Source organism: Balneolales bacterium ANBcel1, from assembly GCA_029688905.1.
In the GTDB taxonomy this organism is placed as follows: Bacteria; Bacteroidota; Rhodothermia; order Balneolales; family Natronogracilivirgulaceae; genus SLLW01.
On record JARULB010000003.1, the window covers coordinates 173,015 to 288,357 of the forward strand.

97 protein-coding genes, 2 tRNA genes and 1 other RNA gene (1 of these 100 cut by a window edge) are annotated in these 115,343 nt (G+C 52.8%); 52 read left to right on the forward strand and 48 right to left on the reverse strand.

Translation table 11 applies throughout. The features are described 5' to 3' along the window. Positions 1-2: 2 nt before the first annotated feature. The 9 genes from QA596_05090 (at position 3) to QA596_05130 (ending at position 8,345) form a co-directional block, all read left to right on the forward strand. Entirely contained in the window at positions 3-860 is an 858-nt protein-coding gene (locus tag QA596_05090; GenBank protein MDG5766834.1) for a hypothetical protein, read from the forward strand. 7 nt (positions 861-867) lie between these two features. Then, positions 868-1,422, forward strand: coding sequence for a 16S rRNA (guanine(966)-N(2))-methyltransferase RsmD (rsmD, locus tag QA596_05095; protein MDG5766835.1), 555 nt, complete (start codon positions 868-870; stop codon positions 1,420-1,422). A 147-nt stretch (positions 1,423-1,569) separates the two neighbouring features. Continuing rightward, entirely contained in the window at positions 1,570-2,052 is a 483-nt protein-coding gene (coaD, locus tag QA596_05100) for a pantetheine-phosphate adenylyltransferase (protein MDG5766836.1), read from the forward strand. Positions 2,053-2,194: 142 nt separating this feature from the next. After that, the gene (locus QA596_05105) at positions 2,195-3,394 is read left to right on the forward strand and encodes a pyridoxal phosphate-dependent aminotransferase (protein MDG5766837.1); all 1,200 of its coding nucleotides are present in this window, start codon (positions 2,195-2,197) and stop codon (positions 3,392-3,394) included. A gap of 68 nt (positions 3,395-3,462) precedes the next feature. Further along, positions 3,463-3,756 (forward strand): zinc ribbon domain-containing protein, encoded by a 294-nt coding sequence (locus QA596_05110; protein ID MDG5766838.1) that lies wholly within the window; start codon positions 3,463-3,465, stop codon positions 3,754-3,756. A gap of 95 nt (positions 3,757-3,851) precedes the next feature. Then, entirely contained in the window at positions 3,852-4,214 is a 363-nt protein-coding gene (locus QA596_05115) for a YraN family protein (GenBank protein ID MDG5766839.1), read from the forward strand. A 176-nt stretch (positions 4,215-4,390) separates the two neighbouring features. Beyond that, on the forward strand, positions 4,391-4,690 hold the full coding sequence (locus QA596_05120) for a septum formation initiator family protein (GenBank protein MDG5766840.1): 300 nt from the start codon (positions 4,391-4,393) through the stop codon (positions 4,688-4,690). Between the two features lie 89 nt (positions 4,691-4,779). After that, positions 4,780-5,739: an ROK family protein gene (locus tag QA596_05125; protein MDG5766841.1), complete on the forward strand. Its 960-nt coding sequence runs from the start codon at positions 4,780-4,782 to the stop codon at positions 5,737-5,739. An 11-nt stretch (positions 5,740-5,750) separates the two neighbouring features. Further along, positions 5,751-8,345: a putative LPS assembly protein LptD gene (locus QA596_05130; GenBank protein ID MDG5766842.1), complete on the forward strand. Its 2,595-nt coding sequence runs from the start codon at positions 5,751-5,753 to the stop codon at positions 8,343-8,345. A 33-nt stretch (positions 8,346-8,378) separates the two neighbouring features. Here QA596_05130 and QA596_05135 read toward each other — a convergent pair whose 3' ends face one another. The 6 genes from QA596_05135 to QA596_05160 form a co-directional block, all read right to left on the reverse strand. Then, entirely contained in the window at positions 8,379-9,197 is an 819-nt protein-coding gene (locus tag QA596_05135) for a riboflavin synthase (GenBank protein ID MDG5766843.1), read from the reverse strand. Positions 9,198-9,313: 116 nt separating this feature from the next. Then, positions 9,314-10,435 carry a bifunctional diaminohydroxyphosphoribosylaminopyrimidine deaminase/5-amino-6-(5-phosphoribosylamino)uracil reductase RibD gene (gene ribD / locus QA596_05140; GenBank protein ID MDG5766844.1) on the reverse strand — a complete coding sequence of 374 codons (1,122 nt, stop codon included), beginning with the start codon at positions 10,433-10,435 and terminating at the stop codon, positions 9,314-9,316. A gap of 39 nt (positions 10,436-10,474) precedes the next feature. Next, positions 10,475-12,562, reverse strand: coding sequence for a peptidyl-prolyl cis-trans isomerase (locus QA596_05145; GenBank protein MDG5766845.1), 2,088 nt, complete (start codon positions 12,560-12,562; stop codon positions 10,475-10,477). Positions 12,563-12,804: 242 nt separating this feature from the next. Then, on the reverse strand, positions 12,805-13,737 hold the full coding sequence (locus tag QA596_05150; GenBank protein MDG5766846.1) for an MlaD family protein: 933 nt from the start codon (positions 13,735-13,737) through the stop codon (positions 12,805-12,807). 18 nt (positions 13,738-13,755) lie between these two features. Continuing rightward, positions 13,756-14,490: an ABC transporter ATP-binding protein gene (locus QA596_05155; protein ID MDG5766847.1), complete on the reverse strand. Its 735-nt coding sequence runs from the start codon at positions 14,488-14,490 to the stop codon at positions 13,756-13,758. Positions 14,491-14,503: 13 nt separating this feature from the next. Further along, the gene (locus QA596_05160) at positions 14,504-15,241 is read right to left on the reverse strand and encodes an ABC transporter permease (protein MDG5766848.1); all 738 of its coding nucleotides are present in this window, start codon (positions 15,239-15,241) and stop codon (positions 14,504-14,506) included. Positions 15,242-15,351: 110 nt separating this feature from the next. Here QA596_05160 and porQ point away from each other — a divergent pair, with 110 nt between their 5' ends. The 5 genes from porQ (at position 15,352) to QA596_05185 (ending at position 20,159) form a co-directional block, all read left to right on the forward strand. Beyond that, entirely contained in the window at positions 15,352-16,356 is a 1,005-nt protein-coding gene (porQ, locus tag QA596_05165) for a type IX secretion system protein PorQ (GenBank protein ID MDG5766849.1), read from the forward strand. Positions 16,357-16,545: 189 nt separating this feature from the next. Then, entirely contained in the window at positions 16,546-17,724 is a 1,179-nt protein-coding gene (gene aroC, locus QA596_05170; GenBank protein ID MDG5766850.1) for a chorismate synthase, read from the forward strand. A 66-nt stretch (positions 17,725-17,790) separates the two neighbouring features. Further along, positions 17,791-18,126 (forward strand): hypothetical protein, encoded by a 336-nt coding sequence (locus QA596_05175; protein MDG5766851.1) that lies wholly within the window; start codon positions 17,791-17,793, stop codon positions 18,124-18,126. A gap of 50 nt (positions 18,127-18,176) precedes the next feature. Beyond that, positions 18,177-19,367, forward strand: coding sequence for a LysM peptidoglycan-binding domain-containing protein (locus QA596_05180; protein ID MDG5766852.1), 1,191 nt, complete (start codon positions 18,177-18,179; stop codon positions 19,365-19,367). A gap of 222 nt (positions 19,368-19,589) precedes the next feature. Continuing rightward, a complete protein-coding gene (locus QA596_05185) occupies positions 19,590-20,159 on the forward strand; it encodes a sigma-70 family RNA polymerase sigma factor (protein MDG5766853.1) in 570 nt (189 codons plus the stop codon). A gap of 182 nt (positions 20,160-20,341) precedes the next feature. Here QA596_05185 and QA596_05190 read toward each other — a convergent pair whose 3' ends face one another. The 5 genes from QA596_05190 to QA596_05210 all read right to left on the reverse strand — a co-directional run bounded on the left by QA596_05190 (position 20,342) and on the right by QA596_05210 (position 25,482). Then, positions 20,342-21,715: a HAMP domain-containing sensor histidine kinase gene (locus tag QA596_05190; protein ID MDG5766854.1), complete on the reverse strand. Its 1,374-nt coding sequence runs from the start codon at positions 21,713-21,715 to the stop codon at positions 20,342-20,344. Positions 21,716-22,082: 367 nt separating this feature from the next. After that, a complete protein-coding gene (gene clpX, locus QA596_05195) occupies positions 22,083-23,324 on the reverse strand; it encodes an ATP-dependent Clp protease ATP-binding subunit ClpX (protein ID MDG5766855.1) in 1,242 nt (413 codons plus the stop codon). Between the two features lie 34 nt (positions 23,325-23,358). Next, positions 23,359-24,009 carry an ATP-dependent Clp endopeptidase proteolytic subunit ClpP gene (gene clpP, locus QA596_05200; protein MDG5766856.1) on the reverse strand — a complete coding sequence of 217 codons (651 nt, stop codon included), beginning with the start codon at positions 24,007-24,009 and terminating at the stop codon, positions 23,359-23,361. Beyond that, positions 24,006-25,313, reverse strand: a complete 1,308-nt coding sequence (tig, locus tag QA596_05205; GenBank protein ID MDG5766857.1) for a trigger factor — start codon at positions 25,311-25,313, stop codon at positions 24,006-24,008. Before tig ends, clpP begins: the two co-directional genes overlap by 4 nt. Before the next feature lie 87 nt (positions 25,314-25,400). Further along, positions 25,401-25,482: transfer RNA gene (locus QA596_05210), tRNA-Leu, on the reverse strand. Positions 25,483-25,761: 279 nt separating this feature from the next. Here QA596_05210 and cutA point away from each other — a divergent pair. Both cutA and QA596_05220 read left to right on the forward strand, forming a co-directional pair. Continuing rightward, complete coding sequence (gene cutA / locus QA596_05215; protein MDG5766858.1) at positions 25,762-26,079, forward strand: divalent-cation tolerance protein CutA; 318 nt, start codon at positions 25,762-25,764, stop codon at positions 26,077-26,079. Between the two features lie 28 nt (positions 26,080-26,107). Then, positions 26,108-26,872 carry an enoyl-CoA hydratase/isomerase family protein gene (locus QA596_05220; GenBank protein MDG5766859.1) on the forward strand — a complete coding sequence of 255 codons (765 nt, stop codon included), beginning with the start codon at positions 26,108-26,110 and terminating at the stop codon, positions 26,870-26,872. 96 nt (positions 26,873-26,968) lie between these two features. Here the strand turns inward: QA596_05220 and QA596_05225 are convergent, their stop codons facing one another. Continuing rightward, positions 26,969-27,991 carry an SMP-30/gluconolactonase/LRE family protein gene (locus QA596_05225; protein MDG5766860.1) on the reverse strand — a complete coding sequence of 341 codons (1,023 nt, stop codon included), beginning with the start codon at positions 27,989-27,991 and terminating at the stop codon, positions 26,969-26,971. Between the two features lie 43 nt (positions 27,992-28,034). Continuing rightward, positions 28,035-29,000, reverse strand: a complete 966-nt coding sequence (locus tag QA596_05230; protein ID MDG5766861.1) for a bifunctional oligoribonuclease/PAP phosphatase NrnA — start codon at positions 28,998-29,000, stop codon at positions 28,035-28,037. Positions 29,001-29,090: 90 nt separating this feature from the next. On the opposite strand from QA596_05230, the gene QA596_05235 reads away from it, so the two are divergent. Continuing rightward, entirely contained in the window at positions 29,091-29,720 is a 630-nt protein-coding gene (locus tag QA596_05235) for a thiamine diphosphokinase (protein MDG5766862.1), read from the forward strand. Positions 29,721-29,745: 25 nt separating this feature from the next. After that, entirely contained in the window at positions 29,746-31,164 is a 1,419-nt protein-coding gene (locus QA596_05240) for a sodium:solute symporter family protein (protein ID MDG5766863.1), read from the forward strand. Between the two features lie 171 nt (positions 31,165-31,335). Here QA596_05240 and QA596_05245 read toward each other — a convergent pair whose 3' ends face one another. The 5 genes from QA596_05245 to QA596_05265 form a co-directional block, all read right to left on the reverse strand. Beyond that, positions 31,336-31,617, reverse strand: a complete 282-nt coding sequence (locus QA596_05245; protein MDG5766864.1) for a hypothetical protein — start codon at positions 31,615-31,617, stop codon at positions 31,336-31,338. A gap of 29 nt (positions 31,618-31,646) precedes the next feature. Continuing rightward, complete coding sequence (gene tsaE / locus QA596_05250) at positions 31,647-32,096, reverse strand: tRNA (adenosine(37)-N6)-threonylcarbamoyltransferase complex ATPase subunit type 1 TsaE (protein ID MDG5766865.1); 450 nt, start codon at positions 32,094-32,096, stop codon at positions 31,647-31,649. Positions 32,097-32,288: 192 nt separating this feature from the next. Further along, on the reverse strand, positions 32,289-33,836 hold the full coding sequence (locus QA596_05255) for a bifunctional response regulator/alkaline phosphatase family protein (protein MDG5766866.1): 1,548 nt from the start codon (positions 33,834-33,836) through the stop codon (positions 32,289-32,291). 213 nt (positions 33,837-34,049) lie between these two features. Then, positions 34,050-34,682, reverse strand: a complete 633-nt coding sequence (locus QA596_05260; protein ID MDG5766867.1) for a ComEA family DNA-binding protein — start codon at positions 34,680-34,682, stop codon at positions 34,050-34,052. Positions 34,683-34,760: 78 nt separating this feature from the next. Further along, positions 34,761-36,359: a peptide chain release factor 3 gene (locus QA596_05265; GenBank protein MDG5766868.1), complete on the reverse strand. Its 1,599-nt coding sequence runs from the start codon at positions 36,357-36,359 to the stop codon at positions 34,761-34,763. Positions 36,360-36,513: 154 nt separating this feature from the next. On the opposite strand from QA596_05265, the gene QA596_05270 reads away from it, so the two are divergent. Continuing rightward, a complete protein-coding gene (locus QA596_05270) occupies positions 36,514-39,243 on the forward strand; it encodes a glycosyltransferase (protein ID MDG5766869.1) in 2,730 nt (909 codons plus the stop codon). A gap of 54 nt (positions 39,244-39,297) precedes the next feature. On the opposite strand, the gene QA596_05275 is transcribed toward QA596_05270, so the two are convergent. Continuing rightward, positions 39,298-40,185 carry a transglutaminase-like domain-containing protein gene (locus QA596_05275; GenBank protein MDG5766870.1) on the reverse strand — a complete coding sequence of 296 codons (888 nt, stop codon included), beginning with the start codon at positions 40,183-40,185 and terminating at the stop codon, positions 39,298-39,300. A 217-nt stretch (positions 40,186-40,402) separates the two neighbouring features. Between QA596_05275 and QA596_05280 the strand changes: the two genes are divergently transcribed. From QA596_05280 to smpB, 4 genes are all read left to right on the forward strand, one after another. Continuing rightward, entirely contained in the window at positions 40,403-41,638 is a 1,236-nt protein-coding gene (locus QA596_05280; GenBank protein ID MDG5766871.1) for an arginine deiminase family protein, read from the forward strand. A 212-nt stretch (positions 41,639-41,850) separates the two neighbouring features. Further along, positions 41,851-43,038: a site-2 protease family protein gene (locus QA596_05285; GenBank protein MDG5766872.1), complete on the forward strand. Its 1,188-nt coding sequence runs from the start codon at positions 41,851-41,853 to the stop codon at positions 43,036-43,038. Positions 43,039-43,180: 142 nt separating this feature from the next. Further along, positions 43,181-43,606, forward strand: coding sequence for a hypothetical protein (locus tag QA596_05290; GenBank protein ID MDG5766873.1), 426 nt, complete (start codon positions 43,181-43,183; stop codon positions 43,604-43,606). A gap of 110 nt (positions 43,607-43,716) precedes the next feature. After that, the gene (gene smpB, locus QA596_05295; protein MDG5766874.1) at positions 43,717-44,193 is read left to right on the forward strand and encodes an SsrA-binding protein SmpB; all 477 of its coding nucleotides are present in this window, start codon (positions 43,717-43,719) and stop codon (positions 44,191-44,193) included. A gap of 232 nt (positions 44,194-44,425) precedes the next feature. Here the strand turns inward: smpB and rnpB are convergent. From rnpB to QA596_05310, 3 genes are all read right to left on the reverse strand, one after another. Then, positions 44,426-44,815, reverse strand: an RNA gene (gene rnpB / locus QA596_05300) — RNase P RNA component class A. A gap of 47 nt (positions 44,816-44,862) precedes the next feature. Beyond that, a complete protein-coding gene (locus QA596_05305) occupies positions 44,863-45,600 on the reverse strand; it encodes a hypothetical protein (protein ID MDG5766875.1) in 738 nt (245 codons plus the stop codon). 25 nt (positions 45,601-45,625) lie between these two features. Next, entirely contained in the window at positions 45,626-46,531 is a 906-nt protein-coding gene (locus QA596_05310) for a Nif3-like dinuclear metal center hexameric protein (protein ID MDG5766876.1), read from the reverse strand. 293 nt (positions 46,532-46,824) lie between these two features. Between QA596_05310 and QA596_05315 the strand changes: the two genes are divergently transcribed. From QA596_05315 to QA596_05335, 5 genes are all read left to right on the forward strand, one after another. After that, a complete protein-coding gene (locus tag QA596_05315; GenBank protein ID MDG5766877.1) occupies positions 46,825-47,517 on the forward strand; it encodes a YggS family pyridoxal phosphate-dependent enzyme in 693 nt (230 codons plus the stop codon). Positions 47,518-47,760: 243 nt separating this feature from the next. Beyond that, on the forward strand, positions 47,761-48,096 hold the full coding sequence (locus QA596_05320) for a hypothetical protein (protein MDG5766878.1): 336 nt from the start codon (positions 47,761-47,763) through the stop codon (positions 48,094-48,096). A gap of 220 nt (positions 48,097-48,316) precedes the next feature. Then, positions 48,317-48,913 (forward strand): DivIVA domain-containing protein, encoded by a 597-nt coding sequence (locus QA596_05325; GenBank protein ID MDG5766879.1) that lies wholly within the window; start codon positions 48,317-48,319, stop codon positions 48,911-48,913. Between the two features lie 18 nt (positions 48,914-48,931). Further along, positions 48,932-49,771 carry a purine-nucleoside phosphorylase gene (locus QA596_05330; GenBank protein ID MDG5766880.1) on the forward strand — a complete coding sequence of 280 codons (840 nt, stop codon included), beginning with the start codon at positions 48,932-48,934 and terminating at the stop codon, positions 49,769-49,771. A gap of 198 nt (positions 49,772-49,969) precedes the next feature. Next, on the forward strand, positions 49,970-50,797 hold the full coding sequence (locus tag QA596_05335) for a hypothetical protein (GenBank protein ID MDG5766881.1): 828 nt from the start codon (positions 49,970-49,972) through the stop codon (positions 50,795-50,797). Positions 50,798-50,995: 198 nt separating this feature from the next. On the opposite strand, the gene QA596_05340 is transcribed toward QA596_05335, so the two are convergent. Next, the gene (locus QA596_05340; GenBank protein MDG5766882.1) at positions 50,996-51,220 is read right to left on the reverse strand and encodes a hypothetical protein; all 225 of its coding nucleotides are present in this window, start codon (positions 51,218-51,220) and stop codon (positions 50,996-50,998) included. Positions 51,221-51,238: 18 nt separating this feature from the next. Between QA596_05340 and QA596_05345 the strand changes: the two genes are divergently transcribed. Together QA596_05345 and QA596_05350 are read left to right on the forward strand one after the other, a co-directional pair. Continuing rightward, entirely contained in the window at positions 51,239-53,632 is a 2,394-nt protein-coding gene (locus QA596_05345; GenBank protein MDG5766883.1) for a DNA internalization-related competence protein ComEC/Rec2, read from the forward strand. A gap of 184 nt (positions 53,633-53,816) precedes the next feature. Further along, a complete protein-coding gene (locus QA596_05350) occupies positions 53,817-55,277 on the forward strand; it encodes a metallophosphoesterase (protein MDG5766884.1) in 1,461 nt (486 codons plus the stop codon). A gap of 89 nt (positions 55,278-55,366) precedes the next feature. Here QA596_05350 and QA596_05355 read toward each other — a convergent pair whose 3' ends face one another. The 5 genes from QA596_05355 to QA596_05375 form a co-directional block, all read right to left on the reverse strand. Further along, positions 55,367-57,952, reverse strand: coding sequence for a T9SS type A sorting domain-containing protein (locus tag QA596_05355; protein ID MDG5766885.1), 2,586 nt, complete (start codon positions 57,950-57,952; stop codon positions 55,367-55,369). Between the two features lie 275 nt (positions 57,953-58,227). Further along, positions 58,228-61,206, reverse strand: coding sequence for a CotH kinase family protein (locus QA596_05360; protein MDG5766886.1), 2,979 nt, complete (start codon positions 61,204-61,206; stop codon positions 58,228-58,230). Between the two features lie 88 nt (positions 61,207-61,294). Next, positions 61,295-62,386: a biotin/lipoyl-binding protein gene (locus QA596_05365; protein MDG5766887.1), complete on the reverse strand. Its 1,092-nt coding sequence runs from the start codon at positions 62,384-62,386 to the stop codon at positions 61,295-61,297. Between the two features lie 19 nt (positions 62,387-62,405). Continuing rightward, the gene (locus tag QA596_05370; protein MDG5766888.1) at positions 62,406-63,092 is read right to left on the reverse strand and encodes a DUF4956 domain-containing protein; all 687 of its coding nucleotides are present in this window, start codon (positions 63,090-63,092) and stop codon (positions 62,406-62,408) included. Positions 63,093-63,112: 20 nt separating this feature from the next. Then, positions 63,113-63,868 carry a polyphosphate polymerase domain-containing protein gene (locus QA596_05375; protein ID MDG5766889.1) on the reverse strand — a complete coding sequence of 252 codons (756 nt, stop codon included), beginning with the start codon at positions 63,866-63,868 and terminating at the stop codon, positions 63,113-63,115. Positions 63,869-64,213: 345 nt separating this feature from the next. On the opposite strand from QA596_05375, the gene QA596_05380 reads away from it, so the two are divergent. The 7 genes from QA596_05380 to QA596_05410 all read left to right on the forward strand — a co-directional run bounded on the left by QA596_05380 (position 64,214) and on the right by QA596_05410 (position 71,773). Continuing rightward, the gene (locus QA596_05380; GenBank protein MDG5766890.1) at positions 64,214-64,732 is read left to right on the forward strand and encodes a TlpA disulfide reductase family protein; all 519 of its coding nucleotides are present in this window, start codon (positions 64,214-64,216) and stop codon (positions 64,730-64,732) included. A gap of 93 nt (positions 64,733-64,825) precedes the next feature. Beyond that, positions 64,826-66,136 (forward strand): adenosylhomocysteinase, encoded by a 1,311-nt coding sequence (ahcY, locus tag QA596_05385; protein MDG5766891.1) that lies wholly within the window; start codon positions 64,826-64,828, stop codon positions 66,134-66,136. A 255-nt stretch (positions 66,137-66,391) separates the two neighbouring features. Further along, a tRNA-Arg gene (locus QA596_05390) sits at positions 66,392-66,465 on the forward strand. Positions 66,466-66,810: 345 nt separating this feature from the next. After that, positions 66,811-67,254 carry a helix-turn-helix domain-containing protein gene (locus QA596_05395; GenBank protein ID MDG5766892.1) on the forward strand — a complete coding sequence of 148 codons (444 nt, stop codon included), beginning with the start codon at positions 66,811-66,813 and terminating at the stop codon, positions 67,252-67,254. An 835-nt stretch (positions 67,255-68,089) separates the two neighbouring features. Then, positions 68,090-68,437 (forward strand): hypothetical protein, encoded by a 348-nt coding sequence (locus QA596_05400; GenBank protein ID MDG5766893.1) that lies wholly within the window; start codon positions 68,090-68,092, stop codon positions 68,435-68,437. A 213-nt stretch (positions 68,438-68,650) separates the two neighbouring features. Beyond that, positions 68,651-69,280 (forward strand): hypothetical protein, encoded by a 630-nt coding sequence (locus QA596_05405; protein ID MDG5766894.1) that lies wholly within the window; start codon positions 68,651-68,653, stop codon positions 69,278-69,280. Between the two features lie 327 nt (positions 69,281-69,607). Beyond that, positions 69,608-71,773 (forward strand): peptidase domain-containing ABC transporter, encoded by a 2,166-nt coding sequence (locus QA596_05410; GenBank protein MDG5766895.1) that lies wholly within the window; start codon positions 69,608-69,610, stop codon positions 71,771-71,773. A gap of 9 nt (positions 71,774-71,782) precedes the next feature. Here QA596_05410 and QA596_05415 read toward each other — a convergent pair whose 3' ends face one another. From QA596_05415 to QA596_05435, 5 genes are all read right to left on the reverse strand, one after another. Further along, complete coding sequence (locus tag QA596_05415; protein ID MDG5766896.1) at positions 71,783-73,840, reverse strand: histidine kinase dimerization/phosphoacceptor domain -containing protein; 2,058 nt, start codon at positions 73,838-73,840, stop codon at positions 71,783-71,785. 192 nt (positions 73,841-74,032) lie between these two features. Then, entirely contained in the window at positions 74,033-74,911 is an 879-nt protein-coding gene (locus tag QA596_05420; protein MDG5766897.1) for a DMT family transporter, read from the reverse strand. 194 nt (positions 74,912-75,105) lie between these two features. Further along, positions 75,106-75,264: a hypothetical protein gene (locus tag QA596_05425; protein MDG5766898.1), complete on the reverse strand. Its 159-nt coding sequence runs from the start codon at positions 75,262-75,264 to the stop codon at positions 75,106-75,108. 150 nt (positions 75,265-75,414) lie between these two features. Beyond that, on the reverse strand, positions 75,415-77,289 hold the full coding sequence (locus tag QA596_05430) for a TIGR00341 family protein (GenBank protein ID MDG5766899.1): 1,875 nt from the start codon (positions 77,287-77,289) through the stop codon (positions 75,415-75,417). A 5-nt stretch (positions 77,290-77,294) separates the two neighbouring features. Continuing rightward, positions 77,295-77,675, reverse strand: coding sequence for an MmcQ/YjbR family DNA-binding protein (locus QA596_05435; protein ID MDG5766900.1), 381 nt, complete (start codon positions 77,673-77,675; stop codon positions 77,295-77,297). Positions 77,676-77,999: 324 nt separating this feature from the next. On the opposite strand from QA596_05435, the gene QA596_05440 reads away from it, so the two are divergent. Further along, positions 78,000-78,863 carry a formate/nitrite transporter family protein gene (locus tag QA596_05440; protein MDG5766901.1) on the forward strand — a complete coding sequence of 288 codons (864 nt, stop codon included), beginning with the start codon at positions 78,000-78,002 and terminating at the stop codon, positions 78,861-78,863. Here the strand turns inward: QA596_05440 and QA596_05445 are convergent. Beyond that, a complete protein-coding gene (locus QA596_05445; GenBank protein MDG5766902.1) occupies positions 78,848-81,550 on the reverse strand; it encodes a cation-transporting P-type ATPase in 2,703 nt (900 codons plus the stop codon). The genes QA596_05440 and QA596_05445 overlap by 16 nt on opposite strands. A 95-nt stretch (positions 81,551-81,645) precedes the next feature. Further along, on the reverse strand, positions 81,646-82,824 hold the full coding sequence (locus tag QA596_05450) for a dicarboxylate/amino acid:cation symporter (GenBank protein ID MDG5766903.1): 1,179 nt from the start codon (positions 82,822-82,824) through the stop codon (positions 81,646-81,648). Between the two features lie 479 nt (positions 82,825-83,303). Between QA596_05450 and QA596_05455 the strand changes: the two genes are divergently transcribed. From QA596_05455 to QA596_05465, 3 genes are all read left to right on the forward strand, one after another. Further along, a complete protein-coding gene (locus tag QA596_05455; GenBank protein MDG5766904.1) occupies positions 83,304-84,842 on the forward strand; it encodes a hypothetical protein in 1,539 nt (512 codons plus the stop codon). 140 nt (positions 84,843-84,982) lie between these two features. After that, entirely contained in the window at positions 84,983-86,008 is a 1,026-nt protein-coding gene (locus QA596_05460; protein MDG5766905.1) for a UTP--glucose-1-phosphate uridylyltransferase, read from the forward strand. Continuing rightward, entirely contained in the window at positions 85,992-87,005 is a 1,014-nt protein-coding gene (locus QA596_05465) for a hypothetical protein (GenBank protein ID MDG5766906.1), read from the forward strand. Before QA596_05460 ends, QA596_05465 begins: the two co-directional genes overlap by 17 nt. A gap of 188 nt (positions 87,006-87,193) precedes the next feature. On the opposite strand, the gene QA596_05470 is transcribed toward QA596_05465, so the two are convergent. Beyond that, positions 87,194-87,751, reverse strand: a complete 558-nt coding sequence (locus QA596_05470) for a DUF2911 domain-containing protein (GenBank protein ID MDG5766907.1) — start codon at positions 87,749-87,751, stop codon at positions 87,194-87,196. Between the two features lie 271 nt (positions 87,752-88,022). Between QA596_05470 and QA596_05475 the strand changes: the two genes are divergently transcribed. Continuing rightward, positions 88,023-88,286 carry an amphi-Trp domain-containing protein gene (locus QA596_05475; protein ID MDG5766908.1) on the forward strand — a complete coding sequence of 88 codons (264 nt, stop codon included), beginning with the start codon at positions 88,023-88,025 and terminating at the stop codon, positions 88,284-88,286. Positions 88,287-88,352: 66 nt separating this feature from the next. Here QA596_05475 and QA596_05480 read toward each other — a convergent pair whose 3' ends face one another. Beyond that, positions 88,353-88,844 (reverse strand): YajQ family cyclic di-GMP-binding protein, encoded by a 492-nt coding sequence (locus QA596_05480; protein ID MDG5766909.1) that lies wholly within the window; start codon positions 88,842-88,844, stop codon positions 88,353-88,355. A gap of 291 nt (positions 88,845-89,135) precedes the next feature. Here QA596_05480 and QA596_05485 point away from each other — a divergent pair, with 291 nt between their 5' ends. Both QA596_05485 and QA596_05490 read left to right on the forward strand, forming a co-directional pair. Further along, on the forward strand, positions 89,136-89,819 hold the full coding sequence (locus QA596_05485; GenBank protein ID MDG5766910.1) for a response regulator transcription factor: 684 nt from the start codon (positions 89,136-89,138) through the stop codon (positions 89,817-89,819). Further along, positions 89,806-90,894 carry an ATP-binding protein gene (locus QA596_05490; protein MDG5766911.1) on the forward strand — a complete coding sequence of 363 codons (1,089 nt, stop codon included), beginning with the start codon at positions 89,806-89,808 and terminating at the stop codon, positions 90,892-90,894. Before QA596_05485 ends, QA596_05490 begins: the two co-directional genes overlap by 14 nt. Positions 90,895-90,929: 35 nt before the next feature. Here QA596_05490 and phoU read toward each other — a convergent pair whose 3' ends face one another. From phoU to pstS, 5 genes are all read right to left on the reverse strand, one after another. Next, positions 90,930-91,589 carry a phosphate signaling complex protein PhoU gene (gene phoU / locus QA596_05495; GenBank protein ID MDG5766912.1) on the reverse strand — a complete coding sequence of 220 codons (660 nt, stop codon included), beginning with the start codon at positions 91,587-91,589 and terminating at the stop codon, positions 90,930-90,932. A 201-nt stretch (positions 91,590-91,790) separates the two neighbouring features. Then, positions 91,791-92,597: a phosphate ABC transporter ATP-binding protein PstB gene (gene pstB, locus QA596_05500; protein MDG5766913.1), complete on the reverse strand. Its 807-nt coding sequence runs from the start codon at positions 92,595-92,597 to the stop codon at positions 91,791-91,793. Positions 92,598-92,868: 271 nt separating this feature from the next. After that, positions 92,869-93,729, reverse strand: a complete 861-nt coding sequence (pstA, locus tag QA596_05505) for a phosphate ABC transporter permease PstA (GenBank protein ID MDG5766914.1) — start codon at positions 93,727-93,729, stop codon at positions 92,869-92,871. Next, entirely contained in the window at positions 93,726-94,688 is a 963-nt protein-coding gene (gene pstC, locus QA596_05510; GenBank protein MDG5766915.1) for a phosphate ABC transporter permease subunit PstC, read from the reverse strand. Before pstC ends, pstA begins: the two co-directional genes overlap by 4 nt. A gap of 147 nt (positions 94,689-94,835) precedes the next feature. Beyond that, positions 94,836-95,990: a phosphate ABC transporter substrate-binding protein PstS gene (gene pstS, locus QA596_05515; GenBank protein ID MDG5766916.1), complete on the reverse strand. Its 1,155-nt coding sequence runs from the start codon at positions 95,988-95,990 to the stop codon at positions 94,836-94,838. A gap of 557 nt (positions 95,991-96,547) precedes the next feature. Here pstS and QA596_05520 point away from each other — a divergent pair. After that, positions 96,548-97,708 carry an MFS transporter gene (locus QA596_05520; protein MDG5766917.1) on the forward strand — a complete coding sequence of 387 codons (1,161 nt, stop codon included), beginning with the start codon at positions 96,548-96,550 and terminating at the stop codon, positions 97,706-97,708. A gap of 207 nt (positions 97,709-97,915) precedes the next feature. Beyond that, the gene (locus QA596_05525) at positions 97,916-99,046 is read left to right on the forward strand and encodes a hypothetical protein (GenBank protein MDG5766918.1); all 1,131 of its coding nucleotides are present in this window, start codon (positions 97,916-97,918) and stop codon (positions 99,044-99,046) included. 171 nt (positions 99,047-99,217) lie between these two features. On the opposite strand, the gene QA596_05530 is transcribed toward QA596_05525, so the two are convergent. Together QA596_05530 and QA596_05535 are read right to left on the reverse strand one after the other, a co-directional pair. Further along, the gene (locus QA596_05530; GenBank protein ID MDG5766919.1) at positions 99,218-100,921 is read right to left on the reverse strand and encodes a Na/Pi cotransporter family protein; all 1,704 of its coding nucleotides are present in this window, start codon (positions 100,919-100,921) and stop codon (positions 99,218-99,220) included. 200 nt (positions 100,922-101,121) lie between these two features. Next, positions 101,122-102,447 carry a hypothetical protein gene (locus tag QA596_05535; GenBank protein ID MDG5766920.1) on the reverse strand — a complete coding sequence of 442 codons (1,326 nt, stop codon included), beginning with the start codon at positions 102,445-102,447 and terminating at the stop codon, positions 101,122-101,124. Between the two features lie 164 nt (positions 102,448-102,611). On the opposite strand from QA596_05535, the gene QA596_05540 reads away from it, so the two are divergent. From QA596_05540 to recR, 5 genes are all read left to right on the forward strand, one after another. Then, positions 102,612-103,907 (forward strand): type I restriction enzyme HsdR N-terminal domain-containing protein, encoded by a 1,296-nt coding sequence (locus QA596_05540; protein ID MDG5766921.1) that lies wholly within the window; start codon positions 102,612-102,614, stop codon positions 103,905-103,907. A gap of 17 nt (positions 103,908-103,924) precedes the next feature. Next, positions 103,925-105,253 (forward strand): aminopeptidase P family protein, encoded by a 1,329-nt coding sequence (locus tag QA596_05545; GenBank protein ID MDG5766922.1) that lies wholly within the window; start codon positions 103,925-103,927, stop codon positions 105,251-105,253. Positions 105,254-105,375: 122 nt separating this feature from the next. Next, positions 105,376-107,391, forward strand: a complete 2,016-nt coding sequence (gene dnaX / locus QA596_05550; protein MDG5766923.1) for a DNA polymerase III subunit gamma/tau — start codon at positions 105,376-105,378, stop codon at positions 107,389-107,391. 97 nt (positions 107,392-107,488) lie between these two features. Further along, complete coding sequence (locus QA596_05555; GenBank protein ID MDG5766924.1) at positions 107,489-107,818, forward strand: YbaB/EbfC family nucleoid-associated protein; 330 nt, start codon at positions 107,489-107,491, stop codon at positions 107,816-107,818. A 29-nt stretch (positions 107,819-107,847) separates the two neighbouring features. Beyond that, on the forward strand, positions 107,848-108,450 hold the full coding sequence (gene recR / locus QA596_05560; protein ID MDG5766925.1) for a recombination mediator RecR: 603 nt from the start codon (positions 107,848-107,850) through the stop codon (positions 108,448-108,450). 271 nt (positions 108,451-108,721) lie between these two features. On the opposite strand, the gene QA596_05565 is transcribed toward recR, so the two are convergent. The 4 genes from QA596_05565 to QA596_05580 form a co-directional block, all read right to left on the reverse strand. Then, positions 108,722-109,840 (reverse strand): hypothetical protein, encoded by a 1,119-nt coding sequence (locus QA596_05565; protein ID MDG5766926.1) that lies wholly within the window; start codon positions 109,838-109,840, stop codon positions 108,722-108,724. 135 nt (positions 109,841-109,975) lie between these two features. After that, complete coding sequence (locus QA596_05570; protein ID MDG5766927.1) at positions 109,976-110,545, reverse strand: hypothetical protein; 570 nt, start codon at positions 110,543-110,545, stop codon at positions 109,976-109,978. 10 nt (positions 110,546-110,555) lie between these two features. Beyond that, a complete protein-coding gene (topA, locus tag QA596_05575) occupies positions 110,556-113,141 on the reverse strand; it encodes a type I DNA topoisomerase (protein ID MDG5766928.1) in 2,586 nt (861 codons plus the stop codon). A gap of 153 nt (positions 113,142-113,294) precedes the next feature. Further along, positions 113,295-113,774, reverse strand: a complete 480-nt coding sequence (locus tag QA596_05580) for a redoxin domain-containing protein (GenBank protein MDG5766929.1) — start codon at positions 113,772-113,774, stop codon at positions 113,295-113,297. Positions 113,775-114,427: 653 nt separating this feature from the next. Between QA596_05580 and QA596_05585 the strand changes: the two genes are divergently transcribed. Beyond that, on the forward strand, positions 114,428-115,343 hold the 5' portion of the coding sequence (locus tag QA596_05585) for an AMP nucleosidase (GenBank protein ID MDG5766930.1). It continues 266 nt past the right edge of the window; 916 of the gene's 1,182 nt are visible here — the first part of the coding sequence; it begins with the start codon at positions 114,428-114,430; the stop codon falls past the right edge of the window.

A 115,343-nucleotide genomic window follows, 5' to 3' on the forward strand; every position in this document is an offset into this window, starting at 1 on the left:
TCATGCCGGCTATGGATGCGCAACTTGGGATTAATTTCGATTCCAACAAATTATTTTACGCGGTATCCCGTCCGGCAAAAACCGGTGTAGTTGAGCATATCGGATGTATCGATTTCTCATTCGACCTGATCCATTCCGTCAGCACGCGTGATCCGGAAACTTTCCCCGGCGTATGTGATACTCTTCACAACTTGATGAAGGATCACAACACCGCTCGATCGTTCGCCGTTTCCCCCCCTTCTTTTGAGTTGTGGAGCATTATTCCCAAGACGGTTTTTGACGAAAACCAGGAACGCGAGGCTCATCTGAACATACTGATGCAGGGGATGGATTCCGGTCAGGCCGACCTGCAGTGGCACTCGCTGAGCAATCGGGATTTCAAATTGCTCTCTGCCAGGCGCAAAGACGATATCCTCACCTTCACCTCCCTGCTTGGAAACGCCGGTCAGGATCACCTCTTTTCGGACTTCCAGATCGGCCAGCAATGGCTCCGGCACAGTCAGTTTCGCGGCTCATTCCTGTCGGTATCCTCCTACAAAGGCCGCTTGAGTATCTCTTCCTATCTTCTCGGCAAGCTCAGGGCCGCCACGTTTTTCTCCTATGATGACATCCGGGACCTGCCTTATCACTGGCTTCAGCATGCCTCCCATCTTTCATGGATCCAGGGCCTTCATGAATATGTGATGGTTTTTGGCGAGCATTCGGGAGAGATCGTTGAAACGCTCAGCACGTACTGGGACGACTCCTCCGACATCCTGGTCATGGACAGCCTGAAGAAAATGCAGGTCACTTCCGAAGAAGAGACTTTCAGCTTCCCACTGGAACGTGCCTTCCCGGCCGTGCTTCTGTCGGTATCATAAACCCGCTATGAGAATCATTACCGGAACACTTAAGGGTCGCCGTTTTGCCGCTCCGAAAAATGTCGAGATAAGGCCTACATCCGACCGGACAAAAGAGAGCATGTTCGCGGTTATTGAAGTCCGGAAGCATATTGCCGGCAGCGATGTCCTGGACCTTTTCGCCGGAACGGGCAATCTTGGCTTTGAAGCAATTTCCAGGGGAGCGGAGCGGGTCTGCGCTGTGGAAGCTTCCCCAAAAGCCGTCGAAAACCTGGAAAAACAGGCTTCCCGGTTCGGAATCGACAAGAAGGTGCAAAGTGTCTGTTCAACCGTAGAGGCGTGGCTCAGAAATCCCGGCCAGCCGTATGACCTTGTTTTTGCAGATCCTCCGTACGATTATGCACACATGGTTGATTTGCCGGAAATCATTATCCATAACGGATGGTTAAAAGAAGACGGCTGGTTCCTTCTGGAGCACGACAAACGCCATAATTTCGTGGATCATCCACATTGTGCGTTTTCCAAACCCTATGGCCGAACCATCGTCACCATTTTCACCAGAGACCCGGTCTCCAAAACGTGACCCGGGCCCGTCCCGGCTCACAGGGATTCACATGATGCCGGAAAGCGCCACCGGCAGGAGTACCGGCAGTGGGAAGCGACCGACGTCTGCTTCACCGGAAAAACAACCGATATCCCGGACTAAACCGAAACCTAATAGGAGGGCATCGTGAATGTAATCTACCCAGGCTCCTTCGACCCAATCACTTACGGGCACCTCGATATTCTTGAAAGGGCGACCAACCTGTTCGACCGGGTCTACATCACCATCGCCGTGAATACACGCAAAAACTCCATCTTCACTCCGGAAGAGCGACAGCATCTCATTCGGGAGAGCATCGATACCAAACCCTGGGGAAACAAGGTGGAAATCCACCAGTTCACCGGTCTGCTGGTCGATTTTGCCCGCTCAATGAATGTCAAGACACTGATCCGGGGTGTGCGACAGTTTTCCGATTACGAGTATGAGTTCCGTATGGCGCTCATGAACCGCAAGCTCGATAATGACATCGACACCATATTCCTGATGCCTCGCGAGGAGCTTACTTTTGTTTCCGGCTCACTCGTGAGAGAGATTGCCCATTGGGGAGGCGATCTGAGCCACTTCGTCCCGGAAAATGTAGCCGAAGCTCTGAACAGGAAGTACCGGTAAACCCCTGTTTACTTTTCGTTTTTTTGAATTCCGGAATTGAATAACCGTAGCGAATACCACACGGGTTTTGTATATTTACGTGCTTTTGGAGTAGAAGCGTATTATTAGTGACTGTAAACCCCCAACCTCACCAGATACTATTATGATCGCACAACGAGTGCAGGCTATAGCACCTTCAGAAACCATGAAAATTTCCGGCCGCGCCAAAGAGCTTCAGCGGGAAGGAAAATCCGTCATCTCATTAAGCCAGGGCGAACCCGATTTTAAAACTCCGGAGCACATATGTGAAGCGGGCATACAGGCTATCCGTGACGGACATCACGGATATACGGTTAATGCCGGCACCCCGGAGCTTCGTGAAGCGATCTGCGCCAAGCTTAAAGAAGAAAACGGACTCTCCTACACTCCGGATCAGATCCTTTTGTCCAACGGCGCGAAACAGTCGATCGGCTTCTCTTTGTTTGCAACCATCGACAAGGGTGATGAGGTCATCATTCCCGCGCCTTACTGGGTCTCCTATCCCGAGATGGTCAAAATTGCCGACGGCACACCGGTAGTTGTTGCCACGGAATTTGATAACGACTATAAAATGACGGCCGACCAGCTCCGCCAGGCAATTACTCCCAAAACCAAAATGTTGATCCTCTGCTCGCCTTCCAATCCCACCGGAAGTTGCTACACCAAAGAGGAACTTGCCTCGCTTGCCGATGTACTGCGCGAATATCCCGGCATTATGGTGCTCTCCGATGAGATCTACGAATATATCGTATTTGACGGCGAGCATGTGAGCATTGCCCAGGCGGCTCCCGATCTGATGGATCGCATTCTGCTGATTAACGGTTTTTCCAAAGGATTTGCCATGACCGGCTGGCGGCTGGGTTATCTTGCCGGACCCGCACAGGTCGTCAAGGCGGTGTCAAAAATCCAGAGCCAGGAAACCTCTGCACCATCCACCATATCCCAGAAAGCGGCCGAGGCGGCCTATAACAGTCCGCGCGACTCTGTTAAGGAGATGGTCAAGGCTTTTCGCGAACGCCGCGACTACATGATCAAGGCACTCAATGAAATCGATGGGGTCAACTGCTTTAATCCCGGCGGTGCGTTCTACGCTTTTCCCGACATATCCACCTATCTGAACTCCGTGACGCCCTCAGGACAAAAGATTGCCAACAGCACCGATCTATGCATGTTCCTGCTTGAAGAGCGCGGACTCGCAGCTGTGCCTGGCGACGCCTTCGGCGAGCCAAACGGCATCCGCCTCTCTTACGCGGCTTCCATGGAGCATCTGCAGGAAGCGATCAAACGGCTGCGCGAAGGCCTTGCTGCCCTCAAAAAGCAATAAACTTTTTCCTTACAGGCGGTGTTTACCACAACGATAAAAAGAAACCGTTACCATAAGCTGTAGTAGAAATGCCAACGTATCAGTACAAAAGGGAAGACGGAAGCACGTTTGAGATCATCCAGAAAATGTCGGATGAAGCGTTGAAAACCTGTCCGAAAACCGGCCAGAAGGTCAAACGAATCATCTCGGGCGGCGGCGGCGTGGTGTACAAAGGCAACGGATGGTATGTGACCGATTACAAGAACAAGTCGAACGACAGCAGCAAGGATTCCGGCAAGAAACAAGGCGCCGGAGGCGCGTCTTCATCCGGGAACGGCGCCGAAAGCAAACAGCCCGCCAAAAGCAGGGAAGTGGCTTCCTGAGGCGGTTTCTTCTTTTCGAACTAACACCTCCGAAACCTCGGATCTACAAACCCGGATTCACTTAAACCAACCGGCTGTTCCGGCCGGATCAGCATATGAACCATGTCGATTTGGGTAAAGCCGGAGAAGACAGAGCGGTAGCGTTTCTGGAGTCCAGGAACATGACAATCCTGGACAGAAACTACCGTTTTATGCGGGCCGAGGTGGATATCGTTGCGGCAACCGACCGGGAGATTGTATTTGTCGAGGTCAAAACCCGCCGAAGCCGCACCTTCGGGGAACCTGAGGAGAGTGTCGACAAAAAGAAAAAGCAACAGCTGTTCAAAGTGGCGGAAGCCTGGATGCACGAACGACGGATGGAGGGGGCACCAGTCCGGTTCGATGTGGTCACCATCATGAATCCCGGCAGAAAAGGGGAAGAGATAAATCACATCGAGGGCGCCTTCTGGTATGTGTAGACCGTTGAGTTTCACAGCCAGGTAAAACGCCGCCCGCCGGGAGCGGGCATCTCACCATTTCCAAAACGGGCATTTCCTCTGATTTCCATAGCGGGATATCTTTATTCCGTTATGGATGCGTTGTATCGTAAAATGGGTTATTTTAGGAAAATGTAATCCTGAAAATAGCCGGTCTCATGAATTTCCGCTTTCTAAATCCCCTCCGTTGGCGCCGCTCACTGCTTTTATCGGTGCTTCTGCTGCTGCTTATCCTCTGGTTTGGTTTCCTCGATACATACAGTGTCCGGACACGGGTTCAGCTGAACATGGAAAAGGAGGAGCTTATTTTGGAAACCGAACGTCTCCAGTCAGAGACCGCAAAAATCCAGGAGATGCTGGATGAACTGGACTCCAACCCCGAGATGCTGGAGCGCATTGCCCGGGAGGAGTACGGCATGAGAAAACCCGGTGAAACCATTTATCGCATTCAGGAATAGACGGCCGGCAAACCGGCACACGGTCCATCCAGCAGTTTCATACCCTGCAGGCTTCGCAGTTAACTTCTACCAGTATTCAAATATATCTCATGATCTCCATTGGTATTGACCTTGGCGGAACCAATATAAAATCGGCCCTGATTCACCAGGATGAGGGACTTCTGTCCCGGCACTCCGTTCCAACCAACGCCGACAGCGGACCCGAAACCGTGCTTGACCGAATCGCGGAAGCCGTTATCAAGGCAAGGGACGATGCCCCTGACGCACCGGTTGGCGTCGGCATCGGTTCACCCGGCATCATATCCATGGACCGCACCTCCGTATCCAGCCCACCCAACTTCCCCGGCTGGGATACCATCAACCTGAACACCGAAATTAAAAAGCGCACCGGCCTGCCCGCCGTGGTTGAAAACGATGCAAACCTGATGGCGCTCGGCTGCTCTCGCTTCGGCGTGGGAAGGGAAATGGAGAGCCTTATCATGCTCACGCTGGGTACCGGTGTCGGCGGCGGTATCATCTACAACAGGGAACTGTTCCGTGGGACAACCGGTGGTGCCGCCGAACTCGGCCATGTGATTATCGATTACAACGGACCGGAATCCAACAGCAATGCCAAAGGCGGAGTTGAAGCCTACCTCGGACAACGATTCATGATCCGAAATGCACTGCCGCTGATCAAGGACCATCCGGAGAACCCCCTTTGCCGCAATTTCATCGACAACCCCGACCGGCTGGAACCGCGACACCTCAGCGAAGAAGCGGATAAAGGCAATCCGCTGGCCATTGAAATCCTGGCCAACGCCGGCCGCATGCTGGGTTTTGCCATTGTAAACTACGTGCATACGCTTGATATTCGAAACATCGTCGTTAGCGGCGGTGTCGCAAAAGCCGGCGACCGGATTCTCGAACCGGCCCGCAAAGCCGCCAGGGAACGTCTCATGCCTCCCTTTCTGGAAGGATTTGAAATCCGCTATGAGACGCTCGGAAATGATGCCGCCCTTCTGGGTGCCGGAAGCCTGGCCTTCGAGCACATTGCACCTCACCGCTAAGCATTCCCCCTGTGCCTTCAGCACGTTTCTGTATCCTGACTTTTCTGCTTCCGGTTCTTTCGGGGATGATGCTGGTCTCCCTTGAGGCTCAAACCGTGCAGGCTGTGGAGCCTTCTCACGACCCCGTGAGATTCTCCTCCCGGGATTCCCTCATTTTTTCCACCCGCGATGAACGTATCGCCACTCTGTACGGCAATGCACGGGTCGGAAACGTTCAGGGAGAACTTACCGCGGGAACGGTATTGCTCAATCTGGATAAGAACGAGATGAGCGCACGGGCCGCCGAAGACGCCGACACCCTCTCCCAACCGGTATTGCAGCGGGGCGAGGATCGGGTCAGAAGCAGGAGAATCTCTTATAATTACGAAACCGACAAGGGAAAATTCGAGGTGGCCCGCATGGCTATGGACCAGGGGAACGTCATCGGAACACAGGTCAAGAGAACCGCTCCCCATGTGGTTTTTGTGGAGGACGGTTTGTACTCGACCTGCGATCTTGACCATCCCCATTTCTATATCCGTGCCGCCCGCATGAAAGTGGTAGACGAAGAGGAAATCTTTTTCACCAGGGCCCGGCTCTATATTCTGGATATTCCCTACCCGCTGGTATTCCCGTTCGGCTACGTCCCCTCCAGCATCACACGGCGACAATCCGGCATTCTGGAACCCTCCTTTACCTATCAGGATCAACAGCGCAGGGGACTCGGACTCCAAAATCTCGGCTGGTTCCAATATTTCAGTGACTACGTGACCGGCCAGGTTTCCATGGATGTGTTCACCTCCGGAACCTATTACCTCAACTCCACCGTCAATTACCGCAGAACCGACCGGTATAACGGTAGTATCCAGCTGGGCTACTCCCGAGACCAGGGGATGGAGCCGACCGATCCCGATTTCAGCAGAAATATCCAGCGCAGGATTGCCGTCAATCACAGACAGACCATCAATCCGTACTCTTCCGTCAGTGCCAATATCAATCTCCGAACCGCCGATTTCCACAATCGTAACTCCTATGACGTGGATGAGCGTGCCGAGGTGAGCACCCAGTCGAATATGTCCTACAACTTCAATCACCCCGACGGTATTTACACCTTCAGCGCATCCGGAGCCCATTCCCTGAATTTTGCCACCAACGCTACAAGCCTTACCGGTCCCAACACCAGCTTTTCCCTGCGACGCCTGACACCCTTTCAGCGGTCCGGGCCCGGATCCGGTGAATCGTGGTACGAATCCATCTCTTTCCAGTACCGGAACACCGTCAACTCACGCTTTAACTTTACCCCTTCGGATGACTCCGACGTCGGCTTTCTGGAGGCCCTCTTCCACCCGTCGAGACATCGTGAAGCCACCGGCGACTTTCGGCATATCAATATCGGTATGCGGCACAACGCCTCCGCCAATGCCCAACTGCTCAGCAACCAGTTTGCAAACCTGACATCCAGCATCACTTTCACGGAATACTGGTATCCGGAAACCCTGCGCCGGGAATGGGATCCCGATCAGGAGCGGGTCGTCTCACGCATGGAAAGCGGATTTGCGGCCGGAAGAGATTTTTCGACCAGCCTAAGCGCTAACACCACTATCTACGGCACCAGTCAGGCCCGCATAGGACGTTTCGAAGGATTTCGTCACACCATGCGTCCGTCCCTTAGTTTCAGCTACAGCCCGGATTTCAGTGATTCCTTTTGGGGATACTACCGGGATGTTCAGTCCACCGCCGATGGAGACACCCAGCGCTACTCCATCTTTCAGGGTGGAATTGTAGGCGGACCCGCAGCCGGTGAACAACGCACACTGAGCTTGAGCATCAACAACGTTCTGGAAACCAAAGAGGTGAGACGGGACACTACCGGGGAGCGCAGGGAGAATACCGTCAGATTGATCGACCAGCTTAATGCAAGCGTAAGTTATAACTTTGCTGCTGAGAGCTTTAATCTCTCTGACCTGAGAACTTCTTTCAGGACATCCTTCATCCAGAATATCAATCTTTCCGCGAATGCCACTTTCAGTTTTTACGACACCGATGAGGATGGCAGGCGAATTGACCGGTACCTGTGGCAGGAGTCAAACCGCTTTATGCGCATGACCAACTTCTCCATGACGGCCAGCACGCAATTCAGCAGCGGGGGCGCCCGGCGGCCGGAGCAAACCACCTGGTATTATCCCGAGCACTACGACCCGCTGGATCAATCCCGCTTTCATCCGGTAGACCGGGCCATCATGGAGGGTCGTGTTTACCGGACCGACCTCCCCTGGTCGTTCAACGTCAATTTCAACTATCGCTGGAACCGAACCGCAACCGGCGCCTCGCAAAAGAGCGCTCAGATTGAAGCAACCAACATCCAGATGCGTCTCACTCCGGAGTGGCAGTTCAGTACCCGCATCGGCTACGACCTCATCCAGAAACAACTGACCCCGGCGCGCTTCAATATCACAAGGAATCTGCATTGCTGGGATCTCTCTTTTCAGTGGAATCCGTTCGACGATATGAAGTTCTTCCTGTTCCGGCTGACGGTGCGCGACACCCGTATTCAGGGCCTGATCCAGAAACTACCCGGCCTGAATAATCTTGAGCGTCAGCAGAGTCCGATCAACCGGTTCCGCTGACAGCGGGATTCGCCTGACGGATCCAAGCGCAGGTTAGTCAGTAAATCCGGAATCCCGAAGTTTCTTTTCCGTGAGTCCCTCGCCGCCAGAACCGCCCCCTCTTTTGTCCTGGCCGGCACCCATGCCAAAAAAGTCCATCTTCGGCGTGTTTGAAGCGGATCGGGGGCCGGAAGAGGCCGGCTGGCCCGATCCGGGGGAAAAACCGGAACCGGCACCTGTTCCTGATGTCTGACCGCCCTCATCATAACCGGAGGTGTGTTCGCCGGCACGATTTTGCATGAACCGAAGCACATATTTGCCAAGAATGTCAAACTCCAGGTTCACGCGATCCCCTCTCTTGCGATCGCTGATCACCGTATGCTCCCAGGTGTAGGGGATGATGGCCACGGTGAAATCCTGCGCCGTCTCCCGCGCTATGGTCAGGCTGATTCCGTCTATCGCAATACTGCCCCGCCCGACGACAAGGTCTCTCCACTCGGGGTCAAACGTTATGGTGACCAGCCAGTTGGTTCCTTCCTTGCGAACATCGGCTACAACGCCGGTGGTATCGACATGCCCCTGAACGATATGGCCGTCAATGCGCTGCGCCAGCGACAGAGACCGCTCCAGGTTAACCCTGGAGCCGGCTTTCAAACTGCCCAATGCGGTTTTTCGCAGTGTCTCTTCAACGACCTGTACCGACACCGAGTTTTTATCCTGCCGGACCACCGTCTGGCAGACACCATTAACACACAAACTGTTGTCCACCTCGAGGGAATCGGCCAGTTCACAGGAAATGGTCAGCTCCTTTCCGCCTCCGATGTCACGGACCGATTTCACGGTACCCAGCTCTTCAATAATTCCATTAAACATAACTCGTTCACCTCCGGTAAACTTAAAATGTGAATATGCGACCTCCCATCTGTCTGACGAACCCCGTTTTCCGGGATATCATTCGGACAGGCAGTGTCAACACCATCCCGAAATTTCTAAAAATAGCCGGTAAACAGCATGTCGTCACCTGTTTTTTTCCATTCGCCAGAGCGGAACTCAAGAATTTCACTCATTCGGTCGATGCCAAGGCCGAGGAAGCTCCGCGTTCCGCCTCCCAGCATTTTGGGCGCGATGAACAGGTGGAGCTTGTCCACGAGATTTTGCCGGACCAGGGCGGAGGCCAAATGGTTTCCGGCTTCCACCAGGATGGATGTGATTCCAAGTGCACCCGCCTCACTGATCACCTGTTCCAGATTGGCATGGCCTTCCAGTTCGGTCACGTTCAACGTTTTGCCGCGAAATGTATCCGGCTGAAGTAGGCTTAGCGCCGGATCCTTTTCGAACCCGGACGGGCGGTTGCCGCAGGTCACTCTTATGGTTTTCTCTTCGTGGATATCGCTGAAAAGGTGCAGGTCGTCCGGCAGAGTACCCGGGCCGTCAATCACAATTCTGCGCGGTTGCCTGCCGCTGACATGCCTGACCGTGAGCCGGGGGTTGTCCATCAATGCCGTGTTCCTGCCTATGAGGACCGCATCGTACTCGCTGCGCCACTGGTGAACCATCTTCCGGGCCGACGTGCCGGTGATCCACCGGGAGTCGCCGTCCGGAGCCGCTATATACCCGTCCAGTGTCTGTGCCACCTTGAGAATCACGTAGGGTTTGCCGAACCGGATATTGAACAGGAACGTCTCGTTAAGGCGCATTGCTTCATCCTCAAGAAGGCCGGTCTCGACGGCGATGCCCTTTTCCCTCATAATTCGCAACCCATCTCCGTTCACTTTCGGATTGGGATCTCTCATGGCAACCACCACCCGCTTCAACGGGTATCTGGCAAGCTCAAGGGCACAGGGCGGGGTTTTTCCGTGATGAGAGCAGGGTTCGAGGGTGACATATACGGTGGCGTCGATCAAATCGGAGCGGTCACGTATGCTGTTCAGTGCATTGATTTCGGCGTGCTCCTTGCCGTAGCGTTCGTGATATCCTTCCCCAATCAGATCACCGTCTCTTGAATAGATAGTACAGCCAACCAACGGATTGGGAGCTACATATCCCTTCCCTTTGCCGGCGAGCCTGAGAGCCCGCTTCATCCGTTTTTTGTCTGTCGAGGAGAACCCCATAACCGGGTGGGCTGCTCAAGCGGCAGCCCCTTGCGATAATTACATCGGAGCCTGCGGCTGCATCATTCTCTGCTGTACGCGGAAGTCGCGAATATCGGCGCCTGCCTTCACGCGATCCACCCATACCTCTGTAAAGGCCTGGTTTTTCCGCTGCTGAAGTGTATTGCGGATTTCACGGCGATCACTGCTCGAAATTGCCGAGGGATCCGCCATGGTACGCTCGTCGACTACCATCACAAAAGCCGCATTATTGCCATCAATCACAGGCGAAAGACGGCCTTCCGGAAGTGAAAAAGCCGCGCCTACCAGTTTTGGTTCCCGTCCGGCACCGGACACGGTAGATGCGCTCAGGCGAACACTTTCGACAGTCCGCACCTGTTTGCCATGCTGCTCGGCAAATGCTTCAAGCGACTGATGGCCCTCGAGCATCTCGTTGACCCGCCGGGTCATGAGCTCTTTTCTTTTCTGGTCACGCACCAGGGACTCAACCTGCGACCGGACCTCTTCCAGAGGACGCGGGCCTTCAGGAATCACTTCATCCACCCGGAACACGATAAATCGCTCTTCGGTTTCGATCACATCCGAAATATCCCCACGGCGCATGTGGGCCAATTCGTTGAGCAGAAGACGGCTCTGACCCAGCCCCGCAATAAACGGGCTGCCTTCGGTGGCAACGGCCTCCTCTACGACAAAACCACTGCGCTCGGCTTCGTCGACAAATCCGTCAGCCTCTGCGAAATACTGGAAATCTTCAGCTTCATTTGCCAGACGCTGAATGGTCTCAAAAGGATCGGCTTCAATATCACGGCTCAGATCCGCAAAGCGTACTTCGCGGTTTGTTCTGTCTACCAGCTCCAACAGAGAAATATTGTCTTCTCCCTGGATGGGGCCTGCAATTTGTCCGACAGCGGTATTCGATACCACATTGGCCAGAACATCCTCCGACCATCCTCCGCGTGAGACATATCCAAGTTCACCGCCCCGTTCAGCCGATGCACTGTGACGCGAATACGAACGGGCAAGCTCTGCAAAAGATTCTCCCCTGTTCAATCGCTCCATCAGCTCATATGCCAGGGCCCGGTCCTGATCGTTATTTCTGAGCCTGATCTGACGCACCCGCTCGTAGGTCTGGTCGGAGGAACGCTCTTCCAGCAACCGGAGCATGTGTGCCCTGTTGTTGTAGATATAGGGTTCGGTCACATCATCTACATCGAGTTCAAACACGCGAAGATGCTCCCGGCGAACTTCATTCGGACTCAGGAAGCTGTCGAAGTAGCTGGTTTCCGAAAAATTATTGCGCAGAAACTGTTCCGCGTTTTCGGCCTGGCGGAAGTCTTCGCGCAGATCGGCCAGCTGATTCAGTACTCTGGCAGTATCTTCCGGGGTCGGTTCAATGGAGAACGTGACGTAGGAGAAGCGCCATGACTTGTTTCTGTGGAACCTCTGCTTGTTGTTATTATAAAATGCCTGGATGTCGGAGTCCGCGATTTCAATTTCATCCGAGGAGATGTCGGAATAGGGAAAACGGACATACCGGAGGCTTGCACGGCTGTTCTGCTCCTTATAATGCTGTTGAATTTCAAAATCGCTAACCCGCAACGAGGCTTCAAGGTACTGGTTGAGCTTTTGCTGGCGGCGCTGCTCGCGAAGCTGCTGCTCGATCATGATCCAGATTTCCCTGTTCTCCGGTGATTCGATGGCATTCTGCAGGGCAATACGATCGATGGTGCCGTCTTCGCGGGTAAACTGCTGACGGATAAAGGGATCGGGGTTGTCGCCGGTGACCATTTCAACCAGTTCGCGGTCGGTAACCGTTATGCCAAGATCCCGCATCCTCTGCTGCAAGATTCTGTCAACCACCAGCTGCTCCCATGCCATCTCCTCGTACTGGGCACGCACTTCGGTATCGGGACTGGCGCCCGTCTGCTCACGATGCTGCTCAGTAAAAAGATTGACACGCTGGTTGAACTCGGCATAGGAAATGGGCTCCCGGTTCACTTCGCCCATATTTCTGGGACCGGCCATCATGGCATCGAATACCTGGGTATCCGCCAGTACCCAGAGAAGACCGAAAGAGAGGATGAGAATCCAAATGATATATTTGGTGCCGGATCTAAGTTTTTGCATCAAACCCATAGAAAAACCTCAGGAACGAAATTTAAATAGATATATCTGGTGGTATAAAAGCTGTTAAGATAGCTTGAAAATATACGGCAAATACCGCGAATTACAAAGTCCATAAGGACAACGTCCGGGTGCCGGTTTTCTTGCCGCACGCAGGCTGTATCACATGAATAATCCGGATTTCAAACGGACCGGCCCTCCGTCCCGAACCCAACGGCACGATACCCGGGTATCATACTTCAATACTAAAAAATATCCACCAGACGCATATGTTTGAGAAAGTGGCCGGGATCCTCCTTGAGTATTCGGGTAGCCTCTTTCAGGTTCACACTCAGGCTATCCAGGTTTTCGTACAGGGACGGATCCTGGATCAGTCTTCCCAGTGTTCCCTCTCCGCTGTTGATCTGCTGCATCATCTGGTTCAGTTCGGAACTGACGCCGCCCAGCTCTCTGGATATGGTACCCAGCTCCATGCTCGTCGTCTCAAGGTTTTCAAGGATACGTTCCAGATCTGATTCCCGTCCGGAGCTCAGGGTATCCAGGTTGGCCGTAAAACGACTTAGACTCTTCAGGGAGCGGTCCAGGTCGGAACTGCGCCGCCGAATCAGTTCGTCAACTTCCCGCGAAGTGCTCCTGAGGGCTGCAAGCGTTTGCTGCAAATCATCTTTCCCGCTCTCTTTGAGCAGTCCCTCAAACTGTTCCAGCACCTCTGCAAGGCTACCGGCCGACCGCTCTACATCGGGCCTGATTCCCTCGGCAAACTCTTCCAACTGGGCAAGAGTACCGTAATCATACTCCCCCTGGATATACCCTCCATCAGGGATCATCTCCTCCCTGCCGGAGTGAATGATCCGGATGTGCTTTCCGCCGATGAGATCTGACGGCATAATAATCGCCCTGGAACCCACCGGTATCCCCTCGGCATACGACAGGTTAAGAACAACTTCGACGCTGTCGGGACCGGCGATTGAAACTCTGTTCACGGAGCCTATCTTCACCCCCGACATGTAGATAGAGCTGCCCGGCGTGATGCCGTCCACCCGTTCGAAAGCGGTATACAGCTGCAAGCTGGGCCGAAACAGGGGAACATCCTGCATCAGACGGAAACCGATGACCGCTATCAACATTGCAACCACAATGGTTAATCCAATTTTGATCTCATTATGAACTTTTTTCAAACCGGGCTCCGCTTATGGTTAAATGGAATATTCGCTTGCTTTGATAAAGGAATTCAGAGCTTTATGATCGCTGGACTTGAGCTGGTCAAGGGTTCCGTACCAGCTCAGCTTCTGTTCATCCAGAAATGCCACTTTATCGGCCACTCGAAGCACACTGTGCATATCGTGTGTAATGACAACGGAGGTAATGTCCAGTGTGTCGGCCATCCTGATGATCAGGTCATTGATTTCATCCGATGTTTGAGGGTCAAGGCCGGATGTCGGCTCATCATACAAAAGATAATCGGGATTGAGGACAATTGCCCGTGCGAGCCCCACTCTTTTCCTCATGCCGCCGGAGAGCTCGGCCGGTGACTTTTTGCCGATGTCGTTAAGATGAACCAGTTCCAGCGACTCCATCACACGTTTGTGGATGTCGTTGTCTTTCAGTTCGGTGAAGTAACGCAGCGGAAATGCAACGTTTTCGTATGCCGTGATCGAGTCGAACAGTGCCGCGCCCTGAAACAACACGCCAAAACGCTGCCGCAGCCTCCGAAGGCGTGCATAACGCATTTCGAAAACATTGAGGCCGTCAATGGTCACCGTTCCGGAGTCGGGATAAAGCAGAACGTTCAAATGCTTCATCAAAACGGACTTCCCCGAACCCGACTTGCCGATTACCGCCAGGGTCTCTCCTTCCTCAATAGAGAGGCTTACATCACTCCAGACAAGATTATTGCCAAAGCTTTTTGTAAGATTTTTAATTTCAATCATATAAAAACAGTATCTATAAGAGCACGAAGGCGAGAACAAAATCAGCCAGCAGAATGTAAATACAGCTCAACACCGTTGCCTGCGTGGTTGCCGTACCCACACCTTCAGCGCCACCGGAGGCGAAATACCCCTTGAAACAGGAGATTGAGGTTATGATATAACCGAAAACAAAGGATTTTATGACACCGAAACTTACATCCGCCGGTGAAAACACCTGACGGGCGCCCAGCATGAAGTCGGCAATCGGAACGGCGCCGGTCATGATTCCCCCCAGCAACCCACCGATCATTCCGGATATAACCGCCGCCACATAGATGACCGGAAACATGAATATCCCAGCGAGTACACGCGGCATCACCAGGAAGGTTACCGAGTTGAAGCCCATCGACTCCAGGGCATCGATCTGCTCGCTCACCGCCATCGTTCCAAGTTCTGTGGCGATACGCGCGCCAACGCGCCCGGCAAGCACAAGCGCACTGATGACGGCCGCAAGCTCAATCAGCAGCGACTGTGATACGATGGATCCGATCGTGGCTGGCGGAATAAATCCGGCTACAAGCTGATAGGAGGTCTGGATTGTCATCACCGCACCGGTAAAAAAACCGGCCAGCATGATGATCGGCAACGAATCGTAACCCGTCTTGACCATCTCGATGATCAGGTTCTTCCAGTACATGCCAAACTCGGTGGAAGAGCGTATCGCTTCGTAAATCAATCTGCAGTAGCGCCCGACATCGACAAATAATTGCATGGATCCGTCGTTCTTGTTAGGTGAGTATCAGAACAGATAATATAAAACAGCCCGTAAACTTTTCTGCCATTCTTGTTGGTTTGGTGTTTTTTTCTTACCTACGAAAGGTAATGAATAAATTTTTCTTCCCGACTGTGAAATATCCCATCCCTTTTCTGTTACTGCTGATACTCGGCTTCCAGTCTCCCGCGCTTGCACAAATAGGAAACAACGAAGTATTCGGATTTTTGCAAATTCCTGCCGACGCACGGTCCGCCGCTCTGGGAGGCAACCACGTATCTCTCGACCAGGGCGGGGTTTCCCTGTTTACAACCAACCCGGCCTATCTTACCGAAGTCTCCCACAAGGAGCTGTCGGTATCCTATCTGAACCACTTCTCCGATATCTACCTGGCTTCCGCCGGATTTGCCTATCACCTCGGCAATATCGGAACTTTCGCCAGCGGAATCCGCTTCGTGAATTACGGTGACTTCACCAGAACGGACAGTGACGGAAGGGAACACGGGTCGTTCAGCTCGTATGACTTCTCCTGGAGCGGCGCTATTTCCCGACCCCTTTTAGACCGGCTTCAGGCCGGCTTCGGAACCCAGTTGATCGTCAGCAGCTACGACAGCTATCAATCAACGGCAATCGCATTTTTCGGCGGACTCTATTACTCTTTTAATAGTAATTATACCCATGCCGCCCTCTCCTTTCGGCACCTTGGTGCTCAACTGACCCCTTTTGATGACACACGGGAAGACCTGCCATTTACCATAACCGCCGGAATTACACACCGGCTTCAGCATCTCCCCCTTCGTTTCAATCTTGCGCTGCACTCATTGAACCGCTGGGAGATGCCTGTATTCGACGACGAAGACGACCCCGGCTTCACCAGCAATCTGTTCCGCCATATGCGTATGGGAGTCGAACTCCTGTTCTCCGAAAATGTAAACCTGCGCATCGGCTATGACCACCTCAGGAATCAGGAGCTTAAGTCAGACCAGCGAATTGACCTCTCCGGTGCCGGAATCGGTCTTGGAATCGGCTATCGCGATTTCCGCTTCGATATAAGCCGCTCCTCCTACAGCGAGACGGGAGGCCTGATACAGCTCAGCCTCAGCCACCACTTTTGATCGCTCAGCAGGCGAACAGAACCCCGGATCAGCAGAATATTACACCGGAATTCTGGAAGGTTTTTGCTATATTTCGCCGTTGTAACCACTTCTGTCCGTATCCGTGCCATCTCCGTGCATAACCGATCCGGACCCGCTTTATAATCATATCCCTCCCTTCAGACGGGTGGATTCTCAGAGTGAAGTAACATGATTCGATATTTGACAGCCGGGGAATCCCATGGCCCCGAACTCACCGGCATCGTTGAAGGTTTGCCCGCCGGGCTCCCCCTCAGCCGTGAAGCGATCTCAAAACAACTGGCACGGCGTCAGGAAGGTTACGGACGCGGCGGACGCATGGCTTTTGAAAAAGACACCGTGGAAATCACCGGCGGAGTCCGGTTTGGAAAAACCATGGGGCATCCCGTTTCCCTGAAACTCGCAAACAGAGCCTATCATAAAGATGAAGCCAACTGGCCGCTGGTAATGTCCGTTGAGCCGGTGGATGACGACATTGAGAAAATCACAGTCCCCAGGCCCGGTCACGCCGATCTTGTAGGTACTCAAAAATTCCGGTTTGACGATATCCGTCCCGTCATTGAACGGTCAAGTGCCCGCGAAACCGCCATGCGGGTAGCCTGTTGTACCACAGCGCGTGAATTACTGCGTTATTTCGGGATAGAGATCGGTGGACATGTAACCAGGATCGGGGAACAGGGGTACAACTCCTGGGAACATATCCGCGAAATCGCAGACCCTGTTATCGCCGATGGTGCCGAACGGCTCTCCGAAAGCGCCGACAACTCGGAAGTCCGTTGCCTTGACCCGAATCTTGGTCAACATATGGTTGAAGAGATCAAAAAACGAAGAAAAGAGGGCAGTTCCCTGGGCGGAATCTATGAAGTAGTTGTAACGGGGCTACCTGCCGGCCTCGGCAATTATGTGCACTGGGATCGCAAGCTGGAAGGACTGCTGGCCCAGGCCATCATGAGTACCCAGGCGATGAAGGGAGTGGAAATAGGCCTTGGATTTGAATCGGGCAGACGTCACGGCCATACCGTCCATGATGAAATCACATGGGAAGATAATCGGTACGGCAGAAGAACCAACCGTGCCGGCGGGCTGGAAGGCGGTGTTACCACCGGAATGCCGCTTATCATCCGGGGAGTGATGAAGCCCATTCCCACCATGCTCAAACCCCTGCAAACCGTGGATATTGTGGAGAAAAAGCAGCAGGATACCCGATACGAGCGCTCCGACGTCTGCGCTTTGCCGCGGGCTCTGATCGTGGCCGAAAATGTAATCGCGCCCGTTCTGGCCAACGCCTTTCTCGAAAAGTACGGCGGCGATTCCGTGGAGGAAATCTCGGGGCGCTACCCTTCCGACTGATCTGCCGCAATGAACCAGACCCTCCGGTCGTTTTGATGCCAAGCGAATAACTACCAACAAACGATCATGACCCAAGCCAACCAGGACAGAATCGCCAAGTTGAAAGCGTTTCTTCAGGAAGACCCCGACGACAGCTTCTCCCGCTTTGCACTGGCCCTTGAATATCAAAAAACCGGAGACCACCAAACGGCCCGGTCGCTTTTCGAACATATTCGCGACAAGGATCCCGGATACATCGGTGTCTATTATCATCTTGGAAAACTCTATCAGATGACCGACGAACCCCGCCTGGCCCTGAAAACCTATACGAACGGCATTACCATCGCCAGGAATGCCGGTGACCATCACGCCGCCACGGAGCTGGAGCAAGCCCTTCAGGAACTGGAATACGACGCGCCTTAAGCTTTTCCCCTATGAGATCCCTTCCGCTATTGCTTTTATTCGTTTTTTGGATGATTCCATCCATCGCGGCCGCCCAGCCAGACCGTGAAACCCACACCGTTCGTGCCGGTGAAACCCTCTTCGGTATCTCCCGTCAGTATGACATCCCCGTTGACCAGCTTCGGGAGTGGAACCAGATGCCCGACAACCAGCTCAGAATCGGCCAGCAGCTCTACCTCTCTCCGGGACATCCGGACTCCCGCGAATCCCGCCGAACGACCGTTGAACCCGACACCACCGTTCATGCCGTTGAAGCGGGCCAGACCCTGTTCCGGATCTCCAGGATCTACGATGTCCCGGTAGATGACATCCTCGCATGGAACGAAATGGACTCTCCGGCGCTCTCCATCGGGCAGGAGCTGGTGATTGTCAGACACCGGCAGGTCGCAGAGCCAACACCCGATGCTGCCACACCGGTTGCGGACGACTCTCCCCGGCGCGATACCGTACCTGTGACCGATACGGCTCCGGAGGACATTCCCCCGGATGTCACGGCCGAAACGGAGCCCGACCAGCCCGCCTATTACGAAGTACGGCCCGGCGACTCCCTGTACCGCATTGCCTCCCGATTCGGAATGAGTGTGGATGAATTGATGGAACTGAACCGGCTGGAAGACTCCAGGATCCATGTCGGCCAGGAACTCCGGGTACGCACACGCCCCACACCTCCCCCTTCCGTTACCGCAGAGTGGGAAAGAGAAAGCACCCCGCAGGGAAAATTTATTCGATACACCGTTGGCGACCAGGACTCCATATCCCAGCTTCTTCAATTCCATGGCATGGACCACTACGATTTTAGGGCGCTCAATCCGGAACTTGGCCTGGATGACGTCCGGCCCGGTGATGAAATCACATTGTTGCTGGCCGCCACAACTACGAGGAGCAACCCCTACATAATCCGACAGGGAAGCCAGGAAACAACCCGCATGCAGGTATCACGCTACCCCGATAACCGCCGCGGAACTACCACGACCAGTGGTGACCTTTACAACCCGGAGGCACTGACAGCCGCCCACCCCGGCCTGCCGCTCGGTTCCGTGATTTACATCCAGAACCCCGGCAACAACCGGGGCACTTTTGTCCTCATCAACGACCGCACTACGGATAATCGACTGATGCTTTCTGAAGCGGCTTTCCAAAGCCTCGCTTTCACAGACGCTGCACAACTTTTCGTCACCATCCAGGAACAAGGGGTGGATTGAGCGGGATTATCGATTGAGCGGGATTATCGCCCCGTCAAATCCATATCACTGTATCCGGAAACGAACAATCCTCTGCGGTTGCAAGGATTATTGGATGCCTTTTATTACATTGAAACCAATCAGCAGTAACGTACCCTCTCCGAAAAAACAGGTTTTACATAATGCTGCCAGCCAGGTGAAAGGCGAATAACGAACATCAACCTTGATAAAAACCTATTTTTGATGGATAGAATGACCCGCGAGGAAATTCAGAAGCAAAACGACTTCAACGACGAAATTCTTCCGCACCTTGATGCCATTTACAATTTTGCTCTGAAACTGACCGCTAATGAGAACGATGCGGAAGATCTGGTACAGGATACCATCGTCAAAGCTTTCCGTTTTTTCAGCAGCTATGAGAAAGGCACCAATGCCAAAGGGTGGTTGTTCCGGATATTGAAAAACTCTTACATCAACAATTACAGGAAGGCTTCGAAACAGCCGACCCGGGTTGATTACGATGAAATCGAGCCCTTTTACGAATCCATCCGCAGCGAACAGTCCAACACCACCGACCTGGAATCCAGCATGTACGGTCAAATGATGGATGATGACATCAGTTCCGCTTTGAGCAGTTTGCCGGAGGATTTCAGAACCGTTGTGTTGCTTTGTGATGTGGAGGGCTTTACCTACGAGGAGATCTCAAATATGCTGGATGTTCCTATCGGCACCATCCGTTCCCGGTTGCACAGAGGGCGTAACCTGCTCAAAGCCCAACTCTCCGAATACGCCTCAAGACGCGGTTACAAGTAGCAGAGACAAGCCAATTAACCTGGGTGGCGTTTTTGAAATCTTTGCCGCAGTGAGTAATCCGCCATGCGGACAATCGGCCCGGCGATCCGCAAGTCCTCCCCATCCCTGATATCCGCTCATCGATTTGCCCGGTAATGCAATTGCATCCGGGACCCGATAGGCGACAGGCTTCTGTGGGGCCCTCAATTCTCGTTTTCTGCCTCTGTTGCTGTTTCCATCTTGCCTGCCCAGGGTCGCTTGTTTTGCCCTTTATGCCCGTTATTTGTTGAAACAGGCATCATCAGCCGAATTGTGGTTCCTTCACCGGGAACCGATTTGTGCACAAAGATTTTCCCCTGGTGGTAATCTTCAATGATGCGGCGTGTCAGGCTCAGGCCCAACCCCCAGCCTCTCTTCTTGGTGCTGTATCCCGGATTGAATATTTCGCTTCGCACCTGTTTGCGAATCCCCTTGCCCGTATCCGTCACATCGATTATAAGGAAGCCGTTGTGCTCATGGGTTTCGACATGAACCCTGGCATTGTCACGGGACTTGTCGATAGCATCGAGTGCGTTTTTCATCAGGTTCTCCAGTGCCCAGGCAAACAGTTCCTGACTCATGGGGATCTTTTTATCGGATGTGATATTGGCACTTAACGTGACCTGCTTTCCAAGCTGGGGAAGGCGTTTTTCAAGGTATTCCATGACATGCCGAATCACCGGGCCTGGCCGTTTCGGTTTCAGTTCTGGAACAGAGCCGATTTTGTTGAACCGGTCGGCCACAATCTGCATGCGTTGCAGGTCGCTTGAAATTTCATGCGCTATGTGGAGCGTCTGCTGATCGTTGTTGGATTCCCGCAGCAAGGCAACCCACCCGTACAGGCTCGACAACGGCGTACCGAGCTGATGAGCCGCTTCCCTGGCCATCCCAACCCACAAATTAGACTGCTCCGTCCGCTTGATACTGCTCAGGCTCAGATAGCCCATACCCAAAAACAGCGCCAGCAGACCGAACTGCACGTATGGAAAATACCGAAGGGTTCGGATTAGGCCACTGTCTCCATAGTAGACAAACTGCTCCTGAATGGCGTTACCGGCCTCAAGCTCAATTCGTATAGGCTCGTTAATCGAGGCGTATTCAGCCACAATTTCCTGGTCCAGTTCCCGGTTCCCGGTATTTCTGGAGTGGAGAATTTCCAGGTCTTCATCAACCACAACCGAGGGGATTTCAAACCGGTTTTTTATTATCAATTCAGTGGCGACAAAATCCAGATGGGAGTTCGAAAGATCCGATTCGGCTCGCCGGATGGCTGAAATCCACCGATCACGGTCGCGGTTAGTCACCAGCGAGGTTCCCGTAATTTCACGGATCACACGTTCGAGCTCCTCTCGTGTATCCGGAAAGTGCGATTTGCTGTTATACTCCATGGCTCGCGCCCAGAGCTCTACACCCGAGCGCTCCTTCTCGCGTATCTTTTCAACCAGATACTGGGTGTAGGTGAAAGAGCCTATGGCGATAATCACCAGAAGGAAAATCAGAGTGCCCTTGATTCGGTTTGAGTTGCTTCTGAAAAGCATGGGTGGAGGAGATTAGTGGAAGTTACGATGCGGCCTTCGGCGGATTCATTGCGCACCATACAATGTAACGAAAAGGTGGGAAAAGCTATTTCAGGCCGGATGCTCGAAATTTTTGTCATAGCCCGACACACCCCGTGGCTCCGCGAACCTGATCTGCGCTAATCAAAGGGGGTACTGATTTCCCACAAACCGGACCTGGCGCTTTACAATCGGGTTCCTATGCAAGCAGAATTATCCTGCCGTCTTCCCGGATCGATGTCGCCAAGGGCAACCTGAACGTGCCGGGGCAGCGACAGTAATCCCGTTTGGGCTAAAAATTCACCGACATGCCGGCGCCTTGTCCCGGGGCAACCGCCCGAAGCAACCGTTAAGCCGAGGCCTTCCGCTTCTTGTAGACTGGAGGGGCGAGTGTGGAAATCGTCTCTTTGGTAATGATACAGCGCTCAATATTCTCCATGGTGGGCAGGGTGAACATGATATCGAGCATGGAACGCTCCATGATGGAACGGAGTCCGCGCGCGCCGGTCTTTCGCTTGAGCGCCAGTCTCACCAGTTCTTTGAGCGCCTCCTCTTCAAACTCAAGCTCAACGCCCTCCATCCGGAACAGTTTCTGGTACTGCTTGATGATCGCGTTCTTTGGCTTGAGCAGAATGTTGATCATCGCTTCCTCGGAAAGCTCTTCCAGTCCCGATATGATGGGCAGACGCCCGATCAGTTCCGGTATCAAGCCGTACTTCTGTAAATCTTCGGGTTCCACGTATGTGAATATTTTGGGGTCGTCCTTGTCGAACTTGTCCCGGTAATCGGCGTTGAACCCCATACTTGTTGTTGACAGGCGCCGTGAAATAATCTCGTTAAGCCCTTCAAAGGCACCGCCACAGATAAAGAGGATATTTTTGGTATTAACGGTGATAAAGCTTTGCTCCGGGTGTTTCCGTCCGCCTTTGGGCGGTACATTGGCGCTGGTCCCTTCCAGGATCTTGAGAAGCGCCTGCTGCACCCCTTCACCGGAAACATCCCTGGTTATGGAGGGGTTGTCGCCGCGCCGGGCCACCTTGTCCACTTCATCAATATAGACAATGCCCCGCTCGGCCCGTTCAACATCATAATCAGCGGCCTGAAGCAGATTTGACAATATGCTTTCAACATCCTCGCCGACATAACCCGCCTCGGTGAGCGCCGTGGCATCGGCTATGCAAAACGGGACATCAATAATCCCTGCAAGCGTACGTGCCAGCAGGGTTTTTCCCGACCCGGTCGGTCCCAGGAGCACGATATTGCTTTTCTCGATTTCCGCGTCGTCGTCGTCAAACTCGGGACTTGCAATCCGCTTGTAGTGGTTGTAAACCGCTACGGAAAGGGTTTTCTTCGCATCCTCCTGATCGATGACGTACTCGTCAAGATATGCTTTGATCTCCACCGGTTTGAGGTCGTAGCGGAAATCCTGCGTAAACTGTTTCTCGTCAGAGAGGTCTTTCTTCACGATACCGGACGCATCCGTGATACATTGATCACAGATGTATACACTGGGGCCGGCCACCATGCTGTTCACTTCGTGACTGGACCGTCCGCAGAAAGAGCAGCGAATTTTCTTTTCCTTGTCGCTCATGTTGAGGAAACCTGGATTTTGATCTTCTTTTCAGTTATTTGTCGGCCGGTTTTTCAAGGACTTTATCGACAAGTCCGTATTCCAGAGATTCTTTGGCATCCATCCATTTGTTACGGTCCGAATCCCGAATGATCTCCTCCACTTTTCTTCCGGCGTGCCTGGCAATGATCTCGCTCAGTGTCTGCTTGATGCGGATGATTTCGCGCGCCTCAATTTCAATATCGCTGGCCTGTCCCTGGGTCCCGCCCAACGGCTGATGGATCATCACCCTGGAGTGCGGCAACAGTGTTCGCTTGCCTTTGGCACCTGCGGCAAGCAGTACGGCTCCCATGGAAGCGGCCATGCCCATGCATATGGTGGAGACATCACAGCGCACGTGCTGCATGGTGTCGTAGATGGCCAGGCCGGAGGAGACCACGCCACCCGGACTGTTGATATATAAATTGATATCCTTCTCCGGATCATCCGACTCCAGAAACAGCATCTGGGCTACGATGCTGCTGGCCACCGCATCATTGATCGGCGTTCCGAGAATGATAATCCGGTCTTTGAGCAACCGGGAGTAGATATCGAACGCCCGCTCTCCCCGGTTGGTGGTTTCAATAACCATGGGGATGAGACTGTTCTGGGTGTGTGAACCGCCGAAACTCTTTTCGTCGATCAGGGGTTGTTTCCAGTCGTTCATGAATTGCTCTCTTCGTTACTTTCTGATTTCTTTTTTTTCTGAAACGCTTCTTTATCAAGTTCATTCATCTGAACTTCGTTCACAATCCGGTCGAACAGCTTGTCTGTCCGGATGGATCGTCGCAGGTTCTCGAGCTGGTCCCCCGACTGGGCGTAGAAGTTCTTGACCATCTCGACAGGCAGCCCGTATCTGGCCGCTTCGGTGGCAAGGCGTTCGTCCACATCTTCCGGCTTGATTTCAATATCGTCGAACTTCTTCTCGAACTCATCAATGATAAACGCCCAGCGGGCTTCGCGCATCGCATCGTCCTTCACCGATTCCTTGTAGTCCTTCTCATCGAAATCCTCCGGCAACGGCTGGCCCTGCATCTGCTGCTTCATGCGGTCCAGCAGCGCATCCTGAAACTTGGCCAATACGCCTTCGGGAATCTCAATATCGGGATGGGCCTTGATCAGCTTGTCCATAATTTCCTGTTTGACCATGTCGCCCGACATCTGGTCGATGTAATTCTGCATCTGGCTTCTGATCCGACTGCGGTAATCATCCACGCTGGTCACTTCGCCGTTGGTAGCCTGCTTGACGAACTCCTCGTCAAGTTTCGGTACCTCGGGCTCCGTCACTTTTTTAACGGTTAGCCGGAAGGCCTCCTTGTCATCGCCCTCTCCGAGTGTGACATCAACGGTATCACCGGTTTTGGCTCCCTCCAATGCTACCCGGAACTCCTCGTTCCCGTCGTCACCAAGATCAATCTCCTTATCGGTATCCTTGTCATCCTCCTGAAGCTCGCCCTCAGCATTCACCGGCACGGCATCAACCGTAACCCGGCACTTCTCATGGATCGGGCTCTCAACCTCTTTCCAGGTGCTGCCTCGCTCCAGGCTGTGCTCCAACTCCTTTTCAACCTCTTCATCTGTGACATCATGCACCATCTTGTCGACGGTCAGGGAGGATAGTTCCTGAAGTTCGAACTCCGGTTTAACACCAATAACGATCTTCACTTCCAGCTTGCCGTCTTCCCATTTCATGTCTTCAAACTGCGGCTCGCCGACCGGGTCGTACTTCGGGACCACTTCGTCCCGGAACACATCCTGTACATAATTGTTGATTTCCTCGGATTCTATCTCCTTGCCAAACCGCTTTTTAACAATCGACTTGGGCGCCTGCCCCGGGCGGAAACCGGGCATGTTAATTTTTTTGCGGTAGGAACGGTACGCTTTTTCAAAACGGGGCTCCAGGTCCTCCCGAGTTGCCGAGATGGTCAATACCTTGTCTACCTTGGATTTATCTTCAACGGATATATTCACGTAACTGGTTTTTGGGGGTTATGTATATTACAGATCAACGGTAATGGCCGGTTAACAATGAACCTGCAGATTCCGTTTAAAACTCTGTACGAGAGGGGGGACTCGAACCCCCAAGCCTTTCGGCACCAGATCCTAAATCTGGCGTGTCTACCAATTTCACCACTCTCGCATGTAATGCACCTGCCGCAGGTTTTGGCATACCGCCTTCACAACAACATGCTTCTGTACAAATTAGCTTCGTAATATACAAAAAATGCCCGTTTTTTTCAATGAGGCGCCCGGTCGGTTCATTTTCCGAAGCTCCATATTTTCTATTATCTTGTGAATGTGTAAATTTGCCCCGTAACAAGCCGGCCTTTGCTATGCTTCGGCCCTGCTCTTACCGGCAGATATGCGGGATGGTTCCTGATCAACTCCCTTAACCTTCGTAAACAAAAACGGCGATGATATGGAACATGTATTTGTTTACATCACGGCTGCCGACCAGAAAGAAGCAGAGATGCTGAGCCGTCACATTGTTCAGGAGCGGCTGGCGGCCTGCACCAACATTCTCGGTAATATTTCGGCTCTGTTTTTCTGGGATGATGCGGTTCAGAAGGAGCAGGAGGTCGCCCTGATTGCCAAAACCACAGTCTCCGCATTCCCTCGCCTGCAGGAAAGAGTTAAAGAACTGCACAGCTACGAGTGCCCCTGCGTCATCGCGCTCCCGATCGCCATGGGCAATCCGGATTACCTCTCATGGATCGATAACGAAGTCGCCAACTGAACCCCTGTCACCATTAGACTCCAGAATTGTGGCCGCCATCAAAATCAACAAAAAGAAGCACATCTACTGGGCAGAAATCAATCATCCGGAAACCAACAATGCCATCGATTTCAAGGTGATGGACGAGCTGGAAAAACTACTGGCAGAGATTGAAAAGAACGGCAGGATACGGGTATTGATCCTCAGCGGCACCGGCCACCACTTTTTTGCCTCCGGAGAGAACGTAACGGCTTTCTCATCGCTGGAAACAGAAGAGCAGAGTCTGCTTATGGCGGCGCGGATGGGAGACATCCTGCACCGGCTTGAAGAAAACCGTTTCTGGACCATGGCCTGCATAAACGGAGAGGTTCATGGCGGTGGCTGCGAACTACTGCTGGCTTTTGATTTCGCAATTGCAAGCAAGACCGCATCGTTTGCTTTTACCCAAACGCGTTTCGGGGTGCCTCCCGGATGGGGCGGCATAACAAGGCTGGTGGAGCGCGTCGGCCGGTCGCGGGCACTGGAGTGGCTGGGAAGTAACGAGATCATCAGTTCGGAAGAGGCGCTCCAGGCCGGGCTTATCAACAAACTCTCCATTACCTCCGAGCTGCGAAGAAATACCTGGGAGTGGGCTCTGGAGCTTGCCAAATGCGAACCCGACCTGATTGAAGAATTGAAAAAGAGCACCCGCCTGGCTCTCAAAGACCCCCGCGAAAAATCACTAAAAAGGGAGCGGAAGCAATTTGCCCGATTCTGGGCCTCCGACGAGCATCAGAACAGGATTGCCGAGCATCTGAAGAAATCAGGAAAATAGCGGATGACCGGACACACCGGTATGCGCCTGTCGTTTGGCACCGGTTCGCGCATGGCCCGGCCGCACGGATAGCCGGCTCCGGATGACGGTGTTCGGCTACAATGCCAACCGCAGCAGGTAGGAGTCCGCTGTCATGTAGAGGATCCGCTGCCCTTCATCCAGAGCACAATTGGAGACAAACTCTCCTGTTTTAATCATTCCAAGCGCCACGCCGTCCGGCGAAAAAACCCACACACCACCCGGCCCTGTCGCAAAAATATTGCCTTCCCTCGTAACTTTCATCCCGTCGGGAAGCCCCGGCTCACTGCCCACTGAGTCGGTTACGTCATAAAATACCCGCCCATTGGCGATATCACCGTTTTCCAGTACATCATACACCATCCAAAGGGCGCTCCTGGGATCGGAATTGGCGACATAAAGCAACTGTTCGTCCGGTGAAAAGGCCAGTCCGTTCGGCCGTGTCAGCTCATCTGTCAACAAATGTACCCTGCCGCCGTTGTCGATCCGGTACACTCCCGAGTAATCGAGTTCTTTTTTGGGATCATCGACATACTCCTCCAGCCCGTAGGGCGGATCCGTAAAATAGATATCTCCGCTGCTGTGCTGTACCAGGTCGTTGGGGCTGTTAAAGCGTTTCCCGTTATACTTTTCGCCCATTGTGGCAAATTCGGGAGCGGGCCGTCCGACCGGCGCTTCCATGCGGGCAATCCGACGATCCCCGTGCTGGCACAGTAACAGCTCTCCTTCGCTGCCGATGATCAAGCCGTTGGAACCCAGCTCTCCGCCCCGACCCGAGTGCCCCGTATAACCTGAGGGCTCCAGATAGACCGAAATGCCCTCTTCTTCGGTCCATTGGTATATCCGGTTTTCCGGCACATCCGAAAACAGCAGTCCCCCTAACTCTTCTACCCAGACCGGGCCCTCCGCCCACTGAAACCCATCGCCGATGATTTCCGGTACCGCCGATGTATCCAGCACCTGATGCAGCCGCTCATCAAACACCTCTATATAGCCCAGGTAACCGGATTCCGGTTGAACCTCTCGCTCGTCCCCGGAATAACCGGCATGGCTGATTCCGGTTAACAGAACCCAAACAAACACCAAAACTGTTGCTTTCATAATCTTGCTCCCCATTAGGTTACATGCTTCCGCCTTCAGAAATTCAAAGATGCTTTTTCATCTCGGCAACCACCGCGTCGATTGCATCTGTAACGGGACCGTCGTGCCAGGCGCCGGCGGCATTGAAATGTCCGCCGCCATTAAATTTTCTGGCAAAACGGTTCAGATCCACCTCGGCTTTCCCCCGAAAGCTCATTTTCACACGCCCTTCCCGCTCGGAAAACATCACCGAAACCATCACCCCCCGGATGCCAAGCGGATAATTTACAAACCCCTCCATGTCTTCGTACGAGCATCCGGTCTGTTCCAGCATTTTACCGGACACATAGAGAGTGGCCAGTTGCCCATTGTGGTGCAATGCAATGTTATCCAGTGCCTTTCCCAGCAGATGCAGATCCTGCAGCCTCTTGTCATCATACAGCTTCTCATGGATTTCCGCGGGTTTGATCCCGCCGGCATCGATGATCCTTGCAATAGCATGGTGGGTACCGGAGGTAACGGTGGCAAATCGAAACGAGCCGGTATCGGTGACTACGCCACTGTACAGGGCTTCAGCGGCAGCCTTATTCAGAAGCTCCGGTTTCGTCGATTCATAGAGCTGATACACAAGCATCGCTGTGGAACTGGCTTCGGCATCCCACCACATCGCCCGGAAAAAACCCTCCGGAACATCCAGGTGATGATCGATCAGATAGATCGGTTTCTGCGTTTTTTCGAAATATGGACCGGTATTGCCAAAGCGGGACGGATGGTTCCCATCGACAAAAACGAACCCGTCGCACTGATCCAGCAAACCCTCGTCAGGTACCTGTATGAGTGATGCTCCTTCCAGCCATGCGAGATTGGACGGCACATGGTCGTCGTTGAACATCTCGGCTTCCACACCCATCTGTTTCAGCCAGTAATACAGCCCCAGCTGTGACCCGATGGCGTCTCCATCCGGGCTAATATGGGATATCAGACCGAGCTTTCTGTGACTGACCAGCTTTTCGGCAAATTTTTTGACCATCTTGATTATGTTTCTTTTCGGATAATTTACCTGCATATTATCACGCTTTCCGTTGTCTTTTCAAAACATCAAAAATCAACAAGCTGGTTCATGCGCATACTGATTCTCGCTCACGGAGACCCTCCAGAAAAGCCCCTGATGGAGAAGCTGACAGCGCGCTGTGATTTTTTTATTGCAGCTGATGGTGCCGGAAATACCGCACTGGAGCTCGGATATCCGCCGGATCTGGTGATTGGCGACCTCGACAGCTTCCGGCCCGCCGATGGATTTACCGGGCGGATAATCCGTGATCCCGACCAGGAAACGAACGATCTGGAAAAGGCGCTGCTTCATGCCATTACCATGAATGCGTCCAGGGTGGATGTCCTTGGAGCCACGGGCGGGCGCCTGGACCATACCCTGAAAAACCTTTCCGTCATGCAGCAACTCCATGACCGGTTCGGCCTGCTTGCCTTTTTTGACGCCAGCTTCTATGTACGCATACTGCCCAGGGATTTTTCCCTGTCCCTGCCGGCCGGTCATCCTGTTTCACTATTTCCGCTCTCAGGCATCGTTGAAGGCATCGTCACCGAAGGGCTGCGCTATCCGCTGAACAACGAGTCACTTGAGAACGGACGCCGTGACGGCTCCTCAAACGAAACCACCGGCGATACCCTGCGAATCCGGCACAGATCGGGCGCGCTGTTGTTCATGGCCGGTCACACCGACCTCCTTTTCTGAACTGATCACATAAAAACCACAGGACGTGCACCGTATCGACATCCTCATCATTGCGGCGTATTTTCTGGTGCTGATCATCATCAGCGTCCGGAACCGGCAGAAAAATGAAACCGAGAGCAGCTTTCTGTTATCCGGACGAACGCTCACGCTTCCGGCTTTTATCGCAACACTGGTTTCCACCTGGTACGGGGGTATTCTGGGTGTGGGAGAATACAGCTACCAGTTCGGCATCTCACAGTGGGTATTATTCGGACTTCCGTATTACCTGTTCGCAATTCTCTTCGCCGTCTTTCTGGCGGGCCGCATCCGGCAAAACCGCGCTCTATCCATTCCGGAAGCCATATCGCACACTTACTCTCCGCGATCCGGAGCCGTATCCGCCATCATCATCTTCCTGCTGGTCAGCCCGGCTCCCTATATCCTCATGCTGGGTCTGCTGTTCCAGTTCCTGACCGGCTCGGAAAACCATATTCTGCTCTACGCCTCGGCCACCGCCCTGTTTTCGGTTGCCTATGTAAGTATTTCCGGCTTTCGCGCGGTCATTCGAACGGATATGCTCCAGGTCATTCTCATGTATGCCGGGTTTGCCATTTTGCTGATCCTGGCCGTGAGCTATGCCGGTCCGCCGTGGAAGATCACTGCCGACCTTACCGATGTTCACAAGCAACCACTTGGTGGACATAGCATTCAATACCTTCTGGTATGGTTCTTTATAGCGCTGTGGACCTTCGTGGACCCCGCTTTCCACCAGCGGGCCGCCGCCGCCAAAACTCCTGAAACCGCTCGCAAGGGGATTTTTTATTCGGTCGGTTTCTGGTTTGTATTCGACCTGTTTACCGTTATGGCGGGCCTGTACGGATTTGTCATACTCGGGGAGATTTCAAACCCGGTACTGGTTTATCCGGAATTGGGATCGTATCTGCTGCCTGCCGGTCTAAGCGGACTCTTTTTCCTTACTCTGCTGGCCACCATCATGTCCACACTCGACAGTTTTCTGTTTCTTTCGGGCCAAACCCTTGGACGTGACCTGGTCGCCCGTTTCTGGCGGCCTGAAAAGAGCGTCGCCATAACCCGATGGTGCATGCTGTTTTCAGCACTTCTTGGAATTCTGCTCATCACCATCTATCCAAGTGTCATAGCTCTCTGGTACGTGATCGGTTCGGTTCTGATTCCCGGTCTGCTTGTGCCGGTCCTGGGCATCTATATTCCTTTTTTCCGTCTGCGAGCCAATGCGGCAATTGCTGCACTCGTGCTTCCCTGTGGTGTTGCTACCCTGTGGATGGCACTCGGAACCATTACCGGCGATGACCTCTACCATTATGCGTTCCTGGGGTGGGAACCGTTTTATCCCGGCCTGTTTACAGCCGGCGTTGTCTGGCTGTTCGGACGTGAACGCGGGCATGGGAACCCCTTAACAACAGACAACAGCAAACTTCAGGGCTAGGGCTGTTTTACCCGGTTGCCCTTGCTGCAGGCAGACGTAGACACACGGGTTTTCGAATTACGGCACGATCAGGGGTAGGAGTCGTTGCGATGGTCGTACCAAAAAACTCGGCGGGTATATCCAGAGAGGAGAAAAATTGCCACGGCAGCCCGGAGCAGGGAGAGGCGAATCCTATTTCAGTTTCTTAAGCAGGTGAGACAGATTCAGTTTGTGAATCGGTATCAGGTACCTGGATTCGAAGGCATCCTTGTGGACTCCATATTCACCGGTACCACGAAAATCGACTATGCAAAAACGGTCAACTACCTTGAGTACTTCGCCAATACCGTAAAATTCCGGACTCGGGCCGTAATACACCAGGTCGCCGGTATGCAGGTCATTCACGGCGCGTCTGTGAAACGGCAAAATAACCGGAAGGCGGTCAAAGCGATATGGCAGTCGTTTGGTTTCCATGGGCAAAACAGGCAGTAAAGATACAAAAATCAGAGCGATCGATGAATCGAAATATCCCGGGTATTTTCATTGATGTGGCGTATTTCGACAACCCAATATTGGTCCGGGAGCCTGGAGTCGATTTTTTCGGGCCACTCTATCAGACAAATGCCGTCTCCGTAAAGATATTCGTCCAGGCCGATTTGGCCGGCCTGATCTGCATCATTAAGCCGGTAACAATCAAGATGATACAAAGGTACCGATCCGGGATATTCATGGACCAGGGCAAACGTGGGTGACTGGACCTCGTCTTCGGGAACGCCAAAGTAACGTGCAACACCTTTCACAAAGTGTGTTTTGCCGGCTCCGAGGTCTCCCTTGAGAAGAACCGTGTCGCCAGGAGCCAGTTTTTCGGCAAGCCGTTGACCGGCGGCGGTCGTTTCCCCGACACTTTCTGATTTTCTGTTAATGGTGGATGACTTCTTTTCTGCTTCTGTCAATGTGATTTCTGTTAAAAACTGGTTGCGAATACGTAACCGCCACAACTGCTGCCGGCGAAGTTCAGACACGCCCGGGATAACGACCGTGCATTATAAACCGGATTCGGCTTTGGAACATTCATGGGACGGATTTTCGCCGCACCGCTGAATGTATTACCGGAAATGCAGCCGCTGCAAACTCCGCCGCTGCCATCATTTGGACTGAAGGCGCGCCAGGGGGAGGATCATCTCCTCCATGGATGCGCCGCCGTGCTGAAACGAATCCCGGTACTTGTTCTGATACTTGTTGTAATTGGTCGGGTAGACAAAATAGTAATCTTCCTTCGCAATGATGTAGTTGGTGTTCATGTTCCCCCGGGGGAGAAAATAATCGGCGGGCTTGTCGATGTAAATGGCCGCGTCATTATCACAACGGAGGTGCCGGCCGAACTTGTATCTGAGGCTGGTGGACGTATCCCGGTCACCCAGTACTTTGGTATCCCGTAACGCCCGTATGGAGCCGTGGTCGGTTGTAATGATGATATTCACGTCCTGGTCAGACAGCTTTTTCAGCATCTGAAAAAGCGAGGAATGGGCGAACCAGGTTCGTGTGAGCTCACGAAATGCCGGAACGTCGGGAGCGATCTCCTTGAGCACCGGCGAATCGGATCGCGAGTGCACCAGGGTATCGACAAAGTTGATCACAAAAGCACTGAACTTCGACTGCGTGTAGTTAATGATCTTGTCGGAGATTCTCTTCCCCTCGGCCGTCTGCAGAATTTTTTCGTATTTGGGCTTGAAATCTTTCTTTTTCCGCTCGAACTGCGCCGTCAGCAATTCCGCTTCATACTGGTTCAGCGATGTTTCGTTTTCATCATTGCTCATCCAGAGCTTGGGGTAGTGACGTTCGATCTGCGATGGATAGAGTCCAGCAAAAATGGCATTTCTGGAATATGGAGTAGCAGTCGGAAGAATGGAATAGTAAAAATCGGTAGAAATATTGTAGTAGGGCGTGAGCATCTTCTCGAAAACAAGCCACTGGTCATAGCGCATGCAATCGATCAGAAAAAGAAAAGTGCTCTTTCCTTCATCGATTACAGGCATGACATACTCCTCGATCAGGTCCGGCGAAAGCATCGGGCGGTCTTCCCTGCTGGAGCGCAGCCAGTCGTAGTACTCGTTTTCAATAAACCTGCCAAACTCCATGTTGGCCGTATCGAATTGATCTTGCAGCACCTGTTGCAGCCCCTCTTCCGAACTCTTCAGCTCCAGCTGCCAGTTAACCAGCCTGCGGTAAATCGATATCCACTCATTCCACTCAGGCTGATCGTTGATAAGTGCCGTAATCTCGTTGAAGCTTTGGAGGTAGGTCTGCGCCGACCTTTCATCACGGATACGGTGCCTGTCCAGGATACGCTTGACCGTAAGCAGGATCTGGTTGGGGTTGACCGGCTTGATGAGATAATCGGAAATCTTCCCGCCGATGGCATCCTCCATTATCTGCTCTTCCTCGCTTTTGGTAATCATGACCACCGGCAGACCCGGTTTCATTTTTTTCAACTCGTTCAGCGTTGTCAATCCGTCCATTCCCGGCATCTGCTCATCCAGAAAGATGATATCTATCTTCTCCTTTGAAACCAGCGAAAGGGCATCCTCCCCATTGGTTACCGGGGTCACATCATACCCCTTGTTTTTCAGAAATATGATATGGGGTTTAAGCTGTTCAATTTCATCATCTACCCACAATATGGAAACGTTCATTCCTTATGTAATGATTTTTGGTGTTTATTTTTTTGTTTATGCCGGATGTCGCGCATGAAGGCCCTGTCAATTCAGCAATAACCGTTAATATAATCTGGTTTGCCAGCGCGGAATCTTTTACCGCAAAATGCCGCAAGTAAAACACCCATCGAAACCTGCGCTATCTCTTTGAAACGCAAAAAAGGAACCGGAAGTATATTTGGCTGCCACCGGCTATTCGACATAGACGAGATCCCGGATCCTCTCCAATGTAACCGGTCCGATTCCCGATACGTTCAAAAGATCCGACGGTTCGCGAAAGGGACCCTCCGACTCGCGATAGGAAATAATACGATCGGCGATGGCCGGACCAATACCCGGCAGACTCATCAATGCTTCACGATCGGCTATCTGGATATTCACCCTGGATTCATTTGCCGAACCATCCCCCTGCGGCCTGTCACGCGTATCCGTTCCGGACTCTCTTGCAGTTTTCACCGGCGGATCACTCGTATGGCGAACTACTAACAGTGGCGACTCCGACGGATGCCACCGTCCATCCATCAGTGAAGCTGTAAAGGCCGGACGATTTCCCCCGGGACGGTAGCGCGCCAGTATGACGTCCCGCTCATCCGCCCGCACCCCGGACAAGCGATGAAATTCCTCGAGCACCGGCTCGTAGTAGGATTCATCATATACGGTCCGGGCCGGACCAAACAGACTGAAGCCGGCCAGCAAAACACTGACGGCCATCAGACTGAGCATCACACGCCGTTCACCGGGGGTGATTTGAAGGCGCTCCATCCAGAAAAACCAGCGACGCTTGAACATGATAAGAACGAATTGACCGGGATTGACTACCCCCATGATTCCCGAATCTGCCTCTCCTTACATCAGTCGCACAAAATGGTAACAGAATACATTGCCGTCGCCATCACGCAACGGTCACTTCTTGAACTGAAGCAGATTCTCCTCACCCACCGCCTCCACCGCCGAATTCAGCGCATACATGCTTTCAAACAGAACGATGGGGTTTCCGTCGATATCATATGTGGCGTTGGTGGAGTAGGAGGCTTTGAGTTTTTCAATCACTGCGGGGTTATCCGGCAGCCATCGTGCCGCCATATAGGAGGTCGGACTCAAAACAATATCGGCCTTGTACTCGGTTTTCATCCGGTGTTCCACCACTTCGAACTGAAGGGCGCCTACCGTACCCAGCAGCAGTTCGTTACCGACTCCATCCGGCATCTCAAAAACATTCACGACTCCCTCCTCCGACAACTGTTTGAGGCCTTCGCGCAACTGCTTTCTCTTGAAGGGGTCTTTGGAGGACGCTTTCCGAAAATGTTCCGGCGAAAAGAGCGGAATCACGTCAAAGTTTACCGGTCCGCCGGAATGCAGGGTACTGCCTATGCGGAAATCCCCCGGGTTGAATAGCGCCACGATATCGCCCGGATAGGCTGTGTCCAGCAATTTCCGTTCCTCGCCCATCAGACTGTGGGGAGTGGCCATGCGGATTTTGCGCCCGTTACCCGAGAGTGTCACCTCCATACCGCGTTCAAACACCCCAGATGTTACCCTCATGAACGCCGTGCAATCCCGGTGTTCGGGGTTCATGTTGGCCTGCATTTTAAAGATGAATCCGGAAAAGTCCTTTTGCAGGTCGCGCAGCTCTCCGTTATCGGTTTCGTAGGGCTGCGGGGCCGGGGCGAGTTGCGAGAAGTGATCGAGAAAAAGATCCAGGCCGTAGTTGTTCAATGCCGAGCCGAAAAATACGGGTGTGACTTCACCCCTGGCAAAAGCTTCCATGTCCATGCCTCCAAAATCATCCGCGATAAGCTCGATGATCTCCCGATATTCCCCTTTTGTACCATCGCCAAGCGTGCTCGCATCCAGCCCTTCCTCCAGGGGCAGCAGTTCGGCCTCGGCTTTCCGGGCGCCGTGCTTCATTTTCCGGTAGAGGTGAAGGTCCCGGTTAATCAGATCGTAAACCCCCTGAAACTCCGGTCCGTACCCGAGCGGCCAGGATGCCGGCACTGCAGGTATCCCAAGCTTTTCCTCGATATTGCCAAGCACTTCGAGGGGCTCCATCCCGGGACGGTCGCACTTGTTCACGAACGTGATAACCGGGGTTTTCCTGAGCCGGCAGACCTCGAACAGTTTCTCGGTCTGCTCTTCCACCCCCTTCGCGACATCAATTACCATGAGCGCGCAATCGGCGGCAATCAGTGTACGAAAGGTGTCTTCCGAGAAGTCTTTGTGACCCGGTGTATCGAGTAGGTTATAGCGGATCCCGTCTTTTTCAAAGCGAAGCACCGATGAGGTGACCGAGATACCGCGTTCCTGCTCAATAGCCATCCAGTCGGACGCCGCGTGCCGTGCCGCCTTCCTTTGTTTGATAGAGCCGGCTTCATGGATTGCGCCGCCATACAGCAGAAGCTTTTCCGTGAGCGTCGTTTTACCGGCGTCGGGATGGGAAATTATCGCGAAAGTCCGTCTGCGCGCGACCTCGCCGGCAATGCCATTTTCTTGTCTGGGAGCCATAATCAGTTATTTTGTACAGCTTGGTAATATACGAATATTCACTCTTTTTTGCCTGACGGGATTGAGACAAGCATCCTGCCGAGGCTTCCGTTCGACTACCTGCCATTATCATTGTATATTACCCCGACACCGGAATCGAACCAGGAGGCAATCCGTGCGCGAGCAAGATCCCATACTGTCGGTCATCTGCATATTTCGCAACAAAAAGGAGCGGGTGGAACCCACACTCAAAGCGCTGTACGCGCTGGAAGGCATCCCCTGTGAATTTCTTTTTATCGATGACGGATCCACGGATGGAACCAGCGATGCCATCCGATCACTGGTGGAGCACTATCAGCACAAGCAGACCTACTTTTTTGAACATGAAGCTACGCGCGGCCGCGGAAACTCCCTGAACTCGGCAATAGAAGTAGCCCGGGGCCGCCTGCTCTGGCTTCCCGAAAGCCTGCAGACAATCCACCGGAAACCGTTACAGCATGCAATGGATTTGCTTCGCGGTTCCGGCGCCCAGGTAGCTGTGGGATCCGAAGACCCGCTGCCCGAAAATGCTCTGGAATGGCTTCAACTGCTTCAAAACGACCGGCTGCCCAAAGACCGGCACTATCTGTTCGATCTCAAGAGAATCCGTCCCAACCGCACGTTTGCAGACCCGCACTGGACCACCAGGCATGCAACCGAATGGGCCATCCGGCTGCATCCCGACTCCGACCCGATCCGCGTACCCTCATTTTGTATTGATGACGATGACCGTGAGCCGATGGATGACCGGAGCAGAAAGGAGTGTGTGCTTGCCCTGCTGCGAATCCCGGAACTCTCGCTCTCAGGTCAGGAGAAAGCCTTCCGGATGCTGAGAACGTTCGGGCATACCGATTTTGAGGAAGAGGCCGAAAGCCTGGAACCCCTGTATAATGAAGCCCAGGCCCTGTACAAGGGAGGAAACAGTGTCGCCGCTCTCGAATTGCTGAATCGTATTCTTGCAGCTGACCCTGATCACCGCCGGGCCCGCACTTTCAAAGTGGAGATTCTCGAACGGATGCGACGCTATGTGGAAGCCGCGGAGGTAAAGCACCGGTATCCGCCGGCACGACCGGAGGCCACGCAGGATAAACGGGATGAACGTACCGGCCGTGACGACAATACGAAGGCACCGGACAAGCTTTCCGAAGATCAGGCCGGGCCGGAATCAGAAGCAGCTGATCCCACCGATTCTGCCGTTGATGCTCACGCATCCGCTGAACGCGGCGAAGCTTCCGAAAGCGGGCAGACATCCGTTGACGCCCCCCATCCCGACGAGATCGATGGACTTTCCGACAGCGAAACATTCTCCGAGGGCGTTGAGCAATCCCATGACGACGGACCATCCGAAAACGAAGAGCCCTCTGAGGTCAGTGATGCCGACGGGACATCCGCATCCGGCAAACCTGCGGCAACCGGCGAGCCATCCGGTGCCACCGATCAGCAGGAAGCTTCCAAGCCTTCGGAACCCGGAGAACAGCCCGGGTCCGACAAACCTGGCGAACCCGGCGAAGGCGAAGATTCAACCGAAACCGAAACATCTGATGCACATAGCGGCGAGCCGGCGCCCGGAAACACCCCACGGGAGGTGGCTTCCCAGCTTCCGCTGAGCATCATCATCCCCACGGCAACCTGCCGGCGGCCCGATCTTGAGCACTGCCTCACCTCCGTTTTCCGGTTCACATCCCGTGAAAACACCAGGGTGATTGTAATCGACAACGGCTCTGTTGATGATACCCCGGAGTACCTCGAAGGGCTGCTTCGAAAAAACCTGCCACTCACCGTCCTGAGAAACGAACAAAATCTCGGTTTTGCCGCCGCAGTGAATCAGGGGCTTGCAAGGGCCGGCGACGGCTACACCCTGGTCATGCACAACGACGTTGTCCTGAAATCCGCACTACCCGCGCGGCTGAGCCTGCTGCTTGAGAAAAATCCCGACATCGGCCTTGTTGTGCCGGCCACCGACCACACCTGGCACCCCGAACAGAAGCACGGCGACACCACGGAAGATAAGATCGACGACCTTGCAGAAACCGACTTCGTGGATGGCTATTGCATGGCCTTCCGAAACGAGCCGGGCCTGGTCATGAGCAAGCAGTACGGACTTGCTTTCTTTGAGGATGCCGACTTTTGTTGCCGGATCCGCAAGAAAGGATACCGTATCGTCATTGCGCGCGATCAGTTTGTCCACCATACCTCGGAAACCACAACCAGGGATCTGGGTCTGATCCACTACGGCAAAGCTTACTGGCACAACGCCGCACTTTTTCACGAGGAGTGGCAGAATGCGCCGCGTTTCCCATCCGACCGAACCGGCGACGACCCCCTCCACCAATTTGTGCTCCTCGGCAATCTCATCAATCCATTCTATCCGGAGAAACACCTGCTGGACTATTTCCAGGAGTTGTTCACCAGTGAACAGAAAACCAGGGTTCTCCACGCGGAGTTTCCACCTGACAAACTCGGGTCCGTTATCCGGTTAATGATGGCGGCCAACCAGCGCGAAGTGCTTCGCCATCTGGAACAGCAGCTGGACGATCTCGCCCCCGATCCCGTACTCTACCACGATCTGGTCTGCTTTTACTTCGAACGTACCATCTATTCGCGATGCAAGCGGTATCTGGACCGGCTTGACGACGGAACGCTGCCGCCCGAGATGCAGATCTACCGCCTCAAGATTGCCATCGGCGAAAAGGATTATGAGCTTGCGGCCGTATTTCTGAAGGAACTGATGGATGCGTCCCCGACCCATCCGGAAGTCCTGGCATCAGCCGCTGAAATCCACCGAAGAAACGGAAACGAGGAGCAATCAGCGCAATTCATGGAGCTCGCCAGAGTTTTCGACCCCTATATATCGCATGGCCGGTAGCGGGCGCCCGGCGACATCACATCAGGGAAGCTGCAGGAAGCGGTGTGGCGCAGATCATGTTCGGGCCTGCATCACATAGCCGAGCAGCCTTTTGAGCCGTATCATCCGCTTTCCCTCCCCGAGCTCCTCATAGCTGATTATCAGGTTGCGCAGGGTTCTTGCCATAATCGACCAGTCGGAGGCCTTCTCAAAATGGGCGGATTCGGGTGTGATGCCGTTGTTTCTCAGAAAATAGGAGCACTGGTCAAGGGTGATGACCCGGCCGCTGTTGAACGGATCGAGCATGGTGGAGTCGTTGCCGTATTCGTACTTCACCAGAAAATGCATCGGCATATTGACACCATACAGGGGGAAGTCAATGCGGCGGGCGATGAACAGCATCACCATGCTCAGCGATATGGGAATGCCGCGCCTGCGCTGAAGCACTTTGTGCAGAAAGGAGTTGTCCGGGTTCGCGTAGTCTTTTTTTGCGCCCTTGAAATACTCCTTGTCGAAGAAAAAGGAGACAAACGAGCGAACCTGGTCGGACGGTGAGAACTCCGACCGGACTTCCGGTTCAAGACGGGAAGCCATTCTGTCGAGCTGGCGGCGATAGAGGTCGGTGCGCAGGGTCGGGTTGTCGAACCGGCTCAACAGAAGCTGCCCCTGTTCCAGATCCTCGTTCGATCGGATTCCTTTTTCGGCAAACTCGGCGAATTCCTGTTCCAGAGAGGGAAATGTGATATCATGAATCATCTCCGAAAGCCTCTGCCGGATGGCCGTATCGCTTGTCTCTCTCCGGATCTCATCCAGCAAAGGGACATGACTCTCCCCCAGCTGCGACAGCCGTTCTTCAACCTTCTGCTGAACAAATTGGTCGGGGTCGTCCAGCAGAGAGACCAAAGCCCGGAGTTCGCTGCGTCCGGACGAGGTTGTCGATTTATGGGTATCGGCGGATGTCAACGTAGCCCTGCATCGTTAGTGTCCGGCAGGAGCTGCAAACCGCGATCCGCATCCAGTGCCCGCGCTCTTGAGTAGCATCCTGCCATTGTACAGATGGTAACATAGCGCCTTCTGGAATCGTTTAAAATGATTTTGAGCTTTTGGGAACTCCCTTTACCTTTGATATTCATTCGGCAGACGGCAATAATGCCGATTCTCTCCACTCAGGCCACGATAAATGAATCTGAACGTAAACTCGGAAACAGGTCCGCTTGAGGCGGTCATAGTCCACACGCCCGGTCACGAGGTCTCACTCGTCAACCCCGAACTGCGGGAACAGCTTCTGTTTGACGATATTATTTTTGAGGCGGATGCCCGGCAGGAGCATCTCGACATGATCGATATCTTTCGGACAGCACTCCCCGACCGTGACAAGGTGTTTGAAATCTGTGACCTGGCCCTTGTAACGCTGAAGAAAGAGGAGGCGCGCTCCTTTTTTATTGAAGAGCTGATCCGCTCCGCCCCCGGCAGCAATATCGGGCTGCTGCGCCGGCAGATGCTGGAGCTTGACGCATCCTATCTGCTGGAATTCATCGTCACGGGAACCACCCCAGGCATACCCCACGTTTCGCTGGATCCGGCCCCGAACCTGCTGTTTACCCGCGACCTGGCAGCCGTTGTGAATGACTGCATCATACTTTCAAGGGCGGCCAAGGCGGCCCGTGCCCGTGAATTCCTGCTGATGGAGACGATCGTCCGTTTCCACCCCATGCTAAAAACCCTCCGGAACAACATCATCCACATCGGCAAGCAGGACAGTGTCGAGGGCGGTGACATTCTTGTGGTCTCTCCCGAGGTGGTAATGGTCGGGATGAGTGAACGAACCACCTTCAGCGGACTGATGAGCATCACCGAACAGTTGCTTCAGCACGGCGTGAAGCATGTGGTCGCTGTCGACATCCCCAAGCAACGGTCATCCATGCACCTGGACACGATCTTCACATTCGCAAGTCCGCATGAATGTATCGTCTTTCCTCCTGCAATTACCCACCGGACCGACAACATCTCCGTTTTTTCTTCGATCGACGGCCATATCACCGTTACCCGTAAGAAGTCGCTTCATGACACGCTGGAAGAGTTGCTGGAACGGGAACTGACCTTCATTAACTGCGGCGGGGATAATCTCACAAATCAGTTCCGCGAACAATGGACCGACGGGGCCAATGTATTTGCCCTGGCGCCGGGAGTCATTGTCGGCTATGACCGGAACACCAACACCTTTGACGCGCTGGCGCAACATGGCTACACCATCATGGATCAGCAGTCGTTTACCCGAACCTGGCGCAATATGCCCTTCGCACCAGCGGCAGGTCAGAAAATCGCGATTACGTTCCAGGCGAATGAACTGTGCCGCGGCAGAGGAGGCGCACGCTGTATGACGCTGCCCATTTCCAGACGTGAAGAAACCATTTGAGACGGCCGGCCGTTTGCATAATGCAAGTGTCCGGACACCTGGTCCGCACTGCTGGCTGCCATCGCGCCTTCAGCATGACCCGACCGGTAATCGTTACTGCCGGGGAGCCATCCAAAAACGAGCATCAGTCCATGTAATCAGCCTATGTATACCTTCCACTTCCCTGCTTCAACCTATGCAAATGATCAACCGAATAAAACGGAGAGGGTTTCGTGGGCAATGAACTGACTGGCCGAATTCTGTTCCGCCATCTGCTGCTGTTTGTACTGACCTTTATTTCGACCTCCTTTACCGGTGCTTTTTTTGTAGGTCATACCGCCGGGATCCCGGAAGGCGTCATCCTGTTTTCATCGGAGGGCCTCCCCTATCTGATGGACATGATCTTCTGGGAAGGGGTGTTATTTGCCGTACTGTTGCTGGGTTTTCTCGGGGTGCATGAGTTCGGCCACTACTTCGCAGCGCTCAGGCACCGTATCCACGTTACCCTTCCGTACTTCATCCCGCTTCCGATATCACCGATCGGCACCATCGGCGCGGTTATTCGCATCAAAAGCAGAATTCAGCATACCCGCCACATGTTCGATGTCGGGGCGAGCGGACCCATTGCCGGTTTCATCGTGGCACTTGTTATTCTGCTGTACGGTTTCGCGACTCTTCCCGACCCCGACTATCTGCAAAACTTTGGCGGACACGAAGCCATCAACGAATATATTGCCGAACACGGCACCTTTCCCGACGATCCGCTTGCCGGCGAAAACCGTTCCGATATCGAGGTGATGACGCTCGGCAACACCCTGCTTTTCTCCTTCATCGCCTCATTTTTCGATAATGTCCCGCCGATGTGGGAGTTGTACCACTACCCGTTTCTGTTCGCCGGATGGCTGGGACTCTTTTTCACAGCACTCAACCTGCTTCCGGTCGGTCAGCTGGACGGCGGCCACATCCTCTATACGCTCATCGGCTACCGGAGGCATCGTCTGGCGGCCCGCGGTTTCTTCGTCCTGGTACTGACCCTTGCCGGCCTCGGTGCCATCCCCCTGATCAATACCCTTATTTCCGGCTACGATATTCCACAAACCGCCGTCGCCTGGATCCTCTGGATTCTCATCGCCCTCCTGCTGCTGGACCGCGCTTTCCGGCATGATATCCGATGGATACTCGGGGGATTGGGGGTTGTGCTCGCCGGAAACCTGCTGCTGCTCCGGCTGTTTGAACCCTCCGTTTTCTCCGGTTTCACCATATGGATATTCTGGTCCCTTTTCATCGTGTTTCTGGTAAAAATCGAACATCCGCCTGTCGTCTATGAAGAACCGCTCACACCCGGAAGAAAAATCCTGGGCTGGCTGTGCATGATCATTTTTTTCCTCTGTATCAGTCCGAATCCGATTTATTTCCTTTGAACCGTCGAACCTGTTTTGCTGTTATAACTCCCGATCGTTCGTAAGAAAACCGTGCTGTGTTCGCTTTTATTCTGATACGGCCTGCCTCGTAACGATCGGCTTTAGCCCGAGAAATCCGAAAACCGTTTTGACCCGAAAACCCATGTCTATCCTGAAAATCACACCCCTTCTTTTACTACTTGTTATCATCTTCGGCTGTACGGAGCGGTCGCCGGAACCCGGCAATCTGCAGGATGCTGTAGCTCAACACATTGAAGCCAGAGAATTTGAAGAGGCTTTTGAACAACTGAATTCCGCAGAAGACCGGGCCGGCCGGGATGGTGCCGAAGGGCCGGATCCGCAACAAATCACCCGGCTCAGGGCGGAAGCACATCTCGCCTATGCCAACTATCTGACGCACGAGGCCGATCACCTGGCGATGGGCGAGCGGATGTCCGATGCATTGAGACACTACCGCCGGGTGCTCGAACTGGATCAAAACAACTCCCAGGCACAAACGCACGTGGAACTTATCGAGAGCATTTACCGGCAAATGGACCGGGATATTCCAGTGGGTGTCGCGGAATAAACGGTCAAATTCCGTTTTCAGCGACATTCTTTTTAACTTGCGCCATACACTCTACACCCATACACCCCCGCACCCCAACAACAAAGTGCGGATTCAATTTCACAACGCCCGTGGCCAGCAAGAAAGAACAAAAGACAGGAACACCCGCGATCAACAACCGCAAGGCACGTCACGAATTTACCATAGTGGATTCGTTTGAGACGGGCATCGTACTGACCGGAACCGAGGTAAAGTCGCTCCGCCAGGGCAATGCCAGTTTCGGGGATGCATTCGCTTACATGAAAGAGGGTGAGGTGTGGCTGAAAGAATTTTACATCAAGCCGTTTGAGCACGGCTCCTATAACAACCATGAGCCGCGCCGTGACCGCAAGCTGCTGCTGAAGCGTGATGAAATTCGAAAACTGGATCGTGCGGTGTCACAGAAAGGGGTAACCTTGGTGCCACTCAGGCTCTATTTCACCAGGGGGCTGGCCAAAATGGAGCTGGGTTTGGCGAAAGGCAAGAAAAAACACGACAAGAGGGCCAGTATCGCGGAGAAGGATGTGAAGCGGGACATGGCCCGTGAAATCAAGAAAGCACGGATCTGATACGGGTGGCGCCGGACATATGCATCGGCGGCATCCGACACGACACCGCTGTTGTTGGCGAGGGGGCTTGTCAAACAGAAGGGAGTTGCCGTCCATGACAAACGGCGGTACCGGGCCGGCAAGCCTGCAATGCCGAACGGATGAACCGACAGAGACGAACAGGCAACCCGGTGGTTTCTGCCTGATGTCTGGAGCCCGCAGATCCGTAACGGGGTACCGGGCCGAAAAAAAAGAGGAAGGATTGCCTGTAAGCCGAATTCTGTGATCTGTGCACCGACAGGCGGCGACACAAACCGGCAACCATTTATCTGGTCTCACCATTACTGATGAGATCGAGCGGCCTACCCGACAGTGTTGTGGCGGACGGCACACTGTCATGCTTGGCCTTGCACCCCGCGGGGTTTACCTTGCCCCGTTCCGTTACCGAAACGGGCGGTGGGCTCTTACCCCACCTTTTCACCCTTACTCCGGCGTACCGGAGCGGTCTGTTTTCTGTGGCACTTTCCATATCCCGCTGTGCGGGATTCCCCGGCTTTCCCGGGGCGCGGTGTCCGCTGGTGTTCGGACTTTCCTCCCTCCGCAGCCGCAAGCGGCTTTGAAGAGCGATTGCCCGGCAATCCTTCAACTACTGAAATAACGATTAGAAAACCGGCTGCGTGTGCCGTCCGCTCAATTGAGCTTCAGCTGCTTGCGGGCTTCCTCAAAAAAGCTGGGATCAACAACGATGCGGCCGGAATTTTCGTCGATGATGATTTTATTCTTTCTGCGAACCTCCACCTGAACCTGGGGAGGAAGCATTATGCCCAGACTGGAACCTTTCTCCATGGGCACTACGGCCATTCCGTTGTTCAAGCCCTTGCGAAGACGTTCGTAACTGCGAAGATATCTCGATTCAAGGCCCTTTGTCGCCTCTTCTCTTTTTTTCCTGAGCTCTTCCTCTTCCTTCTTCGTGCTCTCTACAAGCTTGTCGAGATTGTCCTTTTTTCCCTGAAGAGCCGCGCGGGTTTCTTCCAGTTTAACCTCGTTTTCGGACACCACCTTTTCCAGAGACTCGGCTTGAACAGCGATCTCCTCCAAACGGGAAGCAGAACTGCTCATAATTCCCCTCTGGGTTTCGATCTCTTTGGTCAATGCGTCGTACTCGCGGTTGTTGCGCACCGAAAGCTGCTGCTCCTCGTATTTTTCCACCAGCGACTCGGCTTCCTTGATCTCCAGCTCCAGGCTGGATTTCTCCATCGCCAGCTCCTTTATCTCCGCTTTGGATCGCTTGATACGGCTCTCCAGTCGCGCCACCTCGGTTTCGATATCCAGAATCTCTTCCGGCAGATCACCCCGAAGCCGCTTCAGCTCGTCAATTCGGTTGTCAATAAATTGCAGATTGGTCAGTTTTTGGATTACTTCTACCATAGGGTATTGATTGCTGTTTGCTTCGTTATTCCTGTTTTGTTTTGTCTTGAAAATATCGGACCGGGTTGGTATTTACCTGCGTGGAAGAAATCGCCAATCCCGGAAAGCGGTTACGCAGACGATCGCGCAGCAACCCGACAACAGGCACCTCGCTTTCATAATGGCCTGCATCCACCAGTAAAACATCCGGAGCTTCGAGAAAGAAATCGTGATACTTCAGGTCGGCCGTAACAAAAGCATCTGCCTTCTGCCGAACGGCTTCGTCCTTCAGAAACGATCCCGAACCCCCGCAAACCGCCACACGTGTGATTTCATCGGGAGACCCGGCGTAACGAATGCCCCGGCTGTCCAGCTGTTGCGCTACATGCTTCAGAAACTCCTCCGGCCGCAGCGGTTGATCAAATTCGCCAATCACACCGAAACCTGTAGCTTTAGGGAATTCGGCCGCTTCTCCAGCCGTCCCGCTGCCCGCATCCCGGGACGTGTGTCCGCCCGTCCTACCTGCTCCGGCTCCACTCGGCGGGACATCCACCGGACTCTCATCCTGCTTGAGAAAACGCTGATTTTTCAGTCCGAGACGTTCGGCCAGTACAAAGGAAACACCTTCGCTGGCGGCATCGAGATTGGTGTGGGCGGCGATCAGGCCTATGTCTGCCTTAATCAACCGATAGAGAAGGGACCCGGTGGTATCGGCCGGGGTGATGCGGGAAAGCTTCCGGAAAATTAGCGGATGGTGGGCAATGATGAGATCTGTTCTGGTTTCAACCGCCTCATCGACAACTTCCGGGGTTACATCCAAACAGGTGAGGATGCGTTCGACCGGTTGATTTCCATCTCCGACAAGTAATCCAACATTATCGTACTCGAGCTTGGTGCTTTGTGGTGCCCATTCTTCCAGAAACCCGAGGATATGATGGATGGCGTACTTCATATTCTCGGTGAGCAGCCCCCCGTCTGCTCGCCTGTCACACCGGCGAAAGCAGGATTATACCTAAGATGGAAACGTTTCTTACAGTACACGATAATTGATGCTGTCAGAAATTTTTGTCAGAAAAGAAAAATAGCATTTTTTTCACTTAAATAAAAGAAGTTGCCGGTTCTCATCTTCACTTTAAATAACGTATCTTTTGATTTCATTATTACGGGACTGTAAACACGGATGACCGTTTCGCCCTGCCGGTTTCTCCAGTCGTCTCTTTCATCCATCTCTGAAACAGAAAAGCCGTGACACAATCCAATATCAGAACGTTACATGAGCACATAAGGCAGGTATGCGCGGCATGTGGCCGGGATCCTTCGGAGATTCGGCTCGTGGCCGTCAGCAAGACCCATCCGGAAGAAGCGATAATGGAGGCCTATCATGCCGGGATCCGGGACTTCGGCGAGAACCGGGTTCAGGAACTAACGGCCAAAATGCCCCTGCTTCCCGAAGATATCACCTGGCATATGGTGGGTACGGTTCAGACCAACAAGATCAAGGATATGGTGGACCGGGTCGACTGGATCCATTCCATGTCGAAAATCAAGTATCTCAAAGAACTGGAAAAACGGGCTGGACGGATCGGCAGAACCATTAATGTGCTTATCCAGGTGAATATCAGCGGCGAAGACCAGAAAAGCGGGTGCGAACCGGATGCGCTTGCTGAAATACTTGACTATACGGCCGGACTCAAACACGTTACGGTCAGGGGCCTGATGGGGATGGCCTCCTTCACCGACGATCGCGAGCTGATCCGGCGGCAATTCCGGACGCTTCGAACCCTGCTCCAGGCGCATCATCCCCACGAAAGCGAGCGGATTCGGCTTAAGGAGCTCTCCATGGGCATGAGCGGCGACTACGATATAGCCATAGAAGAGGGCGCGACCATCATACGCGTCGGCTCAACCATTTTCGGGTCAAGGGACTACGACAACTGACCGCACACCCTGTGTCGACTTCTGCCCACCCGCTCCGCCAGGCAACCTCTCTTTCTTTTCATTCCCGGTTATGCGATATTTTTTATCTTGAAACAGGAGCACGAGAAAAGCGTAAATCCCGGTATGACCCACTGCTGACTGAAGCATTTTTCGATTACGGGGAGCGTTGGCGGTCAACTGACCGGCAATCCCTTGCGGCACGCTTCCTGTACCTGCTGATGCTATTTCCCAACAAACACACCCATGGAAAGTCTATTGGAATCACTAATCCCCTTTTTTGCGATAGCGGCGGTCTTCGGCCTGCCTTTTCTGATTGCCGTGATGATCATTCGCTTTCTCCGTGAACGCATGCATGCCAAAATGCAGATGACCACCGGCATCAATCTAAAGCAACGGCTCGAAGAGTATGAGCAACGCCAGGAGCAGCTGATCAAGCGCGTACAAAACCTGGAGACCATTGTGGTGGATGCCGACCTGGGCAATCCCCGGCTCAAAGAGGCCCGCAGAGATCCCGATTTCCCGGAAAAACGGGAGCAGCGAGAACCTGACCGGCCTCTTAAAAACAAGCTCCGATCCTGAGGTCTTCTGTTGTAATGCTGGAATCACACTGTTAAATTGCAGGTATGCACCATGTATCCTGCTCTCAGGAGTTTTTACGCTGCCTCAGACAGGCTATTAAATGGCCGCACCATACTTCCGGTCAATTTCTCCCGGCACGTGCCGAAAAAAGGACCCGGAACTTGACATTCCGATATTGCCGCTTTACGAACCGGCCGAATCAAAGCCCAGCCGACATCCCATGAAACTATCAGCCCTTGAAATCAAACAGCAGACGTTCGCAAAATCCATGCGGGGATTCGATGTGGCCGAAGTGCAATCGTTCCTGAATGTTGTCTCGAACGAGTGGGAACACCTCTCCAACAAGTGCCGCGACCAGGAACAGGAGATCCGGCGCCTGACAGACAAGCTGGAGCACTACCAGAAAGTGGAGGAGGCCCTGCACGAAACACTTCAGACCGCCAAGGAATCAGCCCAGCAACGCATTTCCAGCTCCAAACAGGAAGCGCAGAACCGCATCTCCCAGGCAGATCTGGAAGCGGAGAAAATTGTCAGGGACGCCCATCAGGAGCGACAGGCGATACGGCAAAGTATTCAGCGCCTGCTCGAACGGCGCCACGAAATCATCAGGGGCATGGAATCCTATCTTGAGCTTGCCACCGAATCACTCGACACCTTCAGGCGCGACGACTCCTCCACCTATTCCCTGCCGAAGGAAGAGTCGGACACCTCACCCCCCCTCCGACAGAAATCTGCCGACAGCGCATCCACCGCCGCCTCCCCGGCTGCGGGTACCGATGACCTCGACCACCTGCTGGACGATATTGACGAAGATTAATCACCGAAACCATCGATTATGCCACAATTTGAAACCGTAGAAGCTTTTCGCAGTAAGAAAGCCGAGGCGCTGGACTATCTCAAAAACCAAACCGACCTTATCCCGGACTATCTCATTATCCTTGGCACCGGTCTGGGACGGCTGGCGGAGGAAATTGATGTCCAGAAAGCGATCTCCTACAGCGATATTCCTCACTTTCCCACATCGACGGTAGAGAGCCATGAAGGACGACTGCTTTTCGGCACCCTCAGCGGTAAAAAAGTCGTGGCCATGCAGGGACGCTTTCACTACTACGAAGGATATACCATGCAGCAAATCGTGTTTCCGGTCAGGGTGCTGCATGCACTTGGCGCACATACCCTGCTGGTTTCCAACGCTTGCGGCGGTATGAATCCGCTCTTCCGGCGAGGCGACATCATGTGCATCAGCGACCACATCAACCTGCTGGGAGACAACCCGCTGACCGGACCCAACGACGACACCCTCGGTGTGCGGTTCCCGGACATGAGCGAACCCTACTCCGAAGACCTTATTCTGATTGCCGAAAAAGTGGCTCTGGAAAATAACATAAAAATGCATCAGGGGGTCTATATTGCTGTCGCCGGACCAACCCTCGAAACCCGCGCCGAATATCGCTTCCTACGCAATATCGGGGGGGATGTCGTCGGTATGAGCACGGTGCCCGAAGTGATCTCCGCCGTTCATATGGGGATGAAGGTTCTCGGAATCTCGGCCATCACCGACGAGTGCTTTCCGGACGCCCTCGAACCGGTGAACATGAAAGAGATCCTTGAAGCGGCCGACTTGGCCGAACCAAAAATGACCAGTGTGATAAAAGGGGTCCTTGCCAAACTGTAACCCGACAGACCGGAGCGCCTGTTTGTAGAAGCCCGCGATGGCTGCCGACCCGTTATATGACTGTTTTACATCCCGATACCGCTTTTGAAATTGCCTCGCTCTGCCGTCCTTTTCCAGTATCCGATCCTTTTCCCGGCCAGGAAATATTGCGCCCTGCTGAACCGTTTACACCGTGTTTGTTGACCAACATCCGCAATCATGTATTCTTCTGATAATAACCGTATCTGGGATGAGTTCGAATGGGAGTCTCATATAAACGAGATGGCCCGGAGACATGAGCATCTGCGACAGCTGATCGAATCAGATCACGGCAACCGTCCAAGATGGCTCAGCCACATCAACGATTTTCCTACCAAACTGGACGCCGTCGACGCATTCATCGAAGAGGAACTGCTCCTGGAAGAGTCCCATTTCCCGGTTGATGACGAAGATGAATTTGAATCGGAACAGGACGATGCCCTTTTTGAACTCCTGGATGACGGGGAGGAGGAAGACGATATCTTCGGGGATGACGAGGATGACCCGGAAATTGATTTTTTTCAGGACTCGGGGGATGACGAGGAGGATGATATGGACGACGACCAGGTAGAAGAGATGTTCGAACAGATTTTTGATGAGGAAACCCGGGAGCCCACCGGTTATGATTACGCCTCCCTTGAAAATATCGCCATTTACACCGATGCGCGCGACCTTTCTGCCGACCTGCTGCTTTTCAACGACAGTCAACCCCGGTATATGCAGCATCCCGGCTTCATCCGGCTCGTTTCAGATACCCTGCAGATAAGCTCCAAACTGGCCGCAGCTTACTCCATGGGGTTTGATGTGGAAGTGCTAGGAGCCAATATCGCCTATTGCAAGAAGGCGCTGGCGCATGCCAACCACACCCTTGCCCATCTCCAATCCCTGAAAGGCAATCCTGTTCAGGTGGCCGACTACTACGAACTCCACCGCCGCCTGTTTGAGCTTCGAAATAACATCGCCATTCATATCCAGGACACCCGGGCCTTTTTCGCAGAACTGATGTAGTTTTCCGCATGGCATTCCCTCCTGTGCCATTACTATTCCAGATGTGTGATTCATCTGCGATATGTCACCTGTCTCCGCAGCCGCTGTAAGGAGTACTCGTCAAACGGCTCTTTCTGTTGTACTGTCATCTCATTTGAGAGACTCCGCAATCAGTTGAATCCTTTCACAGGGCGTTTGTATGTGTAACCAAACCCGTTCCTATGACAATGATACCAGCACAGCTGCCGGCAGAATCAGCGAGGAGCCCATGTAATGTCCGGCGTTAATCGTCCAGCCGTCAACCCGGGTGCCTACCCGCTTCTGCGCCTGGCGCTGCTGTATTCGGCCGGAATTGTCGCCGGACGAACGTTGCTGCAAACGGTATCCCCTCTGCAAGCTCTGTTCGGCCTCGCCCTTCTCCTTGTAGTTTGCACCATTTTCCATCTTTTACGGCGTGCCCCGATGCGCATGCTGTTGCTGCCGCTGCTGTATCTGTGCAGCGTGTTCAGCTTCGGCGTGTTCACCATTCGGATGCATGACCAGCTCCATGAGCCCGAAGAACTCATTCTGTCGGTCTTTCCGGAAGACATGCTGCTTTTTCATGGAGGAGTGCTTTCGGATCGCAGTACCCGTGGCGGTCACCGAATGGCACGTATCCGCATTGATTCCGTACATATTCAGGGACTGCCGACGTGGCACCGCACGTTTCTGACGGACGTGCTGATCCGGCAGGAGCCCCGGGATGCCTTTCCTGTCAGCTATGATCCATCTACAGCCAATGATGAAGCCCCCTCAGGGGATTCCTCTGCGGATACCGTAACAACTCAAAATCGCAGTTTCGGTGATGCCCCGGAAGATCTGTTTCGCGCTTCCGGGACACCATTTTCTCTTGCCGGCGCCTATCTCCGATTCGGCGGCAACCTGGAACCGCCCTCACGTCCCGTCAACCCCAATCAGTTTGATTATGCTTCTCACCTTGCACGTCAAGGCATCCATTCGACCATTTTTGCCATAGATATCGAATCCATCGGGGAGAGCCAGACAGCCCCGCCCTGGCATCGTTTGCAGATATCTATGCAACAACGGACCAGCATGCTCTTTTCGGAGCACACACGGGGTATCGCAAGGGCGATAATGCTCGGTGACCGCTCGGAACTTGACTCCGACCTGCGGATGGCTTTTTCCCGCGCCGGACTGGCTCACCTGATGGCTGTATCCGGTATGCATGTCGGATTCATATTGCTTCCGGTGTGGCTGCTTCTCCCCTGGTTCCGAGGCTCGGTTTCCGGAAAGTGGGTCGCCCTGCTTTTTTGCACCGCGCTGCTTGCCGCTTATGCCGGAGCCACCGGATTTTCGGTATCTGTCAACCGGGCCTCCATCATGGCCCTGTTTTTAATCATCGCCCGGCTATTCCACAGGCCGGGTGCCTCTTTAAACATTCTGGGAGCGGCAGCACTGTTACTTCTGATATATGATCCCCGCATGCTATTTGATGTAGGTTTCCAGCTTTCGTTTACAGCGGTGGCCATAATACTGACGACGCTGCCCGGCACCCGGTATCTGCTCCCTGTCAGGTATCGCTATCGCCGTACCGGCGCCCTGTTCCAGTTCGTCATGGTCAGTGTCCTTGTGCAGGCCGGCCTCTACCCTCTTCTCATCCACTATTTCAATGAATTCTCGATGATCGGCCCCCTGAGCAACACCCTGGCGGTTCCGTTTGTTCAAGCGATGTTCCTGTGGTCGTTCGCCTGTCTTTTTATCGGCATGATCGATACTTCCATTGCCCACTGGCTCAATATTCCTGCCGATTATGTGCTTCAAAGCCTCATTAGCTATGTTACGTTGGCCGGCACGCTTCCGGGAGCATGGATAGAAGGCAAACTTGCAAGTCACTGGATTTTCGGCGTCTGGTTTTTCGGGACAAGCGTCATCGCATCATTGCGCATCCCTCAGCTGCGCTGGAAAATGCTGTCTGCTTTTCTGTTTTTTTTGGTACTGCTACAGGGAAGCCTTGTATATGAAAAGCAACTGCGCCGCCCGGTACTTGACGTCACCTTTCTGGATGTGGGTCAGGGTGATGCCATACTAATCGAAACTCCGGGCCGCAAGAAGTACCTGTATGATGTCGGTGTATGGACGCCGCAGTTCGACTCCGGCGAGCGGGTGCTGCTGCCGGAACTGAAAGCAAGGGGCATCCGCCGGCTTGACGGCATTATCCTCTCCCACCCGCATGCAGATCATATAGGAGGGATTATGAGCATTATCGAGTCCGTTCCAGTCGATACCATATATCAGTCACCTGCACCCCATGATTCGCAGCTCTATCACCGGTACATGGCGCGCGCCGCCGAAATCGGCATACCCGTGCGTCTGCTTGAAAGCGGTGACCTGATTCACACCGACCCCTCGTTACCGATGATGGTGTTCGCCCCCTCGCCAGACATCCAGGCACGTGATCCGAACAACCAGTCGGTAGTCATAATGGTGCAATACGGCCGGAACCGCATCCTGCTCACGGGCGATGCCGAGAAAGAGGCGGAAGCCTTTCTTTCCGCAACCTACGGAGCATTCCTTCGGGCGGATATTCTCAAAATCGGGCATCACGCCAGCCGTACCAGTTCTACTGAGCCCTTCCTTGCACACGCAAATCCTGCATATGGCATTGCATCGCTCGGCTTGCGGAACAGGTACCGTCATCCTCACCGGGAAGCTATTGAAAGGCTGCACCAGGCGGGAATCCGGAGCCGGTTCACAAGTCTGGAGGGCGCCATACACTATCGCTGCGACGGAGTCCGCTGCAATCTGCAGCCATGGCAATCCGGGAACGACAAAATGAGCAAAAGACCGGTACCATAGTCGGCTGCAAGCAAGACGAACGGAAACGCAACGGTCAATAATTGTGTTCGTGTAACCGTTATTTGGCCGTTGCAGCGGGTCTTTGCGTTTCAGGGAACGGCAACATGACCAACTACAATCAGCATCCGCCCGTCAAACATTTCAAACAAACTGACCAGATACTACCGCAAGAACAGATTTACACATGGAGCGTTTCATCCCTTTTGCCATTTTCTTTACCGTTTTTTTCTCCGTGTTCGGATTTATCCAGTGGTATTTGCTGCGTTCCTACCTTCGCTGGCTTCGCGGTATCACTTTAGGGGCATCCTATCACCGTTACCGGCGACTGGGTATTGGTGTGCTCATTGCCGCCAACATCGTCTTTGTACTTCGCTTTCCATCTACGGATCTCGGATGGTATGACAACCCCTGGTTTCAGGCTTTCATTATCTATCCTGGTGGAATATTTTTCGGTGCCCTCATCCTGGCATTTATGTTACTGGTCGCTTTCAGCATCGGGCAATGGACTCTCCGGAAGCTTTACCTGCTACGGCAAAAACGGATGCGTTCGCTTCACAGCCGCAATAGCGAGGAGTATTCGGACGGCGCCGCTCCAACCTTCAAATCTGCCGCACATACCGTAAATGCGGACCCAGAGCACCGTGATCATCCTCCGGCTGACGGTGCTGACGAATCCGGCAGCAGGGGCAATACAAATTCAGTAACAGCAGGTCACGGGGATGTTGCATCAGGAGAAAGAGCCACTGACAACTTCGACACGGCTGCATCGGACAATCCCGCCCAGGGCCTGTTCAGCCGGCGCGAATTCCTGAAAGCAACAGGCACTGCCATGATTACCGCTCCGGTCGCGTTCACCATCGGAGCCTCCGCGGCAACCTCCCACGACTATCAGGTGGTGAAAAAAAAGCTGTTCTTCCCGGGTTTGCCACCGGGTCTCGACGGGCTCCGAATCGTCCAGTTGAGTGATATTCACTCCGGGATATACATGACCGAAAACCAGATACGCGACATATTCCATCTGGCAAATGAGCAAAACCCCGACCTTGTGACCATCACGGGAGATTTCGTCGACAACTCCGTATCGGAAATCCCGGCCTTATACCGCGCCCTGCCCGAACTGAAGACCGAATTCGGCGTTTTTGGATGTCTGGGCAACCATGACCACTACGCCTCTGCAGACAAGGTCGCCTCCGCGCTTGGACAACGAGGGGTAACGGTTCTCACCAACAACCGCAGCACTCTCGAAATCGATGGTGGCCGGCTTACACTGCTGGGAGTAGATGACCCCGTGAGCGGCACTCCGGACCGGTACCGCCTCGATGAGGCTACCCGGAATCTTCCTGACGACGCGTTCCGGATTCTCCTCACCCACCGCCCCGATACGTTTGACCTCGCCCGGGAGTCCGGTATTGACCTGACCCTCGCCGGACATACCCATGGCGGTCAAGTTGGGCTGAATCTCATGGGTCTGCCACTCTACCCGATTTATCTTTTCCAGAAATACCCCATGGGACTCTTCGAGTACGATGCTCACAAACTCTATGTCAACGTGGGGATCGGCATGGTGGGAGCACCGGTAAGAACGGTACGTCCGGAAATGACGGTGATTGATCTGACCCGCACACCTCCTGGTTCAGACGCTTAGTATGATCAGGATTCCGCTGCAGAATTGTTCGGCCTGCCGGATCGGGCCGGGCTTCCGGATGAATGAGCCGGTTTGGCCTGGATACCGAGTCACTTCACGAGCATGATTTTGTGCGAATCTATCGTTTCGTGTGTCAGCATCCGAACGATATAAACTCCGCTGGCGTAATTATCCGCATTGAAGGTAAGCGTGTACTTTCCGGCGGGGCGGGGCCTGTTGGTCAATGTCGTCACATAACGGCCAGTGATATCAAACACATCCACCCGAACCGGAACAAGGCCTTCCGCATGCTCCGGAATATTGAACTCAATTCTCGTAGCCGTATTAAACGGATTGGGATAATTCGACAGAATTTCGAAGCGATCGCTCTCCACAATTTCAGGATATTCATCGGGAAGATCGAACTCCTGCAACACCCGGGTGTTCATTACCAGGTTATTATTATCGCGGAGTGACAGCCACAAAACATTTCCTCCATGATCGACCCCTTTCAGCAGAGTCCGTACCGGGTAGTAGTCCGGGTTGTTTTCATTTTCCGAGCCCTCATCAACCAAAAAATACATGGCGCTCTCTTCGTCGTCTCCCCTTACTTCCAAACTGATATGGTAGCGTTCCCCTTCCTGCAGAGTAATATCCAGCCCGGAGAGATCCACATGATTCAGACCGGCGCCGAGTTCCGAAAAGTCGACATCAACATACCCCAGTTCATTATCCGGAACATAGCTGCCGATACCGGGCATTTGGCGGGAGTCGGCAACCGACACTCTGAGCGTACCGGTACCGGAAACCGCCTCGATTTCGGTGCTTGAAAGCAATGGAAACTCAACCGACTGGAGGATACTTTCTGCCTCGGAATCTATGCGTTTGGTGATGGTATTCAGAGCCACCGGATCCGGTGAAGCGGCGACATTCACATAATCCGGGACTTCAACAAAGAACCTGGAAGGGCCGGAGTTGGAAATGGTAACCATGCGGTAACTGTCCGGGGTCCAGTCGGCCGTATAGGTAAACTGACGGGTGCCGTACTCCATATTGGGAACCCGCAATGTATTTATAGATACCAGCGCCACCGACCGGAAGCCGCCCGACAGGCTGATATAGGAATCCTGCAACCGATCAACTCTGATGCTGCCGTCGGAGCTTTTCGAAATCACATAATGAAAAATCTCGGCCGGTGAGTCCACCTCTATCCAGATGTCATCCACATTGGGCCAGTGGATGTAATTCGCGCTTCCATACTGCAGAGAAACCCGTTGCCCGCGCACCCAGGGACGGTCTTCCAGTCCGAACTCCCTGCCGGGCTCATTAACCCGGACCGACCCCATTTGCGGCAGGGAATACGAATACTCTGCATGCCGTTCCGGGTTCAGCCAGTTGGTGACATAGAACTCGGAAAGTACTTCGGTAAACTCAAGGCCTTCATTCAATTCGTTCAAAATGGTCTGATAGAGCACCCATGGCTGCCGGCTGCCGGGCTGCTGGGTCAGCGCTCCGATTTTCAATCCCACACGCTCGTAAAGATAACTGTGAAAGAGCTGCGCCCGCTGATAGTCGAACAGCACTTCCGGCTCACCCGTACGCCAGCGGAGGAAGCCGGGAGCCAGTCCCGATTCAACATTTCCGCTGAGCTCATCCGGCATATTCAGAAACTGCATGTTCCGGGCGTTGAAGCCATTCAATATTTCGGCCAATTCAGACTGACCTTCATCCATAAACGTAATCAGCGGGCGGCTGTCGCGATACGCCTGAAGCAGATGCTGGAATTCATGGGCAACCGTGCCCAGAGGCCGGCGGGGATCAACCGTTCCATCATCATCAAATCCGTAAATACCGGGGCGGGAATCGATATAGAGCACGGCCGCTTCGTTGCTGTTCGGATTCGCCGATCGCGGGGTAAAATCTCCCGGATTGAAGAACCCGGCGACATAGCCACCGTTCGAATCCGGAGTCCAGTCATCCTGAATGTCGGTGATCAGAAACTTGATCATGCCCGATCCCGACGGATTGGGCACATTTGCCGGGTCGCCCATGGCAAAGATATCGATATTGTTTTGGATGATTCCCTGATCGGGGTTGACCGACCGGGACGGCGTGCTCACCTCAAGCGCCTCCAGCATGGCCGACACCACTTCGTCATCAATTTTTCCGGGACCAAACTCTTCGGTTTCCACCCAAATCTGGACCCATTCCCCAACGGCATGCAGTTCAAACTCCACATCGTCAAACGTGGCGCTGCCGCCGTTACTCTCTTCAAAGTTATACACCTTGAATGTGCGGATGTCTCCCACCTCGTACACCGGCGTCGATTGCATCAATTCCGGCAAACCGGCTTGTGATTTCTTCAGTTCCAGAAATGCATCATAGGCATCCCTGATTTCCGGCACCCTGTAAAGGTGATCCGTCACATGGATAATCGTTTCCTTTCCCGAATTGTGCCCATGGGATTCAATCTGCCCGTTTCCCGCCTGCTGGTGGCTGCTTTCCATACGCCATGGGGATCCGTACGGCATACGGGACAAATCATCCATCGCAGAAGTGTTCCGGTGGCCGGCGAGGTTTTCATGGGTTTTTGAAAGCGTGTCATCGCCCTGAGGAATCGGATTGAGCCTTATTTCCTGGGCCATACCCTGCATGGAAACAGAGAAGAAAAGCAGGGCCGCTGCTGCAAATGGCACAGCATTGCGACCGTATGCATACAGCCATTCAGAAAACGTAAAGGAGCGAACCGGTTTTATATTTTGCATTTGCATTACAGGGATGAAGGTCTTGCATCCAGATTATCAGCAAAGAAGCGCACTGTGATCCGCCAAAGCGCGTCACGTATGCCAATCGCCAAACTCAGAGACAGCGAAAGCGCCCCATTTCGGAGCAGCCGGCAAATGGCCCGGCTTCATCACATGCTGCGCCACTCCGGACCCTTCCGCAATAATAACAAACTTAACGTTTTATACTATCTAATTAGCATCATTTTTTTTGCCGGGAGCACCATCTCGGAACCGGAGACCGGGAGAATCCTCATGCGATAGAGATAGAGCCCGCTGGCAAGGCCCTCACCGCTGAAGTGCAGGTGATGGGTGCCGGGCTGCTGCACTCCCGTCTCAAAAGAGCGTACCACCCTGCCGGTTACGGTAAACACAACCACCAACACCCGGGCCTGCTCTGCAAGTTCATAGGGAATTACGGTGCGGTTGTTGAAGGGGTTGGGATAATTCTGTGCCAGGGAATGTCTCGTCGGAATATCTTCGCCGCCGGGTCGGGCGGATGTCTCCCATCCATTAACCGCCGATAATGCCAGGTTATCACTGCCGGGAGTCCATATGACAACCGGCAGGCCGGTTATGGAGTCATTGTGGATTTCAATATCGTCTCGTTCAAGCAGGTGGCTGTTCTCATCCAGCCAATCATCAAACTCAAAACCATTATCGGGCATCGGGGTCACTGTCACCGGCACCCCCTTGAAGTAGGTGCCTGTCCATTCGGTGAGCGCTTCATCTATCCCTGGTGTTTTCGGATGGATATCCATACCGTTCACCTGCATATATCCCCAGTCTGTATCCTCAACGCGGATAGAGAGATTCGCCGTACCGGGCAAATCAAAATATTCGGACAGGTGCTTTCTAAGGTAGCCGGGTCTCTTTTCGGCAAAGGTTTTCATTACCTGGATGTGATCGTGCCATCCGGAAAGCGACTCCCCGGCACTGCCCGGATGGCGGTTCAGGTGCTCCTCCATTTCGGGCTCGTAGAGGTCACGAAACTCCCGGATTCTCTCCTTGACAAATTCCGGGCGAAACCGGGTATTGAGGTCATCGGCAAGCAGAGTTATAAAACGGTGGCGGAATGATTCGTTTTCGATAAGGGAATTAAACAATGCGTTGACCCACCGGCCCTCATTTCTGGGGTTCCCTATGCCGGTAATCCACTCCACCATGTTCATATCATACTGTGCCCACCAGGAAGCATTTCCTGCATAGGGATACCCGAATGAAGCGTCCATGTCAAAAATCATCCAGCGCCAACGACCGTCCGCACCAGGGAGCGCATCAGGGTCGAAAGTATCTGTTCGCTTCCGCCAGAAACGGATATTGTTGTGGGGCCAGTCGGCATTGGCGGCATACACATTGAGGGTCACATATTTCAGAAAGTTGTCGATATCCATCTGCGTCTTCATGTATGCGTAGTTCTCCTCAATGGCCAAATCCTCCATTACCGCAAAATCACGCATTTGAACATAGTGCCGGTTGTCGGAGGGCTCACCGGTATTCACATCGGCATTCCTGACCAGGATGGCTACCTTGTCGCGGGGGATTCCGTAATTGGTTTCGATATACCAGTCATCATAGCGCTCCCGGATATTGTGGATGCCCCAGTATTCGCCATTGATAAATACCACAGAAGGACGAAAACTTTGTTGATCCACCTTGCGGTCGGAATATAGCGACTGGATCATCGCATCCTTGAACATGGTATGGTGCCAGTCATCGCCGGAGGATCGCAGGATGAGTCGTTTATAGGTATCCAGCGGCGCCGTTCTGTCTTCTCTCTGATTACCTGGAATCGCCGGATAGTTGATTTCCGGATACCAGTCATAATCACTTCTGGCGTAAATTCGCAGCGATTTCTGCGGGTAGCGACGGGTTCCACCGCCATGGATCCGCAAGCCGATATTTTGACGGAATCCATCTTGCTCCTCATATATCGGGGGGATGATACCCGAATGGTTGTCATCGGGTTTGTAATGTGACTGATTCCTGTCGGACATGGGCTGTCCGGCTGATGCCGCTTGATGCTCGCTATTTCTGGGAATTCCATCACTAAACAGCGGCTTCGCGGTATCATAAAATTCCAGGTGAGCCTCACGCTCCCACTCCCGTCCTCTTTCATAATAGTTTCCACTGTAAATAAAATCAGGATCAAACCGGTTGCCGGGCACCAGAATGCCCGTTTCATCACTAAACAGGTGCACCGAGTCCGTTGCAATAGAGATCACCGGAAACGAATACCGATCGCGACCCATCGGATCCACGAACCAGGTACCGGTGACAACCTCACTTTCTCTATAGCCCTCCCTGACCGCGATGGCCCGTATGACTTGCCCCTTGAATACCGGTGTTGCTGGGGGTGACCAGGAAGGGTGCGGCGAGGTCTGAATCCCGGTAAAACGATCTTTTTCGCCGGATCGATGATCGATTCTGATGGGCTCCCGATACACCGGGGAGTCGACGGTCGGCCTGGATCCGTCGGTGGTGTAATGGATTCTGTCATGCGGATGCTGGCTTTCGAGCATTAGCAGGAATTCGGTATTGTAGAATCCCGGCGGATTCGAAAACTCCGGAGCCGGTGTCAACCCGCCAAACCCCTCTTCGGAATTTGGTTCGCCTGGTGTGGGATATGCAAAAAGTTGCCATTGGTTAGATCCGTCGGGAAAACGTCCGTAGGAATAATCCGACGGAAGAGCAACGGGAGGAAGCGTATCTGCCTTGTTGCCGTTCATGTCAGTTAACCGCAACGGTTCTCCTTCACTGGCGATACTGAAGTTGGTATGCAGCGGCCGGCCCGGTGTCCGCCTGTCTTTTCCGGAGGCCCAAATCAACAGAAACTCGCCGGGATTCAGCAAGGTATCGGGCAGGACCCATCGATAGTGATCTCCCTCCCGGTCGGATAACCCGAAAGAAACCAGGTTTACCGGTTCGCTGCCGGCATTGTAGAGCTCAATCCAGTCTTCAAAATCCCCGTCTTCGTCGGCGATGGTAGTGTTGTTGGACGCCTGCACCTCGTTGATCACAACATGGGGCAGGGCTTGCATCGTAGATGGTGGTACTACCGTATTACTACCATTCCCGTGAGATGGATTTGCGCCAGGCAGGGCAAGCAACCTGGTTGGCGACACCACTGCAAGGGCCAGCAGCAGTGCAAAAACAAAGGCTCGCAACCCTGGGCGGGATACAGATACAGGGGGATTACCGGTACAGGAAAAAGACATTCCAGACAAAACGGGGTACAGGGTTCGAAAAGGGAATTTATCGAACCAGTAGCCTCATATCAACAACTTCACCGGGAATAAGATCCAGTTCGTGGTTGAGCGCAACACGCACAGGCAGTCCGGTAGTCTCGAATGGCTGATCAGGAAACAGCGACGACATATGCTGGATGGTCTCCATGTGGACGCCCACTTCTGCAATTCTCATGACGGTTTCGCTGCGCTGCCGGTCCTGTTTGCGCACAAGCACTTCCATACCCGGTTCCGGTGTGGTCACGAGGGGATGGCGCAGGTGTGCCAGGATATAGTCGGGTTTTGGAGAGCGGATGATGGCGATGGTGTCGCCCCGGTCGACATACTCACCACTTGTGCCATAAACAGCGGAAATTTGTCCACTGACCGGTGCATGCAGCGTGATCGGCATCATTTCGGCTCTGATGCGGTCGATGGTCCGGCGCTGCACTTCAATGGCCGCGGCTCTGGGATCTTCCTCCTTCCAGACGGCCATCAGGTCCTCCAGATCTATGCCGGCGAGTCTGTTTTCCATACGGTCGACCAGTTCGCCTATTTTTTCAACCTCTTCTTGAAGCGTTAAAAACCCGGTTTGTGACTGCTCGAGCTGTTCGTCGGAGGCGAGACCGCGCTCGTGCAGGTCCTGCAGTCTTCTGTACTCACGTTCAGCTGCCTGCTTCCGAATTTCGGCGATGCCAAGCCTGGCCCGGTTCTCCATCAAATCCATCTGAAGGGATTCGTAGTTGAGCAGGTTTCTCTGCTGGTCGGCGATGGGATCCATGGAAAGACGGATGAGTTCAATTTCCGCGAGAACGACGGAAAGTTCGGCCTCAACGATTCTCGGATCGGTGGTAATCAGCCGGCCGATCTGGTCGCCTGCCGATACGGTATCAAAAGGCCTTACGGAAATATCGGCCAGGGATCCATTCTGCGGACTTCGTATCTCCGCCTGTTGCCCCACCACATATCCCACCATATTGGCGGCATCAACACGGTCCTTCCAGAGATAGGCAACCACAAGAGCGACAAGGGCAAAAATCAAAAATGGTAGAATGCGCACACGCATTTCCCGCCACTTTCGTGACGGCGGTACCGGTATTTTATCAAAATTTTCTGCCATGGCTATACTAACGATATACTTAGACTTCCGATTCTTCCTCGGCTTTCATTGTGGTTACGCGTGATATGGAGGCATTGGCCTGAAGGTCACTTAGAAGATCATGTACACGGTCGGGATCGCGCAGCAACAGCCGGTAGGAGAGGTCTGCGCCCTCCTCGTCATGGCCGGATCGCTGGCTGGCCATTTGAATTTTCAGTGCATGACGCTCGAGCAGGTGCTGCAGCCCCGGCAGCTTCTTCAGGGAATCGGCCCAGTGCAGGTTCAGGATGAGGTCATATCGCTGGCGGGCGCCGAACGAGGTAAACCACAGATAGAAGAGCACCATGGACGCGACCAGGGTTCCGATAAGCGCCGTTGAATATTTTTGTGTTCCGCAGGCCATTCCGATTACGATGAGGCTCAGGATATATACCGTGTCAAGGGTATCCCGCACGATATTCCGGAACCGGACAATGGCGAATACGGCCATGAGACTGAAAGCGGTAACCAGGTTGTTGTCCAATACCATCATCACCAAGGCAACGGTGATGGGAATTAATATCAGGGAACTGACGTAGGTACGCGAATAGGACAACCCGGAGTGGGTGTACATATACACCCAGGCCAACATCTGTCCGCACAAAAAGGCCAGCAGCAGCGCCATCAGCAGGGCTGAAAAGTCCGTGGGTAGCGGCGCTACATCACCAAAATAGAACCAGTCCGACATAAATTATTGCGTAAAATTAGTCATACGTACGACCGTAAAAACCGGTACTCGCCGAGGTTGGTCACACCGTCGACGTACTTCGCCGCGCCAACCTGACGCAGCCCGAATATTTGTACCAGGTCTTTAAACCAGTTTGGAAACCGGTTGGTAAATTTCAATTCGAGAATCAGGTCATTGCCAAAGACCAGCCTCGGATTGCTCATCTCCGGAGAGAAGGAAATGGTTTTGTGAGGCTCACTTCGCACTTGCCGGTCGATGGTCACCCTGATCTTGTTGGAGCCGTCGGCGACCCAGGCCTCCCTGAAATAGGCAACATGTACCTTGGGTTCTGCCTGCAGGTGGTTAATCAGTCTCGAAAAATCCAGCAGGGCGTCCATCTGCTCCCCGCTGGGATCCACCAGGCAGGAAGAGCCAGGGAGGAAGCCGCGGGCCACATCATCAGCGGCATGACGATGAACGATGGCGCGCTTTTTGGCAATGATCTTGTCGTGACGCCGCTTGATCTCAAAATATAGCGGAGCGTCTTCCATCTGTTCGTAAAAACGGACGCGTAGCTTGTAGCGATTGCGATCCCCGTTGATGGTGTTCTGGTACGTTCTCATGCCCGGGGAGTCGAAGTACAGACTGTGGACCGGGTACGAGAGATTGGGCTGTGTGGCTCCATACGAATCAATATCCAGATAAGACGACAAAAAGTCGCGTATTCCAAGCGCAACATTCTCATTGATCACATACTTGTGCTCGAATCGCTGCCTTTGAATCGTATCGATACCCATGCTGCTTCAGCTTCCTTGTTCGGTTAGCGCTTCCAGGCCCTGATTTAATAGTACACCTGATCATATAAAACGAAGGATTTCCATCGAATCGCATTCTATGAAAAGATAATAATTTTTTAACATCAAGAAAAAAAGCAAAAAGTGTGAAAAATACACTAAATAATCGCCCTCCTGTTCATTTGTCCGGCGATCGAACCGTTTTTGCTTTTTTTTGGTTATACTTCGGAGTTGTACATGAATACATATAAGTGATTCATGTAAAACTGAATCGATACATAACTGTCCGTTAATATCGTTATCGGCTTTAGTTCGAAAAATTTCAGTATCCACAACCCTACACTACCCATGCGACGATATATCGCTATTTTCACATTCCTGCTTCTGGCTGGATTCGGCGTCTTATATGCGATCTCCACAGAAGCACCTGCGGGTGATGCCGCCGACACCAACACGATCCTTCAGGAGGCAGAATTCACCGACCTGAACGGCAACGCACTGACCATGGCTGATTTTCAAGGCAAAACCGTGTTGATCGACATATGGGAAACCTGGTGCACTCCCTGCATCCGAAGCATGCCGACGCTTCAAAAACTAATGGATGATTATCCGGATGATTTCATTGTGTTGGCTGTTTCTCCGGGTTATATGGACTCGCCTGAAGATGTTCGGCAATTTGTCGATAACAATGACTATGATTTCCAGTTTGTCTTCGGGCAGGACTTCAGCAATGCGCTTCAGGTACAAAGTCTGCCCTACAAGGTCTATGTCAACCCGTCCGGAGAGTACGTTACAACCGTACTGGGAAGTCACGGTCCGGAAGCCGATTACGAAAAAACACGGGAAATTATTGAACAGCATCTGTAGTTGTGCTGGCGTTTCCCGCAAATTCGCCGGATAAATGGTATCTTGAAGGAAATTGATTACGCTGATTTTAAACTTTAATGCAGAGAAAAGTATATGAGTGAAGTAAAGGAGAAGAAACTGCCCTACAAAGTAGCAGACATCACACTGGCCGACTACGGCCGAAAAGAGATTGATCTGGCCGAGGCCGAGATGCCGGGTCTGATGGCCTTGCGCGAGGAATTTGGCCGAAGCAAGCCTCTCAAGGGTGCCCGCATTGCCGGTTGTCTGCACATGACCATCCAGACAGCGGTGCTTATCGAAACCCTCGTGGAGCTGGGTGCCAGGGTGCAATGGTCCTCATGCAATATCTACTCAACCCAGGATCATGCCGCGGCGGCAATTGCCAAAGCCGGCATCCCCGTTTACGCCTGGAAGGGAATGACCGAGGAGGAGTACAACTGGTGCATTGAACAGACCCTTATTTTTGATGACGGCCAGCCGCTGGATCTGATCCTGGACGACGGCGGAGACCTCACCAACATGGTACTGGACAACTATCCTGAGCTGGCCCAAAACCTGAAGGGTATCTCCGAAGAGACAACTACCGGAGTGCTGCGATTGCACGACCGCATCAAGGCCGGCACGCTTCCGGTTCCCGCGATCAACGTCAACGACTCCGTAACAAAGTCGAAGTTCGACAACAAATACGGTTGCAAGGAGTCCTGCGTGGATGCCATTCGCCGGGCTACCGATGTCATGCTTGCCGGCAAGGTGGCCGTAGTGGCCGGGTACGGTGATGTGGGCAAAGGCTCTGCGGCATCGCTGCGAGGTGCCGGCGCGCGGGTCATTGTCACCGAAATAGATCCGATCTGTGCACTTCAGGCGGCCATGGACGGTTTCGAGGTCAAGAAGATGGCTGATGCTGTTAAAGAAGCCAATATTGTGGTCACCGCCACCGGAAATCGCGATATTCTTTCGGAAGAGCATTTCCGGGGGATGAAGGACAAGGCGATCGTGGGCAACATTGGCCACTTCGACAACGAGATTGATGTCGCATGGCTGAAGGCCAATGCCGAGGAGATCAACATCAAGCCTCAGGTGGACCTGTACCGATTTTCCGATGACCGGGAAGTGATCCTGCTTTCCCAGGGCCGGCTGATGAACCTGGGTAATGCCACCGGACACCCTAGCTTTGTAATGAGCAACAGCTTTACCAATCAGACCCTGGCCCAGATGGCCTTGTGGCAGCGGCCGGATGATTTCGAGGTGGGCGTGCATGTGCTGCCGAAAGACCTCGACGAGAAGGTAGCCAGGCTGCACCTGAAAAAAATCGGCGTGGAGCTGGACGAACTCTCAGACGAACAGGCCGAATATATCGGAGTGCCGAAATCCGGCCCGTTCAAAACCGACGCCTACCGGTACTAGCCGGGAATCAGAATAGCGCTGAACCGAGTCGCGGCAATGGCGGAACTGCCGCCGGCCGCTGACTCACTGCGCATTTTGCCGGTGATTATTTCGACAGATCCGGGACAATTGCCGCTCTGATTATTCGTAGGTAACCCTCTCACCCGGGAAAGAAAACGAGAGAATCTCTGCGCCAGATTTTGCACCGACAGAAGCAAACGTTTTCTATTGTATAGCACCGGTTTTACCCTTATCTTTGGGGTCTTATTGAAAGATGCGCACGTAGCTCAGCTGGATAGAGCGTCTGACTACGGATCAGAAGGTCGGGGGTTCGAATCCTCCCGTGCGTACCCGAATCCAATGCCTTGTGTTGCAGCGACTTGCTGTGGCGCAAGGCATTTTTTGTTTGGGGATGCTTTGATGACGGTGTTGACCTGGTTACAAGTCGAAAACATGTCCCTGATCATTAACAAGGGTAACCGTGCACTCCTGAGACGGCGATTGTCACTTCTGCTATCATAGCAACTGCCAATACTGGCTCCAAAAGCTACCGTTTGGGCTGATTCTTTCACGTGCTCTGCCCGGCAACATACATCAAGGTGACAAAAAAACAACTACTTGTGTAACAAATCGCATCCTCGGTTCTCTTGTATCTGAATCAACCAATAACTCCGGGACGAGGGTATGTCATGACGATGAATCAACTCAAGAGTAGAGCAGTGCAATACAAGGCAAGAATAGCAATTGATATTTTGCTCGAAAATGTTGAATCGATACCGAACGTTCAAGTCTGGGCGGATAAGGCCCGAATGTCGCGGAGATGGCTCTGTAGATCGATTAGAATGGCCTATGGAAAATCACCAAAAGAAATATTGAGAGAAGTGAAATTTGAAAAGGTGGTTTGCCTAATCCTGGATCAGGGGTTGGAAGCCGGCTGCTATTCCGTTGGCATTGATTCCGGATTCAAAAGCGCATCGGGATTGTCAAAGTTTTTATCAGCTTACCATAATGTGACTTTCACTGAGTTGAAAAACGTGATAATTGCTGAAGGAAAACACCTGAATTTTCACTGGCTGAAAAAGTACCCAAAACAGAAACAAACTTCTCAAATGGGAAACAGTTTCAGCTTGTGGATTTAGCCTGATTGAAAGTAATTAGCTACGTGCATCCATCAATGTATTTCGGTGGATAAAACCATAAGCTAACTCAACAGTGAGGATTAATATGAAAACGTTGTGTATAGAGGATTTGGAACAGTTAAATGGTGGGGATGTATGTGCCGCAGTCACAGGTGGGGCTGCTGGAGCAGGATGGGCTGCTGCAGTAGGCGGTGGTATTGCCAATGGTGCCAAGTTCGGATGGAAACTAGGCGCTAAGGGTTTAGCGGTTGCTGCAATTGGAGGCGCGTTAGCTGGCGGAACCTGCTATTTATTAAGTTAATAATGTACTTCAATTTAAAAATCACTGAATATGAGATTTCTCATATTCAGTGATTTTTAAAAAAACAAGAGGTCTTAATAATGGACAATGCACTTCCAAAATACTCAATAAATACTTTTCAAGCAGCTTATTGGTTAAGCATGGTATTTCTATTATTCATGTGCTTGTTTTTTATTATTGATCATTCTTTTGTATTGATCGAATACAGAATTTACTCACTCACATCAACCGGTGTTTTGGGGGTGTTGTCAATTTTTTCATTTGGTTGGTATGCTTCAAAAAAAGGCAGGCCTGAAAAATCACTTTTTGAACATCTCCTGTTCTCTTTGGCATTTACTATGATAACTGTTGGAATCTACTTTATAGCCTTTTCTATAGCAAAGCTAGTGTCTTAAACTCCAGAAAGCGTGCTTTATCTGTCTTTTTTTGTCAATTAAATAATCCTATTCGATTTGTATTTCTTTGCGCATTTGTGGCATTGCTCAATTTTAGTTTTAAAATACATCAGTCTATCTGTGAATACACAAAATCTACATGGAAAAAGCAGCCCAAATCTCTACGTTTGAAATGTGGAACATAATGGAAATATTGAGTTGGGTATTGTACTCACTCGCAATTGTCATATTCATACTTTCCCAACTAAATGTATTGGAAGCGACAACACTTGTTTCTGTGAATATACATGACACTTCAATCACCTTTGGGTATTCCACAGTTATATTTTTGCTGGGCGCCTTTTTCCATAGCAGGTCAGTTTTTATAGAGAGAAAAGTTAAGCACCATTTGGGTAATAATACTTTTATATCTGCCTTTGGTTTTTTTCTTGGCATGTCTGCTATTGCCTTTCTGGTAGTCGTTCTCATCACCGTTATTGAAGGTTAAACATTACCAGATGCAATCCGGCACCCACTATCTCATCATCCCCCCATAGAACACTTCTTATTGCAATCATATAATCATGAATTGCCGGATTACACCAACACCATCATCGAATTGCCTTGCAACAATAGCACCAAAAAACAACCTTACGACAAAACGCTTTTTCTGTCATAACTTATATATGAAAGCCAATCAGGAAAACTATCGTTATATAATATGAAAACGAATTATTGGCCGCTCCTGATATTATTGTTGATGTACTTTATCATTAACTTATTTGATCAGCTGTATGTTTTCACAGATGAATTTATATATAGAAGCCTCCGTAATGAATTTTCAGAAAGTGCTCTTGAAGCTCTGATTACCTCTCACAACCGGTTCGGGTGGATCAGTTTCGCTCTGCTGCCATTCATCATTTTACTGAAAATTCTGTTTACTGCTTTTTGTGTAACAACCGGCGCAATTTTTACAGATACAGATTTTTCATTTGGGAATATCTTCCAGTCTGCAACGTATTCAGAATTTATTTTTTTGTTTTCACAGGCTGTATTTTCACTGAATCTTTTTTTGAACCGGGACGAGTTGACAATTGATAGTGCCGGGAATTTCTTCCCCTTATCCGTTTTAAGCTATTTTGGTGTGGAGAACGTTGTCATCTGGCTCCACTACCCTCTCCAAACTCTCAACGTGTTTGAAGTCGCTTATGTCCTGTGCCTCACCTGGCTGCTTTCCAGACAGTGGAAACCCGATTTTGTTGACAGCATTAACATAGTATTGCCTTCCTATGGAATCGGTCTATTGACATGGATGATGCTGGTCGTATTCCTGACACTTCAGATCAGCTGACCATGATGGACACAAACCTCATAATATTCCTTCAATATTCAGTGGCTGCTCTACTCCCGGCTCCGTGTTTTTTGACACCTGGCAACCTCCCGGAAATCTATAAGAGACCTGAACATAAATCACATGGACCGGATTTTCAGATGATCGATTTCCATGACCCGCTTAGCGCCCTGGCCATCTGTTGTCACAACCATGAAGATGAGCTTGCAAAGCACCGCTCAGGCACTACAGGATCAGAGCATGTACTACTGAAGATGCAAAAGGTCAACTCTTCGGATTAAAAAAAGACACAAAATGAAGGGGGATAAGAAACGGAATCAGCCGTCAATGAAAGCTCTTGAAAAGCTGTGGATCCGGCAGCATGATCAATCCGACTGCGGGGTAGCCTGCCTGGCGTCTGTCATCCGATACTATGGAGGCGAAGCAGGCCTTGAAAAACTTCGGGAAGAGAGCGGCACCACCATATCAGGAACAACACTTCTGGGCCTGTTTCAGGCGGCGCCCAAATTCGGCCTGATCGCCGAGCCGTATGAAGCCGATATTCCCAATTTGAAAGAACAGACCGACCCCTGCATACTGCATATTGTCACGGAAAACCACCTGCAACACTTTGTGGTATATTTTGGATTTGATGGAGATTACTTTTTAATCAGTGATCCTGCAGAGGGCGTAAAAAAGTGGCGTGAAGAAGAACTGGAAGCCGTCTGGAAGTCGAAAGCCCTGCTTCTACTAAAGAAAGGCGATGATTTTGCAACAAACGATGCTACAAAGAGAGAGAAATGGGGGTGGATCAGGAATCTCGCCGAAGAGGATATTCCGATCCTGGGTGTTGCGGTAGCCATCGGACTTTTTATTGCCGCACTGGGCCTTACAACTGCCATCTTTACCCAAAAGCTGATTGATGAATTTCTGCCGGACGAAGACACGCTCAAACTTTTTGTTGGTCTTGGCCTGCTCACCTTTTTGCTACTTGTACGAAACGGGCTGTCCTGGATGCGTGAGCTTTTTCTCATCCGCCAAAGCCGTGATTTCAACAACCGGATGATCCAGTCATTTTACGGATCCCTTTTGCGGTTGCCCATGCCGTTTTTCCACAACAGAAAAACCGGAGACCTCATTGCCAGAATGAACGACACGCGCCGGCTGCAGAGTACCATCACTTATCTCATAGGCGATGTAATTATTGATGTACTGCTGGTTATCACAGCCGCTGTGTTCATCATGTACTATTCCGTTTTTCTTGGGCTGTTTATACTGCTCTCCCTGCCCGTTTTCTATCTGTTAACCTGGAAGTTTCACGCACCCATCCGGGATGGACAGAAAGAGGTAATGAAAGCCCACGCACTCAATGAGAGCAATTATGTGGATACGATTCAGGGCATCGCCGCCATTAAGGAAAGCAACCGGGAACGCTTCTTTTCAAGCGTAACCAAACAGGTGTACGGCCACTTTCAAAACACCATATTTGACTTGGGAAAAGTCGGCATCCGATTCTCTTTCTGGGCGGATACGGCAACTGTTGTATTTGTTGCCGGGGTGTTTGCCTGGGGTTCAGTGATGGTACTTAACGGCGACATACTTCTTGGGGCGCTAATTGCTGTCATTCAAATGAGCGGCCAGCTTATTCCTTCGGCGAACCGTCTGGCACTGACCAATCTTCAAATTCAGGAGGCAAGAGTGGCCTTCGACCGGATGTACGAGTTTGCGTCATTGAAATCAGAATATAATCTCAATGGCAGACAGGCAGAGGTTGAAGAATTTGAATTCGATGCACTGGACATCCGTAATCTGTCTTTCAGGTTTCCGGGAAGGAGCCCGTTGCTGAAGGAAGTATCACTGAATGTAAAAAAAGGGGAGGTAGTGGGTATTCTCGGCGAAAGCGGGTGTGGCAAAACCACTATCCTTCACATATTGAAACGGTTTTATCAGGAAGAATCAGGTGATCTTGTCGTCAATCACTCAAAGAACCTTTCCGATATCCCGGTTCCAGTCTGGAGGGGCTGTGTTGCTTCGGTTCCCCAGGAGATCAAAATTTTCAATGCCCCATTGATACAAAACATCAGCCTGGGTGATATCACAAAACCGGAAGATATTGAAAAGGTCATCGCGTTTTGTAACAAAAGCGGCCTTGGAGCTTTCTTTGAATCCTTTCCCCAGGGTTATGCCACGTTACTGGGAGAGGAGGGTGTGAACATCTCCGGCGGGCAAAAGCAGTTGGTAGCCTTGGCCAGAGCGCTTTACCAAAAACCACAGTTGCTGCTTTTGGATGAGCCCACTTCCGCCATGGATCGTGAAACAGAAAAAACGGTTTTGGATCTTCTAACCAATGCAAGAGATCAAATGGCTGTGATGATGGTAACCCATCGCGTTCAGAGTATAAAATATGCGGACCGAATCTATATTCTGGAAAACGGCATAATTGATTCCCAGGGCAGTCCGCGAAGCTTGCTTCAGACCGACAATCTTTATTCCCGGGCTGTCAGGGATGTTTAGAGTTCGCTTTTATACCTGAGCCGGTCTGCGCCTTTCCGGGAATCTGACTTCCACTCGGAGTCCGCCCTGCGGCGGAGTAGAAAAAGCAAGTTCACCACCCAGCTGACCGGCCAGACCATGGATGATGGTATAGCCGAAACTTACCGGTTTGTTGAGTTTTTCCAGATTTTCCAGGCCAACCCCGTCATCCTCAACCGCCAGGCGAAGAAATTTCCCCTGCCTCTCCTTGTGCTTCTCCAGCAAAATCAATATCCGCCCATTCCGGCGATCGGTATAGGCATGTTTAAACGCGTTGGTCACCACCTCACTGACCAGCAGAGTGAAGGGTACCGACTTGTTCATATCCAGCATAATATCGCCGGTCCTGATCTCGAACGAGATATTCCTGGCATGCGACAGATAAATCTTTTCCAGGTACCCCACCAGTCGTTTTAAAAGTTTGCCGGCGTTTATTTCGGTAAAGTTCTGGTGCTCATAGACCATTTCGTGGACCATTGCCATGGACTTGATCCGAACGGTTATGTCCTGCAGCATCTGGTCGGAGGCATTCTTCTTAAAATCCTGGCTTTGAAGAGATATCATGCTGGAAATGATGGCCATGTTGTTCTTGACCCTATGATGTATTTCCGAGAGCAAAACGTCTTTCTCTTTAAGGGATTTCTCCAGGGCTTGCTCGGCAAGCTTGCGTTTTTCAATCAACTGCTCCAGCTTTTCCGTATGCTTTCTGTTTTTTTCAAACAGCAGCGCATTCTCGATCGCCTGTGCAGCCTTTTCCGCAAACCCTTGCAACAGAGAAATATCTCCATCCTGAAACGTGTAGGGTTCCTTGTTGGATGAGATTATCAAAACACCGAGCACCTGGTTGCGGAGCCGGATCGGCAAAAAAAGATTTGAGCGCAGGTTCCTTGCCTTTATGACCTCTCTTTCAGCCGGTGTAAGTGATGCAGAATGAGCATCGTGCATAATGACAGGCCGCTTCTTGTCGATGGCTTCCTTAATGTGAAGATGGTCCGCCAGCGAAGCATAGCGAAATTGATCCGGAAAGTTTTCCGGAAGAGCCGGGATGGTCGCATTCAGACACAGCTTTCCCTGGTCCAGCAGATATATGGCACCACTATCCAGGTTCATTACCCGTACCGCGCCGTCAACAATCGCCTGCATCAGAAAGTCAAGATCCAGCGAGGTGTTCAAAGCCTGTGTGATATCAAGCAGGGATTCAAGCCGCTTGTTGTTCTCTTTCAGCCGCTCCTCCGCCCGCCTGTGCTCGGTGATATCCTGAATCATGCCGATGGATTCAATCACGTTACCCATGCTGTCACGCACGTGTACACAACGCTCATGTACATGGCGAACTTCACCCGTGCTTTGCCGAACAATACGATGCTGAATCTCATAGCTGTCGGTTCCTTCCCTCAGAGAACGGGAGTACGCTTCATCGACCGCCATCCGGTCATCCGGGTGAACAAATTCAAGAAATGCAGTGTAGATAGCCTCGAACTCCTGCGGTTCGAAGCCGAAAATGTGATAAACCTCGTCAGACCACTTCAGCACGTTTCCGGTCAAATCCAGCTTCCAGCTCCCTACATGGGCTACCTCCTGGGATCTCGACAGAAACTCTTCGCTTTCCCTGAGCGCCTCCTCTATCTGTCTGTGCTCGGTGAGTACCTTTCGCGCATTTTCATCCGCCTGATACAGCCGCAAGGCCATTTTGAGATAGGAATGAACTTCCGCCACACTGCTCTTTCTTGTCACAAAACCATAAGAGCCTACTCGATCGACCAATTCCAGGGTTTCCGGATCGGGATTTTCCAGAATGAATATGAGCGGCAATTTCTTTTTTTCCAGAATCAGCTCAGCGGTCCTCACTCCGCTCATACTGTCCCAGGGATGAATGTCTATCAAAACCAGGTCTACTTCCGCTCCGGAACGGACAATGCTCACAGACCGCTCGTGTGTTTCCGCCAACACAATTTCATATCCCAGATTCTCAAGATCCTTCCTGTACCTGGTGAAAAAATCTCGGTGCTTATCCACTAGCAAAATGGCGGCGCGATAATCCTTGCCCATGGCTCTCCCAGCTTATTTTTTAAAACGCTGTATATAAAATCAAAGCGTGCTACTGAATTCTTGGTAATACCTTTAGCGCATAATGTAAAAAATGTGCCAATCTTGCCATTTTTCTTTTTTATGCACCACTTGTGCGGCATTAAAAGTTTCCGGACCTCCGAAATTGAAATGGATCAACTCTCTCTGACTGGGTTATGCCATGCGAGTTCCCGATTTCATGCTCAATCCTGTTACGGTGATAAGGATCAGGCCCATTCCGAGCATTTGCAGGCTGGCCAGGCTTTCACCCAGAAGCACTACCCCAAACAGTGAAGCGGTGACCGGCTCAACCATCGCCAAAACAGAAGCCACCGCCGGTGCAGTATGCTTTAATCCGATGATGTAGATAATAAACGACACGCCGGCACCAATCACTCCCAGTAACACGAACAAAGGCAACCCCGGAGATCTCGGCACTTCCTGAATCTGACCGGAATCACCCAGAAAAGCGAGGATGATTGTCAGCACGGCAAACGCAATCACGAGAATCGCCTGCGGACTGCCGTGGGGTGCCGCGTATTTGAAACCGAAAATAAACACCGCATAGGACAGGCCGGAAAGCAGGCCGGCGCCTATGGCCAGTGTTGTCACATCTTGCGCATCAACATCGTATATACCGGTAAGCATGGCTACACCAAGCAACACCATTGCAATAGCACCCCATTTGAACAGATCGGCGCTTTCCAGTTTGAGTGCAAAAGAGACAACATAAACGAAAACCGGCGCGCAATACATCAGAGTTGCCGCAATCGCCACACTGCCCTCCGCGATACTGATGAAATAAAACGCGAAATTACCGGCGACCCCGATACCGGCTACCGTTGACCAAAACCATAGCTTGCGATTTGCCAATCCGCTGTTCCCCGGACGCAATGCCAGCCAGAGTAGTACGAACAGGAAACCAGTTGCGCCCCGGAAGAACGATACTACAATCGGATCCCACCCTTCCGCTGTGAGAATGCCGCCGATCCCGCCTGACAGCCCCCAGCATAATGCGGCAACTCCGACAAACACCACATTGATATGTTTCATGCTTCTTCCCCCTGTCCGATCCAGCCCGTCTGTTCAGCAATGGCAGTCATGCTTTCCGGCATCAGTAATCAGCCGCTTCATCAGCATATAAACTTTTTTGGGCCGGAATGCAAACTTGGACAGAGATAAAGGCGGGTTTTGGGGGTCGCATGAAAATGCGCTAACCCGAATTCTCAGAAATGTGAATGTGGGTATCAGCGGCGCATGTAACGACTGAACGTTCCCATTCCATCGTAGTCGGTGTCGGTTTCCACAATGCTTTTCCTATGCCGGGTGTAGTCCTGAATCAAGCCAATGGGGAGGATAAGAAGCAGAATGGCAAGGGCAATGAGAGTAGCGAGTAACGGTGTCATAGGTATTGGCGTTGGATTGATTCCTGTTGAAACGGAACATGTCAGACAAACACATTATGTTCCTTGTCACGCTCAAAACCCACATTGTGATATTGCCGTTCCTTTTTCCGGCTGGCAAGTTTTTTTCAACGTGGGGCGGCATCCCGGCGTCTAGTTGCGCAGTGCCATCACAATCTCCAGCTCCACCTCCCGGTTCAGCTCTGCTTCGATCTGCTGTTTAATGCCTGCTAATTGCTCCTTGTCGAGGGGCTCGTCAGCCACCATCGTGACTGACAGGGTCAGCGGTCTCATACCCTGAATGCGAACATCCCGCAGTGTAACCTGCTCCGCCTGCCACCCGTCCAGAGCACGGATCACATTGCGCTCAAAAATCATATGCTGAAACCCGAGGTACAGCGGAATGCTGAAGATGACCACCGCCGCTAATGAGACAAACACCCCTTTTGTCGCAAGCCGAAAAGGACTGTACCCAAGTAGCAGGAAAGTGACCGAACCCGCGAGGACCATCCCTGCCAGGTTGGTGAGCAGCAGGAGTGTTGCTCCGGAAAAGACATTCCAGTCCATCCACCCCAGACCTATTCCGGCAACGGCGAGTGGCGGAACCAGCGCAACCGCAATTGCCACACCTGCCAGTGTCTTTGCAACCTCTTCGCGTGCATGCGCATAAGCACCGGCCACTCCAGAGGTAACCGCGATGCCCAGGTCCAGCAGGTTCGGACTTGTGCGGGCCATGATTTCCGAGTTTGGTGTATGAATCGGTGTGACCCAGGTGATGGCTACGGCAAATGCAAAGGAGAGCCCAAGTCCCGCCAGAATGGTATAGATACTCCCGAGAATCAGCTTTTTCTCCTGTCGCAGGGTTGCCATACTCAGCGAGATAATCGGTGCCATAAGGGGGGCCAGAATCATCGCCCCGATAACCACAGGCGCAGAGTCTGCAAACAGGCCAAACGTTGCCAGAATCGTGGAGAGGACCATGAGCATCAGATAGGTACCTTTGACCTGCGCGTTACCCCGTAATACTTCAAACAGATCCCTGAACTCCTCCGTTGTTGCGCGCCGAATCAGTGGAAGCTTGCGCTCGGTCAGTTCCCTTGCAGCCTCACCCAGTGGAAGTGATCCCGTCCTGAATATTTCATTCGTTTCGGGAGTTCCTTCCGGCACTTCCATTTGCTCTCCGGGAATAATACGGATCTGTTTTTTTCTGGTTTCAAGCGATATTTCGGTGGCCGTCCGGTTGTCACCATCTTCGGTAAACGTCAGTTCATCTCCTGATCCGGATAGAGTAAGCTTGTCCGTTCTGATATGCGCACCAAATGCGGGAAACTGTTGCATCTTCCAAAGGGAGCGAACGGCATTCCTCATCAGCTCCATGATACTTCTGGGGCTGATCATCAGTATATGGAACATGCCATCATTGTGAAACGAAGTGCCGGGTATAAGGCGTGACAGCCAGGAATATGTTCTGTATGGCACGGCAACAATACCCGAAACAGCCGCCTTCAACACACTACCGTCCTTTTTTGTTATTTCCAGCCGGAACGGCCGCAACTTTAGAAAGCTGCCGAACAATATCCGTATTCGCTTCCAGAGACCAATCGACATGTAAAACTTGCTGGTGGTCAGCAGGAAGTTACTTCCGACAACCACACTGCTGAATATCGGCCTTTCATTGCAATAAAGCAGGTCTATCTCCCTTGCCACGGCATCACTTTTAAGATGCTCCACCGCTTTTCCAACATCGGAACCTGTTCCGGTGATCGCACAAATACGAAAAGCGTCGGGGTGTGGCAAAACCGCAATCACCGCCTTTGATTCGATTAAACCGGGTAGCAGTTTTTTTATCTGATGATCGCCCAGGTACAGGATCAGTTGCTCCTCCGGTTGTACCTCCGGTACCGCATCTCCCTTGAACACTTTGCTATGTCCGATCATATCCGCAAGCATCGGTTTCAGTGTATCATGGACAAAAGCCTCCTCACCGGAGTCATATATCAGTGTGTAGCGCTTCTCTACAGAACTCATAGCCTTCAGCCCCAATTATTGCCACTCGTGGTGTCCAACAGCTCCCGGTTCTTTTTGGAAAGTTTGGAAACCACCAGTCCATAGGAGTGCAGGGTCCATTCTCTCAGGAACGCTTCCGGAACCGGTCTGCCCGGGATATCCATCCTGATGGAGTTCCAGTGCTTTTTGTTCATATGATATCCTGGTCTCACAAATTCGTGCTGTTCCCTGAGCTCCAGCGCCTTCACGGGATCGCATTTCAGGTTGATCATGGAGAATTCGTCCAGGTCAACCAATGCATACATTTTGTCCATGACAAAAAACACCAGCGCCCCGGGTCCGAACGGCAGACGCTCTTCGGTCCCCGGTAATGAGAGACAAAACGCACGATATGATTCAATGTCCATTTATTACTCCGGCAATATGAACAGGCTTTCCGGCCCGCAATTTCCGGAATATAATATACCAATACGACATAAGCCCGGAGGTTGTCGCAATCTCCTCGGTTGTCGGAGTATTACACAATGCGTTATTCGGTTCTTTTTGTTTGGAGCCGCTTTGTGCTTACTCTGAGCGATCTCAAAACCTGCTCGTTGATGGCGCCGGCTCTGATTTACATAGCCAATAATGCCCTTGCATTCGGAATCATCCATCGTGCAAAACCCGACTATCGCGTCCTTTTTCTTTCGCATAGCAGATAATTTGTTATTTTTGCGACAGAAAATAACACCATGACCAATATAACCCGATCACAAACCAGTAAGAGCAGAAATCAGCGCTACCCGGTGCTCGATCTTGACGCCTATTCTCCGGAAGAGGTAGCGAACCGGGTACTGCAAGTGGGCGTTAAGAAAGTCCGGTTCCCTGCGATTGCCACTTTCATGCTGGGCCTGCTTGGCGGCTCTTTCATCTCGCTGGGTGCCATTTATCAGGTGATTGTGCTGGCAAGTCCTTCCATAAGCGACAGCACCGCAGTCATTATCAGCCCGTTTCTCTATTCGATGGGCTATATCATCGCCTTTATCTCAGGCGCTGAAATTTTTACCACCAACAACCTGGCGGTCATGAGTCTGGCCTCTGGAAAAATCAGAATCATCGAGCTGGTGAAAAACTGGAGCGTGGTGCTTGTTGCCAACATCATCGGCGCCATATTTATCGTATTGCTTTTCTTTTTTTCCGGACAGAGCTATCTGTATGAGGGAAAGGTGGCGGATGAAGTACTGTTTTTGAGTTCCGAGAAGCTTTCTTACTCGGTTCCGCAGATGTTTATTCAAGGACTCTTTGGAAACATGCTGATCTGCGCGGGCGCATGGCTGGCCATGGCCGGCCGTTCGGTCACCGACAAGTTCCTGGCTCTGCTGTTCCCGCTCTCGGCAGTTCCGGCCATCGGTTTCCAGCACGCCACAGGAAACATGTTTTATTTCTTTCTGTCGTTCCTGCTGATTCAGGACGGGCAGCTGGAAGGGCTGGAAGCCTCATTCGGAATCCTGACCGGCCTGCTGAGCCTTGCGGTAGTAGCTATCGGCAACATTATTGGTGGCGGGTTGTTTATCGCCATGAGCTACTACTTCGTTTATGTCTATTGCAAGTGGTAATTCCGGAAAAGCACCTTTTCCAGCTCCACCAGCACGAAGACCGTCAGACCGGCAGCCAGCGCCCACATCCAGTAAAAGCCATTCACCGGCTCGGTACCGAACCAGCTGTTCATAAAGGGGGCATACACAAACCCTGACTGTAGCACAGCAAGGACAGCAATTGCCAGAAATACCACCTTGTTACTGAAGAAGTTGCGGCCGATGGTAAAGTTATGGAGGTTTCTGCAGTTGAGCAGATAAAACGCCTGGCTCACTACCAGTACGTTGATGGCTACGGTGCTTGCCAGTTCCTGTGCCTGTCCGTTCACATACAGATAAAAGAACGTGCCCAACGCGAATCCACCGATAATGACCGAGACAAACAACAGCCGCCAGACAAAATAGCGATCGATGATCGGCGCGTCTGCGTCCCGCGGCTTCCGTTTCATAACCCCGGCTTCGGTCGGTTCGAACGGCAGCGCCAGCGCCAGTGTCACGGCCGTCACCATATTCACCCAGAGTATCTGAACCGGACTTACCGGCATAGTCAAGCCCAGCACAATGGCGGAAATAATGAGCAGGGCCTGGGCTCCATTGGTCGGCAGCAGAAAGAGGATCGCTTTTTTCAGATTGTCGTAGATGGTACGCCCCTCTTCCACAGCCCGGGCGATGGAGGCGAAATTGTCATCGGCCAAAACCATATCTGCCGCCTCTTTGGTTACTTCCGTGCCTTTAATACCCATGGCAACTCCAACACTGGACCGTTTCAGGGCCGGCGCGTCATTAACCCCGTCTCCGGTCATGGCCACCACATGATTTCGTATCTGCAGCGCCTTAACGATTCGCAATTTGTGTTCGGGACTGGTTCGGGCATAAATATCATATTCGGTCACCATATCCCGCAGTTCTTCATCCGGGGTATCTTCGATATCCTTTCCGGTGATCGCCTCTTTCCCCTCGCAAATCCCGAGCTGTTCGCCGATGGCCTTGGCCGTAATTGCGTGGTCGCCGGTGATCATCTTCACCGTTATGCCGGCCTCCTTGCACCTCTTGACCGCCTCGATGGCTTCGGGCCGGGGCGGGTCAATGATACCGACCAGACCCAGGAGAACGGTCCCGTCGCCTACATCCTCTTTCTCCAGGCCGGATTTCGAGCCATCCGCCTTCTGTACGGCCGCCGCAATCACTCGCTCTCCCTTGGCGGCAATATCATCAATCACCGACTGCATCTCCTCCCGGTCAAACTCTTTCTCCCCGTCAGATGTCAGAACCGATGAGCACATTTCCAGAATTCGCTCCGGGGCCCCCTTGATAAGGATCACGCGCTCCCCTTCATATTCATGCAAGGTAGCCATGTATTTGTGATCCGACTCAAAAGGGATTTCATCCAGTTTTTTGAAGTCTTCCATCTCCAGACCCGACTTCCTGCCGAGTGTGACCAGGGCGCCGTCGGTCGGATCTCCCTCCATCGTCCACTCCCCGTCCTCTTCGCTGATGCGTGCCTCATTGCAGAGTGTCACGGCCTCGAGCAGCCTGCGCAGCACCCTGTTTTCTTCTATTTGGGATGTCTCCAGGGCATCCTCCGAATCCTTCTTCCTGATCTCTCCCTCGGGCTTGTATCCCGAACCGTCGACAAGAAACTCCTCGCCATCCGCATAGACGGTTTTGGCCGTCATCTCATTTTTTGTGAGGGTACCGGTTTTATCGGAGCAGATCACCGTCACCGCTCCGAGGGTCTCCACGGACGGCAGTTTTCGGATGATGGCGTTTCTGGATGCCATCGTCTGTACCCCAAGTGCCAGTGTGATGGTAACGATGGCCGGCAGGCCTTCCGGTATCGCGGCCACGGCAAGACCGATAACCGCCATAAACAGTTCAAGCACCTCGAAATCATGGAACAGATAGCCGATACCGAACAGGATTGCGGTCATTCCCACAATGGCGATGGACAACTTCTTGCCAAATCGCTTGATCTGACGGAGCAGCGGCGTTGTTATCTCATCCACTTCGCTTATCATCCGGTTGATCCTGCCGAGTTCGGTGTCACCGCCTGTTGCAAAGACCACACCGGTGGCTTTGCCGTACGTAGCCATGGTACCGTTGAACCCAACCGAAGTGCGGTCACCGACAACAGCGTCTTCTTCCACCTCGTCAGGCGTCTTTTCAACGGTTTCCGACTCGCCGGTCAGGGCCGATTCCTCCACCTGAAATCCGTTGGCCTCGACAATGCGCAGGTCGGCGGGTATTTTATCCCCCGATTCCATCAGCACCACATCGCCGGGTACCAGATCATCGGCATCCACGGTTATCTCCTCTCCTCCGCGTATGACTTTCGCTTCGAGCGACAGCATCTCCTTGAGGCTTTCCAGTGCCTTTTCCGCCTTCCCTTCCTGCACAAATCCGATAACCGCATTGATCAGCACCACCGCAAGGATCACCCATGTATCGATCCAGTGCCCCATAAGCGCCGTTACGACCGCCGCAATGATCAAAATGTAGATCAGTACATCATGAAATTGCAGAATGAACCGCATCAGCGGTCCGCGCTTCTTTTGCTCCGGCAATTTATTCGGACCAAACTCATCCCGCCGTTTTTTTGCCTCATCCGCCGTGAGCCCTTCTCCTGAATCCGTATCGAGGTCCCTTACCACATCCTCGCCCGACATACTGTGCCATTTCCGGTCGGTGATTTCGTCTTTTTCAATCATCTGTTTTCCGTTGGATTCCAATAGTTACGCAATGCTGCTATTCTACTCGCAAGGTATTGTACGCTTTAGGTAACACCTTGCCGCGGCTAAATAGTTTATGGCATAGCAGCATCATTGCCATCTCCTGCCCAGGAATCCACCATCAGCGATATGGCCCCGTCTCCGGTCACATTGCACGCGGTACCGAATCCGTCCTGGGCCATATACAGTGCCAGCATCAGTCCCTGTTGCGCCTCGGTGAAGCCCAGTATGGATGACATCAGGCCAAGCGCGGCGACCACGGCCCCGCCGGGCACCCCCGGTGCGGCGATCATGGTCACGCCAAGCAGAATAATAAATGGCAGGAAGTTGCCGAAATCGGGCGTACCGCCCCCAAGCACGACAACAGCCACCGAGCAGGCCACCAGTGTGATGGTACTGCCGGCAAGGTGGATGGTAGCGGACAGCGGAATTACAAACTCGGCAATTCGTTCGGTTACCTGGTTGGATTTGGCACTTTGCAGGGTTACCGGGATGGTGGCGGCACTGGACATGGTTCCCAGGGCGGTGGTATAGGCCGGCAACATGTTCCTGAGCGCTTTGAGCGGATTTTTCCCGGTGCGAATTCCGGCGATGCTGAACTGCACCAGCAGATAGCCCAGATGCATCGAGATAATGAGCAGAAATACCCTGGCGAATACACTCAGCGTCTGAAACGCCTCACCTGTAGCGGCCATGTCGGCAAAAATCCCGGCAATATGAATCGGCAGCAGCGGGATGATGATTTTTGTAATCACCAGTACGATGATGGCGCGGAACTCTTCCATGACATGAAACAGGGCGGATTGCGCTTTCTCATGGCGGAGGAAGTTGATACCCAGGCCGAAGATAAACGATGTAACCAGCGCCGTCATCACACCCATGATGGGCGGCGTGCTTATTTCGATGAAGGGCATCAGTCCGGCGGCACCCGGATTTCCTGCGGCCCCATCCGTAATAAAAAACGGAATCACCAGAATGGCGATGAAAAAGGCGACGATTCCGGCGACCAGTGTCGATGCGTAGGCGAGTCCGGCCGTTCCAGCCAGCAGTTTGCCGGCCCTGGCGCCAAGTTCCGCGATGCCGGCGGCGATAAAGCCGATGATGATCAGCGGTACGATATAGCCCAGAAACTCACCGAACAAATGGGTGAACGTGTACAGAATGCGTCCGGCCCATTCCGGCAAATACAGGCCGATAAGAATTCCGGAAATGATTCCGATGATGAGTCTGGGCAAAAGGCCGATTTTTTTCATGATAACGAAGGTTGACAGGATGCGGCCCCGTGCCCGGGACGGTTTCAGGGGCCGGTTTCGTTTTGCATGGACTGTTCCGGGGTTTCGGTTTCCGTTGCGCTCACATTATATCGCGGCGCGCACTACATGATACCCCCAAGGCTTGAATATAATGGTTATGCCGGATTTTCCATCCTTTAATCCGCTGAGTGCAAAAGCTCAAACTGCGTGCGGTGCTTTATTCCGGAGTTCGCTATTTTTGACTGCCCGGCTTGCCGGGAACCTGTCCGGGGCCGGGCCACGCATCATCTTACGGGCCATGCATCACCTCCGGGCCAGGCATCATCGAATACCGGTTTTTTTGCCCCGATCCGAAAATATTTTTCACCGGTGGCGGATCAACCCGTACCATTACCCGAAGCGGTTCCCTGTCCCGGCCGGAACAATACCGGGCACCTGTTTCCCGATTTCAGCCCGACTGACCCCAAACTCAGTTTCACATGGATATTATTGCAGATCAAATAGCGAGCGTTCACATTCTCAACCAATACTGGCTCACGCTGCTGATGGTCATTTCCATGGTGCTGGTTTCCCGCACCTTTGTGGCCGGCACGCGCTACTCGCCCATCCTGATTATTGTGGTATTTGGATTGATCATGGGGTACGTGCTTGTGAACACCGGACTTGCCACACCCGGCCTGCCCGAATTTCCGATCGTTGAGCTAACCAGCAGGGTGACCATCACCGCCTTGATGGCCTCATTTTTTGTAGGCGGACAAGAGATCCGTAAAATTTTTTCCAACCGCGAGATCGATCCGACTGATATTGTGGTACCTTCGTCCAAGGAACTTTTTCTCGGCACCTATGCCACGCAATTTATGTTTCTGGTGCGCGGCTTCTTTATCCTCACCGGCATTGAGGCGCTCAAACGCCTGATCACCGGGTATTCCACCGGCGAGCCCCTCGACCATTTCTATCCCCTTCTCGGGTATATCGGCCTGGTGGCTTCCATCATCCTGATCGACCATCGGGCCAAAATCACCAACAAGGCAATGTACATCCGCAAAGGCCTCATTGAAACGGGTATGATCCTGCTGATGATGGTGGTCGCCTACCACATCTCGGTGTGGATTCGTCCGACTATCGCGCTTCCGGAGATCTTCTTCGCCATGATTCTCTCCGTGATGCTCGGCATGGTGATGGTTGACTGGAAATTCGGGCCTACCATCCGGTCGCTTCTCTTCGCGGGTATCCCGATCGTTCTGGCGGCCAACTTTATGGTCGGAGGTTCCCGCATTGCCGAAGCCTTTCAGCTTACGGGCATGACATCCGTGCTCTCGTTCGGCTTTTTCGGCCAGTTGCTGTGGATGTTCGGTGGCCTGGCCATTCTCATCTTCTTCGGTGCCGCCAACCACATCCGCAATCTTGCTCCCGGTATGGCGGGATCGCTGTCGCACTCCGGCCTCACCGGAGCCTGCACGGCCGGCGACCTGGGTCCGCAGGCTGCGGTTCGCGCGCCCATCATGATCAACATCCCGTTCATCGGCCACATTTTTGTCTTCTCGATTCTGGCGGCAAGCGCAACAACCGGACACCTGATCATCTCCTACACTCTGATCGTTGTGGCCGCCGGCGCCGCGCTAACCATCTGGGCCTTGAAAACCCTGCGGGGCGCAATGGGTCAGGAGAAACAGGAGATTCGCGGTTTGATGATCTTCTCGCTCGGCTGGCAGCTGGTGGCCGTATTCGGCGGCTTGCTGATGCTCAGCATTTCGGGTATGGGCCTGGCTGATGCCGTGATGGCCAATGCCTCTGCCATCTCGCACTTCGGCCTCTTTGCCGCCATCCAGGGCGGCATGTTCGGTGCCGAGGCGGCTGGAATGATCGCGTTCGTTTTCGCCATGCCGTTCCTGGTGCATCCGCTGGTCTTCGGGATTTTCGGAAAAACCGCTGAAAACGACGGTATCATGCCGGAGAAAATCGTCTATCTCCTTGCACTCATTGGTGTCGCCGGTGTACTTTACTCCATGGTATTCTAATACTTCCTTTTTCGGTGCGTGCCCCTGCAGACGGCAGGGGCGTAGCCGCCTGATTTTCGGTACACCTTCCGGCAGGTGAGCTTGTCCTGCCGAACGATGTGCAAATTCCATTATTTCCAACCCCAAATCCATGAAATCGCGTGAGAGATATTAATATTGCCGTTGTGCCCGTGGCCGGACTGGGTACCCGCCTCCTGCCCGCTACCAAATCACAACCCAAGGAAATGCTGCCCGTAGGCAGAAAACCCGTTGTTCAGTATGTTGTGGAAGAACTGGCCCAGGTCGGGGTCGAGAGGCTGCTGTTCATTACCGGTCCGGGCAAAGCTTCCATCGAAAATCACTTCGACCTCAACCACGAGCTCACCCAGACGCTCAGAAACGAAGGCAAGGAAGAGCTGCTCTCCGAGCTGGCATTTGAAAGAGCTTCCATCCAGTATTTCTTCACCCGGCAGCGCCAGCTGCTCGGATTGGGTCACGCCATACTCTGCGCCGAGCCTTTCATCACCAACGAGCCTTTTATTGTCGCCCTGGGCGACTCCATTATCGGGATGCATGACCAGAGCAGGATTGTCGAGCGCATGACCGAGTGCTTCCACACTCATCAGGCCGATGCCGTCATCGCCTTCGAAGAGGTTCCGAGAGAGGAAGTGTTCCAGTATGGAGTCGCCAAGCCGAAACCTCCCGCAAATCCGGCGGGTGACGCTAAATCCGACAATCCGAATGCCGGCCTCCCCGCTTCACAAAGCGGCAAAACGGACTTGAACGCCCGTTCCGGCGCTGCCGAAGCTTCGGGAACCCCAACGAGCCTCGGTCCGGGTGATTTCTTCGAGATTGAAGACCTGATTGAAAAACCGCCGGTTGACGAAGCTCCCAGCAACCTTGCCATTGCCGCCCGCTACATCCTCAAACCCGGTATCTTTGACGCCTTGAAACGGACGCAGCCCGGTGTCGGCGGCGAAATACAGCTCACCGACGCCATACGGCTTCAAATCCGTGAAGGCGCCAGGGTATACGGCGTGCGTCTGGGCAAAAACGAAACCCGTTACGACATCGGCAACTTCGGTTCCTACTTCAGGGCATTCACGGAATTTGCCCTTTCCGACGAAAAGTACGGAGCCGAACTTCGCGAATACCTCAAAACACTGACCCATGCTGATCATTCGTAGAAAAGCCTGTGCCCGCGCCGGCTTTCTCGGAAACCCGTCCGATGGCTATCACGGAAAGACCATCTCCCTGACCGTCCCCGTTTTTTTTGCCGAAGTCGTGCTTTACGAATGGGATGACGTCGAAATCGTTCTGGCCGAACAGGACGGGGCCCGTTTCCGGTCGGTTCACGAACTCGCCAACGATGTCAAGCTGCACGGCTATTACGGGGGGATACGCCTCATCAAGGCGACGATTAAAAGATTTGTCGAATATTGTGTGCAGCGGGACATTCCCCTGCACTCCCGGAATTTTTCCATCCGGTACAACTCCACCATTCCCCGCCAGGTCGGTCTCGCGGGCTCCAGCTCCATCATCGTTGCCACCCTGCGGGCATTGATGGCCTTTTATGATGTCACCATGCCGAAAGAAGTACAGCCGTCGTTTGTGTTGTCGGTGGAACGGGACGAGCTCGGCATCGCGGCCGGCCTTCAGGACCGGGTTATCCAGGTGTACGAGGGGCTGGTGTACATGGACTTCTCCAGGGAGGCGGAACAGTCGTCCTGCGGATACAAACACTACCATTACGAGCCTCTTGATCCAGGCCTGCTGCCACCCGTGTATGTCGCCTATCACAGCGGCCTCAGCGAACCCACCGAGATTTTTCACAACGATATCGGTGGACGCTACCGCCGCGGCGAACCCGATGTGGTAAACGCCATGACCCGGTTTGCAGAAATTACCAGGGAGGGGCGGCAGGTGCTTTTGGATGGTGATTTCCAGCGGCTCTCCGAACTTGTCAATGAGAACTTCGATCTGCGTGACCGCATATCGCGCCTGCCGGAATGGCAGCGCCGAATGGTGTTCGCAGCCAGAGAGTGCGGTGCCAGCGCCAAATTCGCGGGATCGGGCGGAGCCATTGTCGGGATCTACGAGGGTCCGGAAATGCTCCGGAGACTCCGCGACCGGCTCGACGAAATAGAGGTAAAAACCATCACTCCCGATATCACCGCCTGCTGATCCGGCCGGTTTCGAACACCGGGACAGCCACCCGGGCCGAATGAATCTGCACGTGAGTCCGGCACAATCCGTCTCCGACCGGGTTCATTCGCCGGAGATCTGCCGATCGTTTAATTCCGAAGGGGCCGATCTTTCCGGACATGGTTGTCCTTTTCACATCACGGATTACGCAGTCAGCCCCGGCCAAACTATCGCTCTTCAATCTGAAACGGGATCTTGACATCCTTCCAGTGCAGGATGGCCTTTCCGGCACTGCCCTCCACATCCTCGAAATAAAACATCATTTGCTCCATGTGAACCGCCTCCTGGGGAGCAACATCCACCCGAAGAACATCTTCAGCGGAATCGTATCGATAGGCGCCCCACTGCTCCGCAATCGCATTGAAGATGAGGGTCCATTCACCGGCGCCCCGGGGAATAGTGAACAGGCTGTAGGTGCCGGCATCCAGCGATTCACCCTCTACCAGGACATCCTCCGAAAACGTAATGGTGGTTGCCTCGTCGGCACCGGTCCGCCAAACGCGGTCAAACGGTACGAGTCCGCCGAATATTTCGCGCTCACGTACCGCCGGGCGGCCATAGGTGATGGTTACTTCCGTAGTGCCGATGGTTTGGGAGACCAGGGCATTCGGACTGATTCTGATATCGTTTCGGGGGCGTTCCTGCGCTGACGCCGCTGCGCATACAACAAGGCCGAGCATTGCAACAGCCAGAAACATGCCTGAGGCACGATGAATTGCTTGCATGATTTTTTCGGGATTCGGGTTCCGGTTGATACTCCATTCCATTTTTCAAGATATTATTTTTGCACGTTATCAAAAAACACGGGTGTAGGCCGGGCCGGGGGCTTCTGCATCGCTGCCGGAACATCCGAAAAATTTCTGTTGCCCGAATGCCCCATATTTGGTGATATTGAACCGTGTGCGGCATGAGTGTTAGCCGCCATTTCAGGATCTAGCGTGATCCGAACGCATCCAACATCAACTTTGTAACAGGGAGATAACCATGTCAGGTGGAATGCAAATATTTAAGAGCAAGGAACTCAAGACGCGCCAGGAAGCAGCGGATTTCCTGCATCAATTGGCTGAGAAAGTCGCGGGAGGAAAAGTCCAGATCATGCAGAACACCGAGGAGGTGTTTCTGAACCTTCCGGAAGAGGTAATCCTTGAAGTGGAGGTAAAGAACAAGGAAAAAGGCCGGCGGGGGATGCAACAGAAGCTCGAGCTGGAGATCAAATGGTATGAAGGGGGGCAGGGGTACGGTCCGACGGAAATCCGCTGACGCCCGGCCCGTCCACCTCTCGTTGCACTTCGGAAATAGCGGCCGGTTTGCGGCCGGACCCGGGCGCTATTGTTTCATGTTGACAAACTGCAGGGGTACCCCGAACGACTTCTCCTTGAGCAGCCGGATCACTTCCTGAAGCTCATCGATTTTCTTGCCGGTAACCCGCACCTGCTCATCCATAATCGAGGGCTGCACTTTCAGTTTTGCGCCCTTGATCTCCTTGACGATTTTTTTCGCGGTTTCCCGGTCTATCCCCTCGCGAATCACCGCGTTCTGCTTCACCGCTCCCGATGTGGTACCTTCTTCCTGTCCGAATTCCAGCACTTTCGGGTCCAGCCCCCTTTTTATGAAATTCCGGACAAGCATCTCTTTCACCGCCTTCAGCTTCATGTTTTCCGCAGCCAGCAGATCAATGCGCTTCTCATTTTTTGAAAAACGGACCTCGGTGTGCAACCCCCTGAAATCGTACCGCGTGCTGATCTCCTTGAGGGTGTTGTTCACCGCGTTATCCACCTCCTGGGGGTTGAGTTCATTTACGACATCAAAAGACGGCATGGAAAATCCTCTGCATTACATGGTTGAAAAGAGTTGACTTTTCGGCAAGGTAAAAACTTTACGCCTCACCTGCTGATTATTCCGCCGGAACGCAGGTGGTGACCGGCCAGTATCATGCCATATACATCTGGCTCAAAAAAGCGACAACCGGACACAGGATCCAGTCCCGGCCGACATCAGGCCATATGCTGCAGGGTAACAATTTCTTAACCCGGATTGCATTTCATTCCATGCCGGGAGTCCGTATTATCAATCAGGCAACTATTTCGTAACCTTTTAATCACACCGGCTTTGTCGAAAACGCTGATTCTTGTTGTGGATGATGAGCACGATATCCTTGAGCTCGTTGAATACAATCTGATTAAACAGGGCCATGATGTGATTATGGCCGACAATGGGGCCGACGGAATTCTTCTTGCTGAAAAGCACAAGCCGAACCTGATATTGCTGGATATCATGATGCCTAAAATGGACGGGCACCAGGTATTGAGCCACTTGAAAAGCCATGCCTCGCTTAAAGGCACCCCGGTCATTTTTCTCACGGCAAAAAGCGATGAAGAGACGGAAGTTAAAGGGCTGGATCAGGGAGCCGACGACTATCTCACCAAACCCATAAGCATCTCCAAGCTGATGTCCCGTATCAAGGCCGTTCTGAGAAGAGTGCGGAAGCCAGGGGAAATCCAGTCGGTGATTAACGTCCATGACCTGCAGATAGACCGGGAAAAGTATGTGGTGTTGAAAGGCGGCAAAGAGCTGCACCTGCCCCGCAAGGAGTTTGAGCTGCTGTTCTACCTGGCCGGAAACAAGGGAAAGGTGCTCAGCCGCGAAACGTTACTCAACAACATCTGGGGAAATGTGTATGTCGTTGACCGGACTGTTGACGTGCATGTGCGAAAGATTCGTGAAAAACTGGGAAATAGTTACATTGAAACCGTAAAAGGCATCGGGTATCGATTTAAAAATGAGAGCTCCTGAGTCCAGCGGCACCCTGTTCCGTCTGGGATACCGGCTGGCGCTGCTTCCGGCAGCCCTTTCGGGTGTCTTTTCTGCCCTGTCTGTCTATCTTGCCGGATCTTCCCTTACCGTTTCGGTTGCTTCCGGCCTGCTGGTCATGGTCGGCGTGTTGGCGGCTGCGTACCTCCTTGCCGCCCGTCTACTTCGGAAAAGGCTTGACCGCCTGGAGTCCATTATTTTCAAAAGCTCCCGAAGCAAATTCAAACTATTGCAAAACAAGCCGGAGAAAGACGAGCTGGACCTGCTTATCCATGAAGCCGAGCAGGCAAGAAACGCGATCCACAAGGAATTCGAGCAAATGGACCAAACCGAGAACTATCGGAAAGAGTTCATCGGTGACATCTCTCACGAATTGAAAACACCCATCTTCACCGTTCAGGGATATCTGGAGACCCTGCTGGACGGCGCACTGGAGGATCCCGCCGTAAATCGCAAGTTTTTGGAAAATGCGATGAAAAATACCGCCAGGTTAACCAACCTGACCAAGGATCTCATGGAGATATCCAAGCTGGAAACCGGTGAGCTTCGGCCGAACATGCAGCTGGTCCCTCTGAATTCCGTCATCAATGAAGTGCTTGAAACACTACAGTATAAAGCGGATCAAAGCGGCATCACCCTGGAATTCAAAAAAAGCCGGTCCAATATATTCGCAATTGCCGACCGCAACCAGCTCCGGCAGGTTTTGATCAACCTTGTTGAAAACGCGATCAAATACAACCGACCCGATGGAAAAGTGACCATCCACACAGACATCTATAGCCTCAATCCCTCCAAAGTTATTGTAACCGTGCGTGATACGGGGATCGGCATCGAAAAGGAAGACATCAAACGGGTAACCGAGCGATTTTTTCGGGTGGACAAGTCGCGGTCGAGAGAACAGGGCGGCACCGGCCTTGGGCTGGCCATTGTGAAACACATCCTCGAATCGCATCACGAGCAGCTTCAGATCGACAGCACGCCGGGCGAAGGATCGGTATTCCAGTTTACCTTAAAAAACGCGGATCACCACCACGAGCGTACTCCCTCTCCGGAATAGGCGCAAGCCAGGCCGTCCTTTGCCTGTCAATAGCTTCAGCTTTTTTCCACATTTTCGACCATTTCCCCGGTCACCAGATAGATAATCCGTTCACAAATATTGGTCACCCTGTCGGCGATCCGTTCCAGGTTGTGTGCCGTCCAAATCAGATAGGTGCATCGGGTTATGGTACCCGGCTTTTCAATCATGATGGAAATAAGCTCGCGGTGCACCTGATGATACAGCTCATCCACTTCGTCATCCTTTGCTGATATTGCGCGCGCCTCCTTGTCGTCTCGTTCCGAATAGGCCGCCAACGCCTTGTTGATCATTTCGATGGATATCGCCGCCATGCGGGGTATATCGATCAACGGTTTTACGGGGGGCTCTCCATTCAGGCGGATCACAATTTTGGCGATGCCTGCGGCATAATCGCCCATTCGCTCAAGGTCGGTGATAATATTCAGAACCGCGATGATTTCCCGCAGGTCTTTGGCCACCGGTTGCTGGGTTGCGATCAGGTTGATGCATTTGTCCTCAATTTCCCAGCGTTTGTCGTTGATCTGCTTGTCACCGGCTTTTACTTTCGCGGCCTTTTCGACATCCCGCTCCTTCAGCGCATCCACAGAACGTCCCACCGCCGTGGTCACCATTTCCGCCATGGTATACATCTCTTTTTCAATTCCGGAAAGGTGCTTTTCAAATGCAACTCGCATGATTTATGACTCCTCAAAGATTATTATTTAAAATCGTGCAGATTCGTTGGTGCGGATGATTATATGGCCAGACTACCGCGTACCGGCCGGCTCATTTGCTGTAGATTCACTATGCTTTTTTTATGACCGGCGTTTGGAAGCAACACAAAGCGAATATCAACATTATATTACTACGTATGGTGATAAAAGCCTAAAGTCGAATCATCCGAATCGGCCGGTGATGTATTCTTCTGTTCGGGATTGCTTCGGATTGGTGAACAGGGTATTGGTTTCCCCGGCCTCCACCAGCTCCCCGACATAAAAAAACCCGGTCTGATCGGAAATCCGCGCCGCCTGCTGCATGTTATGGGTAACTATGACAATGGTAACCTGCTTTTTCAATGTGTGGATCAGCTCCTCAATCTTGCTTGTGGATTGCGGGTCAAGTGAGCTGGTAGGTTCATCCATCAACAAGACTTCCGGATCTACCGCGAGTGCCCGGGCGATTGAAAGCCGTTGCTGCTGGCCGCCCGACAGGCTGGAACCGGGACTCTTCAGCCGGTCTTTGACTTCATCAAACAAAGCGGCTTGTCTGAGTGCGCGTTCGCAGACTTCGTCCAGTAACTTCCTGTTCCTGATACCAACCAGTTTGAGTCCGGCCACCACATTATCATATATCGACATTGTCGGAAATGGAGTCGGTTTTTGGAACACCATACCGATGCGACGGCGGATGAGCACGGGATTGACATCATCCCCATAGATATTTTTCCCATCCAGGAGAACCTCGCCGGTCACTTTCGCCGAGCGAGTGAGGTCGTGCATCCGGTTCAGAGCCCGCAAATAGGTGGTCTTCCCGCAACCGGAGGGGCCGATCAGGGCGGTGACCTGTTTATCCTTCAGTGAAAGTGATACATCCATGACTCCGACGACCGATCCGTATTTGACCGTCAAATTTCTGGCCTCCAATCGAGTCTTCCTTTCGGCTGAGCTGTCTGGGTTTTCTTTTAATGAGGTGTTTTGAGACACGGGTTTCCGGGTTATGTTTTCTGTATTGGGTTTACTGTCTGATATCTTCCGCACACTCAATCGGGGTGGCTCCTGGAGCTTGGTGTCCGGCTCCTTATGTAATTTGAATGCAGTAGTATCCGATGGTTCACACTCTGCTTTTCGTTGCTTTAACAGTCCGGGTGTGACCGGATGACAAAACGGCGTTGTTTCAGTTGCAGATAATGTATTTGATGTTTGCATACAGAGTTTTACCGCTTCTTCTTTTTCCAGGTGTTGTTTCTGGTTTGAACTATCCGCTTTTTTGTCTTGTGGCCAATCGTGCGGTAATAAAAGTGAACATCACAAATGCCAGAAGCACTATGGCGGCCGCCCAGCCCATGGTATGCCAGTGCGAGTACGGACTGATGGCCAGGCTGTAGAGCCGCTGGGGCAGGGTGTCGGCCGGACCCAGTATCATCCCCAGCCAATGATTCGGCAGATAGTTGTTGCCGAACGATGTAAACAGAAGAGGCGCGGCCTCCCCGGCGGCGCGGGCAAAGGCGATAAGTATTCCGGTTACCAATCCGGTTTTCGCAGCCGGCATAACGGTTGACAAAACCACACGCCAGCGCGGGAGTCCGATGGCCAGCCCGGCTTCCCGTATTGACCATGGAATGGACATCAGCGAGCTTTCCGTGGTACGCGCCACAATGGGAAGCATCACAAAGGAGAGCGCCACCCCTCCGGCCAGGCCGGAAAACGTACCCATCGGCTTGACAATCAGTACAAAGGCAAGCAGTCCCTTCAGGATGGCCGGCATGCCGTTCAGCGTGTCATTGAGAATGCGCAGAGGCGGATTCAGCTTGTGATCCGGGTATTCGGAAAGCATGATACCGGCTCCCATCCCGATGGGAACGGCGATCATCAAGGCCATGAAATCGACAACCATGGTACCGAGAATGGTGTGAACGAGTCCGGTGGGCCGTCCCTGCATCGCCCGCGACGGCGACCCGAGCTCCTGGGTAAAGAAATCCCAGTTCAGTGCCCCGATACCGTTTACGATTACGTGGACGATAATGATGACCAGCGGAAGCAACACCAGTATGGTGCTTACCACCAGCAGGACTTCCATGATCCGGTCACGAATATTTCGTTGCAACATCGTTCTCATACGACCTGCCCTCCTGTTATGGAATACTTCCGCGTCAGGTATGCCGCAAGCAGATTGACTACCAAGGCGATGATAAACAGCGTAAATCCAATCGCCATCAGGCTGGAGAGGTGGAGCGATTCGACGGCTTCACGGAATTCGTTTACGATGACCGACGGCATGGTAGCACCGGCTCCCAGAATTGAAAAGGGGAGTGTGTTCTTGTTTCCGATGAGCATGGCAACCGCCATGGTTTCGCCGATTGCTCTGCCCAGCGACAATATGGCGCCAGCCATGATTCCGCCGCGGGCATAGGGAATCACCGCCATTCGGATCACCTCCCAGCGTGTGGCACCGAGAGCCCGGCATGCCTCGCGTTGCTCGACCGGCACCGATCGGATGGCATCTTTGGTGAGGGCCGTTGTATAGGGAACGATCATTATGGCCAGCACCACTGTGGCGGTAGCCATTCCGTAACCCATGGGATTACCGAGAAGGGGCAACAGGGCCGGGTGATTCATATCCGCCCATTCAAATACCGGCATGTAAACCGTTTCACGCAGCCACGGGGCCAGGACAAAAATCCCCCAGATTCCAATCACAACACTTGGGATGGCGGCAATCAGCTGTACCAGGTTATCTATGATGCCGGAGAGCCAGCGCGGGGCGTATTCCGCTGAAAAAATGGCCACGGCTATGGCCGGGAAAAAGGAAAGCACCAGCGCCAGGGCACTTGTTACTATGGTTCCAAACAGAAACGGAAGAGCCCCGAAAGTCAGCCGGACCGCGGGGTCCCAGGTGGTACCAGTCACAAACTGAAAATAACCGAACTGCTGAAATGAGAGTCTACCCTCGCCATACAGCACAACTGCCATGGCTCCGGCAAGCAGCATAATCGAAATACCCAGAGCAACTACCACAGTGGAAAAAATACGGTCTCCAAGCCATCGGTATATGATCGAGGGCGGTTCTTTTAGCAACTGCCTGGTTTGTTGTGAAATTTCGGAATCCTTTGTCTTCATGTAATAATAGGTGAACTTGTTAAATGCGATCGGTAATGCCGTACGAAAAAACACCGTGACAGAGGGGCTTTCGTTTGCCCTCCGCCACGGTGATGGTTCACGCTGTCAGATCAGTTGTCTCTCTGCGAGTATCTGTTCTCCGATTAATTCACCACGCCATTTAATCTGGCGGATCATATTGATTGCACGTTCCAGTGCTGCCTCGGGTATTTCGGCATATCCAAGCGACTCCGCCAAATTCTGGCCATCGGTAACGCTCCAAACCAGAAACCGCACCAGTTCTTCCGCCTCATGGCGATTGCTGACGGCATTATTGGCGTCAAGGTTTTCATAGACCAGCATCCAGGCAAACCCGGCAATGGGATAGCCGTATTCGGCCGGGGTATTGGTGAACAGCACCCTGGTGTCCTCCGGCAGTTCAATATTGGCAGCCTCGGTTGTTGCCGCAAAACTCGGTTCGATCACATTGCCCGACGCGTTGATGACCGATCCAAAAGACATGTCGTTCAGCAGAGCGTATGAAAGGCTGTTATAGCCGATTGCACCGGGAGTGTTAATTACGGCTCCGGCCACTCCTTCATTCCCATTTCCCCCGATGCCTGTTGGCCAGTTCACGCTGGTGGCATATCCTACCTGCTCACGCCACTCGTCGGATACGCGGGAAAGGAAGCTGGTCCAGACATTGGTGGTCCCGGAACCGTCCGACCGGTGCACTACGGTAATGGGTGTGGAAGGCAGGTCTGTATTCGGGTTCAATTCGGCAATTCCGGGATGATTCCAGCGAGTGATCTTCCCCATGAAAATTTCCACGAGGAGGTTTCCGTCAAACACCAGTGTCTCGGTCACACGAGGGAGGTTATAAGTGGGCACCACATCGGCCAGGGTGATCGGGATATTAAAAGCCCGTCCACCGGTCGCTTCCTCAATGTTGCGCATCACCTCATCGGAGAGAAACGCTTCCGACATGCCGAACATCACGGTTTGTTCCATGAATTGGCGAATGCCGCCTCCGGAGCCGATGGACTGGTAGTTGACGGTTATCCGGTTACTGGTGAGGTCACGGTAATCATCCGCCATAGCGGTAATCAACGGGGCCGGGAAAGTGGCTCCGGCTCCGAGAATATCAATTCTGGCACTGGATGCGGCTCCGCCGGTTCGGTCACCCCGCAGTTGTCCGGGAGTTTCACCACCTCCATTTCCACACGCGAAGGTCAGAAACAGAAGGCTCAATGCCGTCAGATAGAATTGTGAGAATTTCATAGGGTATGTTTTCTTTCCGTTACAGGAGTTGTTCCGATTGATTGTATCAGGCTTGGTCATCATGCAAAAAGGCAGATTCGCTTTGTTTCATCCTTATAACCTGTGCTGAAAATGCAGGTATGCAAGTTTAGGAACCCCTCGTTACGGTTGTATTATGTCAGCGTTAAGGAATTGTTACGATTTACTACGCCGCATCTATTTTCACATCGGGAGAGGGATTGCAATCAATGCGGCTGCTCGTGAATCATATCGCCGGGAAGGGTTTCGCGTACGATTACTGCTGGTTTTCAATATTTCACGACATTACGCTGTGTTTACAATCTCTTTACCTGTATTTAACACCGGCATTGATGTGGGCCCGAAAATTTGCTTGTTTCGCAAGCTTCCGGGCCTTTTCTTTGCATAGCTATACGCAACTTTCAATTATCTGTCAGGAACCGGGTCCTGTCGCTTCCCGCTCCGATCAACAATCAGATTCAAAGTGTGCGGTTTCCAGGAACCATGATCCGTAGTGCCCAGACCCATACCGTGCCAACACTACCCGTAACAAGCAGGTGATGACCGAACCTGTCCATCGATGGATTTTTATCGTTTCATGCAGCGCTATGCTGGTTTTCGGGATCGTCATGACGATCCTCGGCACCGTTTTGCCGTCGGTCATCGCAAGGTTTCAAATCAGCAATGCCGAGGCGGGCACCCTTTTTGTATTTTTTAGTTCGGGGTTACTTGGCGGATCCCTGGTTTTTGGTCCCGTCGCCGACCGTTTTGGCTACAAATGGCTCCTGAGTTCAAGTTTGCTTTTGGCTGCCATGGGGCTCTTCGGAATTGCCTTTTCCCCAACCTATCCGGTACTTGGAACCGCACTGGTTATTTGCGGGTTTGCGGGGGCCGCCATCAACGGGGGAACCAACGCGCTGGTATCGGATATCAGCGAAGGCAAGCGGGGAGCACGACTGGCACTGCTGAGTGTTTTTTTTGGCATCGGGGCGTTTGGCGTTCCTCTCATTTTCGGATCCCTGCTTGACCGATTCCCCTTCGAGGGTTTGATCTCCGCCATCGCCGTGACCGTGCTTATACCGCTTGGCCTGATACTCTCACTCCGGTTTCCCCCACCCAAACATGAACACGGTTTTCCCGTAGCCGAAGGCCTGGGACTACTGAAGGAGAAAACCCTGCTTCTCTTCGGACTCATTCTGGTGATTCAGGGCGGACTGGAGATGTCCATGGGTGGATGGTCGGCCGCCTATTTCACCGACATCCTGCAGGTCTCTTCCAGCCGGGCGGTTCTGTCTCTTTCATTGTTCTGGTTCGGCGTAACACTCATGCGGATGTTACTGAGCTTTCTCTTGCTCCGGTTTCCGGCAACGGCCATCATGTATGTCAGCTACCTGTGCGCATTCACCGGATCCCTGGTACTGCTTTCGACTTCCTCGCCGGCCATCGCCCTTGCCGGGATTATACTGACCGGAGCCGGTCTTGCCGCAGCATTCCCGGTTGTACTCGCCTATGTCGGCGACTTGTACCGGCATCTTTCGGGTACCGCCTTCAGTATCATTCTGGTGATGGCCCTGGCGGGTAACATCACCATGCCCTTCCTGATCGGCCAGCTGTCGGAAGCGTTTGACCTGCGCATTGCCCTCATCCTTGTCCCGGTTGGAATCCTCCTTTGCCTGGCACTTTTCGGCATCAGTGAACGGCGGGTTAAAAGTGCACTTTGATTGCACACCGAAATCCGGAATCGGACTTCGACAACTCCGGCACCGAACTGCCGAATGCATCCCGGTTTTTTTTTGTTTGGGAGATACCGGAGACAGTCACCCATCCACCCAACAAGATCGCTGGTTATGATGTAACCTCTTGATTATCAACACAGTTTTCTGAAGTCAGGTCATAGACACCATCCACTATTTCAAAAAAGGAGCACTATGGTTACCGAAAAAACAATTAAACAGCTTATTGATAAAAACGGTGAACCGAAAATCACGATCACCCTGCCGACCCACAAAGTAGGATCCGATCGCCAGCAAAATCCCATACGTTTCAAAAACCTGCTTGCAAAAGCTGGTGAGGCTCTCACCGCCAAAGGGCTGAAGGATCACAATGTCGACGACTTCCTGAAACCTGCGAAGGCGTTGCTTGGCGAGTCGCTGTACTGGTCGGAAATGGGACACGGAATGGCCATCTATATTACAGCCGACCATTTCGAGGTTTTCAAACTGCCCTATGAAGCCGATGAAATGGTTTATATCCAGGATCATTTTCTGGTGACCCCGCTCCTGCCGATGGTCAGTACTGCCGGCAGCTTTGTCATTCTGGCCATCAGTCTGGAACGAACCCGGCTTCTGCGATGCACCCGCTCTGCGGTGGAAGACATCACGCCGGAGGATATTCCCGCCGCCATAAATGACTGGCTCGAAGAGAAGCCGGAACAGCAGATTCAGTTTCATACCGGAAGCAATGACGGAGACAGTGCCGTTTACTTCGGGCACGGCAATACCGGAGAGGAGCACAAAGAGATTGTGGAAGAGTATCTGAAGGATGTGCACAAATCGGTGGCTCCGGTGATAAAAAAACTCCGGGATCCCCTCATACTTTCAGGCTTGCAGAAAAATGTCGGGTTGTATCGGAAAACAGAGCAGCATATTCGTAAGCTGGATCAGATCATTGATCACAACCCGGACGACCTTTCCGATGCCCAGTTGCGCGACAAAGGCTGGGAAATCATCCGGGAGCATTTCCTGAACAACCTGTACGACTCACTCGAGAAGTACCGCAACAGCGCGTCGGATCGGGTTTCGAACGACCCCTCCGAAATTATTCCTGCAGCTGTAATGGGTAAGGCCGGTGCCATTTTCATCGCGAAAAATGCCATCAAGTGGGGGAAGTACGACGAGGAAACTCATAAGGTGCTGTACCGGAACAAGCCCGGCGATGGCGATGTAGAGCTGATGAACTGGCTCTCCATCAAGGGACTGGAAACCGGCAGCAATGTATATGTGCTTCCCAGGCAGGATATGCCCGTTTCGGCCGATGTTGCGGCACTGTTCCGCTATTAAGCGGGGTTTTGGTACTCGCGGCCGCATGGCTGCCGTTTAAAAATCCCTGGCAGCGGAATGCAGCCGTCGGGTACTGTGCGGCTCTGTTCCATGGAGTAGCTGATTCTCAGACAACCGGGAAAAAACTGAGAAAAAAAATTACGGCGTCCGGCGTAAACCGGGTGCCTTTTTTTATTTCAGGCCGGCGGCCGCTTCGTTCACGTTCAATACGTGATCTCCGATTTTTTCCAGGCGATTGATGAAATCCAGGTAGTAGATTCCCGCTTTGACATCATAGTCACCATGCTCAAGGCGCACATAATGGGATTGGCGAAGCTCGTCGCGCAACGCGTCAATCTTGGCTTCCATCAGCTCGGCTTCTTTCATATCGACATCGCCGTAGTCGCCCGTAAGATTATCCCGCATGAGTCGCAGGGCATCCTGAAGCAGCTGCATCATATCCTGAATCTCCTGGTTGGCGCTATCCGGCATTTTAATGCCTTCCGACAGCATCCTGTCGTAGGTTCGGGAGATCTGGTAGTAGAGGTCGGCGATACGTTCCAGGTCGTTGATCATGCGGAGCATACTTCGCACTCTCCGCGAGGAGGTCTTGGTCAAGTTATACTCCGAAAGGTTGGTCAGATACTGCGCCACTTCCAGCTCAATCCGGTCGGTGATCTCCTCCCGCTCCTTGATCTTGTCCAGGAACTTCTGATGTTTGTCCTCACTTTTGAAAAACAGGCCGTACGTGCTGAAGCTTATCTTTTCGGTAACTTTTGCCAGCAGCTCGACCTCTTTGTACGCCTCGTCAATAGAAAGCTCGGCGGTGGGCATCAGGCCGCCGCTGATATATTTAAGCGTTTTCTGCTCATCCTCCCTGCCCCGCGACGGCTGTATCCAGGTAACGAGCCGGATCAGATAGGGCACAAACGCAAACAGCACCAGCACATTGACGACATTGAAAACCGTATGGAAGAGTGCGAGGCCCATGGTTGCATTAAGCCTGGCCTCCGGCGAATCGTCCAGTATCGACAGGTGGGCCGGGGTATAATTCAGTATGATGTAATCAACAAAATTCAGGAAGTAGGGCAGCAACGCAAGCATCCACAACACCCCGATCACATTAAAAAACAGGTGGAACCGGGCGGCACGCTTGGCGTGCACGTTTCCGATGAGAGCGGCAATATTGGCGGTAATCGTTGTCCCGATGTTCTCACCCAGAATCATGGCCGCGGCAATGGGGAAGTTGATCCAGCCCTGAGCCAGCATGACCAGCGTTATGGTGGTTGCGGCACTGGAGGATTGGGTAACCAGGGTCAGAATGGTTCCGACGATGACAAAAATCAGTGTTGTGCCAAACCCGAAGTCGGTGAACCGGTCAAGGAATGATAGAATTTGGGGGTTTTCCTGGATATCGGGCACCGCATCCTTGATGAACTCCAGGCCGATGAACAGAATACCGAATCCGATCATGGCCTCGGCGACGTGTTTCAGCTTGGTATTACGGACAAATAAAAAGGGGAAGAAGATTCCGATCAGGCTGACGGCGATCGGGGTGATCTGAAACCTGAATCCGAACACCGATACCATCCACGCCGTTACGGTGGTTCCAATATTTGCCCCCATGATGACACCGGTCGACTCCAGGAAGGTCAGCAGCCCGGCATTGACAAAACTCACGACCATCACGGTGGTCGTGGTGGATGACTGGGTGATGGTTGTTGCGGTAAAACCGGTGGCGATGCCGGTAACGCGGTTGGTGGTCATTCCCTTCAGAATGCCGCGCAGTTTATTTCCGGCCACTTTCTGCAACCCGTCACTGAAAATTTTCATCCCGTAGATAAAAATACCCAGCGACCCGATCAGCTGCAGAAAATCAAATAAGTTATAGGTCATATGGCACTAATGAGGCGGTTCCCCATGTTCCGAAGTCCTGTATGCAATCTAATAATCTTTCCTGGCAATTGAGCTGTTATCGACAGTGCCAAAGTTATCATTAAATTGTGAAAAAAAATGGAAAGAAATTGCGACAATCGCAGGACGTCATCACACGAAGGAACCGCCTGGCCGGCAAGCGGAACCATCAACCGGCCATATTAGAACAACGACCTCATAAAGTAGTATCTCAGGGAGATATCGAGACGAAAATCGGAGCGTGTGTCGTACACATTGCCGAAATCCCTCCGGTCGTGTACATAGGCTACGCTGCCGGTCACCGCGATATTGTTTTCTATAAAATAGGTGACTGCCGAATTGATCCGGAATACACGGTCACTTACGCTGTCGTCACCGCTTCCCAGTTTTTCGTAGTTATTGGAAATGGCGCTTTGAATCAGGATGCGGTCCGTGAGATTGTAGAGGTGCCCCACTTCAAAACCGACCTGAAACAGGCTTTCGTTATCATCTTCATCCGAGTAGGTGGCCATTCCCAGACCGATATTGGCCCTTGCTGAAAACATCTGCTCCAGATTCAGGTTGTGGAACATGCGGCCGCCAAGATTAACCCCGATTCGGGTTTCCGATCCATCAAGGTCCCACAAGGTATTTCCATCCTCTTCCCGCTCATCGGTAAACCTCTGATGATCAACAAAAACCGTAGCGTTTCCGTCCCAACCCTGAAAGCGCTGGCCGGTGGTTTCCATAAGGGTCTCCGTCAGAAAGTACGCTTCATAAAAACTGAGCGAGCCGAGCTGGTCGGGGGCAATTTGCCCGACTTCATTCCAGAAGTGCCTGGCGGGGCGGTCATATCTTCTGTTGAACCCGGTTCTGCGTGCGAAAACGTTTGCCATTCCCTGTATTTGTGCATCGTTGAGCTCGCCGACGCCGACGGCGTTCATCCGCTCGTTAAATCGCAGCGCGCGAATGACAGGGGTTACATCACGAACCCGTCCATATCCGATACCACCGCTCAGCTGCAGCCTGGAATCGGTTCTGCGCTGGAACTGATCCACCCCGACATCCCGGTCTACAGCTCGTCTGTTGGTATTAAGATCAAAGGAGGCCTGCCCGATTCCAAAAAGCAGGTGTTCAAAATAGTACCGGCCGGTGCCATTCAGCGCAAGGTCGGTTCTGAATTGCCGGTCTGTAATTTCGTTTTCATTGGGATCCTCCTGATGGTTGCGGAACAACTGCATCGGCAGCTGCGCCCGTGCATCCAGTACAAGTTTTTCACTTTCGCGGTAGAAAAAATAGACGGGGTTAATCCTGCCGGCAGTGTTCCGGTTCTTCCAATCATTAAAATCATTCACTGCGCGGAACGAACCGTCAAAGTCAAGATACAGCAAATCATAGCCCCAGTCGGGGAGACGATAATTTTCAAGGTGAAGGGTTTGGTCAGGGTCGGTAAAACCGATCGTTTCCTGGGCATTTACTGCCTGACTGCCCAACAACAATACAAGTATCAACAGTAGAATTTTTTTCATGGGTACACCTCTTCGCTATTAAATAATAATTACGGGAGGCAATGGAAGGCACATGCCCCCTTGCTGGAAATAAATAGATAAACACTCCCCTTAATGCCGGAAAACTAACACTTTTCAACATTTTTCCATGATTATTTTTTTTTAAGGTGCCGGCTTGCAATGATTTGACCTCGTTGGCCCGGTTCATTGGAATGGCGCCGTCCAATCCCTATTTTGATGAGATGCGCGAACCCTTACATACCTTTTCACCCCTGGCGGCCCATCATTATCCGCAGTTCCGATTCCGCGACGGAATGCGCTTGCTCTGGAATCCGCTTGAAAAAAAAACCGCCCGCATTCGTCCGGAAGAGCGTGTCCGGCTTCAGGTTATAGATTACCTGACTCTGGAGGCCGGTTTTTCTCCAAACCGGATTGCCACGGAAAGAGCGGTTCCTTCCCGGTATTCGCGCGGCAGGACCGATGTCCTTTGCTACGACACATCCTTTGCTCCCCTGATGCTGGTCGAATGCAAGGCAGAAAACGTTGTGCCGGGGCCAAAGGCTGCGACCCAGTCGGCTGTTTACAATCGATTTGTGAAGGCGCCTTATATACTGCTAACCAACGGCCTGCATGATGCCCTGTTCCATGTAACCGACTCCCTTGAACACCTGCCTCCCGGCCGGTACCCTTCTTTTCTTTCCCGCGGCGGCTTTACCGACTCAACTTCGGAGTACTGGATGAACCGCGGCTTCCTGCACAACAATATGGAGCAACAACCAGCATCCCTCCTGTCGGGGCTGCTCTGCCATCTTTTCCATGTATCGAGTGTCGCGAAAAGCTACATAAGAGTCTCCTTTCCCGACGACGGAATGCCCCTCCATCACTATTACGCACTGCTCTCTGTTCCCGGTCACACCGAGACCCTTTACGCTTTCACCCTGATGGCCATTTCGGAAGATCAAACAGCCCTGAGCGTCATCTCCAATTCTGGAGGCCGAAACACCGGCTGTCTCCGGATGCTCCTCTCGAATGACGGCAGCATCACCACCATAGAGCATTATCGCCCAGGCAAAGGTAGCATAACACTTCCCCCGATCTCAGGTGTGGAAGAAATCCTGGGAAACCTGCCTCTCTCATCCGGAATAACCGATCGTAAGTCCGAAGCAGATCCGAACCCGGCAGGACGCTACAAAACGGATGATCCCCCCGGAACAGAACCTTCCGGCACAGGCAGGTCAGTCGATCAGGGGCCCGTCGTGAAATGTCCCAAAGCCCCATCGATCCGGCGGAAGGATTCTGATTCCCGGCATAAGGACAAAACGGATAAGATCTCCACCGACCGGCTGCCTTTGACGGAATCTGCTGCTCGTGCCCCGGACGACGCAACGGATGTGGCGCACATGACATATGAAGAACAGCACGACCCGGTGCTGATCGGGTTGTCTGAGGTGCTGAAATCCTTTTTCAACGATAATCATTAATACAATTGCTGATTTCCATGTACCAGAATCACCGACAAAAACTCCTGAATCTGTTCCGCGAGCAATCCGGCCATTTGATTTATCTCAAAGGCGGATCGGTTGCCGGGCGCTATCACACCGACTTTGAGTATCCGTTCCGGCAGGAGTCCAACTTCCTCTACCTCACCGGTATTGATGAACCCGACATGGCCGCTTTTTTTGAATGCGGCAGCGGTGAATACACACTGGTGATCCCTCGCCGATCCTCTCAATTTGCCGTATGGATGGGATACATTCTCACACCCGAGGAGTACCGGGAGCGATACGGTCCCGACCACATCATCTACAATGACGAGGTCCACGACTGGCTGAAGAAACGGGCCCCTCAGCAGATTCATATTCTGCCCGACAGCGGTGACGAGATCGCAAAAGCCGGATATCAGACCGAATCAGGCGAACTGCAGGACGCCCTGGCCTACTGCCGGGTCATCAAAACTGATGGTGAGATGGATTGTCTGAAAAAAGCTGCTTCCGCTGCCAATCAGGCACATCTGGAAGTGATGAAGGCGGTCGGACCGGGTGTTCGGGAATATGAAATGAAGGCCCTTTTCGATTACCACACCCACCGGCACGGTATGGTTCATGCACCATACTCCGGTATTTTTGCGAGCGGACCCGGTTCCGCCATCCTGCATTATACCGGTTACCGCAGAACAGTTGAAGCCAATGAGCTTTTTCTGGTGGATGCCGGTGCGGAGTATGCCGGTTACGCCGCCGATGTCACACGCACCATGCCGGCGGGAGCGTCGTTCACCCCGCTTCAGGCCGACCTCTACGATATCGTCCTGGATGCCCAAAACACAGCGCTGAACCTCATCCGGCCGGGTAACAAAATGGAGGATCTCCACCTTGCCGCCGCGCGCTGCATCGCTTCCGGACTCCGCGACTGCGGACTGCTCCGTGGGTCTGTCGACGACCTCATGGAAACCAACATCTTCGCCCTTTTCTTCCCCCACGGGCTGGGCCATTTTCTTGGCCTTGATACCCACGATGTAGGCGGGTACCCGAAAGGCACCGAAAAAATCGACCGGCCCGGACTCCGTTTCCTGAGAGCCCGCCGAACTTTTGAAAGCGGCATGGTGCTCACCATAGAACCGGGCCTGTACTTCATTCCCGCACTGCTGGAACCCGCTTTTGAAGACGGCAAAACATCGTCCTTCCTCAACAGGGAGAAGCTGGCCGGGTTGCTGGATTTCGGTGGCATACGCATTGAAGACAACGTCATTGTTCGGGACGACGGGATGGAGAATCTTACCACGGCTCCCAAAACCAGGCATGAGATCGAGCATGTGAAACAAGGTGACTGATTAGCCTGTCTGTCCCTGCAACGTCCGTGAATCGTTCTCACAGAATCATGGATAGGGAGTGCCCAATTTGTTAAATTACGAACTTGCCACTCGGCCTGATCCCTCACCTTTTTTCATCCGTGATGTCCAACAACTACAGAGCTCTTACCCGCGCATACCGGCCTCAGTCATTCGAAGACATCGTTTCCCAGGAGCATGTCAGCAATACTCTGAAGAACGCGATCGCCAACAGCAGGTTAAGCCACGCCTACCTGTTTTGCGGTCCGCGCGGTGTCGGCAAAACCACGATGGCGCGTGTCCTAGCTCGAACGATCAACGAAGTGGACGCCGATGTTGACGGAGAGGAGCTGAACAACACGTTGAATATCATCGAGATTGATGCGGCTTCCAACAACAGTGTGGAGGATATCCGCAGCCTGCGGGAGCGGGTTCGCATTCCACCGCAAAGCGGCCGTTACAAGGTTTACATCATCGACGAGATTCACATGCTCAGCAAGTCGGCCTTCAATGCGCTTCTGAAGACACTGGAGGAGCCGCCCGCCCATGTGATATTTATTTTCGCCACAACCGAGCCGCATCGTATTCTGCCCACGATCCTGTCGCGCTGCCAGCGATTCGACTTCCGCCGTATTACGGTGGATGAAATTGTCGGCCAGCTTGAAAAGATTGCGGACAGGGAAAATATCGAGATTGACAGGGAGTCGCTGCATGTGATTGCCAAGAAGGCGGATGGTGCTTTGCGGGATGCACTGGGCATTCTGGATCAGGCGATCGCCTTTTGCGGCACCCGAATTGCCTATGACGAATTGCACCGGGCATTGAATATCGTCAGCTCGGAGCGGATGTTTGAACTGACCGACGCCCTTATCCGCAGGGACGCCAGTGCCGGTATGGCACTTCTTCATCATCTGCTGCACATCGGCAACGACATCCAGGAATTCCTCGGCGCGCTTACCGAACATTTCCGGAACCTCTACCTGGCAAAAGACTCGCAGAATTTTTATCTCATCGAATCGACCGAGGAGACCAGGCAACGCTATCAGGAGATGGCGGCGGGCTTCTCCGAGGATGACCTGATGCGCATGATGCACATTTTGCACGATGCCCAGTTTTCCATCCGCAATGCGCAGCAGCCCAGGATTCACCTGGAAATCACGCTGCTCAAACTGTTTCATATGACCCGCAGCGACGGCCTGGCGCAACTGCTTCAGAAACTGGAGATGCTTGAGCAGGGGCTGGGGACCGAGGACCCATCCGGCGGCCCGAAAGAAACCGCTGGCAGTCAGCCGGGGAGCAATTCCCACGGCAGTGCCCGGAGCAGTGCTTCAAGCCCCGCGCCCGGTGGCGGATCCCCGGGGCGGAATCGGTCTTCCAGTGCTTCCGAACCCGGACAGCCTCCTCCACCATCCACAGAAAATAAACCAACGGCAGAAAGGCACCAGGCGAATTACGAGGCTTCGGGCAGTCAGCCGACAGGCAATTCCGGACAACCGGCCGGCGGCGGCAGACCGTCACCTGACAAAGAGTATGCACCGGCACATTACGGGTCTTCACCCGCCACGGTCTCCGACACTTCTGATGTGTTTGGCCCCTCCATCAGGCCGGCTGAAAGCCACCTGACAGCGGTCTCCCTTCCGGCAAAACAGTCTCCGGTCGGTGAGGATCATCCCGTAAGGGGAAACCTGGCCCTGTCGCCAAAACCCAGGCCCAGGGCGATGCCATCCGACAGTCCCGGATCCGGCACAAAGTCCGGGGAAACACAAGCAAAGGAGCCATCAGATTTGTCGGAAATCGAGCAGATCTGGCCGCAATACCTTGAAAAAGTTCAGCTTACTGCCGGAAACATGGTCTCTTTCACGCTGCAGAAAGCCCGGCCCGTTTCGCTGGAAAGCGGTGTGATCACCCTCGAGTGCCACGACAGCTTTACCTCCGACATCATCCGGGACAAACAACGCAGGCTTTGTGATACTCTGAGAGAACATTTCGGCTTTTCCGTGCGTTTTACATCACGGCTCGTGGAAGCGAAACAACGAACCGATACCATCCATGACCCGTACGAGCATTTTTCCAAACTCCAGAAAAAGGACCCGAAACTGAAGAAAATTGTGGATTTGTTCGGCGCGGAACTTGAGTATTGAAACGTGATGGCTTCTTGTTTCGGCTTCGGACACACTGCCGGCCTGGCCCGCAACGGAACCAGGCAGACTAACTGATTTTTAAAAATGGAGGACCCCTATGAATATGGCCGACATGTTTGGCAAACTGAACGAGTTTCAGAAAAAAATGGAAGAGACCAGAGAACAGCTTCATCTCATTGAAGTAGAGGCGGAAGCCGGTGGCGGGATGGTGCGGGTGAAGGCCAACGGCAATCGCCAGATCACTTCCATCACTCTTGACAGGGATGTCATTGATCCGAATGATACGGAGATGCTGGAAGACCTGGTCATAGCCGGGGTCAACCAGGCCCTCAAAAAAGCGGACGAAGCCGCCCAGGAAAAAATGGGTGAAATTACACGGGGCATGATGCCCGGTGGGCTTGACCTTGGGAGCCTGGGCTTCAAGTAAGGCGTAATATATTATCAGGCAAGGACCTAATGCAACTTATATCAGAAACGCTTGAACAGGCTGTCGAGCAGCTTGCCCGCTTGCCGGGGATGGGTAGAAAATCCGCCCAACGTATTGCCATGCATCTTCTCAAGCAGAACGACGAGCAGGTATACCGGCTTTCCCGCGCCATCTCCGAACTGAAAAAGAACATACAATACTGTTCCGTCTGTTTTAACATCACGGATCAGGATCCGTGTCCGATTTGCACCTCGGAAAAACGAAATACCGGTGTTGTATGTGTGGTCGAGGAGCCGAAAGACGTCTATGTGATCGAACGGACCAAGGAATTCGGCGGCCGTTATCATGTCTTGGGCGGAGTGATATCACCTCTGCAGAATATTGGTCCAAATGAATTGCGAATCAATGAACTGGTAGGGAGAATACGAGACGGTGAAGGGATTCAGGAGTTAATACTCGCTCTGAATCCGGATGCGGAAGGCGAGGCCACCGGCTATTACATCAATAAGTTGGCTCATCCCATGGGTGTGAATGTCACACGTATCGCGCACGGGATTCCGATGGGAACCGATCTGGAGTTTATTGACGACGCCACGCTGACGCGTGCTTTTGCGGGACGCCGCACTTTTTAAACTCCCGGTCTTTGACTGCCGGAGACACCGACCCCCGGACTGCCGGACTTATCGACTCCCCGACTCGCTGACTTACCGACTTGTCGACTCCCCGGCTTACCGAGAATAAAAAGGCGGACCCAGGAAAAGGGACCGCCTTTGATGCACGTCTTCTGTTTTAACCGGAGTTCATTCACAGCCATCGAGCCTTTTCCGACGGAGAGACCGGAGGTTACTGCCGGCGAGCGTCAGAACTGCTGAATGTCGAATCGGTGGAATCCGGCTTCACCAATCAGAAATAAAACTGGAACTGCATCATTACCACATGAGTCAGGTCGTCAAAGTCGACGGAATCGCTTTCCAATGTCCTGAGGCTGTAGGCCAGCATGATCCGGTTGTGAGTAAACCGGCCGCCCTGCAAGGCGCTCAGACTGTAGGAGCCTCCCAGGGTTGCAAATACCTGGGCTGTGGAGTCCATATCGCCACCGTCATTATACCAGTATTCGCCCATGGCATACAATTCGATGTGGGGCTTCACCAGAATACCGCCGAACAGTGACGCGCCGATGTAATTCTGTGCTCCAAAAGGCTCGACATCCTGGTAGCTGATCCCGATAATATCTGTTTTCAGACGGACGGGCTGGTCCCCGGGCTGCGGTCCCCAGTAGGCGTTTGCGGAATAAGAGAAGTAGTTACGTCCGACACCGCCGATAGCCGTGAGGTCGTTCTTGGAGGTGTTGGCGCTTGCAAACACTCCGAGCTCCAGGGCATCGCGTCCGGACGGCCAGTGGGTCGCCGAGCCGCTGAATGCAAAGCCATCGGTTTCAATACCGCCGTCCACCGGGTTGTGACTGATGCCCCTGCCGAAATTGAGGGCGTTATGGCCGTTGTGCAGAAACGCCCGCACTTCCCATTGGGGATTGCTCCAAAGTGCTTCCACTCCATAGTCGCGGCCATCTGCTCCGATCGTCATACGGGCCCACATATCTGAAATGGCGGGCCTGTCGATCGCGTCGATGGCGGCATGACCGGTCCTTGCATACGCCCGGGGCTGGGTGCCCACAAATCGTCCGGTGCGGAGGGTGAGGTTGTCATTCAAATAATACTCACCCCTCAGGTCCAGCCATCTTGCAGAGGCACCCGACCCTTCCATTTGCATGAACAGGCCGAGGCGATCCGAAATATCCACAAGCAGCCGCAGTCTCATGCGACGGACTCCGAACCCGACCCTGTCCACATCATCTGAAGTGTAGGTTACCCTCGGCTGCAGGGTTCCGCTGATTCTCAACGAAATATCATCACTCACCGTCCGTACAATGCCGTTGTCGCTCTCCTGTCCAAATGCCTTTCCGGGCATCATCATCAACAGTGCAAAACCAGACACAAGCAGTAAACATCTGACCGTACTCATAAGCTTCACGTTTTAATAGTTTACGATTCCCCTGCCAGCAAGGCAGGCTTCCCCTCATATTTCACAATAAATTAATGTGATACTACCACATATACTATTGATAAATCATAAAGTATATATGAACAGCGGCTGGAATCAGAAAAGGCGGGTCTGGGTCGTGTCTCTCTTTTCGGCCTGTTCTATCCGTGGGCGGGCATGCTGTCCGCGGTATATCGGGAGCATTTCCGGAGCAAACTTACGGTCAAACATCCTGCGGGCAAAACCCTGCAGCGCTTTTTGTCCGTTGTTTGTGATGGCCAGCATGCCGCTGTCATACTCCTGCAGAAAGCCGAACTGGCGAAGGTCATTGACGATCAGGAAGGAGAGCTGGGGAATAAAGCCGGTTTGTGACTCGATGTGACTCCGGTGGTTGTTGTCGTCCGGCGGATAGACCGCCATACCCAGAATATTGAATTCCACCTCGGTAAGAGGATAACCGGCGGAGTCTTTGGTCAGCAGCTTGTCCCAGGCACTCTGGCTGTAGTGCAAGCCGAACCAGAACTTGGCCTCTTTGACCAGTTTTCTGGACAGCGCACAGGCAAAATACTCTCCGGAGGATGCTTTTTGGGGTTCGCCACGCGAGCGGTACATGCCCACCAGAGATGCCAGGTCCAGCATCTGCAGATTGGGCGGATACATAAAAAAGTCATCTGACTTTTTTTGCATGGCTACCTCACTACCCGACTTTTTGTTTGATGAGATCCAGAACGGCTCCCATATCCATCGACTCGGGGTCTTTTCCTTTTGGGATACTGATGTTCTTTTTTCCGTATTTAATATACGGACCATAGCGTCCGGTCATAATCTGGATTTTTTCACCATGTTCGGGATGCTCCCCCATATCCTTGATGACCGAAGAGGTGGCTCTGCCCTTTTTCATCGATTTCTGCTTGAGCAGCTCCACGGCCCTGCCAAGTTCGACGTCAAGAACATTGTCGGTGGCCGTCAACGACTGAAATACCCCGTCGTGCACCACATAGGGACCAAACCGTCCAATTCCCGCCTTGACCTCCTTCCCGGTTTCCGGATGTTCGCCCAATGACCGGGGCAGGGACAGCAACCTGACCGCCGTATCAAAATCTACCTCTTCCGGTTTCATTCCTTTCAGCAGTGATACCCGCTTGGGTTTGGGGGCGGCCCCTTTTTTCTTTTTATCACCGCCCTCCGGAGTTTCACCAAGCTGGACATACGGCCCGAAACGACCGGAAAGCACAAAAATCTCTTCTCCGGTTTCCGGATGCTTTCCAAGAGATTCCGGCCCTTTTTTACTCTGTGAAACCAGCTCCTGCAACTTCTCAACCGTTATATCGCTGGGAGCGAGGCTTTCCGGTATAGAGCTCATCACCTCTTCCCCGTCCTCGCTTTTCTTCTGGACGTAGGGGCCGAAACGACCAAGGAACACCTTCATGCCATTCAGTCCATCCACCGGCAAATCAATATGACGAGCCTCCTGCGGATCTATCTTGGACTCCTGATTCTCGACCATCGTCTTCAACCCTTTCTCCCCTTCATAATAAGATTTCAAATATTGAAGCCGGTTCTCCTTGCCTGTGGCGATGTCATCGAGTCGCTGCTCCATTTCGGAGGTAAACTGCTCATCCACCAGATCGGAAAAATACTTCTCCAGCAGTTCGGTTACAGCAAATGCGGTAAACGTCGGCACTAGAGCATTTCCCTCTTTTCTCACATAATCCCGTTCCATAATGGTGCCAATAATGGTGGCATACGTACTGGGCCGCCCTACACCATCCTTCTCGAGCTGCTTCACCAGGCTGGCTTCCGTAAAACGGGCGGGGGGCTTGGTCTCATGCTCAAGCGGTTTCACCTCCCTGCAGACAACCTCCTGATCCTGCTGCAATTCCGGCAGTACGGACTCGCGGTCCTCCAATGTCACATCCGGATCATCACTCCCTTCAACATAGGCGCGAAAAAAACCGGGGAAGAGGATTTTCTTGCCACCGGCCTTGAATATTGCCTTTGACTGATCCGATTCGGCCAGAATTTGCACATTGGTGAATTCCATCCGGGCTTCGGCCATTTGCGTAGCCATGGTACGCTTCCAGATCAGGTCATACAGTTTTGCTTCCCGGCCGCTCAAAACCGTATCCGATGGTGTGCGAAATGAGCTTCCCGCCGGACGTATCGCCTCGTGGGCCTCCTGGGCTCCTTTTGACTTGCCGGCGTATTTACGAACGCCATCACTCAGATACTCCTTGCCGTACATGCGCTCAACAGCCGACCTGGCCGCTTCCACCGCCTGATTAGAAAGATTGGTCGAATCGGTACGCATGTAGGTGATGTACCCCTCCTCATACAGCTTTTGCGCTATGCGCATGGTATCGCGAGCGGAGTACCCAAACTTTCTGTTCGCTTCCTGCTGCAGGGTAGATGTGATAAACGGAGGAGCCGGCGATTTTTTTTGCGGACGTTTCTCAATGGACTGAACATGCCATCTGCCGGCAAGCAGCTCTTCCCGAAGTCCTTCGGCCTCCTCCTTGCCAAGCAGTGTCACTTTGCCGGGGTTTTTCAGTTTTCCCGTAGCTTCACTAAAATCCTTGCCCCCGGCCAGGCGCTTGTCATTCAGATGGGTCATTTCCGCTTCAAACTTCCGGGCGCCGGCCTCATCCGAAGTTTTCAAAACGGCCTTGAGGTCCCAGTAGCTCCCGCTGCGAAATCGCATCCGCTCCCGTTCCCGGTTCACCAGAAGCTGCACGGCGACCGACTGCACGCGTCCGGCCGACAAACCCGGACCAATTTTCTTCCACAGCAGGGGCGAAATGGTATATCCGGCCAAACGGTCGATAATTCTCCGGGCCTCCTGGGCATGAACCAGGTTCATGTTGATCTCCCGAAAGTCCTTCAGCGCCTGCTCGATGGCCTCCTGTGTTATTTCGTGGAAAACCATGCGCTTGACGGGAATTCGGGGGTTGAGCTCATCCATTATGTGCCATGATATTCCTTCACCTTCACGGTCTTCGTCCGTAGCCAGAATCAGCTCATCAGCCTCCTTGATCAGCTTCTTGAGCCGGGTGACGGTTTTCTTTTTCTGGGGTGAAATGACATACAACGGCTCATAGTCGTTGTCAACGTCAATCCCGAGTGTCGCCCACTTGTTTTTTTTCAGCTTTGCAGGTATCTCCCTGGCCGATGCCGGCAGATCGCGGATGTGGCCGTTGCAGGAATCCACGGTAATGGATTTCGGCAAAAACTTCTTGATGGTTTTTGCTTTGGTAGGTGACTCGACAATGATAAGCGATTTCATGCGCGATTATTTAAGAATTAGAAACAGCTTTCCAGAATACAGAAATCTGCAGACAAATAAATCAGCCAACTTCTCCATGATGGACTCGGAAGAGAGCCGCATCCCCGCATGCCGGCGCACCGCTTGTGGTCACCCGATAACAGCCTGCTCTGCTCAGGACTGAATTTCATCGATTGTCCGCAGCACTTCGGCGGCATGGTCTGCCGTATCGATCTTTTCGATCACGGCCTGAACGGTTCCGTCTGTATCTATAAAATACGCCGAGCGGGACGGACCTGTAAACGTCTTGCCATACATTTTCTTCTCGACAAGAGAATCGGTTGCCCGGGCAAACCGGTGCTCGGGATCGGAGGCAAGAAGATAGTTAATTCCCAGTTTTTCAGCGTAGTTTTTGTGGGATCGGCAGGTGTCTTTACTGATAGCAATCAACCGGTACCCCTTCTGGGCGATACTCGCTGCCTTTTCCGCAAGACTGCTGTTCTGCCGATCACAACCGCTGGTGTTGTTTTTCATGTAGACCGATACGACCACCGGCCTGTCCAGCAAATCGGAAAAAGCGACACTTTTCTGCTGCTCTCCATCCAGAATTTCAATGGTGAAAGAGGTATCCAGCTTCTCTCCTTTTTTAATCATCTCGTTTTATGGTTTGGCGTGACTGTTTCAAACGGTTACTCCGATCATATCCAATCATCTAAAACCATTGAATCGTTCCTGTCCGGCTTTTTCTACTCAGCGCTGCAATGTTTTCTTTGCGCATTCATAGATATCGAATATGCCCGCATCCGTCACAGAATAATACACGTACCGGCCCTCCTTCCGAAATGTTATTATCCCGTTTTTCCGTAACAACGACAGATGCTTGGACACATTGGCCTGACATGCTCCGGTTGCCTCTACCAGACCGTTTACAGACTGCTCCTTCGATCTGAGTGCAAACAAAAGCCGCAGCCTCATCGGCTCCGCCATCAACTTCAGACGGGCAGCTACATCCTCAAACATACTGCTGTCATCATTAAGACTTGAACTGCTCATAATCCTTACAATCTAAATTTCTGTTTCTCCAATGATCAATCAGCCGGCAACTCCGCTCCTGATTACAATAATTAAAAAATACTAACAAAACCAGCCTGACAAGAGCTGCGTTGCCGCCGGAACTACAGCAATGATTGTGCCGAATACTCATTATTTATCATTGCAACAGGTTTTCGTGTGCGGTTTCCCTCTCAGTTGTGTACTTTACATCCATTCCTTCCACCGATTTTTTCTACGGATCAGAACAACCGCCTATGTCCGATGCATCGACATATACCCTCAGCCCATCCGGCCAGAACCGGACTCAAACCGAGCAGGAGATCAGAAAAGCCTGTGACCTCATGGATCAAATCTACCAGGATGGGCACTATCCGAAAATGACAGTGTCTCGGTCATGGTCGAAACACAACCCTGTGATCGCCGGCGAGTTTGCAAAACCGCACGTTTACCGCTGGTACCTTCAGCGTGAACTCGCAAAGATGTTGAGCACCGGTGCCGAGATCACCATCTCTTCATCAAGAAAGGCCGTCTCCCTGAACGACCCCGCATTGCTGGATGCACTTGATGAAGATCACTGGGACTTCACCCAGAAGAAGCTGTTCCTGTTTCCCGCAGAACGGATCGACCTCTCGCTCGACCGCCTGGAGCACTATACCGGAACACCGGCAAGCGACTTCCAGCGGTACATCATGTTCACCAACTACGACATGCATGTGGAGGTATTCAAGTCACGCTTCCCGGACTGCACGAAACCTGGAAGAAAAGTCCAGATGCCGGCCTATCACCACAAGCTGGAAAGCAATCTGGGCCTGACGCTCATCAACATCGGGGTCGGCCCCTCCAACGCGAAAACCATCACCGATCACATTGCCGTACTGCGCCCGGATGCCATGATCATGGTCGGCCATTGCGGCGGACTCCGCAACCATCAGGAGATCGGCGACTTCGTACTCGCTTCCGGATATATGCGCGCCGACGGGGTGCTCGACAGTAGTATGCCGAAAAATGTCCCCATCACCCCCAATTACCTGTTGAACCACCATCTCCAGACCGTCCTTGACGATGAAAAAATGACCTACCGCACCGGTACGGTGTACACCATCGACAACCGGAACTGGGAGTTCATGAAACAGAGGGTCGTGAACGAAATACATGTCAGCCGGAGCATCG

What these genes read in the sequence shown, in the direction of transcription:
- QA596_05370 (MDG5766888.1), bottom strand. Translation starts at nt 63,092, where the DNA reads ATGTCGGACTGGTTCTATTTTGGTGATGTAGCGCCGCTACCCACGGAC.
- pstA (MDG5766914.1), bottom strand. Translation starts at nt 93,729, where the DNA reads ATGAGAACGATGTTGCAACGAAATATTCGTGACCGGATCATGGAAGTC.
- QA596_05525 (MDG5766918.1), top strand. Translation starts at nt 97,916, where the DNA reads ATGGTTACCGAAAAAACAATTAAACAGCTTATTGATAAAAACGGTGAA.
- pstS (MDG5766916.1), bottom strand. Translation starts at nt 95,990, where the DNA reads ATGAAATTCTCACAATTCTATCTGACGGCATTGAGCCTTCTGTTTCTG.
- QA596_05400 (MDG5766893.1), top strand. Translation starts at nt 68,090, where the DNA reads ATGGAAAAAGCAGCCCAAATCTCTACGTTTGAAATGTGGAACATAATG.
- QA596_05565 (MDG5766926.1), bottom strand. Translation starts at nt 109,840, where the DNA reads ATGAGTACGGTCAGATGTTTACTGCTTGTGTCTGGTTTTGCACTGTTG.
- QA596_05330 (MDG5766880.1), top strand. Translation starts at nt 48,932, where the DNA reads ATGCCACAATTTGAAACCGTAGAAGCTTTTCGCAGTAAGAAAGCCGAG.
- QA596_05305 (MDG5766875.1), bottom strand. Translation starts at nt 45,600, where the DNA reads ATGGTAGAAGTAATCCAAAAACTGACCAATCTGCAATTTATTGACAAC.
- QA596_05230 (MDG5766861.1), bottom strand. Translation starts at nt 29,000, where the DNA reads ATGGTCAAAAAATTTGCCGAAAAGCTGGTCAGTCACAGAAAGCTCGGT.
- QA596_05475 (MDG5766908.1), top strand. Translation starts at nt 88,023, where the DNA reads ATGCAAATATTTAAGAGCAAGGAACTCAAGACGCGCCAGGAAGCAGCG.
- QA596_05280 (MDG5766871.1), top strand. Translation starts at nt 40,403, where the DNA reads ATGAATCTGAACGTAAACTCGGAAACAGGTCCGCTTGAGGCGGTCATA.
- QA596_05380 (MDG5766890.1), top strand. Translation starts at nt 64,214, where the DNA reads ATGCGACGATATATCGCTATTTTCACATTCCTGCTTCTGGCTGGATTC.
- QA596_05125 (MDG5766841.1), top strand. Translation starts at nt 4,780, where the DNA reads ATGATCTCCATTGGTATTGACCTTGGCGGAACCAATATAAAATCGGCC.
- QA596_05335 (MDG5766881.1), top strand. Translation starts at nt 49,970, where the DNA reads ATGTATTCTTCTGATAATAACCGTATCTGGGATGAGTTCGAATGGGAG.
- QA596_05365 (MDG5766887.1), bottom strand. Translation starts at nt 62,386, where the DNA reads ATGGCAGAAAATTTTGATAAAATACCGGTACCGCCGTCACGAAAGTGG.
- QA596_05115 (MDG5766839.1), top strand. Translation starts at nt 3,852, where the DNA reads ATGAACCATGTCGATTTGGGTAAAGCCGGAGAAGACAGAGCGGTAGCG.
- QA596_05445 (MDG5766902.1), bottom strand. Translation starts at nt 81,550, where the DNA reads ATGATTGAAAAAGACGAAATCACCGACCGGAAATGGCACAGTATGTCG.
- QA596_05435 (MDG5766900.1), bottom strand. Translation starts at nt 77,675, where the DNA reads ATGGACATTGAATCATATCGTGCGTTTTGTCTCTCATTACCGGGGACC.
- QA596_05350 (MDG5766884.1), top strand. Translation starts at nt 53,817, where the DNA reads ATGGAGCGTTTCATCCCTTTTGCCATTTTCTTTACCGTTTTTTTCTCC.
- QA596_05310 (MDG5766876.1), bottom strand. Translation starts at nt 46,531, where the DNA reads ATGAAGTACGCCATCCATCATATCCTCGGGTTTCTGGAAGAATGGGCA.
- QA596_05405 (MDG5766894.1), top strand. Translation starts at nt 68,651, where the DNA reads ATGAAAACGAATTATTGGCCGCTCCTGATATTATTGTTGATGTACTTT.
- QA596_05255 (MDG5766866.1), bottom strand. Translation starts at nt 33,836, where the DNA reads ATGAACGTTTCCATATTGTGGGTAGATGATGAAATTGAACAGCTTAAA.
- QA596_05225 (MDG5766860.1), bottom strand. Translation starts at nt 27,991, where the DNA reads ATGAAAGCAACAGTTTTGGTGTTTGTTTGGGTTCTGTTAACCGGAATC.
- QA596_05265 (MDG5766868.1), bottom strand. Translation starts at nt 36,359, where the DNA reads ATGGCTCCCAGACAAGAAAATGGCATTGCCGGCGAGGTCGCGCGCAGA.
- QA596_05570 (MDG5766927.1), bottom strand. Translation starts at nt 110,545, where the DNA reads ATGCAAAAAAAGTCAGATGACTTTTTTATGTATCCGCCCAATCTGCAG.
- QA596_05465 (MDG5766906.1), top strand. Translation starts at nt 85,992, where the DNA reads ATGCTGATCATTCGTAGAAAAGCCTGTGCCCGCGCCGGCTTTCTCGGA.
- recR (MDG5766925.1), top strand. Translation starts at nt 107,848, where the DNA reads ATGCAACTTATATCAGAAACGCTTGAACAGGCTGTCGAGCAGCTTGCC.
- QA596_05440 (MDG5766901.1), top strand. Translation starts at nt 78,000, where the DNA reads ATGACCAATATAACCCGATCACAAACCAGTAAGAGCAGAAATCAGCGC.
- QA596_05490 (MDG5766911.1), top strand. Translation starts at nt 89,806, where the DNA reads ATGAGAGCTCCTGAGTCCAGCGGCACCCTGTTCCGTCTGGGATACCGG.
- QA596_05185 (MDG5766853.1), top strand. Translation starts at nt 19,590, where the DNA reads ATGGATAGAATGACCCGCGAGGAAATTCAGAAGCAAAACGACTTCAAC.
- ribD (MDG5766844.1), bottom strand. Translation starts at nt 10,435, where the DNA reads ATGGGGTTCTCCTCGACAGACAAAAAACGGATGAAGCGGGCTCTCAGG.
- QA596_05180 (MDG5766852.1), top strand. Translation starts at nt 18,177, where the DNA reads ATGATTCCATCCATCGCGGCCGCCCAGCCAGACCGTGAAACCCACACC.
- topA (MDG5766928.1), bottom strand. Translation starts at nt 113,141, where the DNA reads ATGAAATCGCTTATCATTGTCGAGTCACCTACCAAAGCAAAAACCATC.
- rsmD (MDG5766835.1), top strand. Translation starts at nt 868, where the DNA reads ATGAGAATCATTACCGGAACACTTAAGGGTCGCCGTTTTGCCGCTCCG.
- QA596_05580 (MDG5766929.1), bottom strand. Translation starts at nt 113,774, where the DNA reads ATGATTAAAAAAGGAGAGAAGCTGGATACCTCTTTCACCATTGAAATT.
- QA596_05105 (MDG5766837.1), top strand. Translation starts at nt 2,195, where the DNA reads ATGATCGCACAACGAGTGCAGGCTATAGCACCTTCAGAAACCATGAAA.
- QA596_05120 (MDG5766840.1), top strand. Translation starts at nt 4,391, where the DNA reads ATGAATTTCCGCTTTCTAAATCCCCTCCGTTGGCGCCGCTCACTGCTT.
- QA596_05260 (MDG5766867.1), bottom strand. Translation starts at nt 34,682, where the DNA reads ATGGGGGTAGTCAATCCCGGTCAATTCGTTCTTATCATGTTCAAGCGT.
- QA596_05245 (MDG5766864.1), bottom strand. Translation starts at nt 31,617, where the DNA reads ATGGAAACCAAACGACTGCCATATCGCTTTGACCGCCTTCCGGTTATT.
- QA596_05420 (MDG5766897.1), bottom strand. Translation starts at nt 74,911, where the DNA reads ATGAAACATATCAATGTGGTGTTTGTCGGAGTTGCCGCATTATGCTGG.
- QA596_05455 (MDG5766904.1), top strand. Translation starts at nt 83,304, where the DNA reads ATGGATATTATTGCAGATCAAATAGCGAGCGTTCACATTCTCAACCAA.
- clpX (MDG5766855.1), bottom strand. Translation starts at nt 23,324, where the DNA reads ATGAGCGACAAGGAAAAGAAAATTCGCTGCTCTTTCTGCGGACGGTCC.
- QA596_05110 (MDG5766838.1), top strand. Translation starts at nt 3,463, where the DNA reads ATGCCAACGTATCAGTACAAAAGGGAAGACGGAAGCACGTTTGAGATC.
- clpP (MDG5766856.1), bottom strand. Translation starts at nt 24,009, where the DNA reads ATGAACGACTGGAAACAACCCCTGATCGACGAAAAGAGTTTCGGCGGT.
- QA596_05325 (MDG5766879.1), top strand. Translation starts at nt 48,317, where the DNA reads ATGAAACTATCAGCCCTTGAAATCAAACAGCAGACGTTCGCAAAATCC.
- QA596_05535 (MDG5766920.1), bottom strand. Translation starts at nt 102,447, where the DNA reads ATGAAAAAAATTCTACTGTTGATACTTGTATTGTTGTTGGGCAGTCAG.
- QA596_05430 (MDG5766899.1), bottom strand. Translation starts at nt 77,289, where the DNA reads ATGAGTTCTGTAGAGAAGCGCTACACACTGATATATGACTCCGGTGAG.
- QA596_05155 (MDG5766847.1), bottom strand. Translation starts at nt 14,490, where the DNA reads ATGATTGAAATTAAAAATCTTACAAAAAGCTTTGGCAATAATCTTGTC.
- QA596_05450 (MDG5766903.1), bottom strand. Translation starts at nt 82,824, where the DNA reads ATGAAAAAAATCGGCCTTTTGCCCAGACTCATCATCGGAATCATTTCC.
- QA596_05160 (MDG5766848.1), bottom strand. Translation starts at nt 15,241, where the DNA reads ATGCAATTATTTGTCGATGTCGGGCGCTACTGCAGATTGATTTACGAA.
- QA596_05480 (MDG5766909.1), bottom strand. Translation starts at nt 88,844, where the DNA reads ATGCCGTCTTTTGATGTCGTAAATGAACTCAACCCCCAGGAGGTGGAT.
- QA596_05555 (MDG5766924.1), top strand. Translation starts at nt 107,489, where the DNA reads ATGAATATGGCCGACATGTTTGGCAAACTGAACGAGTTTCAGAAAAAA.
- QA596_05520 (MDG5766917.1), top strand. Translation starts at nt 96,548, where the DNA reads ATGACCGAACCTGTCCATCGATGGATTTTTATCGTTTCATGCAGCGCT.
- phoU (MDG5766912.1), bottom strand. Translation starts at nt 91,589, where the DNA reads ATGCGAGTTGCATTTGAAAAGCACCTTTCCGGAATTGAAAAAGAGATG.
- QA596_05175 (MDG5766851.1), top strand. Translation starts at nt 17,791, where the DNA reads ATGACCCAAGCCAACCAGGACAGAATCGCCAAGTTGAAAGCGTTTCTT.
- QA596_05235 (MDG5766862.1), top strand. Translation starts at nt 29,091, where the DNA reads ATGCGCATACTGATTCTCGCTCACGGAGACCCTCCAGAAAAGCCCCTG.
- QA596_05410 (MDG5766895.1), top strand. Translation starts at nt 69,608, where the DNA reads ATGAAAGCTCTTGAAAAGCTGTGGATCCGGCAGCATGATCAATCCGAC.
- QA596_05425 (MDG5766898.1), bottom strand. Translation starts at nt 75,264, where the DNA reads ATGACACCGTTACTCGCTACTCTCATTGCCCTTGCCATTCTGCTTCTT.
- QA596_05190 (MDG5766854.1), bottom strand. Translation starts at nt 21,715, where the DNA reads ATGCTTTTCAGAAGCAACTCAAACCGAATCAAGGGCACTCTGATTTTC.
- QA596_05470 (MDG5766907.1), bottom strand. Translation starts at nt 87,751, where the DNA reads ATGCAAGCAATTCATCGTGCCTCAGGCATGTTTCTGGCTGTTGCAATG.
- QA596_05320 (MDG5766878.1), top strand. Translation starts at nt 47,761, where the DNA reads ATGGAAAGTCTATTGGAATCACTAATCCCCTTTTTTGCGATAGCGGCG.
- QA596_05090 (MDG5766834.1), top strand. Translation starts at nt 3, where the DNA reads ATGCCGGCTATGGATGCGCAACTTGGGATTAATTTCGATTCCAACAAA.
- aroC (MDG5766850.1), top strand. Translation starts at nt 16,546, where the DNA reads ATGATTCGATATTTGACAGCCGGGGAATCCCATGGCCCCGAACTCACC.
- QA596_05345 (MDG5766883.1), top strand. Translation starts at nt 51,239, where the DNA reads ATGCGCATGCTGTTGCTGCCGCTGCTGTATCTGTGCAGCGTGTTCAGC.
- QA596_05145 (MDG5766845.1), bottom strand. Translation starts at nt 12,562, where the DNA reads ATGCAAAAACTTAGATCCGGCACCAAATATATCATTTGGATTCTCATC.
- ahcY (MDG5766891.1), top strand. Translation starts at nt 64,826, where the DNA reads ATGAGTGAAGTAAAGGAGAAGAAACTGCCCTACAAAGTAGCAGACATC.
- QA596_05530 (MDG5766919.1), bottom strand. Translation starts at nt 100,921, where the DNA reads ATGACCTATAACTTATTTGATTTTCTGCAGCTGATCGGGTCGCTGGGT.
- QA596_05135 (MDG5766843.1), bottom strand. Translation starts at nt 9,197, where the DNA reads ATGTTTAATGGAATTATTGAAGAGCTGGGTACCGTGAAATCGGTCCGT.
- QA596_05375 (MDG5766889.1), bottom strand. Translation starts at nt 63,868, where the DNA reads ATGGGTATCGATACGATTCAAAGGCAGCGATTCGAGCACAAGTATGTG.
- dnaX (MDG5766923.1), top strand. Translation starts at nt 105,376, where the DNA reads ATGTCCAACAACTACAGAGCTCTTACCCGCGCATACCGGCCTCAGTCA.
- porQ (MDG5766849.1), top strand. Translation starts at nt 15,352, where the DNA reads ATGAATAAATTTTTCTTCCCGACTGTGAAATATCCCATCCCTTTTCTG.
- QA596_05290 (MDG5766873.1), top strand. Translation starts at nt 43,181, where the DNA reads ATGTCTATCCTGAAAATCACACCCCTTCTTTTACTACTTGTTATCATC.
- QA596_05545 (MDG5766922.1), top strand. Translation starts at nt 103,925, where the DNA reads ATGTACCAGAATCACCGACAAAAACTCCTGAATCTGTTCCGCGAGCAA.
- QA596_05340 (MDG5766882.1), bottom strand. Translation starts at nt 51,220, where the DNA reads ATGGAAAATGGTGCAAACTACAAGGAGAAGGGCGAGGCCGAACAGAGC.
- QA596_05415 (MDG5766896.1), bottom strand. Translation starts at nt 73,840, where the DNA reads ATGGGCAAGGATTATCGCGCCGCCATTTTGCTAGTGGATAAGCACCGA.
- cutA (MDG5766858.1), top strand. Translation starts at nt 25,762, where the DNA reads ATGGAACATGTATTTGTTTACATCACGGCTGCCGACCAGAAAGAAGCA.
- QA596_05395 (MDG5766892.1), top strand. Translation starts at nt 66,811, where the DNA reads ATGAATCAACTCAAGAGTAGAGCAGTGCAATACAAGGCAAGAATAGCA.